Consider the following 115,343-nt stretch of genomic DNA (forward strand, 5'->3'; position numbering starts at 1 on the left):
GTATAATTTATACAAGATAAATTATAGCAAGCTGAAAGAGTCTAGTCAAGTTATTATGATTAAATTGATAATAATGGAGTTTATTGGATGAAACGCCTGTTGATCGCCACCACCAACCCCGGAAAACTGGTCGAATTCCGCGATCTGCTGGGCGATCTGGCGGTGGAGCTGGTGCTGCCGGAGCGCGATCTGCAGGTGGTGGAAAACGGCCGCAGTTATGCCGAAAATGCTGCCCTGAAAGCGCACGCTTATGCCGCCGCCAGCGGCCTGACCGCGCTGGCGGACGATTCGGGCCTGGAAGTGGACGCGCTCGACGGCGCGCCGGGGCTTTATTCGGCGCGCTATTCGCCGGATGAGAACGCCAGCGACGCGGATCGCCGGGCCTTGCTGCTGGCGAATTTGCAGGCCAAACCCCGGCCCTGGACGGCTCACTTTCACTGCACCCTGGCGGTTGCCCAACCGGACGGTTCGGTGCACTACACACAGGGAAACGTTTACGGTGAAATCCTGCCGGAAGAGCGTGGAAACAACGGTTTTGGTTACGATCCGCTGTTCCTGTTGCCTGAGCTGGGCCGCACGATGGCCGAATTGACGCGGGAAGAGAAAAACACGCTCAGCCACCGGGCGCTGGCGGTGCACGCTGCGCAGCCTTACCTGCAGGAATTATTACGTTTGAGGTGACGCGTCCGGCGGACAATCCCAAAATGCCGGTGTTTCATTCCCCCGGGTGAATTTTGTCAACGAACAAGGCTGCTTTACGGCAGCCTTGTTGGTAACAAGCCCGTTGAGGTCGCTGGATGGTCGGGGATCCGTTCGCGATATGCCAGAATGGGTCAGCGTGGTTCGACGATCAGTTTGATTGCCGTGCGAGTCTTGCCATCGATTTCCACGTCGACGAATTCCGGCATGCAGACCACGGGGATGCCGTCCTCGGCCAGATAGCCCTTGGCCAGAACCAGCGCCTTGACGGCCTGATTCACCGCACCGGCCCCGATGGCCTGCACTTCAGCGCGTTTGTGCTCACGAACGACCCCGGCGATTGCCCCCGCTACAGCGGCAGTGCGGGAGTTTGCTTTGACCTTGATGATGTCCATTGAATGCCCTCCCTTCAGGGTATACAGTACATAGTCGGCAATCTTCAATTCCAGGGGGCCAAGATTCAATCTGCCAAAACAGATAATCTTGATGTAAAAATTGTACAAGAAACTTGGTGGAAAAACAAGAATCTATTTCTTAACTCTTTTATAGAAAGAATAGGTTTTAGTAGTTAATAGTAGGGGGTGTGGATATGTGGATAAAGTCACTTTGAAGCGTGATTCTTCCCATATGCGGGGGTATGCCTTCGCGACTTCCCGTATCTGGCGATTTTTGACGAAATGGAGGCTTTGATAACTGTGTGGATAAATCCGCATCGATTCCTTCCTCTTTTTCAGTCCCCGGCCATTTTCAAACCCCAACTGCTTATTCGCGGGTAGAACAGGCGTACCCCCCATATATGGGGGTCGAACCTTTTCGTCTGGCCGGTTTTTCTTCCCCAAACCTGCGGAGTTATCCACAGGCGAATCGAGTTCTCCACAGTTTTCCCCAGGTTATCCACAGTTTTGGAGGGAAAAATGGATATCCTGCGGAAAAATCTTTTGCGCATAGGAATAAATGAATGCGTATATGTGGGGGCATGCAGGAGGGTGAATTATTAATTTCGGTGAGAGAAAGCGACCAATTTTTTAATCTTCACCAAATCTGAATAATTTTACGATAAACTTGGATAGGTTTTGGTATGAATCACGCGACGGGATCGATTCATCGCCGTCCCGCGCGAAAACCCATTTTTACGATGCAAGTGGAGAAAAACATGAAGTCCAATAAGAAAGGGCTTTCGCTTGCCCTGGCGTTAGCTGCGCTGACCATTCTTTCCCTGGTGCTGGCGGGCTGCCAATCCAGTTCCAGCGCGACGGCCACTGCGACCCCGGCTGTGACGGCAACTGCCGCGCCCACCGAGGCCGCAACGGCGGCGCCCACGCAGGAACCGATCGTGCTGAAAGGCGCCACGACCACGGACAGCGGTTTGCAGTACCTGGAAGAGGTGGCGGGCACCGGCGCGAAACCGCAGGCCGGCGAGCTGATTACCATGAATTACATCGCCACCCTGCCGGACGGAACAGAACTCGGCAACACCTACACGGACGGCAAAAGCGTGACCGTTTTGTGGGGCAAGGGACTGCTGCTGCCCGGTTGGGAAGAAGGCATTGGCCTGATGAAGGTCGGCACCAAGGCAAAGATGGTCCTGCCGCCCGATCTGGCGTATGGTGAAAGCGGTTACGGAAGTTTTATCCCGGCCAATTCGCAGATCGTCCTCGAAGTGGAATTGGTCTCGACCGAAAAGCCGCCAGAGCCAACCGCCGTGACGGATGACAAACTGACCACCAGCTCCACCGGCCTGAAATATTACGATCTTGCCGTCGGCGACGGTGAAGAGGCGATCAAAGGCGCCTCCGTGACCACGCATTATACGCTGTGGGTGAAGACGGATACGGGCTACGATTACATCGATTCTTCGTTGAACGATTCGCCGCTGGATTTCACCGTTGGCCTGCTGGATACCGTTTTCAAGGGCTGGGATGAAGGCGTCACCGGCATGAAGGTGGGCGGTAAACGCTACCTGGTGATTCCCCCGGATCTGGGCATGGGCGACCAGGCGAACGGGATCATCCCCGCCAATTCGACGCTGGTGATGGAAATCCAACTCACCAAGGTGGTTTTGCCGCAGGTGATGACTCCGGTGGATTCGAAAGATTACACCATCACCGCGACCGGGCTGAAATATTATGACATCGTAACCGGCACCGGCGCCGCAGCCGAAACCGGCAAGACCCTGGTGGTCAATTACACCGGTTGGTTGGAAGACGGCACGCAGTTCGATTCCTCGTATACCTCCGGGTCGACCTTCAGCTTCCAACTGGGAGCGGGCAAGGTCATCTCCGGCTGGGAAGAAGGCCTGGTGGGCATGAAGGTGGGCGGCAAGCGCCAGCTGGTCATCCCGGCCAGCCTGGGCTACGGCGACAGCGCCGTGGGCAGCATCCCGGCCAATTCGACCCTGATCTTCGAAGTCGAACTGGTCGATGTTCAGGACACGAAATAAGGAAGAAACAGGGATCAAGAGGATAAACAGGATCACCGAAATTCGGTCAAACTGTTGATATCCGGATGAACAGACAACCCTTGAAGGTCAGAATGACTTTCAAGGGTTGTTTTTTTCCCCGAATCGGGTGGACGGCGGAGTGAAGCGGACAAACCGAAAAGGTCGTCGCTTTTTACAACAAGTTCAGCTACGAATTTTCGTTGAATACGAACAGATCGCCCAACGATTGGCGCAGTGAATTGCGCCGGATAGCCTCGCCAAAGATGGGCGCCGTGGACAGAATGTGCAATTTGGGGGTGCGTTTTTCTTCAGGAATGTTGACCGTGTCGGTGGTGATGATTTCGGTGATTTCGGGGACGGCCGACAGGCGTTCCAACCCGCCGTGGGTAAAAACGCCGTGCGTGCAGGCCACCCAGATTTCCTGGATGCCCTTTTCGACCAGCAGTTTGCTCACTTCCACCACCGAGCCGCCGGTGGCAATCTCATCATCGTATACCAGGGCGCGCTTCTTGCCGGTCAGGTCGCCCACGAAGCCGGTCAGTTGCACCTGGGTATCGGAAAGACGCTCCTTGATGCCGGCGGCCATGGGCAAATTCATGTCTTTCGCAAAGCGGGTGGTTTGTTTCGCCTGCCCCAAATCCGGGGTCACGATGACCGTGTCGCTGAGATCGCGCTGGGCAAAATACTCGTGCATGACCTTGCGGCTGCTCAGCGGGTCGATTGGGACGCTGAAGAAACCGTGCACCTGAGGAGAGTGCAGCATCATGGTCATGACGTGCGTGGCGCCGGCGGTTTGCATCAGGTCGGCAATCAGGCGCGCGGTGATCGATATGCGGGGCGCATCCTTCTTATCCGAGCGGGCAAAGGAGAAATAGGGGATGATGGCGTGCACTTCGGTGGCCGCGGCGCTGCGGGCGGCATCCAGCATGATCAGCAGTTCGACCAGGTAATCGTTGACCGGCGAAAAAAGGGATTGGACGATGAAAACCTTACGCGAGCGCACGCTGGCCCCGAGTTGGATATACAAATTATCGTTGCTGAAGCGGCGGATTCGGGTCGGATCCAGGGGAACGCCCAGATAGGCGGCGATGCCGGCTGCCAGTTGCGGGTGAGAACTGCCGCTAAAGATGCGCACTTCATCGGGATTGATTCTGGCCTGGTTTTCCATGAAATCTCCTTTTTATGTGTGCAGATCACGGATCTTCGATTTCCGGCGCGGCCCCCGGGGGGCGGTCACGCCGAATTCAGGGCTGAGCGACAACCTTGATCGTAACCTCGAAATCACCATTTTGCAGGCTGCACTGCCCGGGTTGGACGCCTTCATAGCGGACCACATAATATTGGGGTGGAACGCTCTCGACGTTGGTGATGCCTCCCAGTGCATCCGCGGGCTGGCAGTGAAGCACGAGGTTCGCCAGCGGATATTGCGCCGCGTCGAGGACGACGGATATTCTCGAGGTAATCCCAATCTCGAACGTTTGGCCGTTATCTGCGGCGGTAATTTCGCCCGTCGCCGGCGTCCAGTTCGTCCAATCGAGGGTCGGGTAGGATTCGACCGCATTGGGCGGGATCGGGTTGGCGGTCAATTCGGCCGCCTGGGTGAATTTGGCGGATACCACGGCCGTTCCGGTCGCCAGATCGGGGGGCAGCGGGCTGGCGGAGCGCGGCGAGCAGGCGGCCAATAAGCCGATCGCCAGGCCGAGCCATCCGATCCGAATTGATTTTCGCATCCTGGTTTTCCTTTTACTAAAAACTACCTATCCATTATGGCATAAATTGTTCGATTTTTTGGAAAACCTATTCCCGGTTATGCGGTTGGCGCGAAGATTACGGTTGGGGGATTTTCGTAGGTCGGGTTGGAGGGGGATGAATGACGACGGCCGAGATTTGACCCATGGTTCGCCCCGCAAACCTGACGTTACGAGCCGCGGCATGAAAGTCAGTTTTCCGGGAGAGCATGGGACCCATGGCGGCACGAACCTACCACCCCCTGCGAACCGACCTACGCGGGAACCTGGGTCCAATGGCGGCGCGTGCCAACCCACCCTGCGAACCGACCTGGGTTTGCCCCGCAAACCCGACGTTACGAGCCGCGGCATGAAAGTCGGTTCTCCGGGGGAGCATGGGACCCATGACGGCAGGCACCCACCACCCCCTGCGAACCGACCTACGCAGGAACCTTGGCCCAATGGCGGCATGGACCCATCACCCCCTGCGAACCGACATACGCGGGACTTGGGGCCGATGCGACATATGCCGGCCGCCCCCTGCGAGCGGACCTGCGCAGGGAACCCGGAAACCATTATTGGATCAACAGGTTATATGCCGTTGGCCCGAATGTATTCGTCCTGGGCTTCTTCGACGCCGTCCAGGTAGCCATCCAGCCCGGCCAGGCGGCGCTCGAAGTGGGCTTCATCCAGCTCCAGCGCGCGGCAGGCGTCCTTCCAGCCGGCGTCCGGCGCACCGGCCAGCACGGCCAGCGTCCAGGTGCGCAGCAGGATCCATAACGCCGCGGCGGGCTGATCTTCGCGCAGGGCATCGACGGCGCGTTCGTAATACAGGCGGCGGGCGGTGTGCAGGCGAGCCGGGGCCTCCGGAAGCGCGGCCGCGGCCGTCAGGGTGGATTGCCAGGCGGCGTTCAGTTCGGTCCATCGACCGGCGTCGAGCGGCTCGGACGGGGTGAAAAGATCCGCCAGGCCGTCCGCCAGGCCGGGACGCCCGATGGCGCTGGCGCGTTCGGGCAGATTGAGCATGAAACGGCGTTCGGTGAGCGGCGAGCCGCTCAGGCAGGCCACGGCATTGCCGGCCTGCTCGATCACTTTCAGGTAAGCGCGCAGGGTCTGGGGCGTTTCGGCGGCGCCTTCCAGGGCAAGCCAGCCCTGCCGGGCGCTTTCGGCCAGCGGGCGGGCGCGTTGGATGACGTTTTCGGGTTCGTTGAACTGGGCGGCGGCCGAAGCCTGGGTGAATTCGAACCAGTGGGCCACGTCGTAAAGCTGCAGCGGGTCTTCGGCCAGGAACGAGCCGATCCAGGCATCCGTGCGCAGCAGGCGCGGGCGCTGATAGAGGTGCTGCGAATAATGGGCGATGTCCAGGCTGACCTCGTCGGTCAGGCGCACCACCTCGCGTTCAATAGCCGGTTGGTTGCTGTGCACGATGATCAGATCGATATCGGTGGCGCCGCCGAGCAGGGGTTGCTCGGTGGTCAGCGATCCGGTCAGATAGATGCACAAAATATCGCGGCTGGCGCGAGCGCGCTGCGCAGCGGTATCACGGGCGGTTTTGAGCAGAGTCTCACGGGTGATGCGCATGGATGGTTCCGTACCTCGTAAATCATTATAGCAGGGAAGCGGCAAGAGATGAGTTCTGGGTTCTGTGGGATGTGGAAGACACGCATCAAAGAAGGGTTGACTTCCCTGCCACAGAACGCATTCCTCATCCCTCCGAACTTCCTTCGCCGTGATTTGGCAAGGGCAGCTCGGGCTGGAAGGGCGGCAACTGCAGGGACTGGCGAATGCGATTCTCCACCCAGGCCAGGTCCTCGGGGTGGCGAACGAAATCGATCTGGTTGGCATCCAGCACCAGAACCGGCGCGCGGCGCGATTCGCCGAGGAAGGCCCTGTCGTAGGCGCGATTGAGCAGATCGATGTAATCGGGATCCATCTGGCGTTCATACGGACGGTCGCGCATGGCGATGCGCTGCATCAATGTGGCCGTGCTGGCGCGCAGGTAAACCACCAGGTTGGGGGCCGGAATCTTCTCGGCCAGGGCCTCATGAACGCGGTAATACATTTCCAGCTCATCACCCTGCAGGTTGATGCTGGCGAATAGCGAATCTTTCTCGAAGGTATAGTCGCTGATCAGGTGCTGGCCGCTGGCAACCATGGCCGGCGCATTGCTGTTTTGCTGGTGATAACGCGAGAGCAGGAAGAAGATCTGCGTCTGGAAGGCGTAGCGCGCCCGGTCGGCGTAGAAACTGGAAAGGAACGGGTTTTCTTCGAAGACTTCCAGCAGCAGATTGGCCTGGAAAGACGGCTGTAACATGCGGGCGAGCGTCGTTTTACCCACCCCAATGACGCCTTCGATTGCAAAATACATGGTCGCTCCGTCGAGAAATCCCTAAAAGGGAAAATTTGACCTAAATATACCACAGGAAGCGGGGAGGAAAATGATTGCCGAACGGGGGAAATGCCGCAGAAATCCGAACTTAAGGTAGGAGTGCGCCGGCCCACTGAAAAATCCCGAATGCGTCCGTCAATTTACGCGCCCCCTAAATCCTTAAGAAATCCATGGATTGACTTGTTCGAATCGCCCGGTATACTAATGCATACACAAAGATGATAAATAGCATTTATATTGTCATAATATATGCGACGCGCGGACACACAGGATCGCTGAATAGGTCGAACGGCCTGCCCACGATCGGGCAGGCTTTGGCGGCTTGGCCGCTTTTTATCCGATTTATTTGTAGAAAGGGAGTTTGAGCGATGATCCATCCGACCCAAGTATTTTTCCAACGCGCCTTTATCCTGTTCCTGCTGGTGGGCCTGTTCCTGGTTCCAACCGGGATGGCGGCAGCTTCCGGCCCGGTGGCGGCTTATACCTTTGCCGGGCCGATTTTCGGCCTGTCGGCCACGCCGGATAACAGTTTGCTGGTGGCCGACGCTGGCGCCGGGGTCGTGAGCCTGCGCAACGGCAAAGGATCGTTGGTAGCCGCCCTGCCCGGAGTGAGCGATGTGGCTTCCATCGGCCGCGGCGACCTGTTTGCCATCACCAGCAAAGGCGATGAAAAATTGTACCGGATATCGAACGGGGCGACCCGCATGGTCGCCGACCTGGGCGCATACGAAGCTGCCAAGGATCCGGACGGCGCCGGCGTCGACTCGAACCCGTTCGACGTGCAAGCGTTGACCGGCGGCCAGGCCCTGGTGGCGGATGCCGGCGGCAACGATCTGTTGATCGTGGACGCCCAGGGCAACATCGACTGGGTGGCGACGCTGCCCGAACAGCTCGTTTCGACCACCAACGCCAAGACGCTGGCGGGCTGCCCGAACGCCCCGGCCGAGATCGCCTTTGTGTGTGGACTGCCGCCCATGATGCCGGCCCAGGCGGTGGCCACCAGCGTGGCGATCGGCCCGGATGGCGCTTACTACATGGGTGAATTGAAGGGCATCCCGGGCGCTTTGAATTCCTCGCGGGTGTGGCGCATCGAGCCCGGCACCCGGCACGCCCAATGTGGCAGCAGCCCGGCCTGCAGCGTGGTGGCGGATGGGTTCACCTCGATTGTGGACCTGGCCTTTGGGCCGGACGGGACACTGTACGTGACCGAGTTCGATGAGGCCAGCTTCCTGGCGGTGGAATTGGGCGGCGCGATGATGCAGGGCGGCACGGTGAATGCCTGCGACCTTTCGGGCAATTGCTCGGTGCTGGCCGGCGGGTTGAGCATGCCGATCGGCGTGACGGTGGATAAGACCGGCCAGGTTTACGCCGCGATCCAGAACCTGACCCCAAATGCCCAGGTGGTGACGCTGCCATAGACGAAAGCGAGGCCTAATCCCGTCAGCCGGGAGAACGATCCGTCGAATTTCAAAAATCGGAATCACTGGGGGATAACAAGCCGTGAGCGATGTCCAATCCGTCGCCCACGGCTTACCGTTCCTGTCTTGAATATTCGATCATTCCCCTCTTGACAAGGTTGATAAAAATATGCATAATAATCATAGAACAATATTTCTAATTTAGAACACTCACTCCGATCTCCATGACACACATAATCTTTCTTCCTGACGATCACACCCTGTTGCAACTCGAGGCCGCGGAAACGACCGAGGAATTGCTCGCATCCATCGGCAGTGGGCGCTGGCGGCCGCCGGAACCGTACGCCTCGATCTTCAGTGCGAACTTCCAGGGCAATCCCTTTTGCGCGGTGCGCCAGGGCAGCCTGGTGGTGGTGATGCTTTCGCGGACGGCTGCGGCGGCGATCGGGCTTGGGCCGGATCTACCGGACGCCGGGAACCGGCCGGCCTTCAGTCCGCGGCAGATGGAAGTGCTGCACGGGCTGGCGGAAGGCCAGACCACGCGCCAGATTGCCGCCCGTCTGGGCCTGACGCCGCGCATGGTGCAGTACCACGTCAGCGAGATCAAACGCCACCTGGGGGCGCGCAGCCGGGCGCAGTCGGTCAGCCGCGCCCAGGCGCTGGGCATGGTGCGAAGGAAGGTGTGAGGGAGGAGATGAGTGATGAGTTATGCGGAAAAAGCTCTTCCGCATAACTCATCACTCAGAACTCATCACCCAGAATTTATCATTCAGAACTCATCGCTCGGCCCCGCTCACTTCTGGTACAATAGCCCCCTGTTATGGAGAAATTACTATTGATTTCTAGCGGGGCGGTGCTGGGCGCCAACCTGCGCTATTGGGTGGGCGATTGGGCGGCGCAGAAATGGGGCGCGGCTTTTCCATACGGCACGCTGGTGATCAACGTGTCCGGCAGCCTGGTGATCGGTTTTCTCTTGACGCTGATCGCCGAACGAGTGGTGGTCGATCCACGCTGGCGGTTGTTCCTGGTGGTGGGCTTTCTGGGCGCTTATACTACGTTCTCGACCTATATGTTCGACAGCTTCAGCCTGATCGAAAAAGGCCAATGGCTGCCCGGAATGATGAATCTATTCGGCAGTTCGGCGCTGGGCATTCTGGCCGTTGGCGCGGGCGTTTTCCTGGGCAAGCTGGCGGTCGTGCAGGTGGAATGGCTGGCGCGCGTGATGAATGCGGGATAATCAGGATGTTCTGAGTTATGCGTTGATGCGTTCTGAGGGAAAAGACTCCAGGGATCTTCCTCAGAACTCATTCCTCATCACTCTCCACTTCTTTTCCCTTGACAGTGATTATACCGATCGGTATAATGTGTGGCATGGATAATCAGTCGATCCTCTTGCAGGTGGCGCTGGAGCTGTTTGCGGCGCGGGGGTACGACGGCGTGGGCGTGCAGGAAATCGCCGAAGCGGCCGGCGTGACCAAGCCGACGCTGTATCACTACTTTGGCAGCAAAGCCGGGCTGCTGACCGCGCTGCTGGACGAGCAGCACGAACCCCTCAACCGGGCGGTGGCCGGCGCGGCCGGGTATCACGGCGACCTGCCGGGGGCGCTGGAAGCGCTGGCGCGGGCTTACTTCGACTTTGCCCGAGCCCATCCGGCCTTCTACCGCATGCAACTGGGCATGTACTTTGCCCCGCGCGAGAGCGAGGCCTGGCAGCAGGTGGCCGGGCGCAACGAGCAGCAGTACCAGGCTGTGGCGCACCTGTTTGCGTCCGCCGTAGGCGATCACGGCAACCTGTCCGGACGGCAGGAATTATTCGCGGCAATTTTCATCGGCTCGCTGAACAACTGCATCGCGTTGTGGCTCAACGGACGGGTCGATTTGAACGACGAACTGGTCTACCGCGTGGTGCGGCAGTTCCAGTATGGGATCTATAGCGGTTAGGAAGTTCTGAGTGCTGGGTGAGGAGTTCTGAGGAAGAGCGGCCAACAGCCTTTCCTCATCTCTCAGATCGCATTCCATTTGTATACCTACCGGTATGTAACTATCTGAGGAGACCTGACAATGAAATCCCATTGGACGAATTCGGCGATCTTTTATCACATCTACCCGCTGGGGCTGTGCGGCGCGCCGCGGCGCAACGATTTTTCGGCCGGGCCGGTCGCGCGCCTGGAACAACTCTATCCCTGGCTGGACCACATCCAATCCCTGGGCGCAAACGCGCTCTATCTGGGACCGCTCTTCGAATCCACGGCCCACGGTTACGACACGGCCGATTACTACCAGGTCGACCGGCGCCTGGGCACGAATGAGACCCTGGCGGCCCTGGCGCGCGAGCTTCACCGGCGTGGCTTGCGCCTGGTGCTGGACGGCGTGTTCAACCACGTCGGGCGGGATTTCTGGGCGTTTCGGGACGTGCAGGCCAATGGTCAGGGCTCAGCCTATGCCGGTTGGTTCAAAGGGCTGGATTTCGGTAAACGCAGCCCGTACGGGGATGCTTTCGCCTACGATGGCTGGAGCGGCAATTTCGACCTGGTGCGCCTGGATGGCGACCATCCGGACGTGCGGCGTCATTTGCTGGACGCCGTGACGCAGTGGACGGAGCAGTTCGGCATCGATGGCCTGCGCCTGGACGCCGCCGACCAGCTCAGCGACGGCTTCCTGGAGGCACTGGGAGCGCACTGCCGTGGGCTGCGCAGCGACTTTTGGCTGATGGGCGAGATCGTCTTTGGCGATTACCGGCGCCTGCTGGGGCCCGGACGCTGCGATTCGGTCACCAATTACGAGGCTTACAAGGGCCTGTATTCGAGCCTGAACGACCACAATTATTTCGAAATCGCCTACGCGCTCAAGCGCCAGTTTGGCGAGCAGGGAATTTACCGCGGTTTCGGGCTGTATAACTTCGCTGACAATCACGATGTCGACCGGGTGGCCAGCCGCCTGAAGGATGCGGCGCACCTCTACCCGCTGTACGCGCTGCTGTTCAGCATGCCGGGCATCCCTTCCGTTTATTACGGCAGTGAATGGGGACTGCCCGGCGCGCGGACGCCGCACAGCGATGCGGCCCTTCGCCCGGCGCTGGACCTGGCCCGGGCAGCCCAACCGGCGCCCCAGCCGGACCTTCCGGCGGCTTTGCGAAAGCTGGCGGCTGTGCGCGGCGCATCGCCGGCCCTGCAGCGCGGAGATTACCACGAATTGTATGTCAGCGCCGGGCAGTTGGCCTTCGAACGCGCGCTGCCCGGCGAGCGGGTCATCGTGGCGCTGAACGCCTCCCCTGAACCGATCGCGATCGATATGCCGATCCCCGAACCGGATGCCCGCCTGGTGGATCTACTCAACCCGGGCGAGGAATTCGCGTTAAGGAATGGAAAGGCCCGGGTGGAAATACCGCCGACCTGGGGAAGAATAATGAGAATGCTGAATGATGAATGCTGAATGCTGAATGAAAGAAGTGATGAGCGATGAGATCTGAGGGGATGTGATGAGTGATGAGTTATTAGGGGAAGTGATGCGTGAAGCGTTTTGAGGGGATGTGGAAGAATTTAAACGAGAAACTTATTTTTCCTCATAACTCATTGCCCCAGAACTCATTCCTCAGAACATTCTTTCGAAAACTACTAAAAGCTAATCGCTAATTGCTAATCGCCAATCGCTAAAAGCTAATCGCCAATTGCTAAAAGCCAACCGCTAACCCTGCGGCGTCGGTTCGCCCAGTTGATAGGTATGCACGCCGGGCAGTCCGGAGAGGGCCTGCATGAGGGGTTCGATGGGAATTTCCGTCGAAAACGTGACCATCACGCGCAGGGTGACCGTGCCTTTTTTCAAATTCTTGCTCACGAACAGGTTTGACATTTCCATCTTGTTGTGTTTGAGCAAAGAACGCAGATCGTCGATGTTGAGCATGCCTTCCTTGCCGGTGACCATCAACGGGATCGTCATTCTGGCATGGATCAGGTATTTTTCGACGATATCCAGCAGCCAGAGGATCACCAGCAGGAAGATCGTGGTGAACGCACCGACCAGGTATTGGCCCGCGCCGACCGCCAGCCCGACGATTGCCAGCGTCCAAAGCGAGGTGGCGGTGGTGAGGCCGCGAATGCTGGTCCCATAGCGCAAAATGGCGCCTGCGCCGAGAAAGCCAATGCCTGAAACCACCTGCGCGGCCAGGCGAGCCGGGTCGCCGCCGGAAACTGGGCGAAACGCGAGCGCCAGGTTGATCGAGAGCGTCATTGCCAGGGTGGCACCAACCGCCAGAATCATATGGGTACGCAAACCGGCGGTCTGACCGTGGCGTTCGCGTTCGTAACCGATCAACGCGCCCAACCCGGCCGCCAGCAGCAATCGCAGCAGGATTTCGATTTCGGTGATGATCATGGCGACCTCTTTCGAAAATTATAGCATGGGAGGGACGGGCGATGGGTTCCGGGAGTTGAGGAGTTTCGAATCATCGAACGTGGGTCATAAGCAGTGAACCGTGAAGAATGAATTGCGGGAAGGAAGCGAAACGATACGAGGTGAAATCCATCGATTTCACCTCGTCATCGCGTAATCAATATTCAATTTCAGGCTTGTGGCGTTTCAAGGGGCGCCGGCGCAGCCGTTTCAGCCGGCCGCAGGGCCCGGGAGCTGGCGAAGATCAGGATTGCCGTAACCAGCCAGGCCGCCATGCCGATGATTCCAACCGGCATCGGCCCCACCAGCGGATTGCCGGCGCCTTCGACGAGCACCAGGGCGCCCAGCGCGCTGATGCCATTCACTGCGCCGTGCCCGATGACCGCCGGCCACACGCTGCCGGCGCGCAGAGTCGCCCAGGACAGGAACGCGCTCAAACCGATGCAGACGAGAACCATCATCAGCATTCCCAGCCAGGGGAAACCGGGATAATCGAAGCCATAGTTGTGCCCCATGGCGATGATCGGCCAGTGCCAGACGCCCCAGATCACGCCCAGGAGCAGTACGGCGCGTTTGCCGCCGAGCGGCATGAGTTTTGGAAGCAGGTACGCCCGCCAGCCGAACTCCTCGCCGAAGGTGAACAGGCCGTTGAGCAGCGGCGAAATCAGGACCGCCTGAACCGTTTGGATTACGATGAGCGTGATGGCGCTCATCCCGGCGGCCGCGGGTCCGGCCTGCGCGATCATTTGATTGAGCAGCGTCAGCTTGGGGTCGAAATCCTGCGGAAAAAAGAGAAAATAGACGGCCGCGCCCAGGATGGTAAAGACCGCCGGCAGGAACCAGGTCGCCAGCCAGAACGGCCAACCGCGCCGGATATTGGGGCGCAGACCGACGTTTTTCCAGCCTTCGTGGCTGATCAGGCGGGTCAGGACATTGGCGATGGCCGGCGCGCCCATATAAACCACCGCGGTCATCACAAAAGCCAGGGTATAGGTCGAGCCAGGCACCAGCGACGGGCTGCCAACAATGCCGCCGGTCAGAGCGATGACCAATGCCCCGGCCCAGGCAATGCCGAAGGCAAAAGCCAGGAAGATGAGAATGCGTTTGGTATCCAGAGTTTGAGACATAAGTCGTGATCCTGTCGGATTTTGTGAACTGTGATTCGTGAATGGTGAATCGTGAAGAGTGAACCGATGCGAATGTTTCACGTGAAACAAATAAATGCTTCAGGGTTCAGGTTAATGTTTCACGTGAAACAGGTGTGGATGGATAAACCGTGAATTGTGACCTTCTCGTCTCACAGTTCACGGTTCACACTTCACTCCTCCCGTTTCTCCTGCGCATTCTGGGCCAGCGAGATCATGCCGCTCAGGCCGCCCAGATTCATGGTGTCGACCGCGCTGGAGGGCACGATGACCAGGGCGCCCTTTTGCTTGAGGCCTTCGAAGAGCATATTCATGGCGCGCAGGTGCAAAGCAGTGGGGTTGTCGATATAGGCCTCGGAAGCCTGCGCAAAACTGGAGGCGATTTGCTTTTCGCTTTCGCCCAGAATGATGCGCGACTGGCGTTCGCGTTCGGCCTGCGCCTGGCGGCTCATGGCGTCTTCCAGGTCCTGCGGGATGATGACGTCGCGGATCTCGACGGATTGCACGGTGATGCCCCAGGGCGTGGTGCGCTCGTCAATGATCTTCTGCAGGTCGGCGTCCATTTTGGCGCGTCCGATGAGGATATCGGCCAGGGTCATCTGTCCGATGATCTCGCGCAGGGCAGTCTGGGCCGCCCAGGCGATGGCCACCTGGTAATTCGCGACCTCCAGGGCAGCCTTTTCAGCGTCCCACACCACCCAGAAGAGCACGGCGTCCACATTGACGGGCACGGTATCGCGGGTGAGGGTCTTTTCGGCGCTGAACGGCGTAACCATCACGCGCTGGTCGACCCAGATGGAGACCGAGTCGATCAGCGGCATCAGCCAAAACAGGCCCGGACCGCGCAGGGTGTGAAATTTGCCCAGGCGCAACACCACGGCTTTTTCCCACTGCCGGGCAATGCGCAGCGAATACAGTGTGACCATGCCGGCCAGGATCAACGCGATGGATCCCGCCACCGTCCAGAAGGTGGTCGCGCCATATTCATCCATGTAGATCGAAAAACCGGTCCCCAACAGGATGAAGAGGATGCACAGAAAAAGGGCCAGGCCATTCAGGTGAGCCTCTTCCATGCTCTGCTGTCCCTTTTTCGCCGGACGCAGCGGGCTATCCGGATTGATGAGGTTGATATTCGTGTCAGTTGTCGTTTTCTTTTGCATTCTTCCTCACTTATGATCGATTCGATCGTGATTCTTCAGGTTCAGAGGGCGTCGCGCCGCTTTTCCAGTCTTCGATCTGGCGAGCTGCCTCCGCAGTCGCATCGGCAGGGGAATAGCCCAGTTGCGCCAGGTCGGTCAACCAGCGATGGGTCAACCCGGCCAGGGTGGCCTGGCGCAGCGCGGCCGACGCGCCGGGGTCAGGCTGTTCGAGGATGTACGTTCCGCGGCCCTGCTGCGTGGAAATCAGGCCCGCCTCATCCAGAATGCGGTAAGCGCGGGCCACCGTATTGAAATTGACGCGCAGTTCACTGGCCAATTGGCGCACAGTGGGCAGCTGATCGCCCGGACGCAGTAACCCGCTCCACACGCGATCCTGAATTTGCTCGACGATCTGGGTGTAGATGGGCACGCCCGAACGAAAATCCAACGCCAGCGGCGATAAGGGCATGAACACCTCCAATAATTATTGTATCATTGTATCATTGAATGAATTGTATAGCGAATGATTCGGTTTGTCAAGAGGGGATTCGAGTGGGTGAACCGTGAGGGGTGAAACGGGATCCGTTTACCGATGGATTGAAATTGGTAACTCTCGTTCAGTTTTCAGGGTTTGTTTTTCCTTTCAAAAATGGAAGACATCGAAGTGAAAGCATTCGGTATAATATGTTTGCAATTTTTACGTAATCTCTCCGTTTTCCGTCTGACTTTGATTGGCGGCGTCAAGCCCACTAGGATCGAATTCTTGTTCCCTTATGTAGACAAACATAATCCCTGGTCGAGCCATTCCATCATTGCCGGCTGGCTAAAAGAAGCCCCGGCCGGTGCGACTGTGCTTGACGTCGGGACGGCCAGCGGTACGCTGGGGCGTTTGTGCCAGGGGAAAGGATTGCAGTTCGTTGGCATCGAACCCAACCCCGAATGGGCCGAAATGGCGCGCCCGTTTTACCTGGAACTGTTCGTCGGGTCCGTGCAGTCTGCGCCGGATGAATATTTCAGCCAGGCGGGTGTGATTGTGCTGGCTGATGTGTTGGAACACCTGGCAGAACCGCAATCGGTCCTTTCCGGGATTGTCAGCCAGGCGAAAGTGGGCTGCCTTTTCATCGTATCGGTGCCGAATGTCGCCAATTTATGGGATCGAATCAGATTATTGTTTGGACATTTCGATTACACCGAGCGCGGCATTTTGGACCAAACCCACCTGCGTTTTTTTACACAGGACACACTTTTCGATTTGTTGCAAAAATCCGGTTTACGAATCCAGCGCTGCGTGGTCACGCCCGTGCCGCTCGATCTCGTGAATCCATTCTTCGAGCAAAAAGCGTTCGGCCGGCGGCTGCACCAGGCCCTGGCACAGGTGACCCGCTGGTTCCCGACGCTTCTTGGATATCAATTTGTGGTGTTGGCCATCAACGAATAAGGATGAAATCGCTTGAAAATCGAAGATGCAAAGATCGTCGTGGTCCTGCCGGCCTACAATGCTGAAAAAACATTGGAACGGACGCTGGATGAGATTCCGGCCCAATTTCGCCAGCACATCCTCCTGGTGGACGATTGTTCGAAAGATGGCACGGTGGCGCTGGCGCGCAAGCTGGGCCTGACCGTCTTCGCGCACTCCAAAAACCGGGGTTATGGCGGCAACCAGAAGACCTGCTACCGCGAAGCGTTGGCCATGGGCGCCGATATCGTGGTCATGCTGCACCCGGATCACCAGTACGACGCCCGCGTGATCCCCGACCTGGTGTATCCGCTGCTGCGCGGGGACGCGGATGCGGCCTTTGGCTCGCGCATGCTGGGCGGGCATCCCATGGAGGGCGGCATGCCGGGTTGGAAATATAACGCCAACATCTTCCTGACCGCTTTTGCCAACATTGCCTTCCGGCGCTATCTGACCGAAATCCACTCCGGCTTCCGAGCTTACACGCGCAAATACCTGGAGACGGTGCGTTTCGAAGAGAACAGCGACGATTTCGTATTCGATACCGAGATCATTGCCCAGGGCATGGCCAACAATCTGTTTTTCACCGAAGTGCCCATCGACACGCGCTATTTCCCGGAAGCTTCCTCGATCAATTTCCGCCGCTCGGTCAAGTATGGGTTTGGCGTACTCGGAACGCTCATCAAGTATGCGCTGCACCGGCGGGGAATCGTCCATCAGGCAAATTTCAATCGAAAAATATCCATCCCGGCCTGATTGCGATCGAGGCTGTCATGGCGCGCTGGATCTGATTCATAAAGGATCTGCCCGGGCCCTAAAAATGCTGTAGAATCATTCCATCCTTCGAGTTCATCCAAGGAGGTTGTATGCCAACGCTTAAAAATATCCTGGCCATTTTGCCCTTCGAGCGCATCCGCCGCCATCACGGAATCGAGCATGCCACGCTGCAGGTTCTGGCCGAGCAGAATCCGTACCGGTCGCTGGCAGGTTATTCGGACGCCGAGGGTTTTTGGGTGGTGGGTGAAGTGCCCACCGAGGAATTGCAGGCTGCGGTGGCGCAGGCCATTGCCCGCCTGATAGCGGGTGAGAAGAGGCTGGCCATTCATCCGAACTGCGGCACCAATTTCGTCGCCAGCGGCATGGTGGCCGGCAGTCTGGCCTGGCTGGCAATGCTGCCCTCCCGCGGGCGCAGGCGGTCGGAACGCTGGTCGCTGGTGGTGGTGCTTTCCACCCTGGGCCTCCTCCTCAGCCAGCCGCTGGGGCCCTGGCTGCAGGCCAATGTAACGACTTCGGCGGATGTGGGCACGCTGCATGTCCAACAGATCACGCGCTACGTGGGTTCGAACCTGCCGCTGCACCGCATCGTGCTCAAATCCTGAGGACTGAATGGATTCTCCTGCTCCCGGCGCCGAAAAGCCGTGCATTTTTCTGCTCTTCGGCGATGATACGCATGCCATGGAAAGTTTCGTGCACGGGATGATCGCGCGCATGGGCGATCCGGGCATGGCTGAATTGAATACCACCCATCTGGACGGCAAGATTGCCAGCGACGAAGACCTGCGCACGGCGGTGAGTTCGCTTCCGTTTCTGGGCGACCGGCGGCTGGTCATCCTGAACCATCCGCTGGCGCGAACCCAGGGCGCCGAAGGGAAAAAGCGTTTCCTGGCCCTGCTGGATGAAGTTCCGCCGTTCACGGCGCTGGTGCTGCTGGTGGAAGATCAGCCTTTCCGCGGCGATTGGGATACCCTGCGCGCGGGCCACTGGCTGCGCAAGTGGGTGGCAGAGGCCGGACCCCGCGCGCTGGAACGTGTTTGCGGGCTGCCCACGCCGGGCGACATGCCGGGTTGGATTCAAAAGGAAGTGCGCAAACAGGGCGGTACGATTTCTCCCGAGGCGGCCCGTGCGTTGGCTGCCGCTGTGGAAACAAATACCGAACTGGCCACGCAGGAGATCACCAAACTGCTGACCTACGTCGACGGAAAGCGCGCGGTGGAGGCCGAGGACGTGGACCTGCTGTGCGCGCCGATGGGCCAGGGCAATATTTTCGACCTGGTGGACGCCGCCGCCGAGGGCCGCACCGCCAACGCGCTGCGCGAACTGCACACCCTGCTTGAATTTCAAGATCCGCTGCTGGTGTTCGGCATGCTCACCCGCCAGTACCGGCTGCTCATCCAGGCACGCGAGATCCTGGACGCAGGCGGCGGCGCGGGGGAAATCGCGCGCGAGATGAACCAGCGGGATTTCGTGGCCAACAAACTCGTCCGGCAGGCACGCCGTTTTTCGATGAACGACCTGAAAGCCGTCTACCATCGTTTGTTGCAGCTTGACGAAGATTCCAAATCCGGGCAGAACGATTTGATGACCGGGCTGGATATCTTCGTGGCCGGAGCCTGACTTTCAAAGCTGTAAGGCCAGGCTGGCACCCGGCTTGCAACCATATCCTCTTACAATTAACAAATCGATGCGCGTTTGCCCCGGGCAGGCGCGCAGATCTGCCCCTTGAATGGATCGATTCGGGCGGCGCCAGGGAACCATCCCTGGAGGATTCCGACGGGATAGGGATTTATGGGAGACGGTATGAAGCATTGGCTGGCACTTCTGGCAGGCAGTATCTTACTGGGGGGGATTTTCATAACCGCGCAAGCGCAGACGCCCGATCCGCAGACGACGGATCTTCAGACGCCGGCGCCTGAAACTCAGACCGTGATACCCGATGCGCAGGGGCCGGTTGGTGACGGCCAGACGGCGGGGACGCAAACGCCCGGTTTCGACGCCGAAGCTGAAAGCGCTGCCCTTTCGATGCTGCTGGAAAATCGGCTGAAAAATCAGACCGATTCACTGGCGCCGTTGATCTATGACCTGTATATCGACCACATCGTTTACTCCAGCGATGGGCAGATCGCCGCTGTGTGGGTTGGAATGCGCGATAAGGAAAGCGGCGAAATCGTGGAAACCGAACCCTCGCTGGTCATTGCAAATCGCAGTTCACTGGATCAATCCTGGACCCTGACGCTGCCTCCCGAAGCCGGTTATTCGAGCGCGCTGGCTGCGCTGCCAGACGACGTAATCTCGCCGGAACTGCGCGAGACTTTCCTGGAATCCGCGGATGCAGCCGCGCAGGCGGTGGATGGCGCACAGTCTTTACCGGTCTTCACGGGTTACCTGCTTCCCTGGGCGGGCGGACTGTCCAAGCGCGTCACCGGCAGCATCGGGCATTACCTGATCTATTATTCCTGTTCTGAAACCTATTGCCGGTACGCCTACGATTTTGCCGATGGCACCATGTTCCCACTGCTGGCATCCAAGGGCGGCGAAGTCTATTCGTTCTATGCCGGCTGCTCCAATGGCGATACTTCGTGCACGAACTATATCGTTCTCAAGGATTACTCGACCAACCCGGTTACCTACCAGGTCTATTACCACCTGGCATATAACACCATCCCGGCAGCGCTGCGCGTGAAAGGCGCACAGGTGCAGCAGGGACAGTATATCGGCACTGCAGACGACACGGGTTATTCCAGCGGCCATCATCTCCATTTTCATGTGTTTACCACCCCATCCAGTAACAGTTGGGGTCCTTCAGTGGACTTTACCTTCGATGATGTGGATACCAACGGCGGGCGGCCGCGCACCTGTTACGAAGCCGCCAACTGGCCGTCGCTGGGAAGCGGATGCCACAATAATGGGGATTTCTATCTCTCGCAAAACTACGGCGCTTATCCCCCAACCGCGGCACTCACCCTGCCGTCGGCGGGCGAAGTGATCACGGATGGCAACATGCTGGTGGCCGGCCAGGCCTGGGATGATATCGGCGTGACCAAGGCCCAGACCATCGTCAAGATCAACGGCGTCTGGAAGTTGGTCGGCTCAGCCCAGGTGCTCGGCGGCACCAAATCCGAATCCTATGTGATGGATGTGAATTTGTGCGATGCTCAGGCGCCTTTCGGCTCCCTGGACGTGGCGGTGCGCGTGTGGGACTATGAGGGCAACGCCTCGATCGATCCGCAGAGCATGCGCACGGTGACAAACAAAACCTTGTGCGTTCCCGATCCGCCCGCCTGTCAGCCATCCGCCAGCCAGGTGGCCATTTACAGCGGCTCGAATTACACCGGTTCGTGCAAGATTCTCGGCGCCGGCGAGTATAGCTCGGCCAGCGCCTTTTCGCCGGTCGCCGATAATTCGTTGTCCTCGCTGCTGGTGGGCAGCAATGTACAGGCGCTGCTTTACGACGGCGTAAATTTTACCGATCGTTCTGAAACGATCATCCAGAGCGATCCCAACCTGGCGGATAATCGCCTGGGCGTAAACCGGGTGACCTCGATCCGGGTGGCGGCGCGTACCGCCACACCAGTATCCTCGACGCCGACACTCAACACGCCCTTCAATGTGACCAATACGGCAATCACCAGCGCCGATTCGTTGGTGCTGGATTGGGCCGCGCCGGGCGCGATCAGCTTCCAATCCACGCTCGATGGACCGCTGTCGCTCACCCAGGATTGGACAGACTCGAACGGTTGGTCGGTGGGTTCGCTGCCGGCCGGCGATTACAACTGGACGGTGAACGCCAAAACCCCCAACGGTTCGATCGCTTCCTCGAGCAGCAGTTTCACGGTTGCCAGCGCCAGTCTGCCGGCGGCCAATGCGCTGGCGGTCCCTGCCACACAGGTCGAAGAAGTATCCGGTTGGAGTGCAACCAGCGCCGGACTGTGGCACCGGGTCGACGGATATGCACTCGACGGGCGAACGGTGAATGCCTGGGTGTACAACGATGGTACAGACGTGGGTTCTTCGACGGTGGGCGCCAGCGACCTGACCTCACCCCCCTTTACGGTTCCGGGCGGAAATGTCTGGCTGGCTTTCGATTACAACACGCGGACCGAACGCGACACGCCCTACTGGGACCAGCGCTGGGTGCAGATCTCGGTGGACGGCGGGCGTTTCGAGAATTTGCTGCAGCTCAGCGGCGATCAAATGGATACCTGGCTTTCCAGTCCGTGGATCGATCTATCGCCCTTCTCCGGGAAGAGCGTCCGCCTGCGTTTTCACTTCGACATCGTCGACAAATTCTACAATGGGTCCCTACCCGAAGGCGGCGTGGCCCGCGGCTGGACGATCGATAACGTGCGCGTCTTCAGCCAAAGTCTGCCCGACTGTGCCGAATCGTTGAACGAAACAGCGGCCACTGCGACAGGCATCGACATCGGGGCGGTCGTGCAGGGCGTCATTTGCCCGGCCGGCGATATGGATTACTATCGTTTCAACGCTTCGGAGGGCCAATGGGTAACCATGCAGATCCAGGCCAACGGCGCAGATTTGGAACTGGCGCTGCTCGATACGGATGGGCGCTCGGTGATCAGCAGCGGTTCGATCAGTTCGGGGCTGTATGTGCGAACGGCCGGAGTTTATTACCTGCGCGTGCGTGCGGCGGCCCATCCCGGCGAGGGTGGAGCGGCGGATACGTATAACTTGAGCACCTCCAATCTCACCCCGGTCTCACAATTGAACAGTCTGCCGGCCGAAACCAATTCCACGGCGGTGTTATTGCAGTGGAGCGCCTCGGCCGCGTCCTATGGACTCGATCATTTCGAACTGCAGGTTGACGCCAATAACGATGGAAGTTGGGAGACGTTGGATGGGGCTCTCCCCGCCAATGCGCGTTCGTATTGGTTCATCGGCCAGCCGAATACAACCTACGGATTCCGAATTCGGGTCATCGATCAAAGCGGCACCGAGGAGCCATTCCCGTCCAGCGCCGAAGCAATAACCCATCTGGCCTCGAGTTGCAATGGGGACGTTTTTGAGAACGGGGATGATTCTCCATCGGGTTTATCGGCTTTTGTGCTGAACAGTGCGGCGCAGGACCACAACCTGTGCGGCAGCAACGATCCCGATTGGACGAAAATTCCGGCATCTTTGGGCCAGAGACTGGCGGTGATGGTGCGCGCAGCCTCTGGTGGAGCAGCGATTAAGATCAGCCTGTACGCGCCGGGGAATACCAGCACGGTATTGGCGAGCACGCAATCGGCCGGCCTGGGACAGGGCGCAGCGCTGGAGTGGACCGCGTCCGCCGCAGGGGATTATCTGATCAAGATCGAGCCGCTGCGGGCAGATTTATACGGCACGGATGCGGTATATGCGCTTTGGGTCGGCGAACCGGAACGGATTTATTTGCCGACGATTTCCAGGTAGGTGCGGATCTATGTGTCCGCTTGCATGGGTTGGGTAATGGTCCGTAGCCGCGGGCCTATGTGCCCGCTTTGACAATGACCCCGCAAGTGGGCGAAGCGCCCCAGAATTCTTAAAAGGCCAATTGCTGATCGCCAACAGCCAATAGCCTCATCGCTTTTTTGCTGTTACAATAGGCCGCATGACTTCCCATACCCCTTCCAGCAAGGCCGCGCTGCGCGGCGAACCCTCCTATGTCTGGCGCGCCGGTCAGGTGCGCCGCCTGGATTTGATGTGCGCAGCGGCAGGCGAACGGATCCACGGTCGGGTGCTGGTGGACGGCTGCGGCGTCGGCGCGTACCTTTCGCACCTCGCGCCGGAAGCCTCTACTATTGTGGGGTTGGATATCGAGTTGGAGCGCACCCACGAGGCGCAGGCCAAGGCGCCGAAGGCGGGTCTGGTGTGCGGCGCCGGCGAGCATTTACCCTTCCCGGATGCCAGCTTCGATTTTCTGCTCAGCCATGAGGTGCTCGAGCACGTGCAAAACGATGCGGAAGTCATCCGCGAGATGGTACGCGTACTGCGGCCGGGGGGGCGCCTGGCCCTGTTTTGCCCCAACCGGGGCTATCCTTTCGAAACGCACGGCATCTACTGGCGCGGCCGGTATCATTTCGGCAACATCCCGCTGGTCAACTGGCTGCCGCGACATTGGCGCGACCGTCTGGCCCCGCACGTCGAGGTCTATACATCCGGCGATTTGGAGGGGTTGTTCAACGGATTGCCGGTGCGCTTCGTTCAGCGTACGATCCTGTTTGGCGCATATGACAATATCATCGCGCGCGCGCCGGCGCTGGGCCGGGCGTTGCGGGCGGTTCTGCAAGCATTGGAATATACCCCTCTGAGATTCTTTGGGCTATCCCACTTTTGGGTGGTCGAGAAAGTGTAAGGTATGGATCTTCTGAAAGATGAAGATCACTGTCTGGCGGTCTTGACTTTTCGATTCCTAATTGTAAAATAATAAAATAGATGATCACTATGCGGCGCTTCTCGTTTTAAGTGGGAATGTTAAGAGAAGCGCCTGTTTTTTAAAACCGCGTCTCATTTTGAAAATCCTTAAGGAGAAGACCATGCTTCGCAAGCCACTGTTTGTTTTAATGGTAGCTGGCCTGATGTTGTCGCTCATGCTGGCTGCCTGTTCTCCCGCCAAGGAGACCTCCACTCCCGCACCGACGCAGCCTGTAACACCCACCGCAGCGCCTACTGCTGAGCCAGAAAGCGGTGCGATCGACAATGTGAAGGATGCAGAAAGCGCCGTCATCCGGATCGTCGCCGAGGGCACCTATCAATATCCTGATTTCACCACTTACACGGAGTTGGGTTCGGGATCCGGTTTCATCATCGACCCCAGCGGCATAGCCGTGACCAACAATCACGTGGTGACCGGCGCCGGGCGCATCAAGGTTTATTTCAGCGACAACGATAAGGCTTATAACGCCCGCGTGCTGGGGGTTTCGGAATGCTCTGATCTGGCCGTGATCGATATCGAAGGCGATGGCTACCCGTATCTCGATTGGTATGACGAGACGCCCGAAATCGGTCTGACGGTTTATTCGCTGGGTTATCCGCTGGGCGATCCGAACTTCACCCGCCACAAGGGTGAAATCTCCAAGGAAAAGACCTCCGGCAACACCAGTTGGACGGCAGTGACCGAAGTGTTGGAACACGATGCCATTATCAACCCCGGCAATTCGGGCGGCCCACTGGTCACCGAAGACGGCAAGGTGGTGGGCATTAATTACGCCGGCGCTTCACAATACGACCAGTATTATTCCATCCCGGCCTCTGAAGCCACGGACATCGTGGCCGAACTGCGCGACGGCAAGGACGTGAACTCGATCGGCATTAATGGCGAAGCGCTGGTGGCCGATGACGGATCCTTCTCGGGCGTGTGGGTGTATTCGGTCAAATCTGGCTCGCCGGCGGACAAATCCGGCATTCAGGCCGGCGACTTCTTGACTTCGCTGGAAGGGATCCAACTCGGCCGGGACGGCACCGTTACCGATTACTGCGACGTGCTGCGATCGCACAACGCCGAGGATACTCTGACCGTCGAACTGATCCGTTTTGGTACGGGCGAAATCATGAGCGGTCAGATTAACGGGCGTGAACTGGAAGCGACCGGCAACCTGGATACGAGCGGCACATCGGGTGATACCGGCACAACGACCAGCGATGAAGCACCGACATATTTCACCGAGGAATTCGACACCGAGCTGCCGAATTGGAGTTACTTCTACTTCGGCGATGAAAATGACTTCGACCTGTATACCGACAGCAGCCAGCTCCTGTTCGACATCAAGGCCAAAGACACTTATGTTTATCTGGCTTACGATCCGTACACGTATACCGATGTGCGCATGGACGCCCAGGTGGAGAATAAAGGCGCCAACGACAACGCCTTCAGTCTGTTCTGCCGTTATGTGGATGGCGTGGGCTGGTATGAACTGAACGTTACCAGCGGCGGGTTGTGGTCGATCTTCCGGTTCGATGAAGCCGACAACAATTTCGTTCTCCTCGGCAATGGCGGCTCGAATTCCATCAACATGGGGCGCGGCCAGACGAACGTGTTTACCTTCGTTTGCCAGGGCAATCAGCTCAGCGCTTCTGTGAACGACCGGCTGCTGAAAACCGTCACCGATAACTATTTCGATGAAGGTCAGATTGGGGTTTCAGCCTCTTCGTTCCAGGTGGGCACCGCGACGGTGGGCTTCGACTGGGTGACGGTCAGCGAGCCGTAGAAGATCGTAATTCGGGATGAATAAATCGTGAGCCGCCATTTCGACGGCTCACGATTTTTTTGGCAAACCGGTCTCATTGTCCCTGACCAATAAGACGATTACCTTTGGATCGCCGGCAGGTAAATGGTGGGGCTAATGGGAGCGTAATAGGCTACCCGGACACCACATATTTGCAGGCTGGTGCCGCTGATGGAAGGCTTCACCAACAGCGAGTACGCATAAGTTTGATTATCAACGATAATACTCTTTTCAGTACTGACTGCATAACCGTATCCGCCGGCGAAAAGAGTTGTAGATGAAGTCGATATCAAATCTTCAACTTGCTGTCCTGGTATGAAACTCGTCAGGTAGGCAGGAATTTCACCTGTCGAAGAGGTATCAATATAGATCAGGCGGAGATATTTAATCATCGAGCCCGTCGGGATGTGCAAATCGGTATTCAGGACGAGCGTGTTGCCGGCGGTGACGGAAACGCAGCCATTACTTTGATACGTATACTGGGTACTGGAATCTCGGGGGGTCATGGCCGCGCCGGTTACCTGATAATAGCTGAAAGTGCTGCTGAGCGCGTATGTGGTGCTGGATTGTGGAGAGGATGTGGATGGGTTTTCATCAGGTGGTACAGCCGTGCTGTCAGATTGGGCTGCTTCCTCTGAACGATAGGCCGCCGGAAGGTCAACAACAGCGCCACTTTCCGGTCCTCCAGATTCGGAGGAAGGAAAGACACCAGCCGCCAGGGCAACTCCACCCAAACTGAGGGTCAGGACAAAAGCGACTACGATGGCAACATAGCCCCGTGACTTCTTCATTTCATTGCTCCTTCGAGAAAAATACCTATTAACATTTTATATAGTATATATCTGTGAATAATATTTGCACGAGTCGAATACCCGGTCAGTCCTTTATTTCATAATTATTTACAAGGGCCGGCCGGGGGCGCAGCCACCTGGCGCCCGGCGGGCAGCGCGCAGTGGGCTCGGACCGGGTGACGCAGCAAGCTGTAGAATTTCGAAGTCAATTTGAACCGTGAGCCGTTAAGCGGACAGCTCACGATTTTGGATTTCAATAAGCGGCGGATTTCCTTTGGGTGTTGCAAATCAGTAGTAAAATAATTGCAATAAGTTTTAATTATCACAACTTATTTTCTAAAAATCGAACATCGACCCTTCGATATCTTTCAGCAGGTTGACTGCGCCGAAAATTTCTGCCCGGATAAATTTCATCATGAAAAGAAGCCATTATGATCTGAAGTTTTGTTTCCTTCTCTTGATTTTTAGCGGTTTCGCCTTTGTTGCTCTCGGCGCCAACCTGCTGGGGATCGAAATGCAGCCGGGTTGGGGATTGCCAAGGAAAGTCCTTTTTGGCATCGGGGCCGGCGGCTTGGTCCTCACCCTGGTTTACAAGGGAATCCTGGAAATCGAAAAATGGATCCTGAAACGACAGGAGGGGGTCAGCGTCGAAACGAACCGGCGTGGCAACAGTCCGTCGGGCAGATCGAAATGGATCGCAAAGTTGGCGATTCCAGGATTTCTGATGGCCGTGCTGGCGCTCTATGTCGGGTTTGTCAGCGTCTGGAATTGGACGGATTGGCCAAGCTCTACGAATTTATACGGGTTGCTTGGCGAATCCTTTATTCAAGGGAAAACAAATTTACCGATTGAACCATCTCCACTTCTGGCCGATTTAGAAAATCCCTATCTAACATCTGAACGAGCAGGAATCCCAGTTGAAACGGATTTGTCATACTTCAACAAGAAGTATTACATGTACTGGGGCCCAGCGCCAGCGCTATTTGCGGCTATGGTGATCTTACTAACAGGCCAAATTCCCGGAGATGAGCTCATCATTTTTCTCTCAATCAGCGCAGTCTTCCTTTTTTCATTCGGGATTATTCGATCCCTGAAACAACGTTTCTTTTCTTCCATTCCTGGATGGTTGTACGCAGTCGGTATCTTCAGCATTGCCACTTCTTTTCCGTTTCTGTGGATCCTAAACTCCCCCGATATCTATGGGGCCGCCATTGCCAGTGGGCAGGCCTTTCTGCTGGGTGGGTTGTTTTTCGCGCTCCCGATTTTCGGCGGGGGCTCCGCGCCGCGCTGGCGGTTGATTTTGGCCGGAGCCTTTTGGATACTGGCGATTGGGTCCAGGTTGATCCTGGCGGTGCCGGTGGCCGTGCTGCTCCTTGGAATTTTCATCCAATGGATCCTTCAGGCGCGGAAAAACGGAAATTGGGCCAAACCGATTCCTGCGTTGATCTTCCTGGGCATGCCCATGCTGGTGGGCCTGATCCTGCTGGGATCCTATAATTACGTCCGGTTTGGCGATTTTTTCGAAACCGGCTTACGTTATTCGCTGAATCCACATGACCTGTGGAAGAATATTCCAAAAGGATGGGTGTTTAATCCCCGTTATCTCCTTTCGGACCTGTTCTATTATTTTCTGACGCCGATTCGCGTGGTCACGAGATTTCCTTTTCTAAAACCTTACTGGGGACCTGTCGATCTATTTGCGCGTTTACTCGAGCCGCTGGGGATTCCGTCGATTTATACAATCGATAACAGCGTCGGGTTGTTGTTTACCACACCAACCCTTCTCTTCGCGGTTTATCTGATCCGACCTCTTTTCGAAGGTTGGAGAGTTTGCGTCCAGAATCGAGACGCCGCGCCAGGGAAGCGCTTGAATCAAGCGTTCAGTTTTGAGGCCCGATTTACTCTGGGTTTCATTTTACTGGCGGGAATTGCGGCCAGCCTGCCGATCCTGACCTATTTCTACGTATCTTGCCGTTATATGCTTGACTTTCTGCCGTTGCTGAATATTCCAATTGTGGCTGGAATGTGGCAGTTATTCAGGGTTCATAACCATTTTCCGATACGCCGTTGGCTGACTCCCCTTTTAATTATTTCATTCGTCACGTATTCAGCCGGGATCGGTTTTATACTTGCGCTTACAGGGGCTCAAACCCGCTTCGATGATTTAAACCCGACTTTATATAGCGTGCTTTTTCAATTCTTCCGGTATTGATTTTGTAGACGTTTCGCGATCTGGATTGCATGATTCAACCCGGTTTGATCTTTCACCAGGCTGGTCGTTTTTCATCAATAACTGTTCAATTTTCGAATGGTGCGGATATGGATTATAGATCTTGCACTAGATATAAGTCTCCGCGCCGGAAACCGCGTTTTTCGTAATACCGGCGGGTGCCGATGGCGGAGATGACGGCCAATCGGCTGAAACCGGCTGCCCGGGCCAGGCCGGCGGCGCGCTCCAGCAGGGCGGTGCCCAGGCCGATGTGCTGCGCCGCGCCTTCGGATTCGGCGCCGACCGCCAGCGCCTGCCCGTAGACGTGCACTTCGCGAATCAATGCCGCACCTTTACGACCGCCGGCATCCTCCAGGTCGGGCATCCCCAATGCGGGGGCGTCGGTCGCCGGCAGCGACAGGCGCAGGTAGCCGGCGATGCGGTCCTCCGGGGTGACGAACTGGAGGAAATGCTCCTCGGCATAGGCGGGATGGTAGACGGAATCGACCAGTTGCAGGTCGGCCGGCGTGACCGGCGTTCCGCGTACCTCGCGGCAGCGCACGCAGTTGCAGCGCTGGCCGCGGCGGGCCAGTTCGGCCAGCACATCCTGGCGCAGGCTGGTGCGGCGGTTGCCGTCAACCACGTGCGTGGAGGGAATGTCGCGGATGATGCGGTTGACGCGGCAGTAGGGCGGGATGGTGGGCTTGACGTTGGCGATCAGGTTCACCAGTTCGTCGGTGGTGTAGGGCGTATATTCACCGCGCTGCCAGCATTCATACAGTTCGGCGTTTGCCAGCAGTTGGGTGGGGTAGATCTTGATTTCATCCGGGCTGTAACCGTCCGACCACAGGCGCGCGAAATCGACCTCGTCGCTGGCGGGTGTGGCGCCGAGCAGGTTGGGCATCCAGTGCAGGACGATCTTGAAGCCGGCGGCGCGCAGCAGGGCGGCGGCGCGCAGGGTTTCGGCGGCGGTGTGCCCGCGCCGGTTGAGCTCCAGAATGCGGTCGTCCAGGGATTGCGCGCCCATCTGCACCTTGGTGACTCCCAGGCGGCGCAGCCAGGCCAGCTCGGCGGGCGTGATCCGGTCGGGACGGGTCTCGATCACCAGACCCACGTTGCGGTGAGCGGCGGTTTCATTGCGCGCCTGGGCCTCGTCCAGCGTGGCGGAATCGACCTCGTTGAGGGCGTCGAAGCAGCGCCGGATGAACCATTCCTGGTAGTCGTGCTTATACGAGCTCCAAGTGCCGCCCAGGATGAGCAGTTCGATCTTATCGGTGGGGTGGCCGAGCGCGGTATAGGATTCGAGGCGCGAGCGGACCTGGTCGAAGGGATCGAAGGCGTTTTGAAAGGCGCGCGCCGCTCCGGGTTCGTCCGGCAGGTAGCTCTTGGGCATGCGCGCGTCGGTGGGGCAAAAGATGCACTGGCCGGGGCACGGGTAAGGCTTGGTGAGCACGGTGACGGTGGCGACGCCGGAGAGCGTGCGCACCGGTTTCATGCGAATACGCGCCAAGAAGGCCGGATCGGCGGGCCACTCGCCGCGCTGCACCAGCCCATGGTAGGCCGCCACGAGGACGTGCTTGGCCAGATAGCCGCCTCCGGGCAGGGGATGTTTACGCAGCGTCTTGAGCACGTCTGCGCCTGCGCGCACCTCTAGGAGCACATCCCGGGCGATTTCCAACATCTCGGGCGTGATGGCGCGCGCTTTTGTCCATTCTTCCACTTTTCGGTCAAAGTCAACCATAGCAGTCTTATTTTACCGCAAAGAAGAGGAACGTGATGTGGGATGAGTGATCCGTGAAGCGTGAAACGTGAAACGGCATTCCAGGGAGAATGAAAGGGATTGTCACCGGATGGATGGGACGGTTCGCGTCGGGGAAGGCCGGGATAACTCAACCCACGGCGTGGTTCATAACACAGGAAAGGGATACAATACGGGGTGAATTTACCATTATCCTGACAGGGGACATCCATGAAGAAGACGATTAAGAATAACGTATCCTGGGTTGGTAAAGTCGACTGGGAACTGGAATCGTTCGAAGGGGAAGAACTCTCCACCACCCGCGGTTCAAGCTATAACGCGTATTTGATCCAGGAGGAGAAAAATGTCCTGGTGGATACGGTCTGGACGCCATTTTCCGAGGAATTCATCGAGAATCTGGCCCAGGAAATCGATCTGGACAAGATCGATACCATCGTGGCCAACCATGGCGAGGTGGATCACAGCGGCGCGCTGACGGCTTTGATGAAGCGCATCCCGAATACGCCGATTTATTGCACCGAATTTGCGGTGAAATCCCTGAAGGGCCAATATCACCAGGATTGGAACTTCCACCCGGTGAAAACCGGGGACCGGCTGCCAATTGGAAATGGGAAGGAACTGGTATTCATCGAAATGCAAATGCTGCACTGGCCGGACAGCATGGCAACCTACCTGACCCAGGAAAATATTCTGTTCAGCATGGATGTTTTCGGAGAACACCTGGCAACGGATAAACTGTTCAACGATCTGGTGAATCCTTACGTCCTGCAGTACGAAGGGATGAAGTATTACGCCAATATCATCAATCGCAACAGCCCGACGGTCATCAAAAAAATCGAGATGATCCAATCGCTGGGGCTGCCGATCGACATCATCGCGCCCAGTCATGGGGTGGTCTGGCGGGATCATCCGATGCAAATCGTCGACCGTTATCTGGAATGGGCGAATGGCTATCAGGAAAACCAGATTACGATCATCTATGACACGATGTGGGGCACCACCCGCAAGGCCGCCGAGAAAATTGCCGAGGGAATCGCGCAGGCCGACCCCACGGTCACGATCAAGTTGTTCAATTTATCCAAAAGCGATGAGAACAATCTGATCGTGGAGGTATTTAAATCCAAGACGGTGCTCATCGGTTCTCCCACCTTCTGCAACAGCGCCCTGCACACCACGGTGGGTTTCGTGTATTTCATGAAATCGCTGAAGTTCCTGAACAAGAAGGCCGCGGCCTTTGGCTGTTACGGCTGGAGCGGGGAAGCGGCGAAGGAACTCACCGAAATGTTGAAGGATGCCGGATTCGAAGTGATCGATGAGGGCTTCCGGAATAAGTGGGACCCGGACGACGAGCGCCAGCTCGATGCCATCGAATACGGGAAGAAGATCGCGCTGGCGTGATGGAATTGAGGACTGCTGATTTCTGATTGCTGATTGAAAGAACGACGCCAGGCCGGGTATGGATGGCCTGGTGACGCGTGGCATAGGCAGGCACGGGCGCAGCTTGGCTGTGATCGACCCCATCGAGTTCATATTCCCCGCTGAGCCCTTACGTAAGTGGTGAAGCAGACACATTCTCCTGATGGGGGGGCAGGCGATCTGCGGGGGTACGAAGAAAAGATGGAGCGCATGCTGGAATAGCATAGGCCTGGATCGGCACGGGCGCAGCCTGGCTGCGGATGGCTGCGGGGTGTTCATATTCCCCGTTTATGCCCTTTAGGGTACTGGGCCCTTACTTGCAGGCAGACGCGTGCTCACCTCCAAAAAGGAGGCAGGCGCACGCCCTACTCAAGCCTCACGCTTCACCCTCTTCCGAATACCCAATACCAAATCAACGAATACCGATCATCTCACTCCATTTCCCTTTTTAATCCAAAATTTCCTCTTTTGACAGGTTGTGCATTTCACCCTCTTTGGCGTATGCTGTCTGCATAAATAGAACAAAATATCTATTTGGAATGCCGCAGGCAGGGGCGCAGCGCACATCCAACGCATGTGGGGACCTTCGCGCCGCCCGGAGCGCCCCTGCCCGGCTTCACTGGAGGGGTATGGCAGCATCGACAGGCCGCCGCAAGAAGAGCAACCGTTCGAACGAGGTGCCCGGTCTGGAAGACGAGATCCGCCTGCTGCGCGAGATCATCCAGCGCGCGGCAGCCATGGCCGAGGAGGACCGCGCGGTGATGGACCTGGTGCGGCTGTGGGGCGCGGCCGGCCGGGCCTGCGGGCAGCTCTCAGGTCTGCTCAAGACCGAACGCGCGCTGGGCGCGCTGCGGGATGCGAACGCCGAACTGGACCAGGCGCTGCGCGAGGCGCTGGACGAGCTGGACGCCTACCGGCGCGAGCACGGCGTGGAGATGGAATGAACCGGAAGACGGCTGATGCGGAAATCAAAGCCCATGACGTGTTGCTGGCGCTGACGAAATCGGAGGCGTTTTCACAGTCCTTTTCACACCTTCGGCTGCGCAAATATCAGGAGGCAGCCCTGGCCGTGGCGGTTCACTCGGTGATGGCGCACCTGGGGCTGACCCTGGTGGTGATGTTCCCGCGCCAATCCGGCAAGAACGAACTGCAGGCCCAACTCGAAGCCTTTTTGCTGGTGAAGTTGCAGGATACCGACGCCGAGCTGGTCAAGGTCTCGCCGACCTGGAAACCGCAGAGCCTGAACGCCATGCGCCGCCTGGAACGCGTGCTGATGCGCAACGAGCTGACGCGCGGCAAATTCAGCAAGGAAAGCGGCTACATCTTCCGCATCGGTCGGGCGCGCATCTACTTCCTCTCTGCCGCGCCGGAGGCCAACATCGTCGGCGCCACCGCCTCGACGCTGCTGGAGGTGGATGAGGCCCAGGACGTGCAGATCGCCAAGTTCGACAAAGATATCGCGCCCATGGCAGCCTCGACCAACGCCACGCGCATCTTCTGGGGCACGGCCTGGACGGCGCACACCCTGCTGGCGCGCGAACTGCGCGCAGCCCGCCAGCTTGAAGCGCGCGATGGGCAGCGGCGCACCTTCGTCACCAGCGCCATCCAGGTGGGCGATGAGGTGCCGGCCTATCGCGCTTTCGTGGAGGGTCAGATCGCCTCTCTGGGGCGGGATCACCCGGCGGTGCGCTCGCAATTCTTTTCGCAGGAGCTGGATGACGGCGGCGGGCTGTTTACAGCCCAGCGGCGGGCCTTGATGCAGGGCGGGCACCTCACGCTGAACGCCCCGCGGCCCGGTCAGAGTTACGCGCTGCTGCTGGACGTGGGCGGCGAGGACGCCGGTTCGCTTTCCGGTGGGGACCCTGCCAATCCCGGGCGCGATTCGACGGCCCTGACGGTGGTGGAGGTGGACCTGTCCACCTGCGCCGATCCGCTGGTGCACGCGCCGGCCTACCGCTGCGTGGCGCGCCAGGTCTGGCAGGGGGCGGGGCACGACCGCCTGTATCGCGAGGTGCGCGCGCAGGCCGAACACTGGCGGGCGCGCTGGCTGGTGGTGGACGCGACCGGGATCGGCGCCGGGCTGGCGGCCTTCCTCGAGCGCAGCCTGCCGGGACGGGTGCACCCGTTCGTCTTCAGCGCAGCCAGCAAATCGAAGCTGGGCTGGGATTTCACGGCGCTGGTGGACGCCGGGCGCTGGAAGGAACCCCGCGATGCCGGCGAACTGGGAGCGCTGTTCCTGCGCCAGGCCGAGGGCTGCACGTTTTCGCTGCTGCCCGGGCCGGAGAAGCGCATGCGCTGGGGCGTGCCGGAGAGCGCCAATGACCCGCTCACCGGCGGCCGGCTGCATGACGACCTGCTGCTCTCGGCAGCCCTCGCGGCCGTGCTGGACGAACTGCCCTGGCCGTCCGGCGCGCCGGTCCTGCTGGTGAAGGGGAGAGATCCGTTGGAGGAAATGGAGGGGAAGTTCTGAGTGATATGTGATGTGTAATGCGTTCTGAGTGATGAGGAAGAGGTGGTGTAAAGAGCGACTTCCTAATGATTCAGAACTCGGATTACAAAATTATCTCGCCTTCCTCAGAACTCATTACCCATAACTCATTGACGAAGGAGTTCTCATGCCCAAACGACCCTTATTCACCCGTTTTCAATCCGCCTTGCGCGCCTTCTTCCAGACCACGCTCATCGAGCCGGAATTCTACGAAGGCGCGGCGCCGGAACAGCGCGACCGCGCGGTCTGGGACCGGGCCGAGCTGCTGCGGCAGGCATTGGAGGCCTGGCGGAGCAACCCGCTGGCGCGGCGCATCGTCGAGCTGACCAGCCAGTACGTGGTTGGCGGCGGATTCACGCTGGCCAGCCCCGATCCGCAGGCGCACGATTTTTTGCAGGAGTGGTGGCGCCACCCGCTCAACCAGGCGCCGCTGCGCGTCTTCGAATGGTGCGACGAGCTGACCCGCTCGGGCGAGCTGTTCTTCCTGCTCTCCAGCGACGCGGCCGGCATGACCTACCTGCGCGCGGTGCCGGCCCTGGCCGTGCGCGCCGTCCACACCGCCGAAAACGACGTGCAGCAGGAGACGGCTTACGAGCTGGAAGGCGGCGAATGGGGTGAATCTCTCCTGCGCCCGGCCTACAACCCGCTCGAGGACACGCCAGACGCGGCGGTGATGGTGCACTACGCCGCAAACCGCCCGGTGGGCGCGCTGCGCGGCGAGAGCGACCTGGCGCCGCTGCTGCGCTGGCTGGCGCGTTACGCCGCCTGGCTGGAGGACCGCGCCCGGTTGAACCGCTTCCGGACCAGTTTCGTGTACGTGATCAAGGCGCGTTTCGCCGGCGAGGCCGAACGGCGCGCGCGCCAGCAGATGCTGGCCGCCAACCCGCCCACGCCGGGCTCGTTCCTGGTCACGGACGAGAGCGAAAGCTGGGAAACGCTCTCGCCGCGCCTGGAAGCGGATGACGCCGCCAACGACGGTCTGGCCCTGAAGAAAATGATCGCCGCGGGCGCCGGTCTGCCGCTGCATTTCCTGGCCGAACCCGAGTCGTCGACGCGCACCACGGCCGAATCGGCCGGCGGCCCGACGTTCCGGCACTTCGAGCAGTGCCAGGAGCTGTTCCGCTGGCTGGTGGGCGACCTGGCGCGCATCGCGCTGCACCGCCGGGCCTGCCTGCAGCCGGGCCTGAATCCCGACGCGGTCATCGAGGTGCGCGCGGCCGATCTTTCGGCGCGGGATAACGCCGCGCTGGCGGTGGCCTGCTCGACGATCAGCGGGGCGTTCCTGCAGCTTTACGAACGCGGGCTGATCGACGCCGGCGAGCTGCTGCGGCTGTGCTACCGCTTCGCCGGGGAGACGGCCGACGTGAACGAACTGCTCAAACGCGCCCGGCCGCGACCGCGTTCGCGCAGCGCCGCCTGGAAAGGCCGCCCCGCGGGGATCAAGGTGGACCCGGTGACTGGGGAGGTAAGTGGAGAAGAGGAATAACCACAGAGACACGGCACCCAACGGGCGCAGGCGAGCATGGAGGAGAAATATTGAAAGAAGAGAAGAAATCAGCGTAGGGGAGGGTTCGTGTTGGGATGAATCGTTGAGGGCCAATGCCCAAACCCTCCCCGGATGGATATCCCGATTTCGTAGGTTGGGTTGAACGGTTTTTGAGACAGCCGGTGAGGATCGTGAAATGAGCGAAACCCAACATCGTCATCGTTGGGTTTCGGAGCGGGGCAATAACCCCCCCCGGTCTGGGATAACCGCTCATCAAGCCAATAAAAATTTTCTTCTCCGTGATCTCCGTACCCTTACGGGCATAATGTCTCCGTGGTGAATCCTCTTCAAAAGGAGCGTTAATGACAGGTGCAATCGACGATCGATGTTGGGTTTCGGAGCAAGCCCGGTGCATTCTCCGGACCGAATCCAATGCTCCTCAACCCAACCTACGAAAATTCTTCTCCAACAAAGGATCATCTCCGTGTCCCCGTGGTGAATCCTCTTCAAAGGAGTGCGTATGACGAAGGTAATCGAAGAAAAACACTGCCGCACGCGGCTGGATGTGTCGCTGGAACCGGAAAATTCGGCGCAGGGCGGCGGTTTCGAGATCCTGGCGATCAGCGCCGGCGAGGGCAACGGCTGGCAGTTCGGCGCCGAGGCCCTGCGCGCTTCGCTGCCACTGTGGGATGGCGTGGAAACCTTCATCGACCACACGCCGGCGCTATCCACGCGGCGCTCGCTGCGCGACCTGGCCGGCGTTTGCAGCCAGGCGCGCTACGACGAGAGCGTGCAGGGCGTGCGCCTGCACCTGCAGCCGGCCGGTCCCAGCGCGGCGCTGCTGGAGGCGTTGGGCCGCGAATGGCTGCAGGCCGCGGAACCCCGGCCGCGCCTGGGCTTTTCAGCCGACCTGCTGTTCAGCGCGCGCGGCAAACAGGTGGTCGAGATCCTGCGTGTGCTGTCGCTCGACCTGGTGTTCAACCCCGCCCGCGGAGGGGTTTTTCTGCGGGCGCTCAATCAGACCCAAATTCAGGAGGAAAGCATGTCCGAAAATCCCAATCCCGAGCTGGAATTGTGCCAGCAACTGCTCGAAACCACCCTGTCGGCCGCGCGCCTGCCCAAACCGGCCTCCGACCAGGTGCGCAAGCAATTCGACGGGCGTTGTTTCACGGCGGCTGAATTGAATACCGCCATGGAGGATACCCGCCGGCTGGTGAGCGATCTGACCGGCGGCCAGGCCGTGCAGAGCGTGTCTGCGCAAGGCCGCGTCAGCGAGATGTTCGACGAACGCGACCAGATTTCGGCCGCGCTGCACGAACTGCTGGGCGCGCCGCGCCCGGAAGGCCTGGAACGGCTGCACGTCCAGCGCCTGAGCGGCATCCGCGAGTTCTACACCCAATTGACCGGAGATACCGGGTTCACCGGCGGGCGGGATGCGGAACGCGCGCAACTGGCCACCACTGCCAGCCTACCCGGCCTGCTCAAGGACGCGCTCAACAAACTAATCGTGCTGCACTGGCAGGAGCTGGGCCGTTCGGGCTACCGCTGGTGGGAGCCGGTGGTCAGCGTGGAGCATTTCACCAGCCTGCAGAACATCACCGGGGTGCTGGTGGGTGAGGTGACCGCGCTGCCCAGCGTCAACGAGGGCGAGCCTTACACGGAATTGCCGATCAGCGATTCGGCCGAGACCGGCATGTGGAACAAATACGGCGGTTACATCGGCCTGACGCTGGAGATGTTCGAACGCGATGAAACCCACAAGCTGCGCCAATACCCGCGCAAGTTGGCTTCGGCGGCGCTGCGGCGTATCTCGGCCCTGGTGGCATCGGTGTTCACCACCGCCGGCGGAGCCGGGCCCATGATGGCGGATGGGTATACCGCTTTCGAGGCGGCTCACCATGCCAACCTGGGCGCAACGGCGCTTTCGGGTTCGAGCTGGGAGGCGGCCTCGCAGGCCATCTACGACCAGCCCATGCTGGTGGCGAACGGCGGGTCGGCGCCCAAGCTGGCCCTGGACGCGCGCTATCTGCTGGTGCCGCGCGACCTGCGCCTGACCGGCATGCAGATCCTCTATCCCAACTGGGAGCGCCAGGCGCAGATTTTCTCGGAGAACCTGCAGCGCGGCGAGTTGGGCGATGTGATCACCGTGCCGGAGTTTAGCGACGCCAACAACTGGGCCGCCGCGGCCGATCCGCGCCTGGCGCCGGCCATCATCCTGGGCGAACGCTTCGGGTTGACGCCGGAGATTTTCATCGCGGACAACGAGCGCAGCGGGGCGCTGTTCACCAACGACGAACTGCGCATGAAGGTGCGGCACTGGGTGAGCGTGTTCGTGGCCGATTATCGGCCGTTGTTTAAGGCCAACGTGGCGTAAGAGGTAGAGGAATCAACCACGGAGACACGGAGGACCCGGAGAAGATAAAGAAGAGGAGAAGAGAAAATTAGAAAATGGAGAAGAAGAACTATGAAGAAATTTCACATCACTTTTGGTGGGTAACAGAATCAATACTGTTGTTTTTACTCTCTTTTCTAAAGATTTCTTCTCCGTGATCGCCTGCACCCGCAGAGTGCCGTGTCTCCGTGGTGATTAATCTTATGGAGGAAATGATGGAATCGAAATGGAAGGCGTTGTTGACTTCGCGCAAGTTCTGGGCGGCGCTGGTCGGGCTGGGATTTGTGGTGTGCGAGGGCCTGGACCCGAAATTCCCGCTCGACGCCGCCCAGGTGAGCAACCTGGTGTACGTGCTGGTGGCGTACATCCTCGGCGTGGCCATCGAGGGGCAGAAGAAAGAGGGCTAACCACAGAGGCACAGAGTCCACGGAGAAGAATCTTTCTTTACGCGAGGAAGAAAGAGATGAAAATCTCACCCCGGAGACACGGCACCCTGTGGGTGCAGGCGTCCACGGAGAAGAAAGTTGAAAAGTGGGGGAGAAGAATGATTGTTTTTTTCTCCTCTCCGGCTCAAAAATTTCTTCTCTGAGGTCTCTGTGTTCTCCGTGGCTCATCTCTTCAGGAGGTGCACAATGTTGGATCTAACCACGTTACGCGCCCGGCTGCGGGCCTGGCTGAGTGATTCGACCGGCCTGGCGCTGTCGGATGGGCTGCTGGATGAAGCCGCGCTGCAGGCGTTGGACGCCATCAACCGCGCCGGCGCCACGGGCTACAGCGTCCAGGGGTTGGGGGAAGCGCCGATCACCACGCTGCCGGCCGCGCTCGAAATCCTGCTGGTGCACGGCGCGGGCGCGCTGGCTGCCGAGGGCGCGGCCGTGGCCGCCGAACGCCTGCTCGAACCCGACGGGCAGCGCACGACGGTGCTGGTGGCCTGGGGACGCGCGCAGTACGGGCGCTTCCAGATCGCGCTGGCGGAATTGCGCGCCCGCCAGATGCAGTCCGGGCTCGAGCCGCCCTACGCGGCCTGGGGGGAGGCGCCGGATGTATAGCCTGCGCATCGCCTGCGGTAGTGAAACGGTGTGGCTGCACGGGCCTTCCATTCAGCCACCGGTGAAGGGCGCGCGGCGTCTACCCATCCCGCGCGCCCTGGAGGGCGGCCGCTGCGAGGAACAGATCGATCTGCTGCTCGAGGGCACTCCGGCGTCCGTCCAGTGGATGATCCAGACCATCGAACGCCTGTTGGCGCGCGCCCGGACCGGCGCCGGCGCCGGGCTTCATCTGATGCCGAGCGCCGCGGATACCGAATGGGAGGCGTGCCTGCTGGATGGGCGCGTCGAATTGCTGGGCGCGGGCACGCCGGAACGCGGACGGGGCTCGCAGGCGCTGCGCCTGTTCCTGGTGCGCGGCGATTGCTGGCAGGGCTCGCTGACCGCCCTGCCGCTCAGCAATCCCAACGGAGCGAACGTCACCAACGGATTAACCCTGTTCAACCATTGCGACGCGGATGCGCTGCATGCCAATTACGCCGATTCGAATGACGCGCAGGGCAGCCTGCCCGCCCCGGCCCGGGTGGAACTGTTCCACGACCTCAGCGGGCCCGAACCGGTGACGGATATCTGGTTGGGCGAGGGGGCCGCGCCGCTGCCGCACGACCTGCTGGAGGGTGAGGCGGCGACGACGACGCTGACCACGCAGGTGATCGGCGATTCCACGTGCAGCGGCGGCGGCTACCGGCGCGTAAGCTGGGAAGGCGCTGCTGAGGTCGAAATTTTAGCCTGGGAGCTGAATTCGAACTGGCTGGAGCAGGCCGGCGGGCGCTGCTTCCGGCCGCTGCTGCGCTTTGCCAATCTGTTTGACTGCGCAGATCTTCAAGTGCATCTGCAGGTGCATTCCGGCGGGAGCGTGTTATTCGAAAGCCCATTTCAAACGTTGCAGCCGGGCGCACGTCTGCAGGAGCTCGCGCCGGTGATGCTGCCGCCGTGGTCACTGGCGGCGGATTCGCCGGCCGGCCTGGCGCTGGCCTGGATCGGCCGGCGCGTTTCCGGGGAGAGTACGACCCTGGACCTCGATTTTCTGGCGCTGCTGCCGCTGCGCGGCTGGCGGCGCTACTGGAGCCTGGACGGGCTGCCAGCCGGCGCGCGCCTGCTGGACGATCCGCTCGAGCAGCGCTGCGTGACGCTGCACCCGCAGAACGGCGAACTGGCCGGACATGTCGCGCAGGGCCCGGGGTTGGAGGTGCAGCCCGGACAGGCCCAGTGCTTTGCGGCGCTGTTCGCCACGGGATCGCCGGCTGGAATGGACACCACAGCGCGGGTGCGGCTGAAGATCACCTACCGGCCGAGAAGAAGGACCGTGTGAAGAAATGATGAATGTTGAATGATGAATGCTGAATGGGAGGTGCGGAGTGAAGGGTGAAGAGTGAAGGGTGAACCGAAAAGTGGAAAATTTCTTCTCTTCTCCAATAATTTCTCTTCTCCGTGTACGCCTGCGCCCGCAGGGTGTCGTGTCTCCGTGGTGAATCCCTCTTTCTGGAGGCTTTATGCAATTGATTCTCACTTCTCCGCTCGTTGCCGCGCGGCTGGCGTGGCAGGTGCAGCGCATGGAATGGCGCGCCATGGGCGGCGCGCAGCGGGCCTGGATGCGGGCCGGACTGCCGGCTGAACTGCGCCCGCTGGGCGCAGGGCTGTGCAGCGCGCTGCTGGGGCAGCTTTGCACGATCCAGGATGCCGCTGGCGCGCCCTGCTGGTGGGGTTATGTCCACGCTGTGACTCTGGACGAGGGCGGGTCGAAACAGCGCCTCGCCCTGGACAGGCTGGCCAACCGGGTCGCTGCGCTTTACCCGCTGCCGGATGGCGGCTGGGCCCGGACGGCCTGGGCCGAGGACAGCCTGAGCCTGGCGCAGTGGGGGCGGCGCGAACACCTGCTGAAATGCCCCGCGGAGGGCGAATCCGGGGCGGCGGCCGCGCGGGACGCGCTGCTGGCGCGGTCGGCTCAACCCCGCTGGACGGCTTCCATCGGCGTACAGCCCCGGGAGAGCGAGGCTGTCCTTGCGATCGAAGCCCGGGGATGGTGGGACTGCCTGGACTGGACGTATTTCGCCCCCGGCGGCGGGCGGATCGAGCACGCGTTCAGCGGCGGAGCCGGTCAGCCGCTCGGCGACCAGCCCGCCAATACGCGCATTGCGCAGTCCTTTCGCCTGGCCGGGGAAAGCTGGCCGGCCGGCGAAGCCTGGCTGAAGATCGGTAAACGCGGCTCGCCCGCGGATGCCCTGCGGCTGGAACTGTGCGCCGATTCGGGTGGAACACCGGGCGCTGCCCTGGCCGCAGCCGAAATCGAGGCTGCCGCCGTGCCGCACGCTTCAGGCTGGCTGAGATTCGAACTGCCCGGGCAGCTGCTGGCAGCGGATACGCCATACTGGCTGGCGCTGCGGCGCACGGGCGCGTTGGACGCGGAGAATCATTACTCCCTGCTCGCCGACGAACAGCAGGGCTATCCGGGCGGCGAGTGCCGGCTGTGGAACGGCCAGGCCTGGTCGGCGCGCCAACCACCGGCCGACCTGAACTTCCGCGTCGACGGGTTGCAGCCGTTTGGCGAGTGGCTGACGGCGCTGGTCGGCGGGAACGGGCGGTTCAACAGCGCACGCCTGGACTGCGCCACCTCTCTGGCGGCATTACGTTGGCGGGACGGCCGGCGCACCTGCCGGATGGAACTGGAGGAAAGGCTGGCCGTCGGCGGGCTCATTGCCGAGGTCGAGGCTGACCGCGGGGTGAGCGTCCGGCAGCGGCCGCTGGAGGATGAGATCGAGGGCTATTTACAAGGTGAAGCCATCCTCACGCGCACCGGTCAGGCCTGGCCGGCATCCCGACCGCTGGCCGGTCGCTGGGTCCGGGCCGGCGCGGCGGCCGTGTGGGCCGAGCACGTCGTGTGGGAGGATGAAATGTTGAAGATGGAAGAATGAACAGGGATGCAGAGGATAAAGAGGATAAGAAGAAATAAATGTATACATGCGTAGGGGCACGGCATGGAGACTTCATCATTTTGTAGATTTCTCACTCAGCCGTGCCCCTACGAATCGATGTCGCGACCAGGCCGTGCCCGAATCGCAATAGGCTTCGATTATTTTCCCAGCACGCCCTGCTTTTGATATTCCGTGAACAGGTGTCCCCAGGTGGTCTCTTTGCGCCATTGTTCGGCGACAAACTGGTACTTGAGCGGCCAATAAATCGAATCCTGTTCGAACTCGCCGATGGCAGTGGGCACGATGACGAAGGGAGTGTGGAAGAGGAACTTCTGCAGGAATTTGGTCGGGCCGAACCAGGACAGCCAGGCCAGCAGGGTGTGGCTGTTTTTGTTGATCTTGAAGTCCCAGCTCTCGTTGGCCACGTCCGCGTCGCCCACGATTTCGATCTCGCGCGGATCGCCGCAGCCCAGGCCTTGATCGTGCGCCAGGCGGATGTACTTGATCGAGAGCGGGTCGAAGCCCATCAGTCTGGCGGCCACGGCGTCGATGGCCACCTGGTCGGCCGAGGCCAGCATCACGTTCTTGACCACGGGCTTCATCAGACGCGGGCCGGCGCCGTTGCCGGCGGTGGTGCCGTCCATGACGGCGAACAGGCCGGGGTGAATCTCCTTCTGGATGGCCAGCAAGTCGACCAGCGTCTCATGGATCCAGGTGTGGGTGTAGTGGCGGTACTTGCTGAGCAGCCCGCCGAAGGCGTTCTTCATCGCCCCGGTGGTGGTGGTGTACATGTGCGTCTTGACGGTGGGCAGGTGCAGGATGTTTTTGCCGATGAAGTAATCCGGAATCTGGATGCCCTCCGGGTAGATATGGTCCAGGGCCAGCATTTTGGCCTTCGGCGTGTAGTTCACCCAACTCATGTCGGAAGGGCGGAAGTTGAACAGCACCGGGATGCCATAATGCTGGAAGATGGGCACGTAGCCGTTGAGGTCCTCGCCCTTGAAGGGATTGGTGACCACGGTCTGGTTCTGGACGCAGGTGACGTCGGTATAACCGGCTCCGCGCAGGGCCTGAATGACGCCTTCGAGCTGCCACGGGGTGGTGTTGGCGGCCGGCATGGGGAAGTGCCAGGAGATGTTATCTTTGAGAATGGTGGTGACGCCGGGATCCAGCGCCTGGCGCATCCCGCCCAGTTCGCACAGGCGAACGGTATCTTCCAGAACGGTATCGGGTTGAGTGAGAACGATGGCAACGCGCGCGCGAGGGGTCATGGGTACAGTCCTTGGAGGTAAAATTTCGTCCTAATTGTAAACCAGAAACGAAGAATTCCAAGTTCACAGTTCAATGAGGGAAGAAAATCTGGCTGAAGGGCTAATAATTATTAAAAAGAAGAAGAAGCAAATCAAAGGGCTTTCCGCGCCAGGAGCCCGGAATATGGAATTCCCGGGAATCTCACCCACTTTAATTTTGAAATCGCACGACTGTATAATCATTAAGCAACGAAGTATATCCGCTGAGAGAGAAATCCGATTTGGGTCTCCCGCACCGGATGGCGCACCTGGATACCAGACCCCATCCGGGCAACGTAAAAGTTGGAAGCCATGAAAAAGAACCTGCTTTCAATCATCGGGGTGGCTGCCTTGACGCTTTACCTGGCAGCCTGTTCCTGGCCCAACCTGGCAACCGATGTCCCCGCTGTGAATGCGGAGAGAACCGCAATCCCTTTGGTCCCATCCCGTACAGCGGTTATACCCCCATCCAGGGTATCCCCTTCCGCAACTGCCGCCGCGACCACGACGCCAACGGTGGAGGCGAGCCTGCCTGCATATCTGATCCGGCTGACCAACCCGCCAAAGGACATGGAGTCTTACGGCCTGGTTTACGATCCGCAAGCAACCCCTGCTTTGCCCCCTTCCTATTCGGTCGATATGCCGATCTGGGGACAGCATTTGCCGCTTCAGGTATTGGATCACGTCCCCCGTTTTATCGCCTATCCCCCGCCGCCGGCCCGGAAAGATCTCTCCGCAGCGCTTTCCCAGGCAGATTGTGCCCAGAAGTCACCCTGGACCATCGAGTGTACTGCGGGCAGCCCCGTGTTGGATTTTGACTGTGCGGAGCTGGTGGTTCCGGAAATGGATGACGCCGGTCTGGACCCTGATATTCAGCTCTTGGCAATCTGTCAAAATCCGCTGGAAGAGACCAGCGCGGAGCAGGCAGCAAATTTCTATCGCCGCTACTGCGCCTTCCGGAGAGATGTCGCCTACATCGTGAAAGATAAGGACGCTTACAGGCTCATCCAAACACCCGCTGAGCTAAAAACGTTGCTGCTACCGATTGATACCCCGGACCAGGCGTTGACATACATCGAGATGAGGACCGGTTTGACCGCACAGTTCACCTTTGAATCGGATCCGAGCCTGCTGTATTTCCAGGATCCCGTCGAAGGGACACACATCACCGAAACCGGGGGCGTTTTTACTCTGAATATGTTCCATTTTACGCGCTGCTCGTGTGAACCCTGGGTCAATTCGGTGGTCCTCCTCTCCGTGGACCGGGATGGGGAGATCAAATGGCTGGGCGCAGAACCCTGGTCGATGACCACCGGTTTTAGTTGTACGGATTAAGCCTGACCGAAGGCTGAGGTCTTATTGAAATAACAAAGTGGCATGTAAGATTTGATACCTCAGGTCCAGCTATCCGGCCTTTTTAGCACATAACCGTTTGATGAAGTGACAGTATCAGGCAATTGACATTTTCCAAGAGCGCTTGGACTAATGTGCCTCTTAAAATCCGCCACTCTATCAAGTTCATTTGAGTGCCTGCCTGGTGGATAAAGAATACCAACTTTTAAATGAAATTATCAATTTATATTTCATTTTCATTTTCTTTTTTTGTTTTATTTTTGTATGATTTAAAAGTCATTGTGGGTAGGTTCGGAACGGCTTTTTGCCACGCCCCAAAATGGATATTCTTGTTCCCGGAGAACAGCCACATAGCAGATATTCCCGTAAAGGCGATAGCATCCCGGGAACCGTCGAAGGAAGCAATCGACCTCCCTTCCCGGATGCTTCGCCCAGCCCAAGCTCAAATGGAAATCAGTTCGAGACCGATACGTCCTAAAGGCAGATGTGTCTGGGAAGTTGGGCGAATCATCATCTCTAGCGAATCCTATGAAGCAGATATAATCATAAAAAAACAATCGGACTTTTCGATGACTGACCTTTCATTTGACGAACGCCTCATCAGTGCTATCCGGACAGGACAAAAAACAAGCGTTTCTGATCTCAGTGAATATCTAGATCGTTTACCTCCCTCAGAAGTAAATTTATTAGCATGTTTTAGTTTTTTGATCCAACCCCTGTCAAGCGAGGGGCTTAGCGATTTCCTGAATAAGTGTGAATTATCCTTCCCTTCAGAAAGTGTATTTAAGGATTGGCAAATTTCCTACGTTGAAAAAGGTCTCCTCTCTGTAAGCTTCGAAAATGACAAGGCATTTTTGATTATCGCCGAAGAAGCTCGAAAGATCCTGGAAAGCAAGCTCGCTGACGAGGAGAAACGAACCTACCGGCAATTAATTGACCGATTTTATGAAAAAAGGTTTCTTGAATTTGCAGAATTATTGGAAGTAACCCCTCCGGAAAACGAAAAAGCTCGTAGGGCATTTTTGGTCGGTCCCAACGGCATAATCGATGGGCTTTCTCACAACCCTCAACATCGGTCCTTGTTTCTTTTTGCGATCAACTCAGCCGTTGGATGGCATGAGCAGTTGTTTCAATTGAAACATTATGAAGAAGCTGCCGATCTGTTGAATGCCACCTGTTTCGCGATCACCCGTGAAGGACAGGGACAATTAGCCCAAGCTCTATTGCTGAGGATCATACCGGTAACCAATGGTATATATCGGCAATCTGCACAGATAAATTTAGCCACGCTTCTCAGGAAAGAGTTCAAATTGGACCTTTCCTTAAAATTTTATAGGGATGCAATACCTGGTCTCATCCGGAGTCGAAATTTCTGGCACCTGGCGATTGTCTGGTCGGAAATGGGAGTAGTTTACCGCCAGCAGGGTAAGCCTCTGAAAGCGGCAATTACATTGGAAGCCTGCAGTCTCTTGCATGGAATGCTAAAGAATTATAAAAGCCAGGCTATTGCACGCGCTCAGCTTGCCAATGTCTACCGATCGATGCGCTTGCTGCGGCTGGCATTGGAGAAATCAATTCAGGCATATACCTATTTTCAAAAAAGTGGCGACTTGATTAATACCGGCCATTCATTGCTAACTCAGGGGAACATCCTTTATAACTTAGGAAAAGCACACTCAGCAAACGCGTGTTACGATGAAACACTATCCATCGGGCAGCAAATCAACGACTCGGCGCTGATCAGTGGTTCACTCAGCGGAAAAGCCCGCGCTTTGATGTACCTGAATCGATATGATGAAGCCCGGCCGCTATTAGAAGAATCGATTGCACTCCGGCAGCGTACGAGCGATAAAAATATTGGCGTAGAATTTGAAAATCTGGCACATTATTACGAAAAAACCGGCAACCCAGAAATGGCTCTGGTCTGGTATCGCAAGGCGCTCAACAATTTTGAACAATACCACCATGGGTTTGTGGGTTCCTGCAAGAATAATATCCACCGGATCGAAAAAGCTCTGGCAAAGAAATCCCGCCGGATCGATGGGAAAATGTAGTGCCCCTACCGCCGACATTTCCCAATCATTAAGAAGAAAGCGCACTGAATGCGCTTTCACTCTTTCTCTGGCTAATCGCCAAATGCTAATCGCTAATTGCCAATCGCCAATCGCTTCTTCACTCCCACTCGATCGTCGCCGGGGGCTTGCTGGTGATGTCGTAGACCACGCGGTTGACGCCCGCCACTTCGTTGACGATGCGGTTGGCGGTGCGCGCCAGCAGGTCGTAGGGCAGGCGCGCCCAATCGGCAGTCATGAAGTCTTCGGTGGTGACGGCGCGCAGCGCGACCGTCTCCTGATAGGTGCGGGTATCGCCCATCACGCCCACCGAGCGCACCGGCAGCAGCACGGCGAAGGCCTGCGAGATGCCGTCCGGTTCGTCCGTGGCGCGGTTGAGCAGGCCGGCAGCGGTCAGCTCGGAGGTGAAGATGTGGTCGGCGGCGCGCAGGGTGTCCAGGCGCTCCAGGGTGATATCGCCCAGGCAGCGCACGGCCAGGCCCGGCCCCGGGAAGGGCTGGCGCCAGACGAGCTCGGCGGGCAGTCCCAGCGCCTCGCCCACGGCGCGCACCTCATCCTTGAACAGGTAGCGCAGCGGTTCGACCAGCGTGAACTGCATATCCTTGGGCAGGCCGCCCACGTTGTGGTGGGTCTTGATGCGCTGGGCCTTACTGCGATCCGGCGCCGAGGATTCGACCACGTCCGGGTAGATGGTGCCCTGCACCAGGAAGCGCGGTGATCCGGCCTTCTTGGCTTCGGTTTCGAAGATGCGGATGAATTTCTCGCCGATGATGCGGCGTTTTTGTTCGGGATCGGTCACGCCCTGCAGCGCGTCCATGTAGTCTTCGATGGCGTTCACCACCACCAGACGTTGGCCCAGGCTGCGGCGGAAGGCGGCTTCAACCTGTTCGCGTTCGCCCTGCCGCAGCAGGCCGTGATCGACGAACACGGCCGTGAGCTGGTCGCCGATGGCGCGGTTGACCAGCGCGGTGGCGACGGATGAATCGACGCCGCCGCTGACGGCCACCAGCACGCGTTCATCGCCCACACTGGCGCGGATCTGGTCGGTCGCGGCCCGGATGATCGAATCGAGCGTCCAATCCGGTTTTGCGCCGCACACTTCCACCACGAAGCGGCGCAGCAGTTCCCTGCCGCCGGGGGTGTGATGCACTTCGGGGTGGAACTGCACACCGAAGCGCTTCGTTTCGAGGTTGCCCATCATGGCCACCGGGCTGTTGCCGGTGTGGGCCAGCGAGATGAAGCCGGGCGGAGCCTGTTCGATGCGGTCGCCGTGCGACATCCACACGCGGTGTTCGCCGGGCGGCAGGAGCGGGTTGTCGCCGGTCGATTCGACCTGCGCCAGGCCGTATTCGCGCCGGGTGGCGGCGGCTACCTTGCCGCCCAGGGCGTAGGTGAGCGCCTGCATGCCGAAGCAGATGCCCAGGATGGGCAGGCCCGAGTCCAGCACGTAGGCCGGGATGAACGGCGCCCCGGATTCGTAAACGGAAGCCGGGCTGCCGGAAAGAATGAAGCCTTTGGGATGCAGCGCCAGCACTTTTTCGGCGGGGGCGTCCCAGGGGAACAGTTCGCAGTAGACCTGGGCTTCGCGGACGCGGCGCGCAATGAGCTGCGAGGTTTGCGAGCCAAAATCGAGGATGGCGATGCTGTCATTCATGGCGTTTCTCAATCTTCTTCGGCGAATTCGATGCGCCCGTCCTCCATCGCGGTGATGGTCACCAGCGAATGGATGGGTACGTTCATGGTTTTCAAGGATTCGCGCCCGCCTTCGAAGATTTTTTCGATCAGCGTACCGATTCCCACCAGTTCGGCGCCGGCGGCGTGCGCCAGGCGCACCAACCCCAGAATGGTGGCGCCGGTGGCCAGGAAGTCGTCGATGATGAGCACGCGCTCGCCCTTGCCCAGATATTCAGGCGAGACGATCAGTTCGACCATGTGGCCTTTGGTGTGCGAGGGCGCGATGGTCAGATAGACCTGATCGGGCATGGTGACCGGCTTGCTCTTGCGCGCGTAAACCACCGGCAGGCCCATGTGTCGGGCGGTCATCAAAGCCGGAGCAATGCCGGAAATTTCAGCGGTGAGAATGCGGGTTGCACCAACATTGGCGAATAATCGGGCGAACTCGGCGCCGCACTGATCCATTAAATCGGGGTCCACCTGGTGGTTGATAAATCCATCCACCTTGAGAATACCGTTGCCGAGGAGCTTCCCCTCGCGCTGAATACGTTCCTTTAATGCCTGCATGGGCCATCCCTCCACGAATGGTTGTGCAGACATTTTAACGCGAGTCAGAGGCCGAATTGGATTCTTTAAGGTTAGTGAAGGGGGAAGGTTGAAGCGTGAAGAGTGAAGGGTGAAGAGTAATGAGTGAAGAGTGAATCGTCTGGTCGGTATTCGTCAATTCGTTGAGACGGTATTCGGATGAAACACGAAGAAAAGCGCGGAGGAGATCCGGACTGACGTCCTTACTCCGAAAAGTAAAAAAACCGTGAGCGGATTTCTTCCCGCTCACGGTTCACTTTTCACTCTCTTCACGGATCCCGTATCAACGAATACCCAATACCCTCTTATTCATACTTCAACGCCGTCACCGGTACCAGTGTGGCCGCGCGCAGGGATGGATAGAGACCCGAGAACAGGCCAACCAGCGTGGCGAAGACGAGGGCGAACAGCGGCAGCCAGAGCGGCGTGTAGGTCATCTGGGTGGTTACCGAGTTGCCCTGGCTGACCAGGTAATTGGCCAGCACCACGTTGAGCAGGGCGCCGCCGCCCCAGCCCAGGGCCACGCCGCCCACCCCGCCGATGAAGCCGATGCCGGCCGCCTCCCCCAGGAAGATGCTGAGCACGTTGCGGTTGGTGGCCCCGATGGCTTTCATCAGCCCAATCTCGCGCGTGCGCTCCAGGATGGCCATGGTCATGGTGTTGGCGATGCCGATGGCGGCCACCAGCAGGGCGATGGCGCCCACGCCGCCGAAGACGAGCTGCATGATGATGAATACGCTGTTGATGCTCTGCACCATCTGCTGCGGGGTGCTGGCGTAATAGCCCATGTCGTTGATCTGCTGGGCGATGTCGATGGTCAGGTCGGGACTATCGGCGCGTACCACCACGCTGTTATAACCGTCCTTGTTACGGTTGATGCGTGTGCCGTTGACCCATTCGGCCCAGGCGGTCATTTCGTCCATGCGCACGTACATCATGTAGTCGGACTCGCTGCGGTTTTCCTTGATGATGCCCACGATGCGCAGATTGATGGTTTTGGTGATCGGCGTGCCGGTCGAATCCCATTTGGTCAGCACCAGGCGGACCTGCTGGCCCAACAAATCGGGCTGGGTAGGCTGGTCCTGTCCGGGACGCTGGTTTGGATCCATGAAGGAGCGGGCCGCATAACCGCCGATGACGGCGGTGCCGCGGCTCAATTCGGTCGAGCCGCTTTCCATTTCGTAGTCGAAGACCGACAGATCGTCGGTGGCGACGCCCATAATGGAGGGGTAGTTGATCAACTTGCCAACGCGCATTTCGGCCCCGCCCGGGAACCAATCGCGGGCCACGGCGGCTTTGACGCCCGAGATGGCGGCGATATCGGTGATGGCGCCGGGCGTGAGCAGTTTCTGGCCGGAAGCCGACGAACTGCTTCCTCCGCCCCCTCCGCCGCCAACCTTCACGGCTTCCATGCCGGACATATCGCCGTAATTAGGCGAGACATCGATGCGCGAAAGATCGTTGACGCCCCACAACTGGCTGGTGGCACTTTTTTGTAATCCGGCCGCTAGCGAAACCAGAATGACCACCGCGGCTGTGCCGATGACGACGCCGATGGCCGTCAGCACCACGCGCCCCTTGCGGCGGCCGAGGTTGTCGATGATCAAACTGAGCAGGTCGAAGAATCGCATACCGGTTTCCTTTCCAGGCCCCACCCCATCCCGACCCTTCTCATTTTCGAGCAAAGATGGAAAGGGCCGGGGTGGAGCGATCGTTAGTTATCCTTTACCGCCAGGAATGACGGGAATGACCTCTTTCCCACCGGGAATGGTTTCTTCTGGCAGGGTATTGACCGGTTCGGTTTGCTCGCTGCCCAGACCGAACAGGCCCTTGAACAGGCGCACCAATTTGCCCATGAAGGTTTCCGGCGCGGCCGGGATTTCCTCGGGCATACCGCCCGGTGGCGTTTCGACGACAGGCATTTCCTGGACGTCGACGGTCAGGGTTTGTTCGATGACGCGCGGCTGGTTGAAGTCATCTGTGTAATTGATCGAGATCTTCAATTCCAGCGGGCCGGCCTGATAGGGCATCAAACTGGCATCCAACGTGAAATATCCGCCCGCATCCAGAATGCCCACCAGAGCGGAATTATTGCTGATATCCGCGTTTTCAGCCGTGATCTTCATATTGCCCAGCACCGCGGAACTGCGGCCCAGGTTGGTTACCTGCAGCGGCAGCATGCCCATCTGCCCGGCGAAGAAGACGCCCGGGTCTTGATAGAGGCTGACTTCCACCTGCGGCAATTTGTAGACCAGCAGGGTGATGACCTGGTCGTCGACGTAGCGCACGCCGCCGGGGTCGGTATAGACGAAGGAAATCTTGAAGGTATAGGCGCCCGGGTTGGCCGAGACATTGACGATCAATTTCTGGTTGCTCTTGATTTCCTGAGCGGCGGTGACGTCACCCAGGAAAACCAGGTTCGAACTGCCCAACGGCGCAAACGTGGTCAGGTCGCTGCTCGAACCCTGCGTGCCGGGTTGGGGCGTGCCCGTATCCGAGGAGACCACCCCGCCGCCCAGCACCATGGTCACCGCGCGCGCGTCTGCATTGCCCAGGTTGCGCACATTCAGTTCGAGTTGGAAGATGCTGCCCGGCTGGAGCGGATCGATATCGGTGTTGTAGGAATTCACCACCAATTGCGGGCGGCGAATGGCGGTCGGCGTTGCCGAGGGGCGCGGGGTGCCGTAGATGGGCTGCTTGGTCGCATCCGCCGAGACATACAGCGTGATGGTGAAGTTTTCGGAGTAGCTGGCCCCGGTCTCATCGGAGTAACTGACCGCCACCGCAATGGTCGCGGGAGCGCCTTTGTTGACCGTGTTGACCATAAAGGGCTGGTTCACACCTTCCTTACCACCATCCTTCGAAATATCCGAAAGCGTCTTTACGCCGCCGGTCTGCAGCGGCAGAAAGGTGTCAGAGGTGAAGGTGAAGACGACGTTCAAGGCGTTCGAATCGCCCTTGTTGCGCACGTCCATCTTGAGGGTGAAATTCGTGCCCTGCATGAGCGTGCCGGGATCGGTGGCATAACCGTATAAATAGACCAGCGCGCGGCCGAGGCCGGGCGTAGCAGTCTGTGCATTGACCTGGCCAATGCCGGTGACTCCCAACAGGAGAGTCAGCACCAGGGTGGAAATCAGGATCATGGAAAAACGGCGGGATGTGTTCATGAAGGCTATCCTCAAGCTTTTTCTTTGGTTTTTTCTTCAGCAGGGATCTCGAATGGATTGAATTCCGAAGCGGCGCGGTAATCGGCCTCGCTGACGGTTTTTCCATCCAGCAGATACAGCATGTGCGTGGCAAAGTGGCTCATGCGAATATCGTGCGTCACCACCACCACGGTGCGCCCATCTTTGTGCAATTCGGAAAGCAGTTGCATGATGGCGTACCCGCTGCCGGTATCCAGGTTGCCGGTGGGTTCGTCGGCCAGAATCAGGCGCGGATCGTTGACCAGCGCGCGAGCGATGGCCACGCGCTGCTGCTGGCCGCCGGAGAGTTCGGTGGGGCGGTGATTGGCGCGTTTCTCCAGCCCGACCTGTTTCAACAGGGTCACCGCGCGCTGCTTGCGCGCCCGGCCGCTGATGCCGGCGAAGCGCATCGGAAAGGAAACATTGTCCAGCGCGGTCATGCTGCTGATCAGGTTGAAGGATTGGAAGATGAAGCCAACTTCACGGCGGCGGTAGACCGCCAGCGCGTTTTCGTCCATGGTTTCCAGCCGCTGGCCATCGATGCGGATGCTGCCGGAGGTGATGCGGTCCAGCCCCCCCAGCAGGTAAAGCAGCGTGCTTTTCCCTGAACCGGAAGGTCCCATCACCACAGTGAACGAATTGGCCGGAATGTCCAGATCCACCCCGTCCAGCGCGCGGACGATATTGCGGCCCATCGTAAAATTCTTATGCAGTTCGCGAATTTGGATGAAAGTGTTATTTTCAGTCATGACGCGGCCTAGAAGAAGAAGAACCCTGTGCCGCCGCTGGAAAGACCGCTCAATTGCGACCCGATGAAGCCCGGCAGCGCCTGCAGCGCCAGCAGGAGAATCACCGCCACCAGCGTGGTGACCCAGGCCTTGGTGCGGTGCATACCAGAGATGATTACGGCGCCGATCAGCAGCAGCGCCACCATCCACAGAAAATAGATGTCGACGAAACTGAGCATGGAACGCAGGTAGAGGCTCAATCCGGTGACGTCCGAGGCGATGAAGCCGGAGAGCCCGGGACCGGCGATCAATTGTTTTTGCGCCAGCATAGCCACGGACTGGACTATCAAACGCAGTCCCAACGGCAGGCTGGCCCAGGCGGCCAGGTTGAGCGCGGCGGTGCTGCTGCTACGGCTGCCGGTGAGGGTGAGCGCCAGGTGCAGGATGCCGCCCAACAGGAACCAACTGATCCATAACCCCAGGAGGGAGGTCAAGGCCGGGAACACGGTGGTGAACAACGGCCCGGACGAATTGGCCTGAGCTTCCATGTACTGCTGCTGCTGTTCGGCGGACCAGTACTGAAAATCTTGCGGGGTTTCACTGCCCATTTGCGCGGCCTGCTGGCGGATGGGAGAGGCGACCAGGACGGCAATGATTGCCAGCAGCGACAGCACCAACAGCGGCGTCAACCAGACGCCGTGGTTCTGTTCGGCAATTTCGCCCAGCGTGCGGCGCGGGCGAATGAACAACGGCAGCAGCCAGTCGAACCGCAGGCGACGTGGATGCTCGTTATTTTCGAGGGTATCGATATCAGCTTCGGCCATATTGTTCCTCTTTGGTGCAATTTTATAGATTTGGAAATGTAAAGACGGTTGGTAAACATTGTTAGCATACCATATTTTTAGACGTCGATTGCCCGCGAAATGTTCCCGGTGGAATAGCGTCGGATTGGCGTCGGATTCGTATCCGACAGGCCCCGCTGCTATAATCGAGAGTATGCCATCCAAATCGAATTTCCTGCGCACCTCCGATCTGGCCCGCATCGTCGGCGTCCATCCCAATACGGTCCGGCGGTACGCCGAACGCGGCATCCTGCCGCCGGTCGAGCGCAGCCCATCCGGTTACCGGCGTTTTACCCGGCGCCACCTGGATTGCCTGCGCCTGGCGCACCTGGTGTACAACGGCCAGTATCCAGGGAAGGCGATCTACAAATCCGGGGTGCGCATCGTGCAGGTTGCCGCCAGCGGCGACCTGGGGGGTACGCTCGAGCTGGCGTACGGACATCTGGCCCTGGTGCGGTCCGAGCGCGACCAGGCAGACGTGGCTGCCCGGCTGCTCGAGCGCTGGGCATTTGGCGCGCCGGTCGACGCCACCCATCAGCCGCTCCAGATCGGACAGGCGGCGAAATTGCTGGGCGTCAGCATCGACATCTTGCGCAACTGGGACCGAAACGGCCTGATCGATGTGCCTCGCGACCCGGCCAACGGCTACCGGCGCTATGGGGCGCAGGAAATCGGCCGCTTGCGCGTCATCCGCATGCTTTCGCGGGCCGGTTACAGCCTGTCGGCCATTTTGCGCATGTTGACCCGGCTCGACCGCGGCGAAACGACGGATTTGCGGGCCGCGCTGGATACGCCCGACCCCGACGATAGCGCCTTCATGGCTTCGGACCGTTGGATTTCGACCCTCGTCGAAGAGGAGCGGCGCGCGCACACGCTGATCGCCCTGGTCGAGGAGATCATCGCAAACCAGAGCGGCGTGGCCGCTTGAGCATTTGCCGGCCGGAAAATCAAACCCTCCCTAAGCACACCAGGGTTATACAATCAATTAAGAGGATCAACGCTGAAGATGGGAATTCCCCGTCTGCGATTTCTTTCCTCTGGAGAACCGATGACTGCTCAAATCACCATTCGCGGCGCCCGATTGCATAACCTGAAAAACATCAGCCTGTCCATACCCAAGAACCAGCTCGTCGTCCTGACCGGCGTGTCGGGTTCGGGCAAGTCCACCCTCGGGCTCGACATTCTGTTCAAAGAAGGTCAACGCCAATATCTGGAGTCGTTTGGTCTGATCACATACGGGGTGTCGAAGCCGCCGGTGGATGCCATCACCGGCCTATCGCCGACCATCAGCGTGGACCAGCACCTGACCAACCATTCTCCGCGCTCCACGGTCGGCACGGCCACCGAAGTCTATACCTACCTGCGCGTCCTCTATGCGCGCCTGGGGCACCGGCCCTGCCCGACCTGCGGAAAGGATATCTCCCCATCCTTCGATTCTTCCGACGCCGAATGGGCGGGCGAGGCCGGCGTGGACGAGGATGATTCCGCGCCGGAAGGCACCTTTCCCTGCCCGCAGTGTGGCGCGCCCATCCCGGAGCTGGGCATGGCCCATTTCTCGTTCAACAAACCGGACGGCGCCTGCCCGACCTGCACCGGATTGGGTGTGGTCCATCACGCCAACCTCAAGCGCCTGATCGATGAGACCCGGAGCATCCGCGACGGCGCTGTCCTCGGCTGGGACGATTTTCAAACCGACTTTCATATTCCCGTCCTGCAGACTGGGGCGGCGTATTACGGCTTTGCGTTCGATCCTGCCCAGCCGGTGCGAGAGTTCAACCCACCCCTGCGCGATTACTTCCTATACGGCGTGGAGAGCCCCATCTTCCGGCGCCATTTTCCCGGGATCGAACCGCCGCCCACCGTGCGCCAGGGACGCTTCGAGGGCATCGCCACCAACCTGCTGCGCCGTTACGCCGAACACATCCAGGATCCTGATTATCGGGAAAAAGTGGAGGAACTGCTGATCATCCAGGAGTGCCCGGACTGCCACGGGACGCGCCTGCGTCCCGAAAGTCGGGCCGTGACCGTCAACGGAGCCAACATCGTCGAGCTCTCGCGCCGCTCGCTCGGCGAAATCGACGACTGGCTGGCGGGGCTGCCGGCCGTGTTTACGCCGGACGAGATGCTCATTGCTTCCTCCATCCTGGCCGACCTGAAGGAGCGCATTGCGCGCCTGGTGGAGGTGGGCGCCGGCTATCTGACCCTGGACCGCTCCTCACCGACGCTCTCGGCCGGCGAAGCCCAGCGCCTGCGCCTGGCGGCCCTGCTCGGCTCGGGGTTGAGCGGCCTGCTGTACGTTTTCGACGAACCGACCATCGGGCTGCACCAGCGCGACACGCGCCGGATGATCGATGTCATGCGGCGCCTGCGCGACCTGGGGAACACGGTCCTGGTCATCGAACACGACCTGGAGACGATTGCCGCCGCCGATTATGTGATCGATTTCGGTCCCGGAGCCGGCAAGAACGGCGGGCAGGTGGTGGCGGCCGGGACGCCGGCCGAGGTGGCCGCCTGCCCCGAGTCGCTCACCGGGCAATATCTGGCCGGGCGGATTTCCATCCCCGTGCCGCCGCGCCGGCGCCAGCCGAACGGCAGGGCCATCACCATCCGCGGCGCGCGCCAGCACAACCTGCAGAACATCACCGTGCGCCTGCCGCTCGGGCTGTTGATCGCGGTGACGGGTGTCTCCGGCTCCGGAAAATCCTCGCTGGTGTTCGACGTCCTCGACCGCGCCCTGCGTCAGCGCTTCTACGGCGCGGGCGGCGACGCCCCCGGCGAGCACGACTCGATTGACGGCTGCGAATATCTGGATAAGGTCGTTACCATCGACCAGGAACCCATCGGGCGCATCCCGCGTTCGAACGCGGCCACCTATTCGGACACGTTCAGCGCCATCCGGGCCGCTTTTGCGGCGGAGCCTGAGGCGCGCCGGCTGGGCCTGACAGCCCGGCATTTCTCGTTCAACGTGCCGGGCGGTCGCTGCGAGCGCTGCGAGGGCGCCGGCGTGCTGACCGTCAAGATGCACTTTCTGCCGGACGTGGAGGTGCGCTGCCCAGCCTGTCACGGGCGGCGCTTCACACGCGAGACGCTTTCGGTGCGCTACCGCGGCCGCGATATCTCGGAGGCGCTCGAGATGACCGTAGAAGAGGCCCTGGCGCTGTTCCAGAACGTGCCCGCCGCCCGCTCGCGCCTGCAGGTGCTCGCCGACGTCGGGTTGGGGTATCTTCAGCTCGGTCAGCCGGCCACCACGCTCTCCGGCGGCGAGGCGCAACGTGTCAAGCTGGCCAAAGAACTGGGCCGGCGCGGCACGGGGCGCACGCTGTATTTACTGGACGAACCGACCACCGGCCTGCACCTGGCCGATATCGCCCGTCTGCTGGGCGTTCTGCAGCGCCTGGTGGATTCAGGCAACACGGTGCTGGTGGTGGAGCACAACCTTGAACTGGTCAAAACGGCCGATTGGGTCATCGACCTGGGGCCGGAAGGCGGCGCGGCCGGCGGCCGCTTGATTGCCGAGGGCACGCCCGAGCAGGTGGCTCAGACGTCCGGTTCGTACACCGGCCGATACTTGAAGGAATTGTTGTAGCCAGCGCAGGTTGGGCGGGGCGACTCAAAACCGCCCAACCATTGCCTTATTCCTGGTATGGTGGTGTAATGCAAACAATCCTTACGAGTTTACCGATGAACGTGTAATTCATATTATTTTTCAGATGAATGCAAGACGTTTAACTTTCCAAAAAGCGCTGCCCTTCATCATCACCTTCCTGGTGGGGCTTTGGCTGGTCGTGCTTCGACCCCTGGGACTCGACCTGTCCCGGCTCCCCGGTGATCTGGGGGATGGGCGCTTCAATAATTACGTTCTCGAGCATTTCTACCGCTGGCTCTGCGGATTGGAGCCGGACTACTGGAACGCGCCTTTTTTCGCGCCCTACCCGAACACCATCGCCTTCAGCGATAACCTGCTGGGATCAGCGCCCTTTTACGCGCTCCTGCGCGGGTTGGGACTGGATCGGGAGAGCGCGTTTCAGGGCTGGTACCTGTTGAGCTTCGCGCTCAATTATGCCGCCGCCGCCGGGGTGCTGGCGCGGGTGAAGTTCAAACCCGTGAGCGCTGCCCTGGGGGCCTTCTTCTTTACCTTTGGGCTGCCGGTCCTTGCGCAGGAGGGGCATGCCCAACTGGCTTTCCGCTTTGCCATCCCGATTGCCGCGTACCTGCTGTGGAAATTCTTTCAACAGCCGCGCCTGTCGACGCTTGCCGGGGTCGCCTTCTGGACGGCGTGGCAGCTCTACTTGAGCATTTATCTGGGCATTCTGCTGGGGATGTTCCTGCTTGCGCTGCTGGCGGTGCTGATCTGTCTTTATCTGGCCGGGCGTCGCCGGGGAATCGCCTGGAGTCTGCCCGAACGGCTGCGCCAGGCGTGGCGGGCTGCCAGACCGCGCGAAAAGGCGGCAGCCGTTCTGTTGTTCGGCGGGGCCGTCCTGGCAGCCGGGCTGTTGATGCTGCCCTACTTCCAGGTAACCCGTCTCTATTATTTCTCAAGGCCCTGGAACGAAGTGACCGAAACGCTGCCGCGCTGGCAGAGCTATCTGCTGGCTCAAAATTCGCTGGTCTGGGAGTGGGTTACCCGCGGCGGAAGCTTTCTGAAACCTTACCTGACCGATTTCTCCCTGCTCAACGAACACCAGTTATTCCCCGGTTTTGCGCTGGTGATCTCGCTGCTGGCCGGCCCGTTTCTTTTGAAGCGCAACCGTCGATTGGTTGTGGCTTTTCTGGGCGCGGCCATGGTTCTGGTAATCGTTACGTTCTACTATAACGGCTTCTCGCTGTATCGTTTTATCTGGAGCCTGCCCGGAATGGGCAGTTTGCGTTCGCTGACGCGGGTCCAACTGGTGTTGATGTTCCCGCTTTCGGTGTACCTGGCGGGTGTGCTGGATGGGCTCGAAAAGCCGCCCTTATTTACACCCCGCTGGGGAAACGCGGCCCTGGCGCTGTTCGCGGTCCTGCTGATCGGAGAATCGGCCCTGTATACCCACAGCACCATTTCCAAGGCCGAGGCGCAGGCCCGCCTGACAGCGCTCCGCGCCCAGATCCCCGATTCGGTCCCGCAGGATCCGGTTCTGCTGCTGGTAAGCCGGAGCGATGAGCCGGCCTACCAGAGTGAACTGGACGCGATGCTTCTGGCGCAGGAACTGGGCTGGAAGACGATGAACGGCTATTCGGGAAACGTTCCGACCGGCTACCGCAGCGCCGAAAGCTGTTCCCAGCTCACCGCGCGCATCGAAGGCTACATGAAATTTGCCGGAATCAGCGACCCGGAGTTTGAGCGCAATTTCATCCGGCGCGTGGTGCCGCTGGGATTCAACGATTGCAACCTGGACGAATGGTTGCGGTAGGTCAGCCGTCCGGCCCTCAGGCTTCCAACGGCTTCATGCGCCAAAAAATCACCACCCCGGCCGCGAGAATGACCAGGATGGGCAGCAGGCTGAACCAGCCCGGCAGCCCCAGCCAGGCCTGCCCGATGTTCCAGGCGAAGCGCCCTTCGACGAGTTCCTTCAGGCAGTCGCTGTAGATGGTGGAATACTGGAAGAAGCTGAGCTGGTTGATGCGTTCCAGGTAATACTGATCCACCGTGATTTTGCTGGCGGCCACGATGCCCATCTGGGCAACCGAGATTGCGCCCAGAAGTGCGGTCGCAGGCGTGGCGCGCCGGGGAACGAAGATCAGCGGCAGGCACAGGAACGGCAGCATGGGCACGATGGCACGCACGCCGAAGGACCAGCCGCCCCACCACATATAGTATCCCGAGTTCATCACCAGATACCCGCCACAGGTCGCGGCCGCCACCAGCAGTTCGGGCCAGTAACGCTTCTGGCGCAGCATGAAAAATCCGCCCACCAGCGCCATGAGCACCACCGGCGACTGCCAGAACAGGCCCTGGGCCGGGTGCAGCGTTTCATAGTACAGTACGATCGGGCGGGGACGGCCGATGCCCATGATCCCGCTCGCCATGGCTTCCTTGAACCACGGGTTGACCAGGTACTGGTAACCGCTGGCCAGGGGTTTGCCGTAAGCCAGCAGGTTGTAATCCACCATGATCAGCATCGGAATCAGGCCACCTGCCAGGGGAAATAACCAGGCGCCGACCTGCTTCAACTGTTTGCGCTTCCAGAGCACGAAGAAGTAATACACCACCAGCGGCAGCACCACCAGCCCGGTGGTCATGTCTGTCAGCAGCGCCAGCCCCAGCACCAGGCCCAGCCCGAACCCATGGAATTTCCCGGGCGCTGCGCCTTCGGGCAGCGTCCGCAATTGGAAGATCATGAAAAAGCCGCCGAACAGCAGGGCCGCGGCGAGCTGGTTGCCGAAATAGATCACGCTGAACGGGAAGCTCATCGTTCCCAGGGCCACCGCCAGGGTGACAATGAAGGCCCTCAATCGGCTCCGCGAGAGGTATTCGCACAGAATGTAGATCAACATTCCGGCAAAGGCCGAGGGCAGCCCCGTGCCGAGGAAGGTCAGCAGGTGTTTCTCGACCGCGATGGGGATCTCGACCCCCACCAGGCGCGCCCCCCAGTAGATGGGCGCGTAGATCACCGCCCCCAGCACCGAGGAGCCGATGGCCTTGTCGGTGTAAAAGTGGCCCTGGTAGGTGGCCAGGTCGACGGTTTTGTAGCCGCCGGCGTCGGTATTGGTGTTGTCGATCTCCAGGCGGCCTTCCTTGACGATGGCCATGGTCAGCGCCAGGCGTGAATTTCCGTTCGCGCCGGGTTCCTGGTAGAAATAAACATAGGTCAGCGCCAGCACCAGAAAGACCAGCGCCGCCGCTTTCGAGAATTTCATCATGAAAAAGTCACCTGTTTTGCCCTGTGCAAGGCTGGTTTTTTCTCATTCTACCACCGCCCATTTAGCCGTCCCACTCCAGGGTTTCGCCGGGCAGAAACCCCAACCGGCCGTAGAAATCCTGGCGGCCCTCCGCCGGCCACAGGATCAGGCGTTCGACGGCGTTGTCGCGCGCCCAGGCCTGCATGGCCCGCAGAAGCTGTGCGCCGATGCCCTGGCCGCGCCAGGTCGGGCGCGTGTAAACGTTGGTCACATAACCGATCTGGCCGCGCAGAAGACCGGGCCGCGGCACCTTGGGAATGCGGTAGACGTAGGCGTTGCTGACGATCAGGCCGTCGTCCTGCACGGCCACCCAGTAGGTCCAGCGGCCCTCTGTCAATCCCTGCTGCAGGAATTCAAGGCAGACGGGGATGAATTCAGCGTGGGCCGCATCGGAAGCGTCGAAGCCGGGCTGCGAAGCGTCATGTTCGACGCGGAATTGCCAGCGCAGCTCGGCCAGCTCTGGAAACTCGGCCGTTTGGGCCGGACGGTAGGTGATCATGCTGCGATTGTAAACCCGATTGCAAAAATCCCCCGCGGATCGCGAGGGATTTTTGAAGGATAGGACAGAGATGTCGAGTCTTGTCCGGATCGTTTCTACTTGCTCCATTCGATGACGTGGGCTTCGATGTCGAGCTGGCCCAGCGCCGAGGCGACGGAATTGCGGTGGTGCCCGTCGCGCACGTAGTAAGCGCCGCCGACACGCACCAGTTCCACTGGAGGCAGGGGCAGGCCGTCCATGAAGACCTACCAGACGTTCAGCCAGCGTTCGCGGGTATTGTCCTGCAGCGGGCGGAAGAAACGGTCGAAATCGTTGGCGCGGCCTTTGCTGCCGGTAATCTTGCGAATCGGCACAGTTCGAATGCCCAGGTCCCGCCCGTTGCCGTTCAGGGGAGCGTCCAGGCCGGTCAGGCGCAGTTTACGTCCCAGCAGGCGCCCCAGCCACTCGGCCGACAGCCCACGCTGAAGACAACGGTTGAAAAACATGGCGCCGCGGGCCGGGCTGCCGAAGCCCGGGCTCTGGTCGAGGCCCAACTGGCCGATCCGGCGCTGTGGGTCGAAAATCGGCCGCGCGCCGAGCAACTTCTGAAAAAACTAAAATCGTAGATCAGGCCGCGAACAGCGCCTGCGCCTGTTCGGGAATTTGGGCCAGTTCGCCGGGTTGGGTGAGCATCAGATCGGGCGAACAGGCCTGCAGGGCGGCCGGCCTGCCGTAGCCCCAGGTCACGGCCGCAGTGCGGGTTCCGGCGGCCTGCCCGGCGCGCACGTCGTTGACCGAATCGCCGATCATCAGGGTTGTCTCCGGCTGCTCGCCGAGGCGTTCCAGCGCCAGCAGAATGGGATCGGCGGCAGGCTTGGGGTGGGCCACCATATCCGAATTGACCCACACTTCGACCAGATCCTCGACGTCGAGCGCGGCGCGGGAGGTTTCGAGTTCCCCGGCAATCTGCGAGGTCACCACACCGATCCGGTAACCGGCGCCGCGCAGTTGGCGCAGCGCTTCGCGCGCGCCCGGGTAGAAGATGATGTGGTCGGAATGGACGCGCATCAATTCGTTGTGGCGCTCGACCATGGCCGGAATCTGATCCTCCGGCGCATACTGGGCCAGGATGAGCGGCGAGGGAACGCCAATCCGGCTCTTCAGCTCGGCGGTGCTGATCTCCCGGCCGGTATATTCGCGGATATTTTCCTGGAAGGACAGCACGTACGCCGACAGGCTGTTGATCAAGGTACCATCGAGATCGAACAGGATGGTTTTCAGGGAATGATTGGGGGACATCACGATCCTTTAAAATGAATCAACCACACGGGGTCGATGAGAGGTAAAGTGACAAACGCGGGTTTGCGCGGGTCTCTGTGCTGGGACGCAGGCATTATAACATCGAGACCGGCCGCGCACGCAAACCCGGCGCGGACAGTTATAATGAGGTAGGCCGAAACCATGAGGGACAATACCAATGACCGATAAGAATTACCTGATCGATATGGACGGTGTGCTGGTCAGCGGCCGGCACCCGATTCCCGGCGCGCCGGAGTTCATCCAACGCCTGCGCGACCGCAACCGTAAATTTCTGATCCTGACCAACAATCCGCTCTACACCCCCGGCGATCTGTCGCACCGTTTGCAAATCTCCGGCCTGGAGGTCCATCCCGAGCGCATTTTTACCTCGGCCATGGCCACCGCGCTGTTCATGCAAAAACAGGCCGCCGGCGACAAAGTGTATGTCATCGGCGAAAGCGGCCTGACCACGGCGCTGCACAACGCCGGCTTCATCCTGACCGACGTCGAGCCGGATTACGTGGTGCTGGGGGATACGTTTGCTTATAACTACGAGTTCGTCAAAAAAGCCGTCCGCCTGATCGTGGCCGGTGCGCGCTTCATCGCCACCAGTCCGGACGCCAACGGGCCCTCCGAAGGCGGCATCGTTCCGGCCTGCGGCGCCATGGCAGCCTTGATCGAAAAAGCCACCGGCGTCTCGCCCTTCTTTGTCGGCAAGCCCAACCCGTTGATGATGCGCACGGCCCTCAATTATCTGGACGTTCATTCCGAGAATACGGTCATGATCGGCGACCGCATGGATACCGACATCGTGGCCGGCGTGATGAGCGGCCTGGAAACCTACCTGGTTCTGAGCGGGGTGACCCGGCGCGAAGACGTGGCGCGTTTCCCGTACCGTCCCTCGCATATTTTTGAATCCGTCGCCGAAATCGAACCCTAGACGGACCGATTCCATGAAAAAATCGCCGTTGTCGGTTCAGGTCGGGCTGTTTGCGTTGATCCGCATCGCCCTCAACAGCGCCTATCGCATGGTGTATCCCTTCCTGGCGTTGTTCGCGCGCGGCCTGGGTGTGGACGTGGAAACCTTCTCGTTGGTGCTGACCGGGCGATCGCTGTTGGGGCTGCTTTCTCCGCTGGTGGCGCCGTTGGCCGACCGGCGCGGGCGCAAGGTGAGCATGCTGCTCGGCCTGGGCATCTATACCCTGGGTGCGGGCGCGGTGGCGCTGTTTCCCAGCCTGTTCACCTTCATCCTGGCCCTGCTGCTGTCTTCGCTGGGCAACATTATTTTCGTGCCCGCCATGCAGGCTTACCTGGGCGACGCCGTGCCGTATGCGCGGCGCGGGCGGGTGATGGCCATCACCGAGTTGAGCTGGTCGCTGGCCTTCATTGCCGGTGTGCCGTTGTTGGGCTGGTTGCTGAGTGGGCGGGGCTGGTCGGCGCCGTTCGAACTGCTGGCCGTTCTGGGCGTGATCTGCCTGGCGTTGATCGCGCTCTTCATCCCCAATCCCCGGCCCGAATTGCAGCGGGACGCCGACGGAGTGGCCATTCAGCCCGGCGGGCTGCGTTCTGTGTTGGCCATGCCGGCCGTACTGGCAACCCTGCTGTTGAGCTTTTCCATCACCACCGGCAACGAGGTGGTCAACCTGATGTTCGGCGTGTGGCTGGAAGAATCGTTCAACCTGCGGCTCGAGGCGCTGGCCGCCTCGACGGCCGTGTTGGGGCTGGCGGAATTGAGCGGCGAATCGCTGACCGCCGCGCTGGTCGATCGACTGGGCAAGCACCGCGCCATCCGGATCGGCATCCTCGCCAACATGGCGGCCTGCCTCAGCCTGTGGCTGCTGGGACGCAGCGCGGCGGGCGCGCTGTTCAGTCTGTTCCTGTTCTACCTGTCCTTCGAGTTCACCATGGTCAGCAGCTTGCCGCTCATTTCAGAGGTGGCCCCGGGCGCGCGCGCCACACTGCTGGCAGTCAACATGATGATCTTCTCGCTGGGTCGCGGCGCCGGAGCGCTGCTGGGACCGCAGCTTTACAAGCTGGGTTTTGGGGCCAACGCGCTGGCGGCCGTGGCTTTCAATCTGGTGGCGTTCTTGGCGCTGCGCGGCGTGAAAGAAGGCCTCCCCAACCCACGCGTTGCTTAGCCATAAACTGTCCATCCGGCCGTTGTTTGCCATCCGGCGGGATGACTACAATGGGATTTCAGTTTTTAACCCTGAAGGAGTCCCCTATGCGGTTGGAATCGTCTTTGCAGGATCGCATCGATTCATACTTCGTCGATTATGACACCCCACACACGCCCGGCTGCGCCCTGGGCCTGATTCTGGACGGCGAACTCGTCTACGCGCGCGGGTATGGGCTGGCGGATCTCGAACAGGGAACGCCCATCACGCCGGATACAGTGTTCCACCTGGCCTCCGTGTCCAAGCAGTTCACCGCCGCGTGCATCGCCCTGCTGGAAGAAGCCGGCGAGCTTGCGCTGGAAGATAAGGTCGGGCGGTACATCCCTTATCTGCCCGAAGCTGCGCAGGCCTTGACCCTGAAGAATCTGGTCTATATGACCAATGGGCTGGAGGATTTCTACAGCGTCTCCAACCTGATCCGCGGCATTCCCGAGGATGAATACTTTTCCGAAGAGAACGCGATCGAGATCATTCGCGCGGCCAACTGGCTCAAGTTCAGCCCGGGCGCAAGTTGGTCTTACAGCAACACAGGGTATTTCTTGCTGGGAAAAATCGTCGAACGCGTTTCAGGCCAATCCCTGGCGCAATTTGCCGGAGAGCATATTTTCTCGCCCCTGGGCATGGCGCACACCTTCTTTCGGGATGACCGCCGGAGGATCATCCCACACCGGGCGAACGGTTACGCCCGCGCGGCCTTTTTTCACCCGGGTGATCCCACCTATGCGGAGGAAAAGCGTTACGATCACCACCGCGAACCCATGGCGCTCCCCGGCGCCGGGCAGGCCTGGTCGACGGTCAACGACCTGTTCCATTGGGACCAGAATTTTTATCACAATGTCCTTGGCAAGGGGGATCAACGCCTGATCGAGCGCCTGACCACGCCGGGCCACCTGGACGACGGTACGCCCACGAATTACGCCTTCGGCCTGTTCGTCACCCGGGCTCACGGCTGCCGGGTCATCTCCCATGAAGGCGGCGCTCCCGGAACCAACACGGTGATTTACCGGGTTCCGGAAAAGCGGTGCTCGTTTATCTGCCTGGCGAATACAAACGATTTTATCGACGCCCAGTTCAAGAAATTCGGCCCCACCTATTACGAGGATCTGGCCGGGACGATTTCTCCCTGGGCGGCTGTCGCGGAAGCGGATGAAGAAACCCGCAAACCGATTTTTACTGGCGTGAATCTGGAGCCGGCATCGGATTTATCCCCCGAGCAGGAGGCCCTGCGCGGCAGTTACGAGGACGCCGCAACCGTCTTCGTGTGGGAAGTAACGCCCACACCGGCCGGGGCGGTCATCCGGGAAAACTTCGGCCAGAAATTTCCCCTGGTCCGCCTGCCAGACGCCGCGCCGGACGGGGCTGTTTATTCGGCGGACGGCCGGAACCTGCGCTGCACCTTCATGCGCGATGCGGGGGTTCAAGACGGCCCCTTTACCCGCATCCTGGTCGAGGGTGCACCTTCCTGCCAACCCGGCCAGCCTGCCCGGGTCTTCCAGCGCTTCTTTTCAACACCGCGATCGATGGACGAATTACACACTTACGCCGGCATGTACCGCTGCGCAGGCGTCCGGGCCGGTTATCGGGTGATCCCCGTCGAAACCGGGCTGCGGTTGCAGAACCTCGAGCCGCGCAACGACGTCCTGAACGTAGTCTTTACGCCCACCATCCCGGACCTGTTCATGGCCCACTATCCGCCGGCATTGGAATGGTATATGGTTCACTTCCGGCGGGATGAGACCGGGCGGGTGGCGAGCTTTGTCTTCCGGGACGAGGTTCCGGGCCGGGAAAACTGGGTCTTCGAGAAGTGCGCGGACGATGGGGGGATTCCCTGAGCCAGCCCCGCTGGGGCTGCAAAATTCAATCGTTCCAAGATCTCGCGCGGCGGCGAGGTGAAGGCCTGCGGCACGTGCAGCGAGGCGCGCGGCATCAAAGGGCTGCCCCTGATCGAGGGGGGCGAAATCAGCACGCTGAGCCAGTTATGCGCGTGGACCGTCGCGGCCGATAAAGTGCTCACATTTTAGAGGAAGCCGCGACTCGGGTTCGCGCCCTCATCCCAACCCTTCTCCCTCTGAGGGAGAAGGGCGTGCAATTCAGCGATTTTCGAAAATATGACAACATCAGGGGAACAAACAGCCTAATACCTCTTCCTCCCAGGGAAAGGATGGGTGAGGGTCGCCCCCCAGATCGCCGATGGTCAGATGCTGATGCCGCGCCGTTGCCTTGCCGGTCATTCAGCATTCATCCTTCAACAGTAAACTTCGAGGAAGCCGCGACTCGGGTTCGCACCCTCATCCCAACCCTTCTCCCTCTGAGGGAGAAGGGCGTGCAATTCAGCGATTTTCGAAAATATGACAACATCAGGGGAACAAACAGCCTAATACCTCTTCCTCCCAGGGAAAGGATGGGTGAGGGTCGCCCCCCAGATCGCCGATGGTCAGATGCTGGTGCCGCGCCGTTGCCTTGCCGGTCATTCAGTATTCATCCTTCAACATTAAACTTCGAGGAAGCCGCGACTCGGGTTCGCACCCTCATCCCAACCCTTCTCCCTCTGAGGGAGAAGGGCGTGCAATTCAGGGATTTTCGAAAATTTGACAACATCAGGGGAACAAACAGCCTGACACCTCTTCCTTCTCGGGAAAGGATGGGTGAGGGTCGCCCCCCAGATCGCCGATGATCAGACGTTGATGGCGCGCCGCTGCCTTGCCGGCCATTCAGCATTCATCCTTCAACATTCAGCATTAAAAACCAACCGGCAGGGCGTGATCGCGCCCTGCCGGTTGGTGGTGATCGAGTCGCTTACATCCAGTTTTGCTGCTTGGCGAAATTGGTGATAAATGGAATCTCGACGTACTCGCCCTTGTAAGCCTTGAGGCCCCAGATGATGTTGAGGATGACGATCAATGGGGTGAAGCAACTGATGAGGGGCAGGAGGGCCGAAATAATGCCGCACACGATCATTTCAGCCAGTCCCAGGATCAGGGTCGGGATGGTGTGGTATTTGAGGAAGGGACGGTTTTTCTTATCTTCCATCAGCAGGGTGATGATGGGGAAGAGTGGGGTGAGAACGAAATTCAACAATGCCCACAGGCGGTCGTCGCTGCTGACTTCGGGTGTGGATGGGATAACGGGTTGGTCGGACATTAAATATGCTCCAGTTTGAAAAGAATGAACGCTGTAGATAGTATATCTGACACCTTGAATTATGCAATCCAAAAAAACCATCGAAATCAGCCCGGTTGTCTGAACCGGTTCGGCAAAACCGGGTTTCAAACGGTATAATTCCTTGGGCTACTGAATGAATATCGGATAAGGAGTCTTCCGTGCCAGACGATTTCGACGGTTATCTTTCCCCATTTAGCTGGCGCTATGCCAGCCCTGAAATGCGCTCCATCTGGAGCGAACGCAATAAACGCCTTCTCTGGCGGCGCATCTGGCTGGCGCTGGCCCGCGTGCAGTCGGGTTACGGCCTGGTGAGCGCCGACCAACTGGCCGACATCGAGGCTCACGCTGCCGAAATCGATATTCCGCGCGCGCTGGAGATCGAGGCCGAGATTCGCCACGACCTGATGGCCGAACTGAAGACCTTCGCCGAACAGGCGCCGTTGGGCGGGGGCGCGCTGCACCTGGGCGCCACCTCGATGGATGTGGAAGATAACGCCGACGCGCTGCGCCTGCGGGACGCCCTGGACCTGATCCTGGTGCGGTTGAACGAGCTGCTGTCCGTCCTGGCCGAGAAGATCGACGCTTACGCCGGCACGCCGGTGATGGCCTTTACCCACCTGCAGCCGGCCGAACCATCCACGTTGGGTTACCGCCTGGCGAGTTACGCCCAGGACCTGCTGGAAGATGGGTTGGCGCTGCGCAGCGCCCGCGACGGCGTGCGCGGCAAGGGCTTCAAGGGCGCGGTCGGCACGGCCGCTGCTTACGGCGACCTGTTGGGGTTGGAAGCTGTGCCCGAGTTCGAGCGCCGCCTGAGCGAAGCGCTCGGGCTGCCCTTCTATTCGATTGCCACCCAGACCTACCCGCGCAAGCAGGACTATACGGTCCTGGCGGCGCTGGCCGGGATGGGCGCTTCATTATACAAGCTGGCCTTCGACCTGCGTGTGCTGCAATCCCCGCCGATCGGCGAGGTGAGCGAGCCCTTCGGGCGCAAGCAGGTGGGCTCGTCAGCCATGCCCTTCAAACGCAACCCGATCAACGCCGAGAAGATCGATTCGCTGGCGCGGTCGCTCTCGGTCATGCCGCAGGTGGCCTGGGGCAACGCCGCTCATTCGCTGCTCGAACGCACCCTGGACGATTCCGCCAACCGGCGCAGCCTGCTGCCGGAAGCCTTCCTGACCGCCGACGAACTGTTGGGCACGGCGACGAAGATCCTGCGCGGGTTGGTGGTACGCGAGGAGACCATCCGGCGCAACCTGGCCATCTACGCGCCTTTTGCCGCCACCGAGCGGGTGATGATGGCGGCGGCCCGCCACGGCGCCGACCGCCAGGAGATGCACGAACGCCTGCGCGAGCACGCCCTGGCCGCCTGGGCGGTCGTGCAAAACGGCTCGGCCAACGACCTGATTGCCCGCCTGCAGGCCGACGCCGGGATCACCCGTTTCGTGCCCCCGGCGGAGATCGCCGCGCTGGCAGACGTGCAGAGCTACGTTGGCACCGCGCCGGACCGGGCGCGGGCGATGGCGGGCAAGATTAAAGAAGAAATGAGTAATCGACCAGTTCTGAGTAAATGAGTTCGGAGTTGATGAGGTGAAGAAAAAACACTGGAGTCGAAATTTTTCGGCTCCAGTGTTTGCATCACTCATTGATTCTATTTCTCTTCCACAGAACTCAGTGCCACATCCCTCATTACTTTAATCCCCCCGCCAACTCCATATCGATCACCTGTTGGAAGGTCTCGTAGGGCTGCGCGCCGACCAGGGCGATGCCGTTGACGAAGAAGGTCGGGGTGGAACTCACGCCCAGTTCGGAAGCCCAATCCCGGTCGGCTTCGACCTCGTCGCGGTAGCGTCCGCCCTCGTAGCAGGTCTTGAAAGCATCCACATCCAGGCCGAGCTGTTGGGCGAAGTCCTGGTATGTCGAGTCGCCGAGCGCTTCGCCGCTGTTGAAGATCAAATCCTGAAATTCCCAGTATTTGCCCTGCTCGAAGGCGCAGGCGGCTGCCTCGGCGGCGGGCTGCGCGTTGGCGTGCATGGGCAGCGGAAAATCGCGGTATACCAGGCGCACCTGATCGCCGTAGTTCTTCTGAATCTGCGGCCAGGTTTCGGCATACCACTTTTGGCAATAGGGGCATTCGAAGTCGCTGAAGGCCACCAGCGTGATGGGCGCGTCATCCGGCCCCAACGCGGGTTCGCCGTCGGTCGGAATGGTGTAGCGGGTCAACGGCTGGGTTGCGGTCGGTTCGATCACCGCCGCCTGCACGGGATCCGCTTTTGCCGGGGCGGCCTGTTTCCCCCACACCAGAAACCCGGTGCCCAATCCCAGTCCAAAGCCCAGCAGCATCACCACCACCCAGACCAGCGAAGTGCGCTGCCGGGCAGATTTTTCAATTTCGGTCAGGTTATTTTCTTCGCTCATGGCGTGATTATAGCATCAGGTCGAGAAAGAAGGCCACACTAAACGCGCCGAAACCTGGCCGCGGAGCCTCCGTGAGTGACACCCCAAGGGTGTTGACGCCCCAAGGGTGTTGACGCGAATGCCGGCTGCCTGTACACTACTCCTATCCCCCTTTTTCGAGGCAACCGCATGAAACTGTCGAAACCGTTGCGCTATGCACTTTTCGGGTTGCTTTACTTTACCCAGGGCACCATTTTGAGCTACTTCACCGCGCTCAACGCGCTCTACCTGCTGGAACGCGGCCTGACGATGACCAACGTCGGCATTTTTTCTTCGATTGCGCTGATTCCCTTTGTCATCAAGATCCTGTTCGGGCTGCTCTCGGACCGGGTCAGCCCGTTTGGCCTGGGGCACCGCAAGCCCTACATCTTCATCGGGCTGACGGTCCAGATGATCTGCCTGATCATCGCCCCCTTCATCGACCCCAAGAATGCCTACTGGGGATTCGTGGCGCTGGCCTTCGTCCTGCAGATGGGCATGGCGCTTTATGATACCTGCACGGACGGCCTGGCGCTGGATACCACTCCCGAAGGGGAGAAGGGTACCATCCAGGGCTTCATGGTCGGCGGGCGCGCGGTGGGCGTGATCGTGACAGCCTCGCTGGTCGGGCTACTGGCCGAACGCTCCTCCTGGCAGGCGGTCTTCTGGGTGCTGGCCGGGCTGACGCTGCTGCCGCTGCCGCTGCTGTTCAGCGCGCGCGAGCCGGCCCAGACCGTGGACCGCAACTTCGATTGGAAGGCGTTCAAAGCCTTCAAGAAAGCCCCCGTGCTGGCGCTGGCCGGGGTGGGTTTCCTGTTCTTCCTGATCGTGGTGGGCGCCAACCAGTTGGTCAATCCTTTTCTGCAGAAACGCTTTGGCATCGAACTCTCGACGGCCGGCCTGTTCACCACCGTGTGGGGCATCGGGGTGGTGTTGGGCGGCGCGGTGGGCGGCTTCCTGATCGACAAAGTGGGCCGCCGCAACGGCGTGCGCATCGCCATGCTGATCTCGGTGGCCGGCGTGCTGGCCCTGGCCGGCATCCCGGCGTTGGGATGGGCCTGGCCGATCGTGGCGCTGTTCGGCATCGCCTACGGCACCTATCAGACGGTGTATTTCGCGCTGGCCATGGCCTACACGGAACCGCGCATTGCCGCCTCGATGTTTTCGATCTTGATGGCCGTGACCAACGTCGGCCAGGGCGTGGGTTTGGCGTTGGGCGGTCTGCTGGCCGACCGGATCGATTACCCGCCGACCTTCATCATCTTTGCGGCGATGAATCTGCTGGCCGTGCCGCTGCTACCGATCGTATTCGAAAAAGTGGCCCGCAAGGCGACCCGCCATCGGCGGGCGGTGGCGTAAATATTCTTTGTGGCGGTCGACCTGAGTGCCTGTACCCGGTACGGGCACCTGTACCCGGTACGGGCACCTGCACCCGACACGGGCACCTGCACCCGACACGGGCACCTGCACCCGACACGGGTGTCTACCCAACCTGGGTAAGCGGACACGCTCCCCTTTCGGGGACAGGCGGTCCGCGACTACAGAATTTGAGTCGAATCGTGTGTCTACATCTGGCACCAATCCTGCACGATTGCATCATCATCGGATCGGGCTTTCATGGGGGATGGGATTGTGTCAGCATTCGAGTCAGGGTTACTCTTAATGATGTTGCTCTGCGCGCTGGTGCTGGCGGCTGGCCTGGTTTGGGCCCAACGCCAGCAACGCGGCGCGGATCGGCCGGCCGGGCAAATCCTGGCCCAGAACGCCAGCGAGGGCTTGCTGCTGCTGGATGGGCGCGGGCGCGTGATCTATCACAACCCGGCCGCGCAGGCCATTTTCGGCGCCGAGAGCCTGCACGAGCGCCCGCTGGTGGACCTTCTGGCCGTCTGGTGGCAGCCGGCGCTGCAGCTTCTGGAAGAAGGACAGATCGATTTCGAATGCACGCCCCGCGAAGGCAGCTTTCGATTGCGCATTCTGGCGCTGCCGGCGCGCAACCGGGGAACGCTCGAAGGCCGGGCGCTCATCCTGACCGATCTCAGCCGGCAACGCGGGCTCGAACGCCGCCTGGAAGCTCTGGAAACCACCGATGTGCTGACCGGTCTGGCCAACCGCCCGCGCCTTTTGGAAATGGCTTCCCGCGAGGTCTACCGCGCCCGGCGCTACCACCGCGCACTCTCCGTGGTGATGATTCAAGTGGACGACTTCAGTGCGTTGTGCGACCGGTTCGGTTATGCGGCCGGTGAACAGGTGATGCAGTGCCTGGCGCAGCGCTGCCGGGAAAATATCCGCCTGGCCGATTCGTTGGGTCGCTGGGGGGAGGATACCTTCACCCTGTTGTTGCCTGAAACTGGCCTGGAGCAGGGCTGTCTGGCCGCCGAACGCATCCGGCGCATCCTCTCCGGCCTGCCCATTTCCACCCAGCGCGGTGAGGTTTGTATCACACTTTCGGCCGGCGTGGCTGGCCTGTCCGACGCCGCGCCGGTGGCCGCCGACCAGTTGCTGGATCAGGCCGCGGCCGCCTTGTTCGCTGCGAGCTGCCGGCAGGCGGCCGAAAGGTCGCTGGCCGTGGTAACCGTGGGCGCGCCAGCTTGGCCGGCGATGCGCCAGCGCCGCGAGGATCGAGCCTGAAGCGCGCGATTTACACGACTTCTATACCCCATCTATACCAATTCTAAATAATTCACAGCTAAGATCGCTATATCCATGGGATACAGCGATCTTTTGATTGCTGGGGGCCGGGGACAAACTCTTGCGAGGGAAAGCATCGTATGGCTGTGAAATTTAAATTTAATTTCAAGTTGAGCAAGCGCCTCAAAAAATGGATCCTGCCCGCGGCAGCGGTCCTGGTTGTCATGATCGGGGCGGGTGGATATTTCTTGTGGAATCAGGCTCGCCTGGCCAAGGCGGCCGGTGTCAGCGGTACAACCCTGAACACCGCCCAGGTGAAGATCGGCGATCTGACCCTTTCGGCATCCGGTTCGGGCACGCTGGTTGCCGGGCAGCAGGCTGATTTGGCCTTCCCGATCGCGGGGATGGTGAAGAGCGTGAACGTCACGGTGGGCCAAACGGTTACCAAGGGAGATGTGCTGGCCGAATTGGCCGATACCAGTGCACTGGACGCCAGTCTGGCGACGGCCGACCTGAACGTCAAGCTGGCCCAGCAGACGCTGGATAACCTGACCATCAACGCGCCCTCCACGCTGGCGGCGGCGAAGGTGGCGCTGGTCAATGCGCAGGAAGCCTATGCCGATGCCAAAAACACCGTCAAATCCGATGGCATGGCGCGCTGCGATACCGACACCACGGAAGCGTATAAAGAGCGTTACGATTTTCTCAAGTCCCATCTGGACTCGGTCACCGAGACCTGGGACGGCAAGAATATGGAGTTCTACCTGAATACCATCGTGCCGATCAAGGACGAGGTCGACAAAGCGTACGCGAATTACGTTTACTGCCAGAAATACTTTGAATCCGAAATCGTCGATTCGCAGGCCAATGTGACCGAAGCCGAAGTGACCCTGAAACAGGCCCAGAGCGCGTTGGATACCCTGCAGGCCAATAACGGCATCGATCCCATCGAACTGGCCAAGGCCCAGTCCGCACTGGCCGAGGCGAGGGTGGCTTATGCCAAAGCCGAGACGGATCTGGCCAATGCCAAACTCACCGCGCCCTTCGACGGCACCGTTCTTTCGGTGGCGGGCGAAGCCGGCTCCACAGCCGCCACAGGCACCTTTATTTCCATCATCGATCTCTCCCACCCCAAGGTCGAGTTCTCGGTGGACGAGAGCGATATGGATAAGATCAAGGTCGGAAATACGGCCGACGTTGTTTTCGATGCGTTGCCGGACGATACCTTTACCGGTAAGGTAACCCAGGTGACTCCGCAACTGGTCTCGACCGGCGGTTATCAGGTGCTGACGGGTGTGATCCAACTGGAATTGAGCGACGCGCAGGGCGCCGAAGAATTGATCGCCGGGTTGAACGCCTCGGTGGAAGTAATCGCAGCCGATGCCCAGGGCGCCGTTTTGGTGCCCCTGGATGCGCTGCGTGATCTGGGCGACGGCCAGTACGCGGTCTTTGTGGTGGGCATCGGCAACACTTTGAAGATGCAGACCGTCACGATCGGCATCAAGGATGACTATTACGCCCAGGTCTTGAGCGGACTCGAAGGCGGCGAGACAGTTTCGACCGGCCTGGTGGAGACAAAATGACCGCCGCAGTTGAAGGTGTCCCGATCATCGAGACGATCGGCCTGACGAAGGTTTACGGCAGCGGAGACAGCGAAGTGTTTGCTCTCCATGGCATCGACCTTCGCATCATGCCCGGCGAGTTCGTGGCCATCATGGGGCCGAGCGGTTCGGGAAAGAGCACTCTGCTCAACATTCTGGCATGCATGGACCGTCCGACCGGCGGAAAATACATACTGGCCGGCGAGGATGTGAGCGGGTACGACCGCGCCGAAATGGCCGGCATTCGCAGCCGCGAGTTGGGTTTTGTGTTCCAATCCTACAACCTGCTGCCGCGCATGTCAGCGCTTGAAAATGTGATGCTGCCGATGATGTACCAGCGCGGGCAATCGCGAACTACGGTGGAGCAGCGCGATGCAGCTTTGGCGGCCCTGGAAAACGTCGGGTTGAAAGATCGCGTCCATCACCTGCCCAGCCAGCTCTCGGGCGGGCAGCAACAGCGCGTGGCCATCGCGCGCGCGTTGATCAACGATCCTATTCTGCTGCTGGCGGATGAACCGACCGGTAACCTGGATACAAAGGCCAGCGAAGATATCATGGATGTAATGCACGACCTTCACGATCGCGGACGCACCATCGTCATGGTCACCCACGAACCGGATATTGCGCACCATACGCAGCGCGTCATCATGATTCGCGACGGCCTGCTGGCTTCGGATCGCAAGAACGGCGAACGGGCCAAACGCAGTGAATGGCAGAAAATGATGAGCGAGCCGGCCGACGCGGCGGAAGGAAAGCCACAATGAACCTTAAAGAACTGATCAAAGTGGCCTGGAAGAGCGTGCTTTCCAATAAATTGCGCTCGGCGCTGACCATGCTGGGCGTGATCATCGGCGTAGCAGCGGTCATCGTCATGGTGGCCATCAGCGCCGGAACCGAGGCAACCATCGCCGAGCAGATCAACGGCCTGGGCTCCAATCTGATCTTTATCTCCTCGGGTTTCAGCCGGGGCGGTCCGGGCTCAGAGAGGACGTCTTCTTCGACATCCCTGGTCTATGATGATATGGACGCGATCAAGGAGAAGATCAACGGCGTGGCCGGCGTTTCGGTCGACCAACAAACCACGGCGACCGTCAAATACGGGACCACCACCCTGGAAAGTATCACCATCGTGGGCACCACGCCCGATTATCCGACCGTGCGCGATGTGGCGGTCGGCCAGGGGCGTTTCTTCACCAGCACCGAGCAGGAACGCACATCCAAAGTGGTGGTGCTGGGTTCGAACGTCGCCGAGGAGTTGTTCGGCAGCGAGGATCCGCTTGGCCAGACGATCACCGTCAGCACCACCAAACTGGTGGTCATCGGCGTGTTGGCGCCAAAGGGCATCGCGGCGGGCACGGATTACGACGAATTGATCTATACGCCCATCTCCCTGGTCTTCAAGAAATTCTCGCCCAATATGTTTGCCCGCTTTATGGGCGACACCGTCCGGCAGATCATCGTCTCGGTCGACAAGAATGCGGATATGGATAACGTCATCGAGCAAATTACCCTGCTGCTGAATAAACGCCACGACGTGACTTCGGATACGTCACCCTTCTCGATCACCACTCAGGAAGATATCATCCAGACCCAGGAATCGACCACGGCATCCTTCCGCACATTGCTGGCCTGGGTGGCGGGTGTTTCGTTGATCGTGGGCGGCATCGGCATCATGAACATCATGCTGGTCAGCGTTACCGAGCGCACCCGCGAAATCGGTCTGCGCCAGGCGGTCGGCGCCACCCCGGCGGACATTCGGGTGCAATTCCTGGCCGAGGCGCTCATGCTCAGCCTGATGGGCGGCCTGACCGGTGTGCTGTTGGGGGTGGCGGGCGGCTGGTTGTTTGGCAAGCTCAGCGATATGCGCACGGTCATCGCGCCTTACTCCCTGCTGCTCTCGTTCACCTCGGCGGCTGTCATTGGCATCATCTTCGGCTACCTGCCGGCGCGCAAGGCAGCCTTGCTGGATCCTATCGTAGCCCTGCGGCACGAATAGGGTATCGATTCTGAACAGGAAACGCGAAATATGAAGAATACCTCTCCAATCATCGTCTTTTTGTTGATCCTTGCCCTGCTGCTTTCGGGCTGTTCCAGCAACGCGGCAACCAGCAGTTCCACCACGCCGGGCGCTTCGAGTGGAAAGAGCGCCACACTGACGTTGAAGGACAAACTGGCCGTCGGTACTCTGAAGCTGGAAGGCACCGATCTGGCGGTGACCGCTGAACAGGCCAAAACGCTGCTGCCCTTGTGGAAAGCGGTGAAAAGCCTGAGCTCGAGTAGCACGGCCAGCCAACCGGAAATCGATGCGGTGTATCAACAGATTCAGGATGCCCTGACCGCCGATCAGCTCGCCTCGATCGAAAAGCTCGATCTGAGCGGAGAGAATATGCAGGCGCTCATGACCGAGCTGGGGATCGATCCCGGCGCGAACGGCGGCAGCGGCCTGACGGACAGCGCAAAGGCTACGCGTGTCGCCGAATTGAAGGCCAGCGGCAGCACGTTCCCGGGCGGCGGCGGGAATATGCCTTCAGGCGGCGGTGCACCTTCTGGTGGCTCCATGCCTTCGGGTGGGGGCAGCATGCCCTCCGGCGGCGGTAATTTCACCCCGCCGGATCAAGCGGGCGGCACCACCACCCAGTCCACTCCGCAGGCCGGGCAGACCGGCGGGCGCGGCGGCGGCATGGGGATGAGCTCCATGTTCATCGAGCCATTGATCAAACTGCTGGAAACGCGGGCAGCGGAATAGCTTATTTCGGTCGGCTGTCTTGACGAACGACCATCATCAACAGCCGGCGTTCACTTCTCCTCCTCACAACGCTGGCGGGCCGGTACCCCGCCAGCGTTTCTGGGCTAATCAGCAGGATGACATAAATGAAAGTTTTTCCGCGAAGCAGGCGAATGCTTTAAAATTTACGACTACAGGATGGCAATTTTAATTTAGAGGTTGGATTGGATGATGCGTGCGTGGGTCGATCACACCGAAGTTGGCATGGGAATGGCCATCGCGGACGATAACGGCAGGCTGTTCGAACAGTTCTTCGACAGCTACCTGCAGGAGTTGTATATTTTTCACCCGACGACCCTGGCCTTCGAAGCGATCAACCGCGCCGCCAGGCAGAACCTGGGCTATATAGACGAACAATTGAAACGCATGACCGTGGCCGATCTTGTGCCGGAATTCATCCTGGAAACTTTCGAGAGCCTTCTTCAGCCGTTGGTCCGCGGAGATCAGGAACAGGTGGTCATCGACACCTACATCCGCCGCCAGGATGGCAGTTTGTATCCGGGCGAGGTGAATATCCAGCTTTTTGGGTATAACGGAGAAAAACATTGCCTGGCGCTGATCAACGACCTTTCGAAGGTGGAAGGCCTCGAAGACTGTTTGCGCGAGAAAGAAATGACGTTGAATGCCGTGATGGATGCGGCCCAGGATGCCGTCATCATGCTGGATGGGAGCGGCAATGTCACGTATTGGAATCGTGCAGCGGAGGATTTGTTTGGCTTTTCCCGCGAGGAGATTCTCGGAAAAGAACTCCACAATCTGATCACCGTCGAAGGATGGACGGCAGAGGTCTATGGAAGGGCTTTCAGGGAATTTCAGGCTTCCGGGGGAGGGGTTTTGGTTGGAAATATTATCGAGGTGACGGCAAAGAAGAAAGACGGCCGGGAAGTGGAGGTCGCGCTTTCGCTTTCGGCTCTGAAAATCCAGAATTCCTGGCATGCCATCGGAATCGTCCGCGATATCAGCCAACAAAATCAATCCAAGCGGGAACTCGAAAGCAGCCGCCAAAAATACCTGGATCTGGCTGAGAATGCCCCCATCGGTATCCTGGCCTGCGACCTGGAAGGCAATATCACGTTCGTAAACCAGAGAGCGCTGGATATTCTGGGTTCGCCCGGCAGCGAGGAAACCCGGAAGATCAATCTGCTGACCTTCCCGTTATTGATCAAACACGGTTTTTCACGCAACCTGGCCGAGTGTTTGCAAAAGAATACCGCCAGTTCCTTCGAATTGAGCTACAAATCCAAATGGAACAGGCAGGTCTGGTTGAAGGTTTACACCAAACCGCAAATCAGTCAGGGGGCTGCGGTAGGCGCGCAGATCATCATCGATGACATCAGCGAAAGAAAGCAGTTGGAAGAAAAGCTGCTCAACCTGTCGATCACGGATAATCTGACCGAGGCCTATAACCGTCGCTATTTCATCCAGAGGCTTGAGGCGGAAATCGATCGCAATCGTCGGGCGGGAAATCCGTTTTCGGTGATCATGGCCGATATCGATCACTTCAAAACCATCAATGACCGGCTTGGCCATGACCGCGGGGACGTGGCGTTGAAAAAGATCACCTCCGAGATGATCCGGAAGATCCGTAAAATGGACACGCTGGCCCGTTGGGGAGGCGACGAGTTCATGCTGCTCACCGCCGAAACGACCGTAGAACAGGCAGGCGTGGTCGCCGAAAGGATCCGCGGCAGCCTGTGCGACCTGAATATTCCCGAGGTGGGGATTGTGACCGCCAGTTTCGGCGTGGTGGCCGGTTATGCCGGAGATACGGTGGATTCGATCGTCCAGCGGGTGGACGGTGCGCTTTATCAGGCCAAATCCGCGGGCCGGAACTGCGTGAAGCTCGTGGATGCGTTTTCTCTACAACCCCCAGAACAACGCCAATCCGGCCAATAATCCGGCGAAGCTGATCAGGGTCAGCGGCCAGCCGATGCGGAAGAAATCGCTGAACTTGTAATTGGCGGGCGCGATCATCAGGATGTTGACCGGGTGAGCCATGGGCGTCAGGAACGACGCCGAACACCCGATGGCGGTTGCCACAGCCACAGCCTGCGGGTTGGCGCCCATGCTGATGGCCGCGCTGATGGTGATGGGCCCGGTGACCAGCGCACTCACCTGGCCGCCCATGAACTGGGTGAGCAACGCCGTGAGCAGATAGGCTCCGGCGGCCACGCCCAGCGGTCCAAACGGTGTGACCAGTTCGAGCATGCGCTGTCCAAGCAGTTCGGCCAGGCCGGTCTGCACCATGGCCAGGCTGACGGCATACATGCCGGCGATGAGGAACACCGCCGGCCATTCGACGGACTGGTAAGCCTCTTCGGGGGGCAGAATTCTGAGCAGCAAAGCCAGCACGGCGGCGGCCAGCATGACCAGGTAAATGGGCGCGCCGGCCAACGAAATCCCCACCGCGGCCGCGATGAGCAGCAGGGTCAACCCGGCCTGGCGCCGGTCGACGGGTTGGCCGGCCGGATCCGGCTGGAGAACGATCAGGTCGGGGCTGCGCTGCAAGGCCGGTGCCTCGCGCAGACGGCCCACGGCCAGCAACGAATCGCCCATCTGGAGTGGAATATCGCCGACGTCGGTTCGATAGGAGCGCGTCAGGCGCTTGAGTGCGATCACCGGCACGCCGAACTGCTGGCGGAAGTCGAGCTGCTTGAGCGTCTGGCCCTCCAGGCGCGAATGCGGGGCGAGCATGATCTCGAGATATGAGATGCCGCGCAGCACCGAGGTATCACCTGCCAGAGGCGTGATTTCCAACCCCATCTCATTCAAAGGGGCGATTCTTTCTTCCCGCCCGATCAGGTAAAGGATATTTCCGGGCCGGATGAGCGGATTGGCGGTTGGCTCGCGCGGACTGTCGGCGCCCCCGCGCACGGCGGCCACGGCCACGCCGAAGCGTCCGCCGATGCTGCTTTCATACAACGGCCGGTTGGCGAATGCGGACCCCGGCAGCACCCTGGCTTCCCACAGGCGCTCGCCAATTTGATAGAGCGCCTCCAGTTCGCTGCCGGTCAGGCGTGGGGCGCTTTGCGGGGCGGAGGGTTCGCGGTCGGGCAGCAGGCGGCTGCCAAACACAGCCAGAAAGAGAATGCCCGCCGCGGCGATCAGGCCACCGGTGGGGGTGAAATCGAGAATGCCGAGCGGCTGCTGGGGCGGGTTGGCGATGCGCAGCAGGTCGCTCATGATAATGTTGGCCGTGGTGAAATAGGTGGCCGCCCCACCCAGCAGGCTGCCGTAAGCCACCGGAATGAGCAGCTTGCTGGGGCGGATGCCGGTCTTGCGGGAGGCCTCCATGGCGCTGGGCAGCACCAGGGCGCCGGCCGCCAGGTTGTTCATGAAAAGCGAAAGCAGCGCGGTGAGCGCGGCGAAGAGGGCGATCAGGCGGCTTTCGTGGTGATTGCTGATGCGCACGATCTGGTGCGCCAGCCACGCCGTGAGGCCGCTTTTTTCAAGGCCGCGGGTGAGGATGAACAGCGAGATGAGCGTGATGACCACCGGTTGGCTCAGGCCGGAGATGGCCTGGATGGCGCCGGCGGGCGTGTGCGCCGGTCCGAGCATGCCCAGTCCGAGCAGTTGCAGCGCGCCCAGGGCCACGGCCATGCTCAGCGCTGCCAGGTCGATGCGCAGCCGGTTGAGGATCACGAGCAGCAACGGCAAAACGATAATGGCAATCAACAACCATTGATTCAGGTTCATGGCAGGCATACCAAGATTTTACGACGATTTTGACCGGGAATGATACCTGCTGTATGGTCGACCGCGTACTGATGTTCATAACTTTGACGCTTTTTGGCTCTATGCTACAATCATATCTGCCAAAAGAGGTCTCGCGCGGATATTCGACGGACCCTGTCCGTTTGCCGGGGCCGAAGATGCGGAATGCTTCCGCTTCCGGCGCGATGGAATCGCATTCAAGATTTTCCGGGGAGACGCGGGCGCCGCTGTCCGCGATTTGCAGGCCCACGGCAGGCCACCGAATCAGCTTCCATCGACCCTCCCGGCCGGTAATTTGATCGAGATCCACCAACCGTTGGGTGAATTGAGGACGCCATGAAATACGGCTTTGTCTTTTCATACGGCGAGGCGCGCGAAGCGGCCGAACTGGCTCACGAGGCCGAGGAGGCCGGCTGGGACGGTTTCTTCGTCTGGGAGCCGATCTGGGGCATCGATGCCTGGGTGCAGTTGACCGCCGCCGCCATGGTGACGAGCAAAATTCGCCTGGGGACCATGCTGACCCCGCTGCCCATTCGCAAGCCCTGGAAGGTTGCCAGCGAAACCGCAACGCTCGACCGGCTATCCGGCGGGCGGGTGATCCTTTCGGTTGGGCTGGGCGCCGCCGATACCGGTTTCGCCAGCTTTGGCGAGCCGACCGACCGCAAGACGCGCGCTGAACTGCTGGATGAAAGCCTGGAAGTCATGACCGGGTTGTGGCAGGGGCAGCCTTTCCGCTATTCAGGCCGGCATTACCAGGTCGAACCCACCGAGTTCTACCCACCGCCGCCGCCTCTGCAGAAACCGCGCATACCGGTATGGGTGGTGGGCGCCTGGCCGCGCGAAAAATCGCTCGAACGCGCCCTGAAATACGATGGCATCCTTCCGGTTGTCATGGGGGCCGGCCATGAGATTCTGACCCTGACGCCCGAGCATGTTCACGAGATTGCGGCTTACGCCGCCGCGCATCGCGAGAATTCCGGGCATTTCGACATCGTGGTCGAGGGCAACACGCCGGGCGACGATCCCGGTGCGGCCGCCGAAAAAGTGCTGCCCTGGGTGGACGCCGGCGCCACCTGGTGGATCGAGGCGAACTGGAACATGCCCAAGGATCCCATTGCCAACCCCATGGTCGAGACGCTGCGCAAACGCATCCGCCAGGGACCACCGAGGTAGCGGTTAGCTGTTAGCGGTTAGCTTTTAGCGGTTGGCGTTTTCGGTTCACGCTTCACTCATCACTCATCACTCTTCACGAATCAACGAATACCGAATCAACGAATACCACTTAACCCACAAGGACTCCGCATGAATATCGAATTCGAAGGCCAGTATAAAGAAGAACAATATATCCGCGCCATCAAGATGGTGATTACCCCCTCCCGAAAAAGCACCATCCTGCGCATCGCCGCTTTTATCGTCGCCGCGGTGGTCGTTTTCCTGGTTTATAACCACGGCATGCAGGACGGACAGTTCGATGAAATCGATAGCAATCGCTTCCGGCTGGCGCTTTTCTTCGGCGGCCTGCTGACGGTCTATCTCATCACGCCCTACATCGGCATCACGGCAACGGCCAAACGCCTGTGGAAAAAGCCTTCGGTTCAAAAAGTGAAATCCGGCAGTATTTCGGATGAAGGCATCACCTATAATGATCGGTTGAAGCCATGGGATAGCTTTCGGCGGAAATATCTCTCCGATGACATGGTGTTGCTGATTACCGGGGATCAGGGCATGTCGCTGCTGCCGCGCCAGTTCTTCAAGGAAGAGAGCGAGTGGAGGCGGTTCCGGGAGATGGTGGATCAGTACGCGGTCAAGGCGAAACGGTATTAATTACGAATGCAGGGAAGGGCCGGGTGGATGGAATGGCTCTGGCTGTCCACTACCCATCCCTTCCCCGTGTGATGAAACAGTCCCGAACGGCCATTGCGGCCATTCGGGACTGTTATTTTACTCCACCACTTCTCCCTGCACGGCGATCTGGAAGGTCAGGCCTTCCTTGCCGCGGTCGACCAGGATGGTGTCGCCTTCGCGGAACTCGCCGCCCAACACCTTCATGGCCAACGGGTCCTGCAGCTCGCGCTGGATGGCGCGTTTGAGCGGCCGGGCGCCGAAATCGGGGTTGTAGCCCACATCGGCCAGGTACTCGCGGGCGGCTTCGCTGACCTGCAACGTATACCCGCGGTCGGCCAGCAGTTTGGACACGCGCCGCAGTTGGATGTTGACGATGCCGTTGAGGTGCTCGCGGCCCAGCGGGTGGAAAATGACGATTTCGTCGATCCGGTTGAGAAATTCGGGCCGGAACTGGGTTTGCAGCACACGCGTGATCTCATCCCGCGAGACGGTGTGCCCGCCTTCCCACAACTGGTTGCCCAGGTTGGAGGTCATGATGATGACCGTGTTGCGGAAGTCGACCGTGCGGCCCTGGCCGTCGGTCAGGCGGCCGTCGTCCAGCACCTGCAGCAGCACGTTGAAGACCTCGCTGTGGGCCTTTTCGATTTCATCGAACAGCACCACGCTGTAGGGTCGGCGGCGGACGGCTTCGGTGAGCTGGCCGCCTTCGTCATAGCCCACATAGCCAGGCGGCGCGCCGATCAGACGGCTGACGGTATGCTTTTCCTGGTACTCGCTCATGTCGATGCGGATCATGGCGTGCTCGTCGTCGAAGAGGAATTCCGCCAGGGCGCGGGCCAGCTCGGTCTTGCCCACGCCGGTGGGCCCCAGGAAGATGAACGAACCGATCGGGCGGTTGGGGTCCTGCAACCCGGCGCGCGCGCGGCGCACCGCGTTGGAAACCACCTGAACCGCTTCATCCTGCCCGACCACGCGCTGGTGCAGAGCCTCTTCCATGTGCAGCAGCTTTTGGGTCTCGCCTTCCACCAAACGCGAAACGGGGATGCCCGTCCAGCGCGACACAATGGCGGCGATCTCTTCAGCGTCCACCTCTTCCTTGAGCAGCAGGCCGCCCGCCTGGAGCTCCTTCAGATGGCGTTCGGCTTCCGTGCGGCGGGTTTCCAGGTCGCGCAGCGTGCCGTAGCGCAGCCGGGAGGCCGTTTCCAGGTCGGATTTGCGTTCGGCGCGCTCGATTTCCTGGCGGGTCTGCTCGATCTGGCTTTTCACCTCGCGCAGGGCGGCGATGGCCTGTTTCTCGTTCTGCCAGCGTCCGGTCAATTGCGAAGAGCGTTCCTTCAGATCAGCGAGTTCGCCCTCCAACTTTTCAAGGCGTTCCTTCGAGGCTTTGTCTTTTTCCTTCTTGAGGGCCTCGCGTTCGATTTCGAGCTGCATGATCTGGCGGTCGACTTCGTCCAGTTCGAGCGGTTTCGAGTCGATCTCGGTGCGCAGGCGGGCGCCGGCTTCATCGATCAGGTCGATGGCCTTATCCGGCAGGCGCCGGTCGGGAATGTAGCGCGCTGAAAGCGTGGCCGCGGCGATGACCGCCGGGTCGGTGATGCGCACGCCGTGATGGACTTCATATTTTTCCTTCAACCCGCGCAGGATGCTGATGGTATCCTCGACCGAAGGCTCTTCGATCAGCACGGGTTGGAAACGCCGTTCGAGCGCGGCGTCTTTTTCGATGTGCTTGCGGTATTCGTCCAGCGTCGTGGCGCCGATCAGGTGCAGTTCGCCGCGCGCCAGCAGCGGTTTGAGCATGTTGCTGGCATCCATGGCGCCCTCGGCCGCGCCCGCGCCGACCACGGTGTGCATTTCATCCAGGAAGACGATGATCTCGCCCTGGGCATCGACGATTTCCTTCAAGGCAGCCTTGAGGCGTTCCTCGAATTCACCGCGGTACTTGGCGCCGGCGACCATCGCGCCCAGGTCGAGCTGCATGATACGTTTCTTCTTCAGGCCTTCGGGCACATCACCCTGCACGATGCGCTGGGCGAGGCCTTCGGCGATGGCGGTCTTGCCCACGCCCGGCTCGCCGATCAGGGCCGGGTTGTTTTTGGTGCGGCGCGATAGAATCTGGATCACGCGCCGAATTTCCTCGTCGCGGCCGATGACCGGGTCGAGCTTGCCCTGGCGGGCCAGCGCGGTCAGATCGCGGCCGTACTTTTCCAGCGCCTGATAGGTCTCCTCCGGGTTTTCACCGGTGACGCGCTGCGAGCCGCGAATGGCTTTCAATGCGTTGAGGATGGCGTCCTTGGTCAAGCCGAAGGAAGCCATGCGTTTGCGCTCGATGGATTCGGTCAGCCCGAGCAGGATGTGCTCGGTGGAGACGTAATCGTCCTGCATGCCCTTGGCGTAGCGTTCGGCCGCGTCCAGCGCATCGGCCGCGGTCTGGCTCAGGCCGACCTCGCTGCTCGCGCCAGTGATTTTTGGGCGGCTGTCCAGGTCCTTGACCAATTCTTCGCGCAGGGCCTGCACGCTGCCGGCCACGCGGGTGACGATGGCCGGCGCCACGCCTTCATCCTGGCGGATGAGCGCCAGCAGCAGGTGAGCCGGCTCGATGGTCTGGTGGTTCAAATCGCGAGCCAGTTGCTGCGCGTCAAACACAGCTTCGCGGGATTTTTGGGTAAATTTTTCAAGATTCATAATTCCCTCCAAAAAGCCAATAAATCTTCTGTATATAGAATAACCCGGGAATGTTAAAGGATTGTCTGAGATTGGTCAGAAGTAGATTAATCCGGCATCAGGAACGGGAAAGACAGCGCCATCGCAGCGTAGATCCGGGCACGGACGCAGCTTGGCCGCAGCCGACTGTGGAGTCTTCGAATTCCCCGCTGCGCCCTTACGCATATTTCCAATACCTTCATCAACGACCTATGGGGAGACCTGGGAGATGATAGGTCACAGCGCCAGCCAATGCCAAATTACATTGATGTTCTCACGGCGTAAGGGCGCAGCGGGGAATACGTTCAGCGGCGATCGGTTTATGCCAAGCTGCGCCCGTGACCGGCGCCACCCCACTTCTGCTCAAGATGTTCCGTTCTTGCACCCGTGCTCGCAGCAGTGTTCTTCTTTTCAAGCAATCCCGTGACAATCTAGCTTTCCTTCGGCCAATTGAGTGGATTGGAACGGATATACTCCCGTATTCGCTCAATATCCCGTTCATCGGATACAACGCGCTCAAAGTAATTACGCTGCCAGAATGGTTCGCCATCCGAGAAGCGACTGAAATTTACCAATCTCGCCACCGTCGATTTATACGCACGCACAATCGCGCCCAACGATCCTGGAACAACGTGGGGCCGTGAGGGTGAACCATCGGGTGTGTTTGCCCCTGTGTATTGTGTATTTTTCACGTCCTTCAACAAAAGAATGCCATGCACGTGATCTGGCATCACCACGAATTCGTCCAATTCGAGCTGCGTGAAACGCTGCGCCAACCGAAGCCATTCGCGCTGCGCCAGCGTGCCGGTTTCGCTCAATTGAATCGCATGATCGATCACCGTGCCCAAGACTGGCTTGCGCTGCCAGGTTAGAATGGTGATGAAATAGGCAGTCGGGAAGGTATAGTCGTAACCTGGCAGGCGAATGGAACGACGGTTAGGGAGCGGCGCATGGGACATGTAGATATTGTACAGGAAGGACGGAGAAAGGCAGCGCGATCATAGGACATATCCGGGCGCGGGCGCAGCTTGGCCGTAGCCGGCTGTGGAATCATCGAATTCCCCGCTGCGCCCTTACGCCAATTTACGATACCATCATCAACAACCTCATCCTGCGCGCAAGTAACTTGGCTGTAGCAGGTTGCGGAGTCGTCGAATTCTCCATTGCGCCCTTACGCATATTAAGCGGAAACTGCGATAGAATTGGCTAGCAGCGAATAGCTAACCGCTAACCGCTAAAAGCTAATCCCCCCGGAGGCCCTTATGGCGCAGCATACCTGGCAATTCAGCCTGGATAACCAGCCGCACACAATCCGTGCGGAAATCGATCTGTTCCGCGGCATCCGGAGCGTTCAATTGGACGGCGTGGATGCCCGCCCGGCGAACGAGGGCCGTTTCGACACGTCCGCATTAAAGAGCTTCGAGGTGGCCGGTCACAGCGCCCAGGTGATGAAGTACACCGGCGGCGCCGCCTTGCTCCTGGATGGCCAGGCGCTCCCGAACACCCCCGGGCAAACGCTGCCTGCCCGCCTGCAAAAATACGAAACCCAACGCGTCTTCTGGCGCAAACTGGCCGGTTTGACCGGTTTGAAGGAGTCGCCTCGCGCCGATGGCATGCTCGAATGGCGCAACCGCCTGATCGGCACCAGCGACAACCGCCTGGTGGTGTTGGATTATTCGGTGACCTACCAATTCATGCGCTCGCGCATCGCCATCTTTACCCGTTTCGCTCAAGAGAAAGATGTAAATTCCCTGCGCGGAAAGATCGAACTCGACCCGGCGGTGCTGGCGCTCGCCAAACGTCTGAAGCGTACCAGCCTGGAAATGTCCATCCAATCCGCGGGGGTGGCCATCCTGCTGCCTTATGACCTGCGCAAGACGTCGCCCGAACAGGCGGCGGAGGACATTCGTACGCTGCTGAATGTGGTCAAGAAATACACCAAACCTCTCCCGCTTACCTACTGCGACTGGGGCCAGTGCAAATCAGCCGTGCACCCGCGCGAGCTGGTCTTTTACAATCATTCCCCGCTGCTGGTGTGCTCGTCCTGCATGCCGCTGTTGGAAAAAGCCGGTGAAGCCAATCTGGCGCGATATCATAAGCGCGCCCCTGGCTTCCTCAAGGCGATTTCAGCCGGCCTGGCTGTAACCGCGCTGGTGGGCGTCTTCTTTGGGATTTGGAAATTCTCGCTGGTCCTGGCGATTGCCTCCTTTGGGCTCTTCTTCGCCATCGTGGCCGCCATGAACATGTTGATGGTCAAGCGCACATTCGGTATGCTGTGGGCTGCCGGTGGGCTTACCTTGCTGGGGGTGGCCATCGCCAGCGTGATCGAAGCCGCATTAAGATTGATGAGCACGATCACCCTGGAGCAGGTCGAATTGGGCCTGGTCTTCCTTCGGCCTGAAACGCAGCGCCTGATGGGAATCAACCTGGCGGTTTCCGCAGTTGTCACCGCTGCCACGCTGTGGTTCGTGCTGCACCAACAACGTCAGGCTGTGCACGAATTGGCCCACCCGACCATCGAACACAGTGGGATCGAAGGTTAGTCCCGGGCGGCATCCAGATCTCCGCGCCAGGCGATCCAAACCAGGCATGGCCATGAATTCACATCCGAAAATCTCGAAGGCGGTCATTGCCGCGGCGGTTTTGGTCGCGCTGTTTGCGGTCAATTTCATCATTCACCTGGGTTTCAGCCCGGCTTTCAACCCCCTCACCACCGACAGCGGCGTGTTCGCCTATTGCGGCGCGCGCATGCTGGCCGGAGATGTGCTCTATCGAGACTGCTGGGATAACAAGCCCCCGGCGGTCTACCTCATCGATGCCGGTATCGTCGCGCTCGGCGGACAGAATCCGTGGGCGATCTGGTGGTTTCAACTGCTGTGGACCACAGCCAGCAGCGCGGTGGTCTTTGCCGTCATCCGGCGCGTATGGCGCAACTGGCTCGCGGCGGCCCTCGGCGCGCTGCTTTTCATCGGCACGGCGCTGACCCATTTTTACTATACCGGCGGCAACCTGACCGAAAACTATCTTCTGCTGCCGTTGGGCCTGACCGCCGGCGCGCTCTACGCCAGCCTGACGAGCGGACGGCTGCGCTGGACGGCCGGCATGGGACTTTTGACCGCCTTGGCCGTGCTGCTCAAGCCGACCTATTTTGGCATGGGCGCGGCGGCCATTTTGACGGTGGTGGTGTTTCATTTTGCTCAACGCAAATGGACGCCGGGACTGAAGCACCTGGGCGTTTTCATGCTCGGCTTGATCCTGCCGCTGGCACTGGTCGCGCTGGTTTTCTGGCGGTTGGGGGCGCTTTCGGACCTGTGGTTTGCCGTGCTCCAACACAACGTCGGCTACGTCGAGGCCGGCCTGTCCCGGGCCACGCTGCTGGCCAGTCTGCGCCAGTTCTTTGTCATACAGCCCCTGGCGGGCCTGTTCTGGACGGCGCTGGCATCCCTGGGAATTTACGGGCTGGTGCGCGCTTTATCGAAACCGGCGCACTCGCTTTCCGCGCCTGAGAATTTGCCGGCCTGGTGGCTGGGCGGGTTGGTGCTGGCGCTGCCCCTGCAGATGGCGTCCATCAGCATTTCGGGCAAGAACTTCGGGCACTACTATCTGGAGATCATGCCGGCGCTGGCGTTGCTGGCGTCCGCGGGGCCGGCCGTTTTGTTGGCGCCGGATGGGTTGAAATTCCCGCGCAGCGCCCATCTGCACAATGGTCTGCGGATCGGGCTGGCGCTGGCATTGGCGGCGCTGCTGGCCGTGTGGTCGAAGGGATTGAACGCCAAAGAACTGGTCAATCTTCCCCGCCTGACCAGCACCGCCCAAAATTTCGATTTGTGGAATTATCCGTTCAATGATCTGGAACGCTACATCCAGGAGCACAGCCGGCCCGATGAGAGCGTGCTAATCTGGGCGACGCATCCGGATTTCAATTTCGTCACCGGGCGGCGTTCGCCCACGCGCTACATTTTCCCGCTGCACGTGCTCACGCCAACGCCGACCGGTGAAAGCGGCTTCCCCGAACTGTTGAGCGAGCTGGCCGCCGATCCACCGCGCTTGATCATCCAGCAGGTGGTCTCATCCGCCAACCTGCCGGCCTTCACCGCCCCGGAGAATGAACTGTGCGGCGGTTGCAGCCCGGCGGCCCGCAGCGGCATGGAAGAATTGAAGGCATATATCGACGCGCATTACACCTACGCCACTCAGATTTACGACTGGCTGGTGTTCGTGCGAAAATAGAATCGCGAACGGAAGAAGGAATTAAATAGATAACCGGTCACGCGCCGGGGTTGGGAAGACCGACGCTGAGGGTTGGAGTTTACGCCCCGGCCAATTCGCCCCAGGCGGCCATGCGTTCGTCCAGTTGGGTTTGCAGGCGCTGATATTCCTGCCCCAGGCGCGCGACTTCGCCCGGATCGGCGGGCGGATTTTCGAGGGTGCGTTCGAGGGCTGTAATCTGCGCCTCGGTCGCCTCGATATCGTGTTCGAGCTGCTGCATTTGCTGCTGGCGGCGGCGTTCATTGTTGTTCAGGCCCGAACGCTGGCGGGAACGCTCTTCGACGGCCGCCGGGCGGTCTGGCGTGGCGCGGGCGGGCAGGCTGACCGATTGGGCAACCTCTTCCTGCTGCGCGGCCAGATAGGCCTTGTATTCGCTGTAAGTCCCGTCGAACAGGTGCAGCGTGCCGGGCTCGGGCAGCACCTCCCATACCTGGGTCGCCAGCGCGTCGATCAGGTAGCGGTCGTGCGAAACGAGCAGGATGGTGCCGCCAAACGCCGACAGGATGGACTGCAGGGCCTCTTGGGCAGCCAGGTCGAGGTGGTTGGTGGGTTCGTCCAGCAGCAGCAGGTTGGCGCCTTGCAGCGCCAGGCGAGCCAACGCCAGGCGGCCGCGTTCGCCGCCGGAAAGCGCGCTGACCGGTTTGAAGGCGTCATCGCCGGTGAAGAGGAATTTGGCCAGGTAGTCGCGCACTTCACCGGGGCGCATCTGCGGCGCAACCGATTCGATCTCGGACATCAGGGTCTGGTCGGAATGCAGTCCCTCGTGCGCCTGAGCAAAATAGCCGATCTGCAGGCTGGCGCCCAGCTCCACCTGCCCGGCCAGCGGGGGGATTTCTCCCAGCAGCGTCTTGAGCATGGTGGTCTTGCCGGCGCCGTTGGGACCGATGATGGCGGCGCACTCGCCGCGCGTCAGGGTCAAATCCGGCACGCTGAACAGCGCCCCGCTGGGCTCATCAACGTAACCCACGCTCAAACCGTAGGTCCGCAGCACCAGATCGCCCGAGCGGGCGGCGGGTTCGAGCTGCAGGTGCAGGCGGCGGGACTGAACCGGCGGGGTCAGGCGGGCTTCGGCGAGCAGGCGTTCCAGGCGCTTGCGGCGTCCCTGGGCCTGGCGGGTGTTCTGGCCGGCGATGTTGCGCCGGATGTATTCTTCTTCCTTTTCGATGAAGGCGATCTGGGCCTGATATTCTTCCAGGCGGCGCGCGTATCGCTCTTCGCGCTGGCGCATGTAGGCGGAGTAGTTGCCGTGATACTCTTCCAGCGCGGGCGTCATTTCCCAGATGGTCTGAACCACCTGATCGAGGAAATAACGGTCGTGCGAGACGATCAAAACCGCGCCTTTCCATTCACGCAGGTAATTCTCCAGCCATTCGACCGCGGCGATGTCGAGGTGGTTGGTGGGTTCATCCAGCACCAGCAGTTCGGGTTCGGCGAGCAGCAGTTTGGCCAGCAGGGCGCGGGTGCGCTGTCCGCCCGAAAGCTGCGCCAGTGGGCGGCGCAGGTCGTCCCGTTCGAAGCCCAGCCCGGCCAGGGTCTGGCGGATGCGCGTTTCGTAGGTGTATCCGCCCAGGCGCTCGAATTCCTGCTGGCGCTTGCCGTAGGAATCCAGCAGGTTATCATTCGCCGGTCCGGCGGCCATGACATCTTCCAGGCGGCGCAGTTCGGCCTGCTGTTTGCGCAGGTCATCGAAGACCGTCAGGCATTCTTCCCACAGCGTGCGGGGTGAATCCAGAGCCGCTTCCTGGGGCAGGTATCCGATCTGCAGGTTGCGCGAGCGCTGCACTTCGCCGCCGGTCGCCTCTTCCAGCCCGAGCAGCACGCGCACCAGGGTGGTCTTGCCGACGCCGTTCGGCCCCACCAGGCCAATGCGGGCGCGCTGTGGAATCGAAAGCGACAACCCGGTGAACAGGTCGTTGGGTCCGAAGGATTTGGAAAGCTCGACAGCGGTCAGTAAGGACATGGTTAATTCGCAGCCTGGATTTTACCATGAGGAAGTGAAGAGTTGATGAGTAAGAAGTAAATGGGGTGAACCGTGGTCTTAGAAAGACGGGTTCACGAAACAGAAAGCATCCTGTATTCGAGCCATTCGGCCGAACAGGGAAAATGGGAAACTGCGCGGACCCCCGGGAAGGATTTTTCGATCAGGCCAGGGATCTTAGTTTTCGGTATATTTCCACCATGGCCAGTGTATCCAGGGCGCAATATTCTTCCAACTCATCCACCAGGGTCTTTTTCTGCGATTCTTGCAGGTCGCTAAAAGTGATATTCCACCAGGCCATGCTCGCTTGGTCGCCTTGATGGATCGGCAGGCCCTGATAGGATAATTCCGGCGCCATGATCGGTAGAACGTTCTTGATCGACCAACTGCCCTTGAAGCCGGGATGCAAATAAATACCCTGGTTGACGATTTCACCAATATCATAAATCCGGGCATTTACATCCTCGAGAAAACTGGCAAATTCCGGGTAGAGGCAGGCCATTTCCTTGTTCCGGGTCATCTCGAAGGTTTTATTCCACACGATGACTGTTCCAGGGCGACCCAGATGGGTCGAAAGATGTTCCAGAAGTGGTTTCGACGGATCGCCTTCTGTGATGGAGATATAACCTGAATGTTGCAGGTTGCCCTCAAGTTCGTCCAACTGATGCAACGAATATTGAAAGACGACCTGCTGCTGCGGGTGATAGCCCGCATATCTCGGTACGGCCTGAATACAGGTTTCATAATCCAGGAACCACAAGGGGAACTCAAGATGATCCAGTATCCCCCGGAGAGTTTTTTGGTCGATGCGCTCGCGGTTGGTTTGGGCCCGCTCGACAATCAGGCGTTGTTTGGGATTCAGGCCAAAGGTTTCAGGAATCGCCTTTGCCTCCCGAATTCCCAACCTCAACAACTCGGACTTATTCTTTTGGCTTAGGTAAGGGATATCATAAATCGAAAAGTCCGGTAAATTCGGATGGCATACTGCCAGACAAGGGCAATCTCTCGGGGAAAGGCAATGCGGTAAAGCATTCGGATCCGTCGCGTTGGCGGCCACCACAGCCATTCTACGCAGTTCGGTTACTTCCGGCAACAGTGCATCGATCTTTTGGGTGACATCCTCCGCGACCAGAACCTGGGGGAGATCCAACTCTTCCGATCGAATGTACTCTTTATTGAGGTGCAACAAATAGGAATGCTTCAGGTCGATTTGTTCTTTCAGAATCAGAACCTGGAATGCGACGTCGTAAAGGTCTTTTCGATCTGGTTTGGTTGCACTTTTAATTTCATAAAGGTCGTAGCTGTCGGTGTCCGGCCAGTAGATCAGCACATCGATCCGGGTCTCGAACGGGCCCGACCGAAAAGTCTTTTGCCAGATTAGGTCAGCTCGCGGATTTTCGGGCAGGAAGACGGATTCGAGATATTCTCGAGCCAGCGACTCGACCACATAGCCTTCATCTATTAAATGCCGGTCGAAGTCCGAAAGGGTCTGTTCGATACTGTTATTCTTCTTTGCCCACAGGTGACGCGGCGCTTCACAAAAGAGTAGAAAATCAGATTTTGTCAGTTTACTATTTTCATTCTGAATCATCATTGGCCCCAAAAATGGATATCGATCGCCGAAATAGGCTTTGAATTTTCAATAACTATATACCCGAAGTAGGAGTGATTATCCATCTGTCTCATTACCTTTTTGCATCTTTTCTGGGCTCTGTAATTTTCAAAATACGCCGCCTTTTTTTACCGAATACCGTATCAACGAATACCGTTTCCTCCTCACCCATCACTCCTCACCCATCAACTCATCCCTTCTTCTGTGCTACAATCACCCGCATGGAATGGGACGTGATCGGCCACGAGTGGGCCGCGAAGCTGCTGCAGGAGCACATCGCCACCGGCGAAGCCCGGCACGCCTACCTGTTCACCGGGCCGGCTGGCATTGGACGGCGCACGCTGGCGCTGCGCTTTGCCCAGGCGCTCAACTGCGCCAACCCGCCCGCGCCTGGCCTGCCATGTGGCGTCTGCCGCGCCTGCAAACAGACCGAAGCCATGCAGTACACCGATCTGGCGGTGCTGCAATCCGAACGGGTGGGCGGGGAATTGAAGATCGACGCGGTGCGCGAGCTGCAGCGCACCCTGGCGCTGGCGCCGTATGAATCGCGCTACAAGGTGGCCCTGCTGCTGCGCTTTCACGAAGCCAACGCCAACGCACAGAACGCCCTGCTCAAGACGCTCGAAGAGGCCCCGGAACACGCCATTCTATTGCTGACGGCCGATTCGGCGGAAGACCTTCTGCCAACCATCGTTTCGCGCTGCGAGGTGCTGCGCCTGCGGCCGCAGCCGTTGCTCGAGGTCGAGAAAGCCCTGCAATCGCGCTGGGGCGTGGAGTCGGACGAAGCCCGCCTGCTGGCCCATTTTTCGGGCGGCTGCCTGGGCACGGCGGTGCGATTGCACCAGCAGCCCGAATTGTTGGAGAAGCGCCGCGCCTGGCTGGACGATTTGTGGGAACTGCTGGGCGAACCGTACCGCGGCCGTTTTGCCTACGCTGAGAAAATCAGCGCCGGTAAGGGGAAAAACCGCGGCGACCGTGAGGTGCTGCGCGAAAATTTGCACGATGCCTTCCGCACCTGGCTGACCTTCTGGCGGGATGTGATGCTGCGCAGCGCCGGCGCGCAGGCTGCCCTGGTGAACGTGGACCTCGAGGAACGCATCAACAGCGTGGCCGTACAGACCAACCTGGAGACTGCCCGCTTGCAGACCGCCGCGCTTGAAAAATCCCTGGCGCGCCTGAATAATGCCAATCTTCAGTTGTTGACGGAAGTGGTGCTGATGGATTGGCCGAGGATAAGCGGGTGAGGCGTGAATAGTGAAGCGTGATCCGGTATTGGGTACGCGGTATTCGGTATTGGGTCATCCTAATTTAGCCTAGATAGTCTTAAAAGATAAACTGGACTTAATAAAATCACTGTACTTATTCATAAGTACAGTGATTTTATTGCTGATATTCAATTCGCTTGCGATCCACGATTACCGGATGCTGATTCGACGGATACCCAGTACCGATACAACGATTACCGGCTTCCCCGTTCACCCCTCACGGTTCACGAATACCGCATACCCAATACCGGCTACCCTCAATGCCGGAAATGCCGTACCCCCGTAAACAGCATGGCCATGCCGGCCGCGTCAGCGGCGGCGATGGCTTCGGCATCCCGAATAGAGCCGCCGGGATGGACGATGGCGGTGATGCCGGCCTGGGCCGCGATCTCGACCGAATCCGGGAAGGGGAAGAAGGCATCCGAGGCCATGACGGCGCCTTTGGAGCGTTCGCCGGCGCGCTGGGCGGCAATGCGCACGCAGTCGACCCGGTTGGGCTGCCCGCCGCCGATGCCTACCGTGGCTTCACCCACCGCGAAGACGATGGCGTTGGATTTGACGTACTGGCAGGCTTTCCAGGCGAAGTGCAGCGCCTTGAGCTCCCCGGGCGTGGGCGCGCGTTTGGAGGCCACTTTCCATTCACCGCCCGCCGGGTCGCCGAAATCGACTGCCTGGCGCAGCACGCCGCAGTTGATGGAGCGCAGTTCGAACTGCGGTTCGATTTTCAAGTCGGGCATTTCGACCAGGCGCAGGTTCTTCTTTTTGGCGAAGATCTCCAGCGCTGCGGGTTCGAAGCCGGGCGCGGCGATGCATTCCACGAACAGTTTGGCCATTTCAGCAGCCGCGGCGCCGTCCACGGCGCGGTTGGCGGCGATCACGCCGCCGTAAGCGGAGACCGGGTCGCTGGCCAGGGCAGCCGTAAAGGCTTCCGCCAGTTGGTCCGCCGAGGCGATGCCGCACGGCGAGAGGTGTTTGACGATGGTGATGTTGGGGCGTTCGAAGCTGACCGCGGCGCGCCAGGCGGCGTCCAGGTCGAGCAGATTATTGTAGGAAACTTCCTTGCCCTGCAGCACGCGCCCGCCCAGCGGCCCGCCTCCGGGATGGTAGGCCAGCAGGTCGGCGGATTGGTGCGGGTTCTCGCCGTAACGCAGCTTTTGCACCGGGTAGAGCTCCAGCGCTTCGTAGGCGCCGTTCGAAAGGTAGCCGGCGATGGCGGCGTCGTAGTGCGCGGTGTGTTGAAAGCCCTTCAACGCCAGCTTCGCGCGCAGTTCGGCGGGGATGGCGCCGTTTTTCAGCGCGCCTAAAACGGCCGGGTAATCCGCCGGGTCGCATATCAGGGTGACGCGCTCGTGATTCTTGGCCGCGGCCCGGATGAGGGTTACGCCGCCGATGTCGATGTTCTCGATGGCGTCCGCCAGGGTCACATCCGGTTTGGCGATGGTGGCTTCGAAGGGATACAGGTTGACGGCCACCAGGTCGATGTAATCCCAGCCGTTGGCCTTCAGGTCGGCCGCGTCGGCGTCGGTTGCGCGGGCCAGCAGGCCGGCGTGCACGGCCGGGTGCAGGGTCTTGACGCGCCCGCCGAGCACTTCGGGCGAACCGGTGTATTCGGCGACCTCGGTCACCGTCAGGCCGTTTTCGCGCAGCAGGCGGGCTGTGCCGCCCGAGGCGAGCAGCTCCCAGCCCAGCCCGGCCAGGCCGCGGGCAAACTCGACCAGGCCGGTTTTATCGTGAACGGAAAGAATTGCTTTGGGCATGATCTCTTACCTTTCTATTGAATGGGGCAGAACTTTAAGAAGCGACCAGTGATTTTCGTGACTTTCGGGGCTACGATTCCGGGTCAACCCGTGACCAGACGGCGCAGGGTATCAACGTACAGGCGGTGTTCCAGCTCGTGAACGCGCGCTTCGAAGCTTTCCAGCGGTTCGCCGGGCTGAAAATCGATGCGTTCCTGCCCCAGCACCGGCCCGGCATCGACGCCTTCGTCAGGCACCAGGTGAACCATCACGCCGGAGTGGTCGATCTCGCCGCGCTGCCAGGCTGCATAGGCGCGTTCGATGGCATCCAATCCCGGAAAGGTGCCGGGCAGCGCCGGGTGGATGTTGACCACGCGCCCCGGGAAGCGCCCCAGAAATTCCATCGAAAGCAGCCGCAGCCAGCCGGCCAGCACGATCCAATCGGGTTCGAATTCAGCCACCTGATCGGCCAGGGCGCGGTCGTAATCGCGGCGGTCGACTTCTTTACGCTTGGGGACGGCCAGCGCCGGGACGCCGGCCTGGCGGGCGCGTTCCAGCCCATAAGCCTCGCGCCGGTTCGAAATCACCGCCGCCACCCCGGCGTGCAGCGAACCCTCCTTGCAGGCGTCCAAAATGGCCTGCAGGTTGGTCCCACTGCCCGAAATGAGAACCACCAGACGGGCCGGGGCGCTCACAGCAATTCCACCCTGCGCTCGCCGGCGACCAGTTGGCCGACGATCCAGGTTTCTTCGGGCAGGGCGGACTGCACTTCGGCGGCGCGGTCCGGCGATACCACCGCGACCATACCGATGCCCATATTGAAGACGCGGTGCATTTCCGAGCTTTCGATCCGGCCCTGGCGCTGGATGAGCTGGAAGAGCGGCGGCACCGGCCAGGTGCCGCGTTGAATCTGCGCGCCCAGGCCCTGCGGCAGCACGCGCGGGATGTTTTCGATGAAGCCGCCGCCGGTCAGGTGCGCCAGCGCGCGGATGGGCGAATCGGGCTGCTCGATGAGGCCGATCAGCAGGTTGAGGTAGCAGCGGTGCGGCGCCAGCAGCGCGTCGCCCAGGCTGCCGTTCAACTCGGGAACGTAAGCCGTCAGGTCGGCGCCGGAGAAGACCCGCCGGATGAGCGAATAACCGTTGGTGTGCGGCCCGCTCGAGCGCAGGCCGATCAACACGTCGCCGGGGTGCAGATCCGGGTGCGGCAGCATGCGCTCGCGATCCAATGCGCCCACGATCGTGCCGGCCAGGTCGAATTCGGTTGGCTGATAGACGCCCGGCATCTCGGCAGTTTCACCGCCCAGCAGGGCCACACCGGTTTCGCGGCAGGCAGCCGCCAGCCCACCGACCACCGTGGCCACAATCTCGGGGTCGATGCTTGCGCTGGCGAAATAATCCAGGAAGAAGAGCGGGCGCGCGCCCTGGACGAGAATATCGTTGATGCAGTGGTTGACCAGATCGGCGCCGATACTGCCGTAGCGCCGGAGCTGCGCGGCCAGCTTGACCTTGGTGCCCACCCCATCCGTGGAGGCGACCAGCACGGGCTGGCGTAAATCGCCCAGCGCAGCGGCGTCGAACAGCCCGCCGAACGCGCCAATCCCGGCCAGCACGGCCGGGGAATAGGTGGAACGCACGGCCTGGCTCATCAATGCCACAGCACGGTTTCCGGCGTCGATGTTGACGCCGGCGGCGGCGTAGGCGGAGACGGACGCGGGCTTCAGCGCGCGGGCGGCGATATCGTGCCGATACTGCATGCCGTCGAAGTGAATGCCCTCGATGGCTTGATAGGCCGACTGCACGGCCGAAGGTAAATTTTCCGCCCAGCAGGTGACGCCCAGCACGCGCCCGCCGATGGAGGTGGTGTGCTTGAAGGCCAGCGCCGTACCCGCGTGGAAGACGGCCCCGTTTTGGATGGGTTTCTCCAGCCCCAGGATGACCTGCCCGACCTGGGGGTGTTCGGGGTAGCCGGGCGCGGCCAGCACCACGCAGGCGGCTGCGCCGGATTTCCATCGCACTTCGGTCTCGTTCAATTTGCCCAGCGCACAGGCTTCCAGCACCTCCAACAGGTCGCTCTCCAGCAGCGGCAAAATGACCTGCGTTTCGGGGTCGCCGAAGCGGGCGTTGAATTCGAGCACTTTGGGCCCTTCGGCGGTGAGCATCAGGCCGGCGTACAGCGCGCCGCAGAAAGGCAGCCCCTCCGCGCGCAGCCCGTCCAGGGCCGGTTGGAGCACCTCCCGCACGGCCCGCTCGATGATCTCGGGCGTGGCTGCGGGCGCCGGGGCGTAAGCGCCCATGCCGCCCGTGTTGGGACCCTGGTCGCCGTCCAACAGGCGCTTGTGATCCTGCGCGGCGGGCATGGGGCGCAGCGTCTGTCCGTCGCAGAAGGCCAGCAGCGAGACTTCCTCGCCCTGCAGGCGTTCCTCGATGACCACTTCGCGCCCGGCTTCGCCGTAGGCCAGGTGAATCATCAGGCTGTCCAACGCGGCGTGGGCTTCGGCCAGGCTGGCGGGCAGCAGCACGCCCTTCCCGGAGGCCAGGCCGGAGGCTTTGAGAACCACCGGGTAATCGACCCGATCCAGGTGGGCATGGGCGGCCTGCAAGTCCTGAAAGACCGCGTAGCGCGCCGTGGGAATGTTGTGGCGGGCCATGAAATCCTTGGCAAAGGCCTTGGAGGTTTCGATGCGCGCCGCGGCCCGGGACGGGCCGAAGACGGCCACGCCGGCGGCGCGCAGGGCGTCGCTCAGCCCGGCTTCCAGGGCGGCTTCGGGCCCGATCACGGCCAGGTCGATCTGCTTGCGGTGGGCCAGCGCGCTCAGCGCGTCCACCCCCAGCGCGGGAATGGAAATGTTTTCACCCAGCGCGGCCATGCCCGGGTTGCCCGGCGCACAAACCAGGTGCCCCAGGCGCGAACTTTGGGCGATCTTCCAGGCCAGGGCGTGTTCGCGGCCGCCGGAGCCAACCACCAGTACATTGAGTCGTTTTTCGGTCACTCTTGCCCTCCCACCGCCTGCTCGAAACCGGTCTTGGCGGTGTGTGCATTGACTTCGAAGGGATAAACGCCGGTGTAGCAGGCGTTGCAATAACCATCCGAACGGCCGATGGCCTTCATCATGCCTTCCAGAGATAGGAAGGCCAGTGAATCGGCGCCGCTGATCTGGCGAATCTCTTCCACCGTGTGATGGTGCGCCACCAGTTCATCGTAGGTGCCCATGTCGACGCCCATGAAGCACGGGTGGCGAATCGGCGGGCAGGTGATGCGCACGTGCACCTCGCTCGCGCCGGCATCGCGCAGCATTTTCACCAACGGGCCGGTGGTGTTGCCGCGCACGATGCTGTCGTCGATCAACACCACGCGCCGGTTCAACACATTCTCGACCACCACGTTGTATTTGAGCATCACGCCCATCTTGCGCAGCGAATCGGTGGGTTCGATGAAGGTCCGGCCGATGTAGCGGTTCTTGATGAAGCCGTCGTTATAAGGCACACCGGAGCGGGTGGCATAACCGATGGCGGCCGGGATGGAAGAATCCGGCACCGGCACCACCACGTCTGCGCCAACCGGGGCCTCCTCGGCCAAGTGCATGCCCAGGCGTTGGCGCACCTGGTGCACCGATTGCCCATCCCAGAACGAATCGGGGCGCGAGAAATAGATGTGTTCGAAGGTGCACAGCGCGGTCCGCTCGGCAGGCGGCAGGGCCTGCCCCACGCTCAGGGCGGTGTTGGTGAGCATGATGACCTCGCCGGGTTTCACCTCGCGAATGGCCTGGCAGCCCAGCGAGCGCAGCGCGCCCGATTCGGAGGCCACGGCGTGACCGCCGGTGGGCAGCATGCCCACCGTCAGCGGGCGGATGCCCCACGGATCGCGCACGGCATAGAGTTGATCGCCGGTCAGGATGACGAGCGAATAAGCTCCCCGCCAGAGGCGCATGGTGTTCTGGATGCGCTCGAACCAGGTGGTCCCCGTCGCGCCGGCCAGCATCATGGTCAGCACCTCGCTGTCGGAACTGGAGGAGAAACCCACCCCGCTGCGCAGCATCCCGGCGCGCAGCTCGGACGCATTGACCAGGTTGCCGTTGTGGGCAACCGCGATGGGGCCGTACTGGGTGTCGATGAGAAAGGGTTGGGCATTGCGCAGCGACGAGGATCCGGTGGTGGAATAGCGCACGTGCCCGATGGCAAAATCGCCCTTCAGTGTGGCGATGCGCTCTGGACTGAAAACCTGCGAGACCAGGCCGATATCCTTGTGCATACGGATGCCGTGCCCGTCGGCCACGGCGATCCCGGCCGCTTCCTGGCCGCGGTGCTGCAAGGCGTAGAGGCCGAAATAGGCCATGCGGGCCACGTCCTCCGATGGGGCGTAAATGCCCACCACGCCGCACTCTTCCTGCGGGTGCTCATCGGCCAGCCAGTCGATGGGGACTTGCGATTCAGGCATTCAGTTCACCGTCATCCTGGAGAATTTTCCGGGCCTGCTGGCTTTTGAAAGCGGCGATGCGTTCGCGCATGGCCGGATCGGCGAGCGCGAAGATCTTGGCGGCCAACAGGGCGGCATTGGCCGGTTCCAGCACCACGGCCGGAGCCACGCCGGAGGGCATGCGCAGCGAGGAGAACACGTCCGCGCCGCCGAAGGTTTCGGAGGGCGGCGGGCAGGCGATTACCGGACTGCTCACGCTGCCGTCGACGAAACCCGAGAGTGCGTTGGAGCGCCCGGCAATGGTCACGTAAACCACGGGCCGCTGGCCGGTTTCGTATTCCTTCAGGATGGCGAGCACGTGCTCGGGGGTCTTGTGCGCCGAACCCACGCGCAGCACCGATGCGAGGCCCAGCCCGGCGGCGGCGTCGGCCACCTTGCGGGCGTGGGCTTCATCGGCGCGCGAACCCATGAGAATGACGATCAGGGGCTGGTTCACAGAATGCCTGCCTTTTGAAGATTGGCCTGCAGCCGCGGCGCCACCGGATACTCGCCCGGGACAAAGGTTTGCCCGGTGAGCCGTTCATAGATGCTGATGTAGCGCTGACTGGCCGCAGTCCACAGGCTGGGCGGCATGGCCGGGACGGGCCCATCGCCGAGGTAACCCTGATCGGCATAGGCGATGCGGATGAATTCCTTGTCGTAGTTCTCGGGTTCCTGGCCGGCGGCAAAACGGGCGGCGTAGGTGTCCGCCTTCCAGAAGCGCGAGGAATCGGGCGTGTGCACTTCGTCGATCAGCATCACCCGGCCGTCCGGGGCGCGCCCGAACTCATACTTGGTGTCCACCAGGATCAAGCCGGCGCGGTGGGCCACTTCCTGACCGCGCTGGAAGAGCGCCAGCGCGGCGGACTGGACTTCGTTCCAGGTGGCTTCGTCCAGCCAGCCCTGCTCGCTCACCTCACGGCAGGTCAGGCGCTCGTCATGGCCGGTCGGGCCGCCCTTGGTGGTGGGGGTGATGATGGGTTCGGCCAGTTCCTGGTTCTTGCGCAGGCCGTCCGGGAAGCGGTAGCCGTAGATCTCGCGCTCGCCGATCGAATAGCGGTACCACAGGGCGGTGTGAGTGACTCCGGTGATGTAACCGCGCACGACCACCTCCACCGGGAAGGGCTGCGCCTCGCGGGCCAGCAGGGCGTTGGGATCGGGCACACCGAGCACGTGGTTGGCGACGATATCCCGGGTTTGCTCGAACCACCAGGCCGAGAGCTGATTGAGGACCTGACCCTTGTAAGGCACGGCCGCCAGGATGCGGTCGAACGCCGACAGACGGTCGGTGGTCACCAGCAGGCGGCGCCGGTCGGACAAAACATACCCATCGCGCACTTTGCCTTCGGATTTACCCGGCAGCGCCAGCGCGGAGCTGGCGAAGGACTGGTCGAGGAGCTCGAGAATCTTCTCTTCGGGGATCACAGACTTTACTCCAATATCTAGAACTGGTTGGCGGCCTTGACGCCGTTGCGGAAGAGCGACAACCCGGTGCCGCGGGCCTGGCCGCGGGTAAACAGAGGGTGCTGTTCGGCAAAAATATGGTTTTCGGGGTGCGGCATCAGGCCCAGCACGTTGCCGACCGGATTACAAATTCCGGCGATGTCGGCGGCCGAACCGTTGGGGTTGTACGGGTAAGCGCCGCGGGCCGGATTTCCGTCCGGGCCGGCGTAGAGCAGGGCAGCCTGGCCGGCCGCGACCAGCGTATCGATGAATTGCGGATCGCGCGCCTGGAAGTTGCCTTCGCCGTGAGCAATCGGGCAGTCGATGACCTGGTCCAGGCCGCGCGTCCACAGGCAGGTCTGCGAGACGGGCAGCATCCTCACCCAGCGGCACTCGAAATGGCCGCAGGCGTTGAAGGTCAGGGTCGCCTCCGGCGCGGCGGCGGCTTTTTGAGGGTCGGGCAGCAGGCCGGATTTGACCAGGGCCTGGAATCCGTTGCAGATGCCGATGACGGGCTTGCCGCTGGCGACGAATTCTGCGATCGGTCCGGCGAAGTCGTGCTGCAGCTCAAGCGCCAGCAGTTTTCCCGCGCCGAGCGCGTCAGCGTAGGAGAATCCGCCCGGCAGCACCAGCAACTGATAATCCTGCCAGCGGCGTTCGCCGCGGCGTAACTGGTTCAGGTGAACCACTTCGGGCAGCGCGCCGGCCAGCTCAAACGCCTGGGCGGCGTCGAGATCCCGGTTGGTGCCGGGAGCGAACAAGATAAGCGCTTTGGGGGGCATGAAATCGGCTCCGATTTTCGATAATCTAGAATGGGCGCTGGAAAGCGTCCACCAGGCGGTCCACCGGCAGATCCAGCAGCGTTCGACCGGCGCGGCGGGCCGTCAGGCGCGGCGCGGTTGTGACGGCGCCCAGGCGGCGGCAGGGCAGGCCCTGCAGCGCGGCTTCGAAGGCAGCGGCGTGCTGCGCGGGCACTTCGGCCAGCAGGCAGCCGCTGGTTTCGCCAAACAGGGCGCGCAGCGGTTCGTCCTCCTCCAACGCCAGGTCCAATCCCAGCCGCCCGCCGATGCACATTTCAGCGGCGGCCACGCCCAGCCCCCCTTCGCTCAGGTCGTGGCAGGCGGCCACCCACCCGGCGCGCATGGCAGCGTGCAGGGCGCGGTAGACCGCGCGCGTCTGCGGATGCAGCGCGGGCACGCCCTCGGCGGGCGGCTGCTCGCCGGACGGGCAGATCAGCGCGTAATGGCTGCCGCCGAAGGTCGGGGCGAATGCGCCCACCAAATACAGGTGGTTGCCGGCGGATTTCAGGTCCATGCTGACGGCGGCGTCCGCGTCTTCCACCAGGCCCAGCCCGGAGACGAGCAGGGTGGGCGGGATGGCGTGGCGTTGGCCGTCTGAACCCAGGTATTCATTGTTGAAAGAATCCTTGCCGGAGATGAAGGGCGCGCCGTAATAAACGGCCCCGTCGTAGCAGCCCTGCGCGGCTTCCACCAGCTCGCCCAGAGTCTCGGGGCGCAGCGGATCGCCCCAGCAGAAGTTATCCAGCAGGGCCATCTGGTCCGGGTCGGCGCCGGCGGCCACGGCGTTGCGCATGGCCTCATCGATGGCGTTCACCGCCATCTGGCGCGCGTCCAGCTTGCCGTATTCCGGATTCATGCCGGCCGAAAGCGCCAGCGCCTGCGGCCCGGCCGATGTCGGCGGGCGCAGCACCACGGCATCCGCCGGGGCATCGGCGGCCAGCCCGGCCAGCGGCTTGATGTAGGAGCCCCCCTGAATTTCGTGGTCGTAGAGGCGGATGATGCGTTCCTTGGAAGCGATGTTGGGGTGCGAAAGCAGCGCCAGCAGGCGGGCGGCGTAATCCGTTTCGCGCTGCGGCAGGGCGGCGGTTTGCCCGGCCGGGCAACGCGGCGGCAGCACGCGCGCGCTCAGGTTGCGCTGCGGCAGGCCTTCGTGCAGAAAGTCGTTGCTCAGGTCGAGCACCGTCTTTGGGCCGTACTTCACGACGATGCGCCCGCTGGCCTGGAATTCGCCGATGTCGACCAATCGAACCGCGTAGCGGTCGCACAGGGTTTGCAGCGCGGGCACGCATGCCGGCGGAACGGCCAGCACCATGCGTTCCTGGGCTTCGGAGAGCCAGATTTCCCACGGCGCCAGGCCGGGGTATTTGAGCGGCACCTGGTCGAGCTGCACCTGGCCGCCCCGGGTGGAGGTCATCTCGCCCACGGCGGAGGAGAGCCCGCCCGCGCCGCAGTCGGTGATGGCGGTATACAGGCGTTGGTCGCGCGCCAGTAGCACCACGTCGATCAGGCCCTTTTCCACCACCGGCGCGCCGATCTGCACGGATGCGCCGGAGACCTCGCCGGTCTGGGCGTCCATGGTCATCGAGGAGAAGGTCGCGCCGCGCAGGCCGTCGCGCCCGGTGCGTCCGCCCAGCACGATGATGCGGTCGCCGGGCTGCGGGTCGCTGGGATGGGCGTCCTTGGGGGCGATGCCCAGGCAGCCGCAGAAGACCAGCGGGTTGGCGGTGTAACCGGGGTCGAACCACACTCCGCCCGAAACGGTCGGCAGGCCGATCTTATTGCCGTAATCCTGCACGCCGGCCACCACGCCCGAGAGGATGCGGCGCGGGTGCAGCACGCCTTCCGGCAGGTCTGAAAAGGGCGTGTCCTGCGGGCCGAAGCACAGCACGTCCGTGGCGGCCACGGGTTTGGCCGAAACGCCCAGCACATCCCGGATCACGCCGCCGACGCCGGTGTTGGCGCCGCCGAACGGTTCGATGGCTGAGGGGTGGTTGTGGGTTTCCACTTTGAAGGAGACCGCGTTGACGCCGTCGTATTCGACCAGCCCCGCGTTATCAACGAAGGCCGAAAGTACCCAGGGCGCGTTTACCTTTTCAGTGGCGGCGCGGATGGTGGCCTTGAACAGGTTGGGGATGATCTCCGGTTCAGCCTGGCCGGGGCGTTCGACGCTGACGCGCGCCTTGAAGGTCTTGTGCACGCAGTGTTCGCTCCAGGTTTGCGCGATCATCTCGAGTTCGACGTCGGTCAGGTCGCGGCCTTCTGCCCGGTAATACTCCTGAATGGCGCGCATTTCGTTCAGGTCGAGCGCGGCGCGGCGTTCCTGCGAGAGCGCCAGCAGCCCGGCGTCGTCCAGGGTGCGGATGGGCAGAATTTCGACCGCGTCGCTGGCCCGGGCGCGCACGGGGAAGGACGGCTCGATCTCACCCAGCGTGTAGCGCTGGATGACCGGGTTGGAGAGCAGGCGCGCCGCCAGCAGGTGGCAGTCGGCCTCGCTCAATCCGGTGCCGTAGACCTCGAAGCGCAGGCCGGTGCTGGCCGCTTCCACCCCCGGGATGCCCAGCAGGTGTGCGGCGCGCACGATCTGCTCGGCCACCGGGTCGGTGACGCCGGGACGCAATGCCACTTCGATGACGTACATCTGCTTCGAAAGACAAGCCGCCGCTGACAGATTCGCAGCGGCGGTTTGATGTTGCATTACGTTGTGGGTGATTGGGTCGTGAAGCAGCCGGTCGACCAGGACCTGCACCTCCGTTGACGACAACCTTCCCTGTATGAAGTAGAGATCGGCGCAATGAATGCGTTCCACGGCGGTCAGGCCGAGGGCGTGGGCGTCATGCAGAAAACCGGAAGAACGGGGATCTTCCGGCGCTCGCGGTGCGACCACAAAACGGCGAACTTCCGATAAAGGCTCGTTACTCGATGGCATGGCCAGTCCTCTAGACAATTTGAACAAGGCGGATTATACCTGCCCGCCCAATTAGGGTCAATGCTTAAAAGCGTACAGATAAATATCAGGATTCTCGGGTCACAAGTGATATTGTAGGGCGTGCACCTGCCCCCATTCGGGGGTGGGCACGCGACTTCTGCTGTAATTTGACATGGATCACAAGTGATATCGTAGGGCGTGCACCTGCCCCCATTCAGGGGTGGGCACGCGTCTTCGGCCGGTATTTAGCCTGGGTCACAAGCGAAATCGTACGGCGTGCCTAGGCACGCGTCTTTGGCCGTTATTCGATCCCGGCTGAAAACGTGGGCTCTACAAAAAAATTACGTGGGGCGTGCACGCGTTTTCGGCTGTTATTTGACCTGGGTCACAAGTGATATTGTAGGGCGTGCCTAGGCACGCGTCTTCGGCCGTTATTTGATCCAGGCCACAAACGTGGGCTCAAGCCCACCCTGCCCATGATTGTCCTACTCCACGTCTCCTGCCATTTCAATACCATAAACGGACTCCGGACGTGAATGTCCCCAATTTGCTGAATACTGCCCTTTTTCATAATACCTGTGGAATGTCGACCATGGCCATTTTTCCAATTCGCTCACATAACCATGGTGAATTGGATTGTAATGAATGTAATCAAAATGTCGTTCCAAATCCTCTTCATCGCGGATGAGGTGTTCCCAAAACCGGCGCTGCCAAATGGCAACCTCCCGATGAGCCATCCGCGAAGCGTTTCTTTCGCTTTCCATTCCACCGGATTGCAGGTAATTTCGGGAAAATATTCCTTTGATGGATGCCCAGCGAATTGAAAAATTCGAATCGTTCTCCGGTAACTGCCAAAGGCAATGAAGATGATCCGGGAGCAGACAAATGGCCAGACTTTCAAATGGATGTCTACTTTGCGTATCTTGATACGCCTGATGCAATACCTTTCTGGCCAATTCGTCGACAAGAAACTTGCGACGTTCAAAGGTCACCACGGTAAAGAAATAGATACATCCAGGGACGTATAACCGACGATAGAATGGCATGACAATAGTATAGATGGGAATTTGTCGCCAGGTGAATGCCCAAGAGCTGTGATTTGATCTGGGTCATAAACTTGGGCTCACCCTCTTCGAGGGCATAGCTCACCCCACGATAAATATCCGTAGGGCGTGCCTGGGCACGCGTCTTCGGCCGTTATTTGATCCAGGCCACAAACTTGGGCTCTACCTTACTTAAAAAAGTACCCTGCCGTCATAGCTGGAAGAAGTGTAAAGTCTAACTTGCCAATAATTACAGATTTATCTCGATAGCTTTATGAAATTGATAATTTAATATAAATCATTTGTCATGAAAAAAATCCAAGGTGTTCATATTTTGTGAGAAGAATTAACACCAAACGTGTTTTCTATCACCCTTGGCAAAAATGTGTAGACCGATTGCCCTAAAATTCGCTCAAAATCGCGCTGCAATTGCAGGAAAGCCCGCCATTTATCCAGGGTGTATTCGTTGAAACCGTGGCGTAGGGCCACGTCGACCAGACGCTTTTCGATTAGGCAAAGGCCGTCTGGAAGGGCCAGCGCGTCGCAGAGCTGGATCAGGCGGTCGTAATCCTTATAGTCGACCCGTTCGAGGTAGGTCTGCACGAAGCGAAACTCCTCTGGGGGGATATCCCACTGCCCGGCGGCGGCGTGAATATTGCGGATCGGATGGGAATGGGTCAGGCAGATCTGCGCAGCCTGACCGTACCCCAGCCCGCTCAGGTAGCGGTAACCGTCCAGCGCGTGGCGCATGTCGGAGGGGCCTTCGCGGCGGCCGATATCATGGAGCAGTCCCAGTGAAAAAGCTGTATCGGGGTCCAAACCGGGCAGGTGCGCCGCCAACCGTATGGCGGCCTCGGCAACCCAGCGTGAATGTCCCACCCAGGGTCCGGGGTTGAGCGATTCACCTTCGGCCAGCAGCGCTTCAGCCTGCGCGCGGCCCGGAACGCCGGTCGAGTGCGCGGCAGCGTTGACGGATTCCTGGTGGGCCGTCCAGCAGGCGTGACACAGGTGCAGCGTGCCCAGGTGTGGATCCTCAACCAGATAGGCAGCGGTGTATCTTTGGCAGATCGAGCAGCGGCGCAAGGTTTTTCCAATCATGACGGCTTCTTTCCATTCTAGCATAGCCTGCTCTCCGGTACCCGGGCTTAAGAATTCCGCAAGTTTCTTTAAGATACGGCCAATATGAGAGATCTTCTCATCTTGATTTGGTAGAATGAAGAAGCTGTTCGAGATTCGATATATTCAACCGTAATTTTTTTTCAAACCAGAAAGCAGACAATTAATGAAAGTCGTAACCGATGCTGCTGCCAACCTGACCCGCCAGCGGGCCACCGAGCTGGATGTTGCCGTCGTTCCGTTTCAGGTCACCTTTCGTGGGGAGACCTACAAAGATGGTGTCGATATTCTCCCCGAAGATCTGTACCGTATGTACATGGAATACCCCGAGGATTTTTGTGAAACTTCGCAACCCTCGGTCGGCGATTTCGTCGAGGTGTACAAAGAGAACGCCAATGAGGAAATTCTCTCCATTCATCTCTCCTCCGGGTTGAGCGGCGCATATTCCTCGGCCGAGCACGCCGCCAGAATCCTGGAGCGCGAGAACGTGACCGTGATCGACTCGCGCACGGTGGGACCGGCCTTGGGCTGGATGGTGGAAACGGCCGCCCGCGGCGTGAAGTTGGGCTGGCCGAAAGACCGCATTCTGGAGGCCATCCGGCTGGTGGGTGAGAATACCCTCACCATGGTGGCGTTCAGCGATATGAAATACCTGCGACACTCCGGGCGGGTCAGCCACATCAAGTCCATCATCGCCTCAGTCCTGCACATCAAGCCCATCATCGGGATGAATGCGGTGGACGGTCGGTACAGCAACCTGGGACAGGAAATGACGCTCAGCCGCGCGGCGCATAAAATGGTCACGCTGGTGCAGGAGCGCTTCGGCGAGCAGAAACTGCGTCTGCAGTTGATGCACGGCAGCAATTTGCCCGGCGTGGCGATTCTACGGGAAGCCATGCGGGATGCTTTGAGCGTTGTGGAAGAGCAGTTGACGACCGTGACCCTGGTATTGGGGGCGCACGCCGGGCCGACCGTCTTTGGACTGGCCGCCGCGCCGCAGTCCGTGTTCGATCAGTTATTCAAGTAAGCTGCTATACGATTTTCATACGACTTCTGAACCAGATCTAAGCATTTCTTCCTTATCCTGAACTTATCCAAACGTTCAGGACCTGGCCGGTTTCGGCCTGGTCCGCAGGAAAGGGAAGAATAGTATGAAAAAGAACCTCATCGGGGCGATTATTATTTTGGGGGCCTTGATCCTGTCGGCGTGCAGCGGCGCGGCCGTCCGCGCGACCGCCACCGCCGGAGCGACCAGTTCCACCCTCAGCACGGGCTATTCGAATGCCATCTCCACCGCTCAGCAACTGGCGCTGGGCACGCTGAAGCTGGAGGAAAGCGCCACACCCATCGATACGCAAACGGCCAGCGCGCTGCTGCCGCTTTGGAAGGCGGTGCGCAGCCTGAGCACGGATGATTCGGCCTCGCAGTTGGAAATTCAAGCGGTATACCAGCAAATCGAAGAGACGTTGCCGGCCGACCAAATCACGGCCATCGCTGCCATGCAGTTGACGGGCGCCGACCTGTCGCAGGAAATCGCCTCGCTTGCACCTGCCGCTAATTCGGAAAAAACCACCGCCAGCGCTTCGAGCGCGTCGAATTCGAACGCTGCCGGGGCTCCAACCGGCGGCCAGACTCCGCCGCAGGACATGAACGCGGGGTTGACCGGAACGGGCGGCGGGGGGCAGGGCGTTGGGCTGACGACTTCGTCGACGACCACCCAAACCGTCAAAGTAGCCGGTACGACCCAAACCAGTCCGGTTTCCACCGTGCTGGTCGATGCCGTCATTGCGCTGCTGGAGGGCAAGGAGTAATCGATCCTCGCCCGCTGTGGGGCCAATCTTCAGGGCGCTCTTTCGCAGGCCCTTTTCCCCTTTCGACCTATAATTAATCCAATTCCCCGTTCTTTCAACCGCCCGATCCCGGGCGTTTATCTCTCCAAGGAGCAGCAATCATGCCCGAAGTGTTTCGCTACCTCTCACCCGAATGGGCTCAGGAGGCGCACCGCCGCCTGCGCGAGCAGCTCACCCCCGAGCAAATGAAGCACGTCACCTCTTCGATGGTCACGCTTTACCACGACTGCCCGGACGGTAAGGACCGTTCGCTGTATTACGGCATGGTCGACGGCGTCGTCGAGTCGCTGAAGATCCTGGTCGATGAAGTCCCGGAAGCCGAGTTCGTCATCAGCGGCGACTACGAGACCTTCGCCCAAATCTCGCGCGCCGAGCTGGGTTCGCGGGCGGCCCTGATGTCCGGCAAGCTGAAGCTCAAAGGCAACATGGTCAAGGCGCTCAGCTTCTCTTCTGTGGTCGACCGGCTCAACAAAGTACTGTCGACCGTGCCGACCGAGTTTTGAGGAGCGAAGCCATGACCCAGACCGATCCGTATTTCATCGATTTTCCGGCGCGCATCCGCGCCATTCAGGCCGAAATGGCCCGCGAGAACCTGGACGTATACCTGGGTTCACGCCTGCGCACCCTGTCCTGGACGCTGGACGCCTTTTGCCCGTGGCGTTCGTACGTGGTCATCCCGGCCGAAGGGCTGCCGACCGCGTTCACCTTTGTCATCGACGCCGCGCGCGTGGCGGATGAATCCTGGCTTGACGCCGACCACGTGATGGGCTTCGCGCCCATGGGCGGGCAGGACCAAATTACCCAGATCTCGGATTTCATCAAAGACCGGCTCAAGGGAAAACACGGGCGGGTGGGCATTGAGAGCGGCATGTCCAATTACCTGCCCGAGGGCAACCTGACGCACTTCGAATACGAGGTTTTTCAGGCCGCGCTGGACGGCTGCGAACTGGTCAACGCCTACGATATCATCGACCGGCTGTCGCTGATCAAGGATGAGGGCACCATCAACCGCTTTCGCGAAGCCTCGCGCATCGTCGACGTGGGCCACCTGGCGGTTTTCGAGGCCATTCAAAACGGCGGCTACAAGGGCATGACCGAGACCGAAATTGCCGGGCTGGCGGCCTACGCCATGCGCAAAGCCGGCAGCGAGTGGGAATGGTCGTACACCGGCGGCAACGAAATTGCTTCAGGCTACCGGACCGGGCTGGCCGGCGGGGCCTGCACGCCCGCCACGCGCCGCAAACTCCAATCCGGCGAGCCGCTGATGGTGGATATCCACGCCATGTTCAGGCTGGGGCTGGGTGACCATTCGCACAATTACCTGCTGGCCTCGGCCACCACCCGCCAGCAGTGGCACGCCGATTGCTTCGTCAAGGTCGTCAGCCGTTGCCTGGAAACGTACAAGGCCGGCGTCTCGCCCAGCAGCCTGGCGGACGAGATGATGGCGTTCTGCGAAGACCTGGGCTGCGCCGAATACATGGTGCCGGGCTTCGAGCACGGCATCGGCATGATGGGCGATGAATGGCGCATCGGGCGCAACGACGGCCCCTTCCCGTTCTGGACCAATCCCGATCACGTCTACCAGCCGGGTGAGATGCTCATCTGCGCCATCCAGTACGCCTGCCCGGAGGAGAACATCGGCTTCCGTTATGAGAATCCGATCCTGATCCAGCCGGAGGGCTGCGAAGCCATGTCGCAGTTCCCGTTGCGGGTGGATGTGGTGTAAGAAAAGAAAACAGGGATGAAGAGGATGAAGAGGATTTAAGAAAACCGCAGGAGACGTAGGTCGGATTGAGGGGGTGAGTGCGGAAACGGCCTGGATGCGCTTCTCACCACCCCGAAATCCGCCGTCGAAACCCGACAGGATGGACAGATATTCGGGATAAACGGACCGATCCGCATGTTCACCTGGCGACGGTCTTTCCCTGAGCCATAGGCGCCTTCCATTTCGGAAGGCGCTTCTTATTTTTACGACATAAATGTTCAATCCATTGATAGATATTATCGGGAAATCGTAGGCTGGCAGTAGGATGAGCGTCAAGAAAAACCGGTTCGATTATGGTATCAAGGAATGACCCTATAAAAGAAAGGATCCATCCAAAAATGTTGCGCAAGACAAAAACCATTTGGAGCATCATTTTCTTCATCGCTGCCCTGTGTTTATCCTCCTGCAGCCCATCCTCTGCAATGGCAAAAACCCAAGAAGCGGAAGCGGCCGACTCACAGCCGGTTTTGAAGACGGCCATCGGTGATCTGGTGATCGCTTCAGCCCGGCTGGTGGATGAAGTCAACGGCCAAAAATCACAACCGGAAGGAAAAATTCTTTTGGTCATCCTGACCCAACCCGGCAAAGAAAATTTGACGCCCGGCGAGTTTAAGCTGGAAGATTTCCAAAAAATGATCCAGGAAAGCAACGGCGAGATTTACGTTTCGGGCAAAGAGGATCTCCAGATCATTTCGACGATGGCGGGCTGGGTGGAGGATGAATTCGCAATGGGCTTCATGGTGCCCGTTCAGGATTCGTATACCCTGCATTGGCCTGAGAATGATCCGATCGCGCTGGATGTCCAGGCCGAATAAAGTAGCGTGCGAACGCTTGCGGCATTGAATTCGCAACTCATTTGCCGCCAGTTGCATAAACCGTTCAGGCGCGGTCGATTTTGGACCGCGCCTGACGATTACTCAGGCTTTTGCCAGTAGATATTCACGCAGCACAACGGCCTGGTTGAACTCGACATCCCGGGCGCTGAAGAGCAGCGTCAAGCGGCCCCGGGCGGCGAACTCCAGCAGTTTCTGCACCGGCTCGGGGTTGGCGTTCAGTTCGGCGAAGTAGCCTGCCTTGAATTCGTCCCAATGCGCCAGGTCGTGGTGAAATAATTGACGCAGTTCGTTGCTGGGCGCGACCTCTTTCAGCCACAGGCCGGCCTGCACTTTCTCGGCGGTCAAACCGCGCGGCCAGAGGCGGTCCACCAGCACGCGAAAGCCATCATCGGTTGAAGCGGGTTCATAGACGCGTTTGACTTGAATATCAAGCATTTCAAACCTCCCGGACCCAGTCCAGACTCTGCGTGAACGGCCATCGAGGCCGTACCCCTATTATGGCGCGTCCCGGTCGGAAATTCAATCGCGGGAAAGTCGAGGCGGCCCGGTAAAATTCCTTAAGGGTATTTTAATCCTGTGAAAAAACGTATAATAGCCTTGGTTCAACTATACTCTTATTCGATACGTTTTTTCGAGGTTTCTATGGCAAAGAAATGGCTCCTGGTCTTAGCGCTCTGCGCGCTGTTATTTACCGCGGCGGCCTGCACCCAGACGGCTGCCCCCACCACGGCTCCCACCGCAGCTCCGGAAGGTACAACGGCTGCTCCTGCCGCAAGCGAGGATGTCGTGCTGGACGTGGTTGGTGAATCCAAAAGCGCCAGCTTTTCGATGGACTCATTAAAGGCCCTTCCCGCTGTCGAAGGTCAGGCCGGCATCAAGTCTTCCACCGGCAAGATCACCCCGCCCACGGCTTTCAAGGGCGTCAGCCTGATCGACCTGCTGGACCAGGTTGGCGGGTTGGGCGAGAACATGGGCGTCGAGATCGAAGCCGAGGACGGCTATATCATGACCTTCTCCGGCGATCAGATCGCCAACGGCGATTTCATCACCTATGACCCGGCCACCGGCGACGAGATCCAAAACGCAGGTCCGCTTACCGTGATTGTGGCTTATGAAATGAACGGCCAGCCCTTGGACGAAAAGGCCGACGGCCGGCTGCGCCTGGCAATCATCAGTGATAAGAACAACCAGGTCACCGACGGCCACTGGTCGATCAAGTGGGTGCGCAAGGTGACCGTCAAGTCGATGGCTGAGGAATGGTCGCTCGACGCGCAGGGCGCCATCCAGGACACGATCGACCGCGGTTCGTTCGAATCCTGCTCGGCCAGCGGCTGCCACGGCGCCTCCTGGACGGACACCAAGGCCCAGGAATGGAGCGGTACGCCGCTGTGGATCGTCGTCGGGCGCGTGGATGACGAATTCAAACACGGCAGCGACGTCGAACCCTACAATCGCGAACTGGCCGACGCGGGTTACACGATCGAACTGGTCGCTGCGGACGGCACTTCGGTCACGCTCAACAGCGCGGATATCAAAGAAAACAACGCCATCCTGCTGGCGAACAAGGTCAACGGCAATCAACTGACCGACAAAGACTTCCCGCTGCGCCTGGTCGGGTCGGGCCTGGATGGAAAACAGAGCGTTGGCGGTATCGTCAAGCTCATCCTGCACTTCAATGAAACCGCAGCCGAAGGCCAGGCAGCCACCCCGGCGGTCGCGCCCGCGGGCGAGGAAGCCCTCAAGCTCACCGGCCTGGTCAACGCCGAACAGTCCTGGAGCCTGGATATGTTGAAGGCCCTGGATGTGGTCAAGCTGCAGCTCGAACACCCCAAGAAGGGTATGACGGATTATGAGGGCGTGCGCCTGAACGACCTGCTGACCCTGGCCGGTTTGAAGGCGGACGCAACCAGCCTGATCTTTACCGCGGCCGACGGCTTCACCGCCGAGGTCAAGCTGGCGGATGTGCAGGCCTGCAAGGACTGCCTGGTGGCGTTCGATGACGACGGCAGCCTGAAACTGGCGATGCCCGGCATGGATAGCGGCGTGTGGGTCAAGACCCTGACCCAGATCGAAGTCAAATAAGCGCAGTCCGCCGAGGATTTCAAGTCTATAATCATTGGGGCGCACCCGGGTGCGCCCCAATGCATACCCTGGAATGACCCATTAAGATGAAATCCAAATCCCTTATTTGTCTGTCTCTGGTGTTGACCCTGACCCTGATTCTGTCCGCCTGCCAGCCGCGTGAGAAGACGCCGCTGGTGGTTTTCAGCGCCGGCAGTCTGATCCAACCCATGGCTGACATGGAAGCGGCCTTCGAAGCGGCCAATCCGGATATCGATGTGCTCAACGAGTATCACGGCAGCATCCAGGTGATCCGGCACGTCACCGAGCTGCACGAGTCGATCGACGTGGTGGCCACCGCGGACCAGGCGCTCATCCCAATGCTCATGTACGCCAGCGCGGTCCCCGAAACCGGCCAGCCGTACGCGAACTGGTATGTCCGGTTCGCCACCAACAAACTGGGCCTGGCTTATT

General features: G+C 60.2%; 94 protein-coding genes (1 of these 94 cut by a window edge). 53 read left to right on the top strand and 41 right to left on the bottom strand.

Translation table 11 applies throughout. The features are described 5' to 3' along the window. Window positions 1-87 precede the first annotated feature (87 nt). Window positions 88-681 (top strand): RdgB/HAM1 family non-canonical purine NTP pyrophosphatase, encoded by a 594-nt coding sequence (gene rdgB, locus LARV_RS03070; RefSeq protein ID WP_075072258.1) that lies wholly within the window; start codon window positions 88-90, stop codon window positions 679-681. A 152-nt stretch (window positions 682-833) separates the two neighbouring features. Here rdgB and LARV_RS03075 read toward each other — a convergent pair whose 3' ends face one another. Further along, window positions 834-1,094, bottom strand: a complete 261-nt coding sequence (locus LARV_RS03075; RefSeq protein WP_075075088.1) for a stage V sporulation protein S — start codon at window positions 1,092-1,094, stop codon at window positions 834-836. Between the two features lie 758 nt (window positions 1,095-1,852). Here LARV_RS03075 and LARV_RS19820 point away from each other — a divergent pair. Then, complete coding sequence (locus LARV_RS19820; RefSeq protein ID WP_172797770.1) at window positions 1,853-3,139, top strand: FKBP-type peptidyl-prolyl cis-trans isomerase; 1,287 nt, start codon at window positions 1,853-1,855, stop codon at window positions 3,137-3,139. Between the two features lie 187 nt (window positions 3,140-3,326). Here the strand turns inward: LARV_RS19820 and LARV_RS03090 are convergent, their stop codons facing one another. From LARV_RS03090 to LARV_RS03105, 4 genes are all read right to left on the bottom strand, one after another. Beyond that, a complete protein-coding gene (locus LARV_RS03090; RefSeq protein WP_075072259.1) occupies window positions 3,327-4,307 on the bottom strand; it encodes a ribose-phosphate diphosphokinase in 981 nt (326 codons plus the stop codon). A 76-nt stretch (window positions 4,308-4,383) separates the two neighbouring features. Then, entirely contained in the window at window positions 4,384-4,869 is a 486-nt protein-coding gene (locus LARV_RS03095) for a hypothetical protein (protein WP_075072260.1), read from the bottom strand. A 588-nt stretch (window positions 4,870-5,457) separates the two neighbouring features. Further along, window positions 5,458-6,447 (bottom strand): hypothetical protein, encoded by a 990-nt coding sequence (locus tag LARV_RS03100; protein WP_075072261.1) that lies wholly within the window; start codon window positions 6,445-6,447, stop codon window positions 5,458-5,460. Window positions 6,448-6,571: 124 nt separating this feature from the next. Then, entirely contained in the window at window positions 6,572-7,234 is a 663-nt protein-coding gene (locus LARV_RS03105; RefSeq protein WP_075072262.1) for a deoxynucleoside kinase, read from the bottom strand. A 389-nt stretch (window positions 7,235-7,623) separates the two neighbouring features. Between LARV_RS03105 and LARV_RS03110 the strand changes: the two genes are divergently transcribed. The 5 genes from LARV_RS03110 to LARV_RS03130 all read left to right on the top strand — a co-directional run bounded on the left by LARV_RS03110 (window position 7,624) and on the right by LARV_RS03130 (window position 12,105). After that, window positions 7,624-8,673 carry a ScyD/ScyE family protein gene (locus tag LARV_RS03110; protein ID WP_075072263.1) on the top strand — a complete coding sequence of 350 codons (1,050 nt, stop codon included), beginning with the start codon at window positions 7,624-7,626 and terminating at the stop codon, window positions 8,671-8,673. Between the two features lie 224 nt (window positions 8,674-8,897). After that, window positions 8,898-9,359: a helix-turn-helix transcriptional regulator gene (locus LARV_RS03115; protein WP_083522285.1), complete on the top strand. Its 462-nt coding sequence runs from the start codon at window positions 8,898-8,900 to the stop codon at window positions 9,357-9,359. 149 nt (window positions 9,360-9,508) lie between these two features. Next, window positions 9,509-9,910: a fluoride efflux transporter CrcB gene (gene crcB / locus LARV_RS03120; protein WP_236709917.1), complete on the top strand. Its 402-nt coding sequence runs from the start codon at window positions 9,509-9,511 to the stop codon at window positions 9,908-9,910. A gap of 134 nt (window positions 9,911-10,044) precedes the next feature. Then, entirely contained in the window at window positions 10,045-10,614 is a 570-nt protein-coding gene (locus LARV_RS03125) for a TetR/AcrR family transcriptional regulator (RefSeq protein ID WP_075072266.1), read from the top strand. A gap of 120 nt (window positions 10,615-10,734) precedes the next feature. Then, window positions 10,735-12,105, top strand: coding sequence for an alpha-amylase family glycosyl hydrolase (locus LARV_RS03130; protein ID WP_075072267.1), 1,371 nt, complete (start codon window positions 10,735-10,737; stop codon window positions 12,103-12,105). Between the two features lie 252 nt (window positions 12,106-12,357). On the opposite strand, the gene LARV_RS03135 is transcribed toward LARV_RS03130, so the two are convergent. From LARV_RS03135 to LARV_RS03150, 4 genes are all read right to left on the bottom strand, one after another. Next, window positions 12,358-13,044, bottom strand: a complete 687-nt coding sequence (locus LARV_RS03135) for an MgtC/SapB family protein (RefSeq protein WP_075072268.1) — start codon at window positions 13,042-13,044, stop codon at window positions 12,358-12,360. Between the two features lie 188 nt (window positions 13,045-13,232). After that, window positions 13,233-14,189 (bottom strand): CPBP family intramembrane glutamic endopeptidase, encoded by a 957-nt coding sequence (locus LARV_RS03140; protein ID WP_075072269.1) that lies wholly within the window; start codon window positions 14,187-14,189, stop codon window positions 13,233-13,235. Between the two features lie 191 nt (window positions 14,190-14,380). After that, window positions 14,381-15,367, bottom strand: a complete 987-nt coding sequence (locus LARV_RS03145; protein ID WP_201785865.1) for a slipin family protein — start codon at window positions 15,365-15,367, stop codon at window positions 14,381-14,383. A 10-nt stretch (window positions 15,368-15,377) separates the two neighbouring features. Further along, window positions 15,378-15,815, bottom strand: coding sequence for a GntR family transcriptional regulator (locus tag LARV_RS03150; RefSeq protein WP_075072270.1), 438 nt, complete (start codon window positions 15,813-15,815; stop codon window positions 15,378-15,380). 294 nt (window positions 15,816-16,109) lie between these two features. Between LARV_RS03150 and LARV_RS03155 the strand changes: the two genes are divergently transcribed. From LARV_RS03155 to LARV_RS03185, 7 genes are all read left to right on the top strand, one after another. Continuing rightward, window positions 16,110-16,784 (top strand): class I SAM-dependent methyltransferase, encoded by a 675-nt coding sequence (locus LARV_RS03155; RefSeq protein WP_075072271.1) that lies wholly within the window; start codon window positions 16,110-16,112, stop codon window positions 16,782-16,784. A 12-nt stretch (window positions 16,785-16,796) separates the two neighbouring features. Further along, window positions 16,797-17,558, top strand: coding sequence for a glycosyltransferase family 2 protein (locus tag LARV_RS03160; protein ID WP_201785866.1), 762 nt, complete (start codon window positions 16,797-16,799; stop codon window positions 17,556-17,558). A 110-nt stretch (window positions 17,559-17,668) separates the two neighbouring features. Next, entirely contained in the window at window positions 17,669-18,181 is a 513-nt protein-coding gene (locus LARV_RS03165; RefSeq protein WP_075072272.1) for a DUF6391 domain-containing protein, read from the top strand. Between the two features lie 7 nt (window positions 18,182-18,188). Further along, on the top strand, window positions 18,189-19,196 hold the full coding sequence (gene holA / locus LARV_RS03170) for a DNA polymerase III subunit delta (RefSeq protein ID WP_075072273.1): 1,008 nt from the start codon (window positions 18,189-18,191) through the stop codon (window positions 19,194-19,196). A gap of 183 nt (window positions 19,197-19,379) precedes the next feature. After that, window positions 19,380-22,991 (top strand): peptidoglycan DD-metalloendopeptidase family protein, encoded by a 3,612-nt coding sequence (locus tag LARV_RS03175; RefSeq protein ID WP_075072274.1) that lies wholly within the window; start codon window positions 19,380-19,382, stop codon window positions 22,989-22,991. A 178-nt stretch (window positions 22,992-23,169) separates the two neighbouring features. After that, window positions 23,170-23,913, top strand: a complete 744-nt coding sequence (locus LARV_RS03180) for a class I SAM-dependent methyltransferase (protein WP_075072275.1) — start codon at window positions 23,170-23,172, stop codon at window positions 23,911-23,913. Between the two features lie 181 nt (window positions 23,914-24,094). After that, window positions 24,095-25,765: a S1C family serine protease gene (locus tag LARV_RS03185; protein ID WP_075072276.1), complete on the top strand. Its 1,671-nt coding sequence runs from the start codon at window positions 24,095-24,097 to the stop codon at window positions 25,763-25,765. Between the two features lie 98 nt (window positions 25,766-25,863). Here LARV_RS03185 and LARV_RS03190 read toward each other — a convergent pair whose 3' ends face one another. Beyond that, window positions 25,864-26,574 (bottom strand): hypothetical protein, encoded by a 711-nt coding sequence (locus tag LARV_RS03190; protein WP_075072277.1) that lies wholly within the window; start codon window positions 26,572-26,574, stop codon window positions 25,864-25,866. A gap of 724 nt (window positions 26,575-27,298) precedes the next feature. Here LARV_RS03190 and LARV_RS03195 point away from each other — a divergent pair. Beyond that, a complete protein-coding gene (locus LARV_RS03195) occupies window positions 27,299-28,786 on the top strand; it encodes a hypothetical protein (protein WP_152031675.1) in 1,488 nt (495 codons plus the stop codon). A 112-nt stretch (window positions 28,787-28,898) separates the two neighbouring features. Here the strand turns inward: LARV_RS03195 and LARV_RS03200 are convergent, their stop codons facing one another. Continuing rightward, on the bottom strand, window positions 28,899-30,524 hold the full coding sequence (locus LARV_RS03200; RefSeq protein WP_083522288.1) for an elongator complex protein 3: 1,626 nt from the start codon (window positions 30,522-30,524) through the stop codon (window positions 28,899-28,901). A gap of 228 nt (window positions 30,525-30,752) precedes the next feature. Between LARV_RS03200 and LARV_RS03205 the strand changes: the two genes are divergently transcribed. The 9 genes from LARV_RS03205 (at window position 30,753) to LARV_RS03245 (ending at window position 42,282) form a co-directional block, all read left to right on the top strand. Beyond that, window positions 30,753-31,940, top strand: coding sequence for an oxygen-binding di-iron domain-containing protein (locus LARV_RS03205; protein ID WP_075072279.1), 1,188 nt, complete (start codon window positions 30,753-30,755; stop codon window positions 31,938-31,940). Between the two features lie 512 nt (window positions 31,941-32,452). Continuing rightward, complete coding sequence (locus tag LARV_RS03210; RefSeq protein WP_152031676.1) at window positions 32,453-32,902, top strand: hypothetical protein; 450 nt, start codon at window positions 32,453-32,455, stop codon at window positions 32,900-32,902. After that, complete coding sequence (locus LARV_RS03215) at window positions 32,899-34,428, top strand: hypothetical protein (protein WP_075072281.1); 1,530 nt, start codon at window positions 32,899-32,901, stop codon at window positions 34,426-34,428. Before LARV_RS03210 ends, LARV_RS03215 begins: the two co-directional genes overlap by 4 nt. A 145-nt stretch (window positions 34,429-34,573) precedes the next feature. Continuing rightward, window positions 34,574-35,932 carry a hypothetical protein gene (locus LARV_RS03220; protein WP_075072282.1) on the top strand — a complete coding sequence of 453 codons (1,359 nt, stop codon included), beginning with the start codon at window positions 34,574-34,576 and terminating at the stop codon, window positions 35,930-35,932. 520 nt (window positions 35,933-36,452) lie between these two features. Continuing rightward, entirely contained in the window at window positions 36,453-38,306 is a 1,854-nt protein-coding gene (locus LARV_RS03225) for a phage major capsid protein (RefSeq protein WP_075072283.1), read from the top strand. A gap of 233 nt (window positions 38,307-38,539) precedes the next feature. Next, the gene (locus tag LARV_RS03230) at window positions 38,540-38,731 is read left to right on the top strand and encodes a hypothetical protein (RefSeq protein WP_152031677.1); all 192 of its coding nucleotides are present in this window, start codon (window positions 38,540-38,542) and stop codon (window positions 38,729-38,731) included. A gap of 225 nt (window positions 38,732-38,956) precedes the next feature. Beyond that, window positions 38,957-39,373: a hypothetical protein gene (locus LARV_RS03235; protein WP_075072285.1), complete on the top strand. Its 417-nt coding sequence runs from the start codon at window positions 38,957-38,959 to the stop codon at window positions 39,371-39,373. Continuing rightward, a complete protein-coding gene (locus LARV_RS03240) occupies window positions 39,366-40,682 on the top strand; it encodes a hypothetical protein (RefSeq protein ID WP_075072286.1) in 1,317 nt (438 codons plus the stop codon). The genes LARV_RS03235 and LARV_RS03240 overlap by 8 nt, the downstream gene beginning before the upstream one ends. 181 nt (window positions 40,683-40,863) lie before the next feature. Then, complete coding sequence (locus tag LARV_RS03245; protein ID WP_075072287.1) at window positions 40,864-42,282, top strand: hypothetical protein; 1,419 nt, start codon at window positions 40,864-40,866, stop codon at window positions 42,280-42,282. 158 nt (window positions 42,283-42,440) lie between these two features. On the opposite strand, the gene LARV_RS03250 is transcribed toward LARV_RS03245, so the two are convergent. Further along, entirely contained in the window at window positions 42,441-43,553 is a 1,113-nt protein-coding gene (locus tag LARV_RS03250; RefSeq protein ID WP_075072288.1) for a DUF362 domain-containing protein, read from the bottom strand. 330 nt (window positions 43,554-43,883) lie between these two features. Between LARV_RS03250 and LARV_RS03255 the strand changes: the two genes are divergently transcribed. Then, a complete protein-coding gene (locus tag LARV_RS03255) occupies window positions 43,884-44,906 on the top strand; it encodes a hypothetical protein (protein ID WP_075072289.1) in 1,023 nt (340 codons plus the stop codon). Window positions 44,907-45,133: 227 nt separating this feature from the next. Further along, window positions 45,134-46,978 (top strand): tetratricopeptide repeat protein, encoded by a 1,845-nt coding sequence (locus LARV_RS03260; protein WP_075072290.1) that lies wholly within the window; start codon window positions 45,134-45,136, stop codon window positions 46,976-46,978. A 118-nt stretch (window positions 46,979-47,096) separates the two neighbouring features. On the opposite strand, the gene guaA is transcribed toward LARV_RS03260, so the two are convergent. The 6 genes from guaA to LARV_RS03290 all read right to left on the bottom strand — a co-directional run bounded on the left by guaA (window position 47,097) and on the right by LARV_RS03290 (window position 53,992). Continuing rightward, window positions 47,097-48,650, bottom strand: coding sequence for a glutamine-hydrolyzing GMP synthase (gene guaA / locus LARV_RS03265; protein ID WP_075072291.1), 1,554 nt, complete (start codon window positions 48,648-48,650; stop codon window positions 47,097-47,099). A gap of 8 nt (window positions 48,651-48,658) precedes the next feature. Then, window positions 48,659-49,237: a xanthine phosphoribosyltransferase gene (xpt, locus tag LARV_RS03270; protein WP_075072292.1), complete on the bottom strand. Its 579-nt coding sequence runs from the start codon at window positions 49,235-49,237 to the stop codon at window positions 48,659-48,661. Window positions 49,238-49,560: 323 nt separating this feature from the next. Further along, entirely contained in the window at window positions 49,561-50,886 is a 1,326-nt protein-coding gene (locus tag LARV_RS03275) for an ABC transporter permease (RefSeq protein ID WP_075072293.1), read from the bottom strand. An 87-nt stretch (window positions 50,887-50,973) separates the two neighbouring features. Continuing rightward, entirely contained in the window at window positions 50,974-52,422 is a 1,449-nt protein-coding gene (locus tag LARV_RS03280; RefSeq protein ID WP_075072294.1) for a COG1361 S-layer family protein, read from the bottom strand. Between the two features lie 11 nt (window positions 52,423-52,433). Continuing rightward, complete coding sequence (locus tag LARV_RS03285; RefSeq protein ID WP_075072295.1) at window positions 52,434-53,189, bottom strand: ABC transporter ATP-binding protein; 756 nt, start codon at window positions 53,187-53,189, stop codon at window positions 52,434-52,436. Window positions 53,190-53,197: 8 nt separating this feature from the next. Further along, window positions 53,198-53,992, bottom strand: coding sequence for a YIP1 family protein (locus LARV_RS03290; protein WP_075072296.1), 795 nt, complete (start codon window positions 53,990-53,992; stop codon window positions 53,198-53,200). Between the two features lie 172 nt (window positions 53,993-54,164). Between LARV_RS03290 and LARV_RS03295 the strand changes: the two genes are divergently transcribed. The 3 genes from LARV_RS03295 (at window position 54,165) to LARV_RS03305 (ending at window position 59,403) form a co-directional block, all read left to right on the top strand. Continuing rightward, window positions 54,165-54,938, top strand: a complete 774-nt coding sequence (locus tag LARV_RS03295) for a MerR family transcriptional regulator (protein WP_075072297.1) — start codon at window positions 54,165-54,167, stop codon at window positions 54,936-54,938. 120 nt (window positions 54,939-55,058) lie between these two features. After that, on the top strand, window positions 55,059-57,596 hold the full coding sequence (uvrA, locus tag LARV_RS03300) for an excinuclease ABC subunit UvrA (RefSeq protein WP_075072298.1): 2,538 nt from the start codon (window positions 55,059-55,061) through the stop codon (window positions 57,594-57,596). A gap of 124 nt (window positions 57,597-57,720) precedes the next feature. Beyond that, entirely contained in the window at window positions 57,721-59,403 is a 1,683-nt protein-coding gene (locus tag LARV_RS03305; protein WP_152031678.1) for a hypothetical protein, read from the top strand. Window positions 59,404-59,419: 16 nt separating this feature from the next. On the opposite strand, the gene LARV_RS03310 is transcribed toward LARV_RS03305, so the two are convergent. The 5 genes from LARV_RS03310 to LARV_RS03325 all read right to left on the bottom strand — a co-directional run bounded on the left by LARV_RS03310 (window position 59,420) and on the right by LARV_RS03325 (window position 62,669). Further along, window positions 59,420-60,850, bottom strand: coding sequence for a hypothetical protein (locus tag LARV_RS03310; RefSeq protein ID WP_152031679.1), 1,431 nt, complete (start codon window positions 60,848-60,850; stop codon window positions 59,420-59,422). A 64-nt stretch (window positions 60,851-60,914) separates the two neighbouring features. Further along, window positions 60,915-61,391: a GNAT family N-acetyltransferase gene (locus LARV_RS03315; protein WP_172797771.1), complete on the bottom strand. Its 477-nt coding sequence runs from the start codon at window positions 61,389-61,391 to the stop codon at window positions 60,915-60,917. Window positions 61,392-61,486: 95 nt separating this feature from the next. Then, window positions 61,487-61,630 carry a hypothetical protein gene (locus LARV_RS20290; protein WP_172797772.1) on the bottom strand — a complete coding sequence of 48 codons (144 nt, stop codon included), beginning with the start codon at window positions 61,628-61,630 and terminating at the stop codon, window positions 61,487-61,489. Between the two features lie 6 nt (window positions 61,631-61,636). Beyond that, on the bottom strand, window positions 61,637-61,924 hold the full coding sequence (locus LARV_RS03320) for a hypothetical protein (RefSeq protein WP_236709918.1): 288 nt from the start codon (window positions 61,922-61,924) through the stop codon (window positions 61,637-61,639). A 73-nt stretch (window positions 61,925-61,997) separates the two neighbouring features. Continuing rightward, window positions 61,998-62,669 (bottom strand): HAD family hydrolase, encoded by a 672-nt coding sequence (locus LARV_RS03325; protein ID WP_075072302.1) that lies wholly within the window; start codon window positions 62,667-62,669, stop codon window positions 61,998-62,000. 178 nt (window positions 62,670-62,847) lie between these two features. Here LARV_RS03325 and LARV_RS03330 point away from each other — a divergent pair, with 178 nt between their 5' ends. The 4 genes from LARV_RS03330 to LARV_RS20900 all read left to right on the top strand — a co-directional run bounded on the left by LARV_RS03330 (window position 62,848) and on the right by LARV_RS20900 (window position 66,867). Next, window positions 62,848-63,609, top strand: a complete 762-nt coding sequence (locus LARV_RS03330) for an HAD-IIA family hydrolase (RefSeq protein ID WP_075072303.1) — start codon at window positions 62,848-62,850, stop codon at window positions 63,607-63,609. A 13-nt stretch (window positions 63,610-63,622) separates the two neighbouring features. Then, the gene (locus tag LARV_RS03335; RefSeq protein WP_075072304.1) at window positions 63,623-64,807 is read left to right on the top strand and encodes an MFS transporter; all 1,185 of its coding nucleotides are present in this window, start codon (window positions 63,623-63,625) and stop codon (window positions 64,805-64,807) included. Between the two features lie 86 nt (window positions 64,808-64,893). Continuing rightward, entirely contained in the window at window positions 64,894-66,678 is a 1,785-nt protein-coding gene (locus LARV_RS03340) for a serine hydrolase domain-containing protein (protein ID WP_075072305.1), read from the top strand. Window positions 66,679-66,717: 39 nt separating this feature from the next. Beyond that, window positions 66,718-66,867 (top strand): DsrE family protein, encoded by a 150-nt coding sequence (locus LARV_RS20900; protein WP_083522292.1) that lies wholly within the window; start codon window positions 66,718-66,720, stop codon window positions 66,865-66,867. A gap of 775 nt (window positions 66,868-67,642) precedes the next feature. On the opposite strand, the gene LARV_RS03350 is transcribed toward LARV_RS20900, so the two are convergent. Beyond that, window positions 67,643-67,987, bottom strand: coding sequence for a DUF4870 domain-containing protein (locus tag LARV_RS03350; RefSeq protein WP_152031680.1), 345 nt, complete (start codon window positions 67,985-67,987; stop codon window positions 67,643-67,645). Window positions 67,988-68,166: 179 nt separating this feature from the next. On the opposite strand from LARV_RS03350, the gene purB reads away from it, so the two are divergent. Then, window positions 68,167-69,579, top strand: coding sequence for an adenylosuccinate lyase (gene purB / locus LARV_RS03355; RefSeq protein ID WP_075072307.1), 1,413 nt, complete (start codon window positions 68,167-68,169; stop codon window positions 69,577-69,579). A 115-nt stretch (window positions 69,580-69,694) separates the two neighbouring features. On the opposite strand, the gene LARV_RS03360 is transcribed toward purB, so the two are convergent. Next, window positions 69,695-70,423, bottom strand: a complete 729-nt coding sequence (locus LARV_RS03360) for a DsbA family protein (RefSeq protein ID WP_075072308.1) — start codon at window positions 70,421-70,423, stop codon at window positions 69,695-69,697. A 168-nt stretch (window positions 70,424-70,591) separates the two neighbouring features. Between LARV_RS03360 and LARV_RS03365 the strand changes: the two genes are divergently transcribed. From LARV_RS03365 to LARV_RS03395, 7 genes are all read left to right on the top strand, one after another. Further along, window positions 70,592-71,800, top strand: coding sequence for an MFS transporter (locus LARV_RS03365; RefSeq protein WP_075072309.1), 1,209 nt, complete (start codon window positions 70,592-70,594; stop codon window positions 71,798-71,800). Between the two features lie 303 nt (window positions 71,801-72,103). Further along, entirely contained in the window at window positions 72,104-73,069 is a 966-nt protein-coding gene (locus LARV_RS03370; RefSeq protein WP_075072310.1) for a GGDEF domain-containing protein, read from the top strand. A 140-nt stretch (window positions 73,070-73,209) separates the two neighbouring features. Continuing rightward, window positions 73,210-74,652, top strand: coding sequence for an efflux RND transporter periplasmic adaptor subunit (locus tag LARV_RS03375; protein WP_075072311.1), 1,443 nt, complete (start codon window positions 73,210-73,212; stop codon window positions 74,650-74,652). After that, entirely contained in the window at window positions 74,649-75,434 is a 786-nt protein-coding gene (locus LARV_RS03380) for an ABC transporter ATP-binding protein (RefSeq protein ID WP_075072312.1), read from the top strand. Before LARV_RS03375 ends, LARV_RS03380 begins: the two co-directional genes overlap by 4 nt. Continuing rightward, window positions 75,431-76,666 carry an ABC transporter permease gene (locus LARV_RS03385; protein WP_075072313.1) on the top strand — a complete coding sequence of 412 codons (1,236 nt, stop codon included), beginning with the start codon at window positions 75,431-75,433 and terminating at the stop codon, window positions 76,664-76,666. The genes LARV_RS03380 and LARV_RS03385 overlap by 4 nt, the downstream gene beginning before the upstream one ends. Before the next feature lie 30 nt (window positions 76,667-76,696). After that, window positions 76,697-77,416, top strand: a complete 720-nt coding sequence (locus tag LARV_RS03390) for a hypothetical protein (RefSeq protein ID WP_075072314.1) — start codon at window positions 76,697-76,699, stop codon at window positions 77,414-77,416. Window positions 77,417-77,623: 207 nt separating this feature from the next. Beyond that, window positions 77,624-79,351 (top strand): sensor domain-containing diguanylate cyclase, encoded by a 1,728-nt coding sequence (locus LARV_RS03395; RefSeq protein WP_083522295.1) that lies wholly within the window; start codon window positions 77,624-77,626, stop codon window positions 79,349-79,351. Here the strand turns inward: LARV_RS03395 and LARV_RS03400 are convergent. Beyond that, window positions 79,316-81,151 (bottom strand): SLC13 family permease, encoded by a 1,836-nt coding sequence (locus LARV_RS03400; RefSeq protein ID WP_236709919.1) that lies wholly within the window; start codon window positions 81,149-81,151, stop codon window positions 79,316-79,318. The genes LARV_RS03395 and LARV_RS03400 overlap by 36 nt on opposite strands. 354 nt (window positions 81,152-81,505) lie before the next feature. Between LARV_RS03400 and LARV_RS03405 the strand changes: the two genes are divergently transcribed. Together LARV_RS03405 and LARV_RS03410 are read left to right on the top strand one after the other, a co-directional pair. Beyond that, window positions 81,506-82,342: an LLM class flavin-dependent oxidoreductase gene (locus LARV_RS03405; protein WP_075072317.1), complete on the top strand. Its 837-nt coding sequence runs from the start codon at window positions 81,506-81,508 to the stop codon at window positions 82,340-82,342. A gap of 129 nt (window positions 82,343-82,471) precedes the next feature. Beyond that, the gene (locus tag LARV_RS03410; protein ID WP_075072318.1) at window positions 82,472-82,993 is read left to right on the top strand and encodes a YcxB family protein; all 522 of its coding nucleotides are present in this window, start codon (window positions 82,472-82,474) and stop codon (window positions 82,991-82,993) included. A gap of 117 nt (window positions 82,994-83,110) precedes the next feature. Here LARV_RS03410 and clpB read toward each other — a convergent pair whose 3' ends face one another. Continuing rightward, the gene (clpB, locus tag LARV_RS03415) at window positions 83,111-85,696 is read right to left on the bottom strand and encodes an ATP-dependent chaperone ClpB (protein WP_075072319.1); all 2,586 of its coding nucleotides are present in this window, start codon (window positions 85,694-85,696) and stop codon (window positions 83,111-83,113) included. Between the two features lie 449 nt (window positions 85,697-86,145). Next, complete coding sequence (locus LARV_RS03420; RefSeq protein ID WP_075072320.1) at window positions 86,146-86,673, bottom strand: transposase; 528 nt, start codon at window positions 86,671-86,673, stop codon at window positions 86,146-86,148. Between the two features lie 303 nt (window positions 86,674-86,976). On the opposite strand from LARV_RS03420, the gene LARV_RS03425 reads away from it, so the two are divergent. Beyond that, a complete protein-coding gene (locus tag LARV_RS03425; protein WP_075072321.1) occupies window positions 86,977-88,257 on the top strand; it encodes a hypothetical protein in 1,281 nt (426 codons plus the stop codon). A 52-nt stretch (window positions 88,258-88,309) separates the two neighbouring features. Continuing rightward, window positions 88,310-89,944, top strand: a complete 1,635-nt coding sequence (locus tag LARV_RS03430) for an ArnT family glycosyltransferase (RefSeq protein ID WP_236709920.1) — start codon at window positions 88,310-88,312, stop codon at window positions 89,942-89,944. A gap of 79 nt (window positions 89,945-90,023) precedes the next feature. Here LARV_RS03430 and LARV_RS03435 read toward each other — a convergent pair whose 3' ends face one another. Both LARV_RS03435 and LARV_RS03440 read right to left on the bottom strand, forming a co-directional pair. Beyond that, a complete protein-coding gene (locus LARV_RS03435; RefSeq protein WP_075072323.1) occupies window positions 90,024-91,943 on the bottom strand; it encodes an ABC-F family ATP-binding cassette domain-containing protein in 1,920 nt (639 codons plus the stop codon). A gap of 181 nt (window positions 91,944-92,124) precedes the next feature. Next, window positions 92,125-93,552 carry a DUF2779 domain-containing protein gene (locus tag LARV_RS03440; RefSeq protein WP_075072324.1) on the bottom strand — a complete coding sequence of 476 codons (1,428 nt, stop codon included), beginning with the start codon at window positions 93,550-93,552 and terminating at the stop codon, window positions 92,125-92,127. Between the two features lie 242 nt (window positions 93,553-93,794). Here LARV_RS03440 and LARV_RS03445 point away from each other — a divergent pair, with 242 nt between their 5' ends. Continuing rightward, on the top strand, window positions 93,795-94,817 hold the full coding sequence (locus LARV_RS03445) for a DNA polymerase III subunit (RefSeq protein WP_075072325.1): 1,023 nt from the start codon (window positions 93,795-93,797) through the stop codon (window positions 94,815-94,817). Window positions 94,818-95,095: 278 nt separating this feature from the next. Here the strand turns inward: LARV_RS03445 and purH are convergent, their stop codons facing one another. The 10 genes from purH to LARV_RS03495 all read right to left on the bottom strand — a co-directional run bounded on the left by purH (window position 95,096) and on the right by LARV_RS03495 (window position 108,363). Then, window positions 95,096-96,595 carry a bifunctional phosphoribosylaminoimidazolecarboxamide formyltransferase/IMP cyclohydrolase gene (gene purH, locus LARV_RS03450; protein WP_075072326.1) on the bottom strand — a complete coding sequence of 500 codons (1,500 nt, stop codon included), beginning with the start codon at window positions 96,593-96,595 and terminating at the stop codon, window positions 95,096-95,098. An 83-nt stretch (window positions 96,596-96,678) separates the two neighbouring features. Beyond that, window positions 96,679-97,269: a phosphoribosylglycinamide formyltransferase gene (gene purN, locus LARV_RS03455; protein WP_075072327.1), complete on the bottom strand. Its 591-nt coding sequence runs from the start codon at window positions 97,267-97,269 to the stop codon at window positions 96,679-96,681. Next, window positions 97,266-99,566 carry a phosphoribosylamine--glycine ligase gene (gene purD / locus LARV_RS03460; RefSeq protein WP_075072328.1) on the bottom strand — a complete coding sequence of 767 codons (2,301 nt, stop codon included), beginning with the start codon at window positions 99,564-99,566 and terminating at the stop codon, window positions 97,266-97,268. The genes purN and purD overlap by 4 nt, the downstream gene beginning before the upstream one ends. Further along, window positions 99,563-101,011, bottom strand: a complete 1,449-nt coding sequence (purF, locus tag LARV_RS03465; protein ID WP_075072329.1) for an amidophosphoribosyltransferase — start codon at window positions 101,009-101,011, stop codon at window positions 99,563-99,565. Before purF ends, purD begins: the two co-directional genes overlap by 4 nt. After that, window positions 101,004-101,459 (bottom strand): AIR carboxylase family protein, encoded by a 456-nt coding sequence (locus tag LARV_RS03470; protein WP_075075094.1) that lies wholly within the window; start codon window positions 101,457-101,459, stop codon window positions 101,004-101,006. Before LARV_RS03470 ends, purF begins: the two co-directional genes overlap by 8 nt. Before the next feature lie 23 nt (window positions 101,460-101,482). Beyond that, window positions 101,483-102,454 carry a phosphoribosylaminoimidazolesuccinocarboxamide synthase gene (locus tag LARV_RS03475; RefSeq protein WP_083522297.1) on the bottom strand — a complete coding sequence of 324 codons (972 nt, stop codon included), beginning with the start codon at window positions 102,452-102,454 and terminating at the stop codon, window positions 101,483-101,485. A gap of 17 nt (window positions 102,455-102,471) precedes the next feature. After that, window positions 102,472-103,254, bottom strand: coding sequence for a phosphoribosylformylglycinamidine synthase I (purQ, locus tag LARV_RS03480; RefSeq protein WP_075072330.1), 783 nt, complete (start codon window positions 103,252-103,254; stop codon window positions 102,472-102,474). A 25-nt stretch (window positions 103,255-103,279) separates the two neighbouring features. Beyond that, window positions 103,280-106,198, bottom strand: coding sequence for a phosphoribosylformylglycinamidine synthase subunit PurL (gene purL / locus LARV_RS03485; protein ID WP_083522298.1), 2,919 nt, complete (start codon window positions 106,196-106,198; stop codon window positions 103,280-103,282). Window positions 106,199-106,683: 485 nt separating this feature from the next. Continuing rightward, on the bottom strand, window positions 106,684-107,244 hold the full coding sequence (locus LARV_RS03490; RefSeq protein WP_075072331.1) for an REP-associated tyrosine transposase: 561 nt from the start codon (window positions 107,242-107,244) through the stop codon (window positions 106,684-106,686). Between the two features lie 324 nt (window positions 107,245-107,568). Next, entirely contained in the window at window positions 107,569-108,363 is a 795-nt protein-coding gene (locus LARV_RS03495; RefSeq protein ID WP_201785868.1) for an HD domain-containing protein, read from the bottom strand. 160 nt (window positions 108,364-108,523) lie between these two features. On the opposite strand from LARV_RS03495, the gene LARV_RS03500 reads away from it, so the two are divergent. From LARV_RS03500 to LARV_RS03520, 5 genes are all read left to right on the top strand, one after another. Then, the gene (locus LARV_RS03500) at window positions 108,524-109,384 is read left to right on the top strand and encodes a DegV family protein (protein ID WP_075072332.1); all 861 of its coding nucleotides are present in this window, start codon (window positions 108,524-108,526) and stop codon (window positions 109,382-109,384) included. Between the two features lie 124 nt (window positions 109,385-109,508). Continuing rightward, window positions 109,509-110,168: a hypothetical protein gene (locus tag LARV_RS03505; RefSeq protein WP_075072333.1), complete on the top strand. Its 660-nt coding sequence runs from the start codon at window positions 109,509-109,511 to the stop codon at window positions 110,166-110,168. Between the two features lie 140 nt (window positions 110,169-110,308). Next, on the top strand, window positions 110,309-110,710 hold the full coding sequence (locus LARV_RS03510) for an SCP2 sterol-binding domain-containing protein (protein WP_075072334.1): 402 nt from the start codon (window positions 110,309-110,311) through the stop codon (window positions 110,708-110,710). Between the two features lie 11 nt (window positions 110,711-110,721). Next, complete coding sequence (locus LARV_RS03515; protein ID WP_075072335.1) at window positions 110,722-111,933, top strand: M24 family metallopeptidase; 1,212 nt, start codon at window positions 110,722-110,724, stop codon at window positions 111,931-111,933. Window positions 111,934-112,394: 461 nt separating this feature from the next. After that, the gene (locus tag LARV_RS03520) at window positions 112,395-112,787 is read left to right on the top strand and encodes a hypothetical protein (RefSeq protein WP_152031681.1); all 393 of its coding nucleotides are present in this window, start codon (window positions 112,395-112,397) and stop codon (window positions 112,785-112,787) included. A gap of 102 nt (window positions 112,788-112,889) precedes the next feature. On the opposite strand, the gene LARV_RS03525 is transcribed toward LARV_RS03520, so the two are convergent. Continuing rightward, window positions 112,890-113,243, bottom strand: coding sequence for a DUF488 domain-containing protein (locus LARV_RS03525; protein ID WP_075072337.1), 354 nt, complete (start codon window positions 113,241-113,243; stop codon window positions 112,890-112,892). Window positions 113,244-113,450: 207 nt separating this feature from the next. Here LARV_RS03525 and LARV_RS03530 point away from each other — a divergent pair, with 207 nt between their 5' ends. Then, window positions 113,451-114,890 (top strand): molybdopterin-dependent oxidoreductase, encoded by a 1,440-nt coding sequence (locus LARV_RS03530; RefSeq protein ID WP_075072338.1) that lies wholly within the window; start codon window positions 113,451-113,453, stop codon window positions 114,888-114,890. Window positions 114,891-114,976: 86 nt separating this feature from the next. Further along, window positions 114,977-115,343: the start of a tungstate ABC transporter substrate-binding protein WtpA gene (gene wtpA, locus LARV_RS03535; RefSeq protein WP_075072339.1), read on the top strand. It continues 704 nt past the right edge of the window; only the first 367 of its 1,071 coding nucleotides appear in the window; its start codon is at window positions 114,977-114,979; the stop codon falls past the right edge of the window.

The organism is Longilinea arvoryzae (assembly GCF_001050235.1).
Lineage (GTDB): Bacteria > Chloroflexota > Anaerolineae > Anaerolineales > Anaerolineaceae > Longilinea > Longilinea arvoryzae.

Excerpts from the sequence above, each read along its gene's own strand:
- LARV_RS03490 (WP_075072331.1), bottom strand. The coding sequence starts at position 107,244 with ATGCCATTCTATCGTCGGTTATACGTCCCTGGATGTATCTATTTCTTT.
- clpB (WP_075072319.1), bottom strand. The coding sequence starts at position 85,696 with ATGAATCTTGAAAAATTTACCCAAAAATCCCGCGAAGCTGTGTTTGAC.
- LARV_RS03425 (WP_075072321.1), top strand. The coding sequence starts at position 86,977 with ATGGCGCAGCATACCTGGCAATTCAGCCTGGATAACCAGCCGCACACA.
- purH (WP_075072326.1), bottom strand. The coding sequence starts at position 96,595 with ATGCCCAAAGCAATTCTTTCCGTTCACGATAAAACCGGCCTGGTCGAG.
- LARV_RS03380 (WP_075072312.1), top strand. The coding sequence starts at position 74,649 with ATGACCGCCGCAGTTGAAGGTGTCCCGATCATCGAGACGATCGGCCTG.
- LARV_RS03195 (WP_152031675.1), top strand. The coding sequence starts at position 27,299 with ATGGCCGTGCTGGCGCTCTATGTCGGGTTTGTCAGCGTCTGGAATTGG.
- LARV_RS03515 (WP_075072335.1), top strand. The coding sequence starts at position 110,722 with ATGACCCAGACCGATCCGTATTTCATCGATTTTCCGGCGCGCATCCGC.
- LARV_RS03165 (WP_075072272.1), top strand. The coding sequence starts at position 17,669 with ATGCCAACGCTTAAAAATATCCTGGCCATTTTGCCCTTCGAGCGCATC.
- LARV_RS03315 (WP_172797771.1), bottom strand. The coding sequence starts at position 61,391 with ATGATCACCTACCGTCCGGCCCAAACGGCCGAGTTTCCAGAGCTGGCC.
- LARV_RS03335 (WP_075072304.1), top strand. The coding sequence starts at position 63,623 with ATGAAAAAATCGCCGTTGTCGGTTCAGGTCGGGCTGTTTGCGTTGATC.
- LARV_RS03235 (WP_075072285.1), top strand. The coding sequence starts at position 38,957 with ATGTTGGATCTAACCACGTTACGCGCCCGGCTGCGGGCCTGGCTGAGT.
- LARV_RS03500 (WP_075072332.1), top strand. The coding sequence starts at position 108,524 with ATGAAAGTCGTAACCGATGCTGCTGCCAACCTGACCCGCCAGCGGGCC.
- LARV_RS03205 (WP_075072279.1), top strand. The coding sequence starts at position 30,753 with ATGAAGAAGACGATTAAGAATAACGTATCCTGGGTTGGTAAAGTCGAC.
- LARV_RS03325 (WP_075072302.1), bottom strand. The coding sequence starts at position 62,669 with ATGTCCCCCAATCATTCCCTGAAAACCATCCTGTTCGATCTCGATGGT.
- LARV_RS03400 (WP_236709919.1), bottom strand. The coding sequence starts at position 81,151 with ATGAACCTGAATCAATGGTTGTTGATTGCCATTATCGTTTTGCCGTTG.
- LARV_RS03350 (WP_152031680.1), bottom strand. The coding sequence starts at position 67,987 with ATGTCCGACCAACCCGTTATCCCATCCACACCCGAAGTCAGCAGCGAC.
- LARV_RS03115 (WP_083522285.1), top strand. The coding sequence starts at position 8,898 with ATGACACACATAATCTTTCTTCCTGACGATCACACCCTGTTGCAACTC.
- LARV_RS03420 (WP_075072320.1), bottom strand. The coding sequence starts at position 86,673 with ATGTCCCATGCGCCGCTCCCTAACCGTCGTTCCATTCGCCTGCCAGGT.
- LARV_RS03280 (WP_075072294.1), bottom strand. The coding sequence starts at position 52,422 with ATGAACACATCCCGCCGTTTTTCCATGATCCTGATTTCCACCCTGGTG.
- LARV_RS03385 (WP_075072313.1), top strand. The coding sequence starts at position 75,431 with ATGAACCTTAAAGAACTGATCAAAGTGGCCTGGAAGAGCGTGCTTTCC.
- LARV_RS03445 (WP_075072325.1), top strand. The coding sequence starts at position 93,795 with ATGGAATGGGACGTGATCGGCCACGAGTGGGCCGCGAAGCTGCTGCAG.
- LARV_RS19820 (WP_172797770.1), top strand. The coding sequence starts at position 1,853 with ATGAAGTCCAATAAGAAAGGGCTTTCGCTTGCCCTGGCGTTAGCTGCG.
- rdgB (WP_075072258.1), top strand. The coding sequence starts at position 88 with ATGAAACGCCTGTTGATCGCCACCACCAACCCCGGAAAACTGGTCGAA.
- LARV_RS03395 (WP_083522295.1), top strand. The coding sequence starts at position 77,624 with ATGATGCGTGCGTGGGTCGATCACACCGAAGTTGGCATGGGAATGGCC.
- LARV_RS03260 (WP_075072290.1), top strand. The coding sequence starts at position 45,134 with ATGAAATTATCAATTTATATTTCATTTTCATTTTCTTTTTTTGTTTTA.
- LARV_RS03435 (WP_075072323.1), bottom strand. The coding sequence starts at position 91,943 with ATGTCCTTACTGACCGCTGTCGAGCTTTCCAAATCCTTCGGACCCAAC.
- LARV_RS03140 (WP_075072269.1), bottom strand. The coding sequence starts at position 14,189 with ATGTCTCAAACTCTGGATACCAAACGCATTCTCATCTTCCTGGCTTTT.
- LARV_RS03530 (WP_075072338.1), top strand. The coding sequence starts at position 113,451 with ATGGCAAAGAAATGGCTCCTGGTCTTAGCGCTCTGCGCGCTGTTATTT.
- LARV_RS03525 (WP_075072337.1), bottom strand. The coding sequence starts at position 113,243 with ATGCTTGATATTCAAGTCAAACGCGTCTATGAACCCGCTTCAACCGAT.
- LARV_RS03440 (WP_075072324.1), bottom strand. The coding sequence starts at position 93,552 with ATGATTCAGAATGAAAATAGTAAACTGACAAAATCTGATTTTCTACTC.
- LARV_RS03365 (WP_075072309.1), top strand. The coding sequence starts at position 70,592 with ATGAAACTGTCGAAACCGTTGCGCTATGCACTTTTCGGGTTGCTTTAC.
- LARV_RS03275 (WP_075072293.1), bottom strand. The coding sequence starts at position 50,886 with ATGCGATTCTTCGACCTGCTCAGTTTGATCATCGACAACCTCGGCCGC.
- LARV_RS03390 (WP_075072314.1), top strand. The coding sequence starts at position 76,697 with ATGAAGAATACCTCTCCAATCATCGTCTTTTTGTTGATCCTTGCCCTG.
- LARV_RS03330 (WP_075072303.1), top strand. The coding sequence starts at position 62,848 with ATGACCGATAAGAATTACCTGATCGATATGGACGGTGTGCTGGTCAGC.
- LARV_RS03230 (WP_152031677.1), top strand. The coding sequence starts at position 38,540 with ATGGAATCGAAATGGAAGGCGTTGTTGACTTCGCGCAAGTTCTGGGCG.
- LARV_RS03220 (WP_075072282.1), top strand. The coding sequence starts at position 34,574 with ATGCCCAAACGACCCTTATTCACCCGTTTTCAATCCGCCTTGCGCGCC.
- LARV_RS03285 (WP_075072295.1), bottom strand. The coding sequence starts at position 53,189 with ATGACTGAAAATAACACTTTCATCCAAATTCGCGAACTGCATAAGAAT.
- LARV_RS03185 (WP_075072276.1), top strand. The coding sequence starts at position 24,095 with ATGCTTCGCAAGCCACTGTTTGTTTTAATGGTAGCTGGCCTGATGTTG.
- purL (WP_083522298.1), bottom strand. The coding sequence starts at position 106,198 with ATGCCATCGAGTAACGAGCCTTTATCGGAAGTTCGCCGTTTTGTGGTC.
- LARV_RS03075 (WP_075075088.1), bottom strand. The coding sequence starts at position 1,094 with ATGGACATCATCAAGGTCAAAGCAAACTCCCGCACTGCCGCTGTAGCG.
- LARV_RS03310 (WP_152031679.1), bottom strand. The coding sequence starts at position 60,850 with ATGAAATTCTCGAAAGCGGCGGCGCTGGTCTTTCTGGTGCTGGCGCTG.
- LARV_RS03175 (WP_075072274.1), top strand. The coding sequence starts at position 19,380 with ATGAAGCATTGGCTGGCACTTCTGGCAGGCAGTATCTTACTGGGGGGG.
- LARV_RS03245 (WP_075072287.1), top strand. The coding sequence starts at position 40,864 with ATGCAATTGATTCTCACTTCTCCGCTCGTTGCCGCGCGGCTGGCGTGG.
- LARV_RS03255 (WP_075072289.1), top strand. The coding sequence starts at position 43,884 with ATGAAAAAGAACCTGCTTTCAATCATCGGGGTGGCTGCCTTGACGCTT.
- LARV_RS03180 (WP_075072275.1), top strand. The coding sequence starts at position 23,170 with ATGACTTCCCATACCCCTTCCAGCAAGGCCGCGCTGCGCGGCGAACCC.
- LARV_RS03215 (WP_075072281.1), top strand. The coding sequence starts at position 32,899 with ATGAACCGGAAGACGGCTGATGCGGAAATCAAAGCCCATGACGTGTTG.
- LARV_RS03370 (WP_075072310.1), top strand. The coding sequence starts at position 72,104 with ATGATGTTGCTCTGCGCGCTGGTGCTGGCGGCTGGCCTGGTTTGGGCC.
- LARV_RS03150 (WP_075072270.1), bottom strand. The coding sequence starts at position 15,815 with ATGCCCTTATCGCCGCTGGCGTTGGATTTTCGTTCGGGCGTGCCCATC.
- purQ (WP_075072330.1), bottom strand. The coding sequence starts at position 103,254 with ATGCCCCCCAAAGCGCTTATCTTGTTCGCTCCCGGCACCAACCGGGAT.
- purF (WP_075072329.1), bottom strand. The coding sequence starts at position 101,011 with ATGCCTGAATCGCAAGTCCCCATCGACTGGCTGGCCGATGAGCACCCG.
- LARV_RS03105 (WP_075072262.1), bottom strand. The coding sequence starts at position 7,234 with ATGTATTTTGCAATCGAAGGCGTCATTGGGGTGGGTAAAACGACGCTC.
- LARV_RS03410 (WP_075072318.1), top strand. The coding sequence starts at position 82,472 with ATGAATATCGAATTCGAAGGCCAGTATAAAGAAGAACAATATATCCGC.
- LARV_RS03340 (WP_075072305.1), top strand. The coding sequence starts at position 64,894 with ATGCGGTTGGAATCGTCTTTGCAGGATCGCATCGATTCATACTTCGTC.
- LARV_RS03110 (WP_075072263.1), top strand. The coding sequence starts at position 7,624 with ATGATCCATCCGACCCAAGTATTTTTCCAACGCGCCTTTATCCTGTTC.
- LARV_RS03095 (WP_075072260.1), bottom strand. The coding sequence starts at position 4,869 with ATGCGAAAATCAATTCGGATCGGATGGCTCGGCCTGGCGATCGGCTTA.
- LARV_RS03200 (WP_083522288.1), bottom strand. The coding sequence starts at position 30,524 with ATGGTTGACTTTGACCGAAAAGTGGAAGAATGGACAAAAGCGCGCGCC.
- holA (WP_075072273.1), top strand. The coding sequence starts at position 18,189 with ATGGATTCTCCTGCTCCCGGCGCCGAAAAGCCGTGCATTTTTCTGCTC.
- LARV_RS03100 (WP_075072261.1), bottom strand. The coding sequence starts at position 6,447 with ATGCGCATCACCCGTGAGACTCTGCTCAAAACCGCCCGTGATACCGCT.
- LARV_RS03135 (WP_075072268.1), bottom strand. The coding sequence starts at position 13,044 with ATGATCATCACCGAAATCGAAATCCTGCTGCGATTGCTGCTGGCGGCC.
- LARV_RS03295 (WP_075072297.1), top strand. The coding sequence starts at position 54,165 with ATGCCATCCAAATCGAATTTCCTGCGCACCTCCGATCTGGCCCGCATC.
- uvrA (WP_075072298.1), top strand. The coding sequence starts at position 55,059 with ATGACTGCTCAAATCACCATTCGCGGCGCCCGATTGCATAACCTGAAA.
- LARV_RS03360 (WP_075072308.1), bottom strand. The coding sequence starts at position 70,423 with ATGAGCGAAGAAAATAACCTGACCGAAATTGAAAAATCTGCCCGGCAG.
- LARV_RS03290 (WP_075072296.1), bottom strand. The coding sequence starts at position 53,992 with ATGGCCGAAGCTGATATCGATACCCTCGAAAATAACGAGCATCCACGT.
- guaA (WP_075072291.1), bottom strand. The coding sequence starts at position 48,650 with ATGAATGACAGCATCGCCATCCTCGATTTTGGCTCGCAAACCTCGCAG.
- LARV_RS03495 (WP_201785868.1), bottom strand. The coding sequence starts at position 108,363 with ATGCTAGAATGGAAAGAAGCCGTCATGATTGGAAAAACCTTGCGCCGC.
- LARV_RS03375 (WP_075072311.1), top strand. The coding sequence starts at position 73,210 with ATGGCTGTGAAATTTAAATTTAATTTCAAGTTGAGCAAGCGCCTCAAA.
- LARV_RS03250 (WP_075072288.1), bottom strand. The coding sequence starts at position 43,553 with ATGACCCCTCGCGCGCGCGTTGCCATCGTTCTCACTCAACCCGATACC.
- LARV_RS03305 (WP_152031678.1), top strand. The coding sequence starts at position 57,721 with ATGAATGCAAGACGTTTAACTTTCCAAAAAGCGCTGCCCTTCATCATC.
- LARV_RS03520 (WP_152031681.1), top strand. The coding sequence starts at position 112,395 with ATGGCAAAAACCCAAGAAGCGGAAGCGGCCGACTCACAGCCGGTTTTG.
- LARV_RS03225 (WP_075072283.1), top strand. The coding sequence starts at position 36,453 with ATGACGAAGGTAATCGAAGAAAAACACTGCCGCACGCGGCTGGATGTG.
- LARV_RS03405 (WP_075072317.1), top strand. The coding sequence starts at position 81,506 with ATGAAATACGGCTTTGTCTTTTCATACGGCGAGGCGCGCGAAGCGGCC.
- LARV_RS03430 (WP_236709920.1), top strand. The coding sequence starts at position 88,310 with ATGAATTCACATCCGAAAATCTCGAAGGCGGTCATTGCCGCGGCGGTT.
- LARV_RS03505 (WP_075072333.1), top strand. The coding sequence starts at position 109,509 with ATGAAAAAGAACCTCATCGGGGCGATTATTATTTTGGGGGCCTTGATC.
- LARV_RS03240 (WP_075072286.1), top strand. The coding sequence starts at position 39,366 with ATGTATAGCCTGCGCATCGCCTGCGGTAGTGAAACGGTGTGGCTGCAC.
- LARV_RS03470 (WP_075075094.1), bottom strand. The coding sequence starts at position 101,459 with ATGGGTTCGCGCGCCGATGAAGCCCACGCCCGCAAGGTGGCCGACGCC.
- LARV_RS20290 (WP_172797772.1), bottom strand. The coding sequence starts at position 61,630 with ATGGACGGCCTGCCCCTGCCTCCAGTGGAACTGGTGCGTGTCGGCGGC.
- LARV_RS03145 (WP_201785865.1), bottom strand. The coding sequence starts at position 15,367 with ATGCAAAAGAAAACGACAACTGACACGAATATCAACCTCATCAATCCG.
- LARV_RS03125 (WP_075072266.1), top strand. The coding sequence starts at position 10,045 with ATGGATAATCAGTCGATCCTCTTGCAGGTGGCGCTGGAGCTGTTTGCG.
- LARV_RS03510 (WP_075072334.1), top strand. The coding sequence starts at position 110,309 with ATGCCCGAAGTGTTTCGCTACCTCTCACCCGAATGGGCTCAGGAGGCG.
- xpt (WP_075072292.1), bottom strand. The coding sequence starts at position 49,237 with ATGCAGGCATTAAAGGAACGTATTCAGCGCGAGGGGAAGCTCCTCGGC.
- LARV_RS03130 (WP_075072267.1), top strand. The coding sequence starts at position 10,735 with ATGAAATCCCATTGGACGAATTCGGCGATCTTTTATCACATCTACCCG.
- LARV_RS03090 (WP_075072259.1), bottom strand. The coding sequence starts at position 4,307 with ATGGAAAACCAGGCCAGAATCAATCCCGATGAAGTGCGCATCTTTAGC.
- LARV_RS03190 (WP_075072277.1), bottom strand. The coding sequence starts at position 26,574 with ATGAAGAAGTCACGGGGCTATGTTGCCATCGTAGTCGCTTTTGTCCTG.